At 71.1% G+C, this 115,343-nt stretch carries 97 protein-coding genes, 2 tRNA genes, 3 pseudogenes and 1 riboswitch (2 of these 103 cut by a window edge); of the genes and pseudogenes, 65 read left to right on the top strand and 37 right to left on the bottom strand.

Going from position 1 to position 115,343, the window contains the following annotated elements; genetic code table 11:
* Both ACGFT2_RS29395 and ACGFT2_RS29390 read left to right on the top strand, forming a co-directional pair.
* On the top strand, positions 1–894 hold the 3' portion of the coding sequence (locus ACGFT2_RS29395; protein ID WP_393283838.1) for an ImmA/IrrE family metallo-endopeptidase. The gene continues 33 nt to the left of window position 1, outside the view; the window shows 894 of its 927 coding nt (coding positions 34–927); its start codon lies beyond the left edge, outside the window; its stop codon occupies positions 892–894.
* On the top strand, positions 894–1,394 hold the full coding sequence (locus ACGFT2_RS29390; RefSeq protein WP_393283835.1) for a DUF4411 family protein: 501 nt from the start codon (positions 894–896) through the stop codon (positions 1,392–1,394). Before ACGFT2_RS29395 ends, ACGFT2_RS29390 begins: the two co-directional genes overlap by 1 nt.
* A 63-nt stretch (positions 1,395–1,457) precedes the next feature.
* Here the strand turns inward: ACGFT2_RS29390 and ACGFT2_RS29385 are convergent, their stop codons facing one another.
* Both ACGFT2_RS29385 and ACGFT2_RS29380 read right to left on the bottom strand, forming a co-directional pair.
* Complete coding sequence (locus ACGFT2_RS29385) at positions 1,458–2,705, bottom strand: XRE family transcriptional regulator (RefSeq protein ID WP_393283832.1); 1,248 nt, start codon at positions 2,703–2,705, stop codon at positions 1,458–1,460.
* Between the two features lie 158 nt (positions 2,706–2,863).
* Positions 2,864–3,244: a GntR family transcriptional regulator gene (locus ACGFT2_RS29380; protein ID WP_393283829.1), complete on the bottom strand. Its 381-nt coding sequence runs from the start codon at positions 3,242–3,244 to the stop codon at positions 2,864–2,866.
* 466 nt (positions 3,245–3,710) lie between these two features.
* On the opposite strand from ACGFT2_RS29380, the gene ACGFT2_RS29375 reads away from it, so the two are divergent.
* The 12 genes from ACGFT2_RS29375 to xerC all read left to right on the top strand — a co-directional run bounded on the left by ACGFT2_RS29375 (position 3,711) and on the right by xerC (position 13,884).
* Positions 3,711–4,001, top strand: a complete 291-nt coding sequence (locus tag ACGFT2_RS29375; protein WP_393283827.1) for a hypothetical protein — start codon at positions 3,711–3,713, stop codon at positions 3,999–4,001.
* Positions 3,998–5,050 (top strand): DUF2637 domain-containing protein, encoded by a 1,053-nt coding sequence (locus ACGFT2_RS29370; RefSeq protein WP_393283824.1) that lies wholly within the window; start codon positions 3,998–4,000, stop codon positions 5,048–5,050. The genes ACGFT2_RS29375 and ACGFT2_RS29370 overlap by 4 nt, the downstream gene beginning before the upstream one ends.
* A complete protein-coding gene (locus ACGFT2_RS29365; protein WP_393283821.1) occupies positions 5,047–5,697 on the top strand; it encodes a GGDEF domain-containing protein in 651 nt (216 codons plus the stop codon). The genes ACGFT2_RS29370 and ACGFT2_RS29365 overlap by 4 nt, the downstream gene beginning before the upstream one ends.
* Entirely contained in the window at positions 5,697–6,080 is a 384-nt protein-coding gene (locus tag ACGFT2_RS29360; RefSeq protein ID WP_393283818.1) for an RRQRL motif-containing zinc-binding protein, read from the top strand. Before ACGFT2_RS29365 ends, ACGFT2_RS29360 begins: the two co-directional genes overlap by 1 nt.
* Positions 6,081–6,171: 91 nt before the next feature.
* The gene (locus tag ACGFT2_RS29355) at positions 6,172–8,379 is read left to right on the top strand and encodes a cell division protein FtsK (RefSeq protein WP_393283815.1); all 2,208 of its coding nucleotides are present in this window, start codon (positions 6,172–6,174) and stop codon (positions 8,377–8,379) included.
* Between the two features lie 141 nt (positions 8,380–8,520).
* Positions 8,521–8,796 (top strand): hypothetical protein, encoded by a 276-nt coding sequence (locus tag ACGFT2_RS29350; RefSeq protein WP_393283813.1) that lies wholly within the window; start codon positions 8,521–8,523, stop codon positions 8,794–8,796.
* Positions 8,793–8,987 carry a hypothetical protein gene (locus ACGFT2_RS29345; RefSeq protein ID WP_393283810.1) on the top strand — a complete coding sequence of 65 codons (195 nt, stop codon included), beginning with the start codon at positions 8,793–8,795 and terminating at the stop codon, positions 8,985–8,987. Before ACGFT2_RS29350 ends, ACGFT2_RS29345 begins: the two co-directional genes overlap by 4 nt.
* Before the next feature lie 13 nt (positions 8,988–9,000).
* On the top strand, positions 9,001–9,465 hold the full coding sequence (locus ACGFT2_RS29340; protein WP_393283807.1) for a hypothetical protein: 465 nt from the start codon (positions 9,001–9,003) through the stop codon (positions 9,463–9,465).
* Between the two features lie 91 nt (positions 9,466–9,556).
* On the top strand, positions 9,557–10,453 hold the full coding sequence (locus ACGFT2_RS29335; RefSeq protein ID WP_393283804.1) for a bifunctional DNA primase/polymerase: 897 nt from the start codon (positions 9,557–9,559) through the stop codon (positions 10,451–10,453).
* Position 10,454: 1 nt separating this feature from the next.
* Entirely contained in the window at positions 10,455–11,927 is a 1,473-nt protein-coding gene (locus ACGFT2_RS29330; RefSeq protein ID WP_393283801.1) for an ATP-binding protein, read from the top strand.
* Between the two features lie 464 nt (positions 11,928–12,391).
* Positions 12,392–12,604, top strand: coding sequence for a helix-turn-helix domain-containing protein (locus tag ACGFT2_RS29325; protein WP_393283799.1), 213 nt, complete (start codon positions 12,392–12,394; stop codon positions 12,602–12,604).
* A 74-nt stretch (positions 12,605–12,678) separates the two neighbouring features.
* A complete protein-coding gene (xerC, locus tag ACGFT2_RS29320) occupies positions 12,679–13,884 on the top strand; it encodes a tyrosine recombinase XerC (RefSeq protein ID WP_393283796.1) in 1,206 nt (401 codons plus the stop codon).
* Between the two features lie 83 nt (positions 13,885–13,967).
* Here xerC and ACGFT2_RS29315 read toward each other — a convergent pair.
* The 3 genes from ACGFT2_RS29315 to ACGFT2_RS29305 all read right to left on the bottom strand — a co-directional run bounded on the left by ACGFT2_RS29315 (position 13,968) and on the right by ACGFT2_RS29305 (position 16,134).
* A tRNA-Pro gene (locus ACGFT2_RS29315) sits at positions 13,968–14,041 on the bottom strand.
* A 65-nt stretch (positions 14,042–14,106) separates the two neighbouring features.
* Complete coding sequence (locus ACGFT2_RS29310; protein WP_393283793.1) at positions 14,107–14,865, bottom strand: Pr6Pr family membrane protein; 759 nt, start codon at positions 14,863–14,865, stop codon at positions 14,107–14,109.
* Positions 14,866–15,207: 342 nt separating this feature from the next.
* Positions 15,208–16,134, bottom strand: coding sequence for a metallophosphoesterase (locus tag ACGFT2_RS29305; protein WP_393283790.1), 927 nt, complete (start codon positions 16,132–16,134; stop codon positions 15,208–15,210).
* 93 nt (positions 16,135–16,227) lie between these two features.
* On the opposite strand from ACGFT2_RS29305, the gene ACGFT2_RS29300 reads away from it, so the two are divergent.
* A complete protein-coding gene (locus tag ACGFT2_RS29300; protein WP_393283787.1) occupies positions 16,228–16,695 on the top strand; it encodes a GatB/YqeY domain-containing protein in 468 nt (155 codons plus the stop codon).
* Positions 16,696–17,229: 534 nt separating this feature from the next.
* Here the strand turns inward: ACGFT2_RS29300 and ACGFT2_RS29295 are convergent.
* Entirely contained in the window at positions 17,230–19,569 is a 2,340-nt protein-coding gene (locus ACGFT2_RS29295) for a transglycosylase domain-containing protein (protein ID WP_393283784.1), read from the bottom strand.
* A 670-nt stretch (positions 19,570–20,239) separates the two neighbouring features.
* Here ACGFT2_RS29295 and wblA point away from each other — a divergent pair.
* Complete coding sequence (gene wblA / locus ACGFT2_RS29290) at positions 20,240–20,578, top strand: transcriptional regulator WblA (protein WP_353601540.1); 339 nt, start codon at positions 20,240–20,242, stop codon at positions 20,576–20,578.
* 628 nt (positions 20,579–21,206) lie between these two features.
* On the opposite strand, the gene ACGFT2_RS29285 is transcribed toward wblA, so the two are convergent.
* A complete protein-coding gene (locus tag ACGFT2_RS29285; protein WP_393283782.1) occupies positions 21,207–22,592 on the bottom strand; it encodes an ArsA family ATPase in 1,386 nt (461 codons plus the stop codon).
* A complete protein-coding gene (locus tag ACGFT2_RS29280; protein ID WP_393283779.1) occupies positions 22,589–23,566 on the bottom strand; it encodes an ArsA family ATPase in 978 nt (325 codons plus the stop codon). The genes ACGFT2_RS29285 and ACGFT2_RS29280 overlap by 4 nt, the downstream gene beginning before the upstream one ends.
* A 140-nt stretch (positions 23,567–23,706) precedes the next feature.
* Between ACGFT2_RS29280 and ACGFT2_RS29275 the strand changes: the two genes are divergently transcribed.
* The 4 genes from ACGFT2_RS29275 (at position 23,707) to ACGFT2_RS29260 (ending at position 26,130) form a co-directional block, all read left to right on the top strand.
* Positions 23,707–23,868, top strand: a complete 162-nt coding sequence (locus ACGFT2_RS29275) for a hypothetical protein (RefSeq protein ID WP_393283776.1) — start codon at positions 23,707–23,709, stop codon at positions 23,866–23,868.
* Positions 23,865–24,329 carry a RidA family protein gene (locus ACGFT2_RS29270; protein ID WP_393283774.1) on the top strand — a complete coding sequence of 155 codons (465 nt, stop codon included), beginning with the start codon at positions 23,865–23,867 and terminating at the stop codon, positions 24,327–24,329. The genes ACGFT2_RS29275 and ACGFT2_RS29270 overlap by 4 nt, the downstream gene beginning before the upstream one ends.
* Positions 24,330–24,394: 65 nt before the next feature.
* Entirely contained in the window at positions 24,395–25,303 is a 909-nt protein-coding gene (locus ACGFT2_RS29265) for an NUDIX hydrolase (protein ID WP_393283771.1), read from the top strand.
* A complete protein-coding gene (locus tag ACGFT2_RS29260) occupies positions 25,300–26,130 on the top strand; it encodes an MBL fold metallo-hydrolase (RefSeq protein ID WP_393283769.1) in 831 nt (276 codons plus the stop codon). Before ACGFT2_RS29265 ends, ACGFT2_RS29260 begins: the two co-directional genes overlap by 4 nt.
* Before the next feature lie 302 nt (positions 26,131–26,432).
* On the opposite strand, the gene ACGFT2_RS29255 is transcribed toward ACGFT2_RS29260, so the two are convergent.
* Entirely contained in the window at positions 26,433–27,107 is a 675-nt protein-coding gene (locus ACGFT2_RS29255) for a Crp/Fnr family transcriptional regulator (protein WP_353601515.1), read from the bottom strand.
* A gap of 437 nt (positions 27,108–27,544) precedes the next feature.
* On the opposite strand from ACGFT2_RS29255, the gene nth reads away from it, so the two are divergent.
* From nth to ACGFT2_RS29240, 3 genes are all read left to right on the top strand, one after another.
* Positions 27,545–28,381 (top strand): endonuclease III, encoded by an 837-nt coding sequence (nth, locus tag ACGFT2_RS29250; RefSeq protein ID WP_393283767.1) that lies wholly within the window; start codon positions 27,545–27,547, stop codon positions 28,379–28,381.
* Between the two features lie 55 nt (positions 28,382–28,436).
* Entirely contained in the window at positions 28,437–29,132 is a 696-nt protein-coding gene (locus tag ACGFT2_RS29245) for an NUDIX hydrolase (RefSeq protein ID WP_393283764.1), read from the top strand.
* 91 nt (positions 29,133–29,223) lie between these two features.
* Positions 29,224–30,423, top strand: coding sequence for a MarP family serine protease (locus tag ACGFT2_RS29240; RefSeq protein WP_393283761.1), 1,200 nt, complete (start codon positions 29,224–29,226; stop codon positions 30,421–30,423).
* A gap of 15 nt (positions 30,424–30,438) precedes the next feature.
* On the opposite strand, the gene ACGFT2_RS29235 is transcribed toward ACGFT2_RS29240, so the two are convergent.
* The 6 genes from ACGFT2_RS29235 to ACGFT2_RS29210 form a co-directional block, all read right to left on the bottom strand.
* Positions 30,439–30,618, bottom strand: a complete 180-nt coding sequence (locus ACGFT2_RS29235) for a hypothetical protein (protein ID WP_393283759.1) — start codon at positions 30,616–30,618, stop codon at positions 30,439–30,441.
* Between the two features lie 137 nt (positions 30,619–30,755).
* Positions 30,756–31,688, bottom strand: a complete 933-nt coding sequence (locus ACGFT2_RS29230) for an alpha/beta fold hydrolase (protein ID WP_393283756.1) — start codon at positions 31,686–31,688, stop codon at positions 30,756–30,758.
* Complete coding sequence (locus ACGFT2_RS29225; RefSeq protein WP_393283754.1) at positions 31,685–32,197, bottom strand: phage holin family protein; 513 nt, start codon at positions 32,195–32,197, stop codon at positions 31,685–31,687. Before ACGFT2_RS29225 ends, ACGFT2_RS29230 begins: the two co-directional genes overlap by 4 nt.
* A gap of 210 nt (positions 32,198–32,407) precedes the next feature.
* The gene (nhaA, locus tag ACGFT2_RS29220) at positions 32,408–33,850 is read right to left on the bottom strand and encodes a Na+/H+ antiporter NhaA (RefSeq protein WP_393284035.1); all 1,443 of its coding nucleotides are present in this window, start codon (positions 33,848–33,850) and stop codon (positions 32,408–32,410) included.
* Positions 33,851–34,084: 234 nt separating this feature from the next.
* A complete protein-coding gene (acs, locus tag ACGFT2_RS29215; protein WP_393283751.1) occupies positions 34,085–36,040 on the bottom strand; it encodes an acetate--CoA ligase in 1,956 nt (651 codons plus the stop codon).
* A gap of 156 nt (positions 36,041–36,196) precedes the next feature.
* Complete coding sequence (locus ACGFT2_RS29210) at positions 36,197–38,587, bottom strand: SulP family inorganic anion transporter (RefSeq protein ID WP_393283748.1); 2,391 nt, start codon at positions 38,585–38,587, stop codon at positions 36,197–36,199.
* Positions 38,588–38,927: 340 nt separating this feature from the next.
* Here ACGFT2_RS29210 and ACGFT2_RS29205 point away from each other — a divergent pair, with 340 nt between their 5' ends.
* Positions 38,928–40,193, top strand: coding sequence for a hypothetical protein (locus ACGFT2_RS29205; RefSeq protein ID WP_393283746.1), 1,266 nt, complete (start codon positions 38,928–38,930; stop codon positions 40,191–40,193).
* Positions 40,194–40,196: 3 nt separating this feature from the next.
* Here the strand turns inward: ACGFT2_RS29205 and ACGFT2_RS29200 are convergent, their stop codons facing one another.
* Positions 40,197–41,177: an ATP-binding protein gene (locus ACGFT2_RS29200; protein ID WP_393283744.1), complete on the bottom strand. Its 981-nt coding sequence runs from the start codon at positions 41,175–41,177 to the stop codon at positions 40,197–40,199.
* A gap of 101 nt (positions 41,178–41,278) precedes the next feature.
* Between ACGFT2_RS29200 and ACGFT2_RS29195 the strand changes: the two genes are divergently transcribed.
* Positions 41,279–42,103 (top strand): oxidoreductase, encoded by an 825-nt coding sequence (locus tag ACGFT2_RS29195; RefSeq protein ID WP_393283741.1) that lies wholly within the window; start codon positions 41,279–41,281, stop codon positions 42,101–42,103.
* A 406-nt stretch (positions 42,104–42,509) separates the two neighbouring features.
* Here ACGFT2_RS29195 and ACGFT2_RS29190 read toward each other — a convergent pair whose 3' ends face one another.
* Positions 42,510–43,343, bottom strand: a complete 834-nt coding sequence (locus tag ACGFT2_RS29190; protein WP_393283739.1) for an HAD family hydrolase — start codon at positions 43,341–43,343, stop codon at positions 42,510–42,512.
* Between the two features lie 592 nt (positions 43,344–43,935).
* Between ACGFT2_RS29190 and ssd the strand changes: the two genes are divergently transcribed.
* The 7 genes from ssd (at position 43,936) to ACGFT2_RS29155 (ending at position 49,549) form a co-directional block, all read left to right on the top strand.
* The gene (ssd, locus tag ACGFT2_RS29185) at positions 43,936–45,042 is read left to right on the top strand and encodes a septum site-determining protein Ssd (RefSeq protein WP_393283736.1); all 1,107 of its coding nucleotides are present in this window, start codon (positions 43,936–43,938) and stop codon (positions 45,040–45,042) included.
* Entirely contained in the window at positions 45,039–46,262 is a 1,224-nt protein-coding gene (locus tag ACGFT2_RS29180) for a TadA family conjugal transfer-associated ATPase (protein ID WP_393283733.1), read from the top strand. The genes ssd and ACGFT2_RS29180 overlap by 4 nt, the downstream gene beginning before the upstream one ends.
* Positions 46,234–47,157, top strand: a complete 924-nt coding sequence (locus ACGFT2_RS29175; RefSeq protein WP_393283730.1) for a type II secretion system F family protein — start codon at positions 46,234–46,236, stop codon at positions 47,155–47,157. Before ACGFT2_RS29180 ends, ACGFT2_RS29175 begins: the two co-directional genes overlap by 29 nt.
* A gap of 369 nt (positions 47,158–47,526) precedes the next feature.
* Complete coding sequence (locus ACGFT2_RS29170; protein WP_393283727.1) at positions 47,527–48,315, top strand: type II secretion system F family protein; 789 nt, start codon at positions 47,527–47,529, stop codon at positions 48,313–48,315.
* An 82-nt stretch (positions 48,316–48,397) separates the two neighbouring features.
* A complete protein-coding gene (locus ACGFT2_RS29165) occupies positions 48,398–48,619 on the top strand; it encodes a DUF4244 domain-containing protein (protein WP_393283724.1) in 222 nt (73 codons plus the stop codon).
* A 22-nt stretch (positions 48,620–48,641) separates the two neighbouring features.
* Positions 48,642–48,983, top strand: a complete 342-nt coding sequence (locus ACGFT2_RS29160) for a TadE family type IV pilus minor pilin (protein ID WP_393283722.1) — start codon at positions 48,642–48,644, stop codon at positions 48,981–48,983.
* A gap of 236 nt (positions 48,984–49,219) precedes the next feature.
* Positions 49,220–49,549 (top strand): Rv3654c family TadE-like protein, encoded by a 330-nt coding sequence (locus ACGFT2_RS29155; protein ID WP_393283719.1) that lies wholly within the window; start codon positions 49,220–49,222, stop codon positions 49,547–49,549.
* Between the two features lie 357 nt (positions 49,550–49,906).
* Here ACGFT2_RS29155 and ACGFT2_RS29150 read toward each other — a convergent pair whose 3' ends face one another.
* A complete protein-coding gene (locus tag ACGFT2_RS29150; protein WP_393283717.1) occupies positions 49,907–52,519 on the bottom strand; it encodes a DEAD/DEAH box helicase in 2,613 nt (870 codons plus the stop codon).
* An 81-nt stretch (positions 52,520–52,600) separates the two neighbouring features.
* Here ACGFT2_RS29150 and bldG point away from each other — a divergent pair, with 81 nt between their 5' ends.
* The 11 genes from bldG (at position 52,601) to ACGFT2_RS29095 (ending at position 70,370) form a co-directional block, all read left to right on the top strand.
* Positions 52,601–52,942, top strand: coding sequence for an anti-sigma factor antagonist BldG (gene bldG / locus ACGFT2_RS29145; protein WP_010986038.1), 342 nt, complete (start codon positions 52,601–52,603; stop codon positions 52,940–52,942).
* A gap of 191 nt (positions 52,943–53,133) precedes the next feature.
* On the top strand, positions 53,134–53,568 hold the full coding sequence (locus ACGFT2_RS29140; RefSeq protein ID WP_393283713.1) for an ATP-binding protein: 435 nt from the start codon (positions 53,134–53,136) through the stop codon (positions 53,566–53,568).
* A gap of 473 nt (positions 53,569–54,041) precedes the next feature.
* Positions 54,042–56,447, top strand: coding sequence for a sodium-translocating pyrophosphatase (locus ACGFT2_RS29135; RefSeq protein WP_393283710.1), 2,406 nt, complete (start codon positions 54,042–54,044; stop codon positions 56,445–56,447).
* 309 nt (positions 56,448–56,756) lie between these two features.
* Positions 56,757–57,368, top strand: a complete 612-nt coding sequence (locus ACGFT2_RS29130; RefSeq protein ID WP_393283708.1) for a small secreted protein — start codon at positions 56,757–56,759, stop codon at positions 57,366–57,368.
* Between the two features lie 300 nt (positions 57,369–57,668).
* Positions 57,669–59,189, top strand: a complete 1,521-nt coding sequence (locus tag ACGFT2_RS29125; RefSeq protein ID WP_393283705.1) for a methyltransferase — start codon at positions 57,669–57,671, stop codon at positions 59,187–59,189.
* 482 nt (positions 59,190–59,671) lie between these two features.
* Positions 59,672–59,869: a hypothetical protein gene (locus ACGFT2_RS29120; protein ID WP_393283702.1), complete on the top strand. Its 198-nt coding sequence runs from the start codon at positions 59,672–59,674 to the stop codon at positions 59,867–59,869.
* A 268-nt stretch (positions 59,870–60,137) separates the two neighbouring features.
* Positions 60,138–62,969, top strand: a complete 2,832-nt coding sequence (gene topA / locus ACGFT2_RS29115) for a type I DNA topoisomerase (RefSeq protein WP_393283700.1) — start codon at positions 60,138–60,140, stop codon at positions 62,967–62,969.
* A 246-nt stretch (positions 62,970–63,215) separates the two neighbouring features.
* Entirely contained in the window at positions 63,216–66,752 is a 3,537-nt protein-coding gene (gene tmk / locus ACGFT2_RS29110) for a dTMP kinase (protein WP_393283697.1), read from the top strand.
* Between the two features lie 459 nt (positions 66,753–67,211).
* On the top strand, positions 67,212–68,417 hold the full coding sequence (locus ACGFT2_RS29105) for a DNA polymerase III subunit delta' (protein ID WP_393283695.1): 1,206 nt from the start codon (positions 67,212–67,214) through the stop codon (positions 68,415–68,417).
* A 152-nt stretch (positions 68,418–68,569) separates the two neighbouring features.
* Complete coding sequence (locus ACGFT2_RS29100; protein ID WP_393283692.1) at positions 68,570–70,186, top strand: alpha/beta hydrolase; 1,617 nt, start codon at positions 68,570–68,572, stop codon at positions 70,184–70,186.
* Positions 70,187–70,293: 107 nt separating this feature from the next.
* Positions 70,294–70,370, top strand: a tRNA-Thr gene (locus tag ACGFT2_RS29095).
* A gap of 43 nt (positions 70,371–70,413) precedes the next feature.
* Here ACGFT2_RS29095 and ACGFT2_RS29090 read toward each other — a convergent pair.
* Positions 70,414–71,439: pseudogene (locus tag ACGFT2_RS29090) on the bottom strand (tyrosine-type recombinase/integrase); the annotation flags it as partial.
* Positions 71,440–71,504: 65 nt separating this feature from the next.
* Between ACGFT2_RS29090 and ACGFT2_RS29085 the strand changes: the two are divergent.
* Together ACGFT2_RS29085 and ACGFT2_RS29080 are read left to right on the top strand one after the other, a co-directional pair.
* On the top strand, positions 71,505–71,972 hold the full coding sequence (locus tag ACGFT2_RS29085) for a histone deacetylase (protein WP_393283689.1): 468 nt from the start codon (positions 71,505–71,507) through the stop codon (positions 71,970–71,972).
* 966 nt (positions 71,973–72,938) lie between these two features.
* Positions 72,939–73,478: a GNAT family N-acetyltransferase gene (locus ACGFT2_RS29080; RefSeq protein ID WP_393284032.1), complete on the top strand. Its 540-nt coding sequence runs from the start codon at positions 72,939–72,941 to the stop codon at positions 73,476–73,478.
* Here the strand turns inward: ACGFT2_RS29080 and ACGFT2_RS29075 are convergent.
* Positions 73,436–74,711, bottom strand: a pseudogene (locus ACGFT2_RS29075) (IS110 family transposase). The gene ACGFT2_RS29080 and the pseudogene ACGFT2_RS29075 overlap by 43 nt on opposite strands.
* Before the next feature lie 590 nt (positions 74,712–75,301).
* Between ACGFT2_RS29075 and ACGFT2_RS29070 the strand changes: the two are divergent.
* The 3 genes from ACGFT2_RS29070 (at position 75,302) to ACGFT2_RS29060 (ending at position 77,272) form a co-directional block, all read left to right on the top strand.
* On the top strand, positions 75,302–75,547 hold the full coding sequence (locus tag ACGFT2_RS29070; RefSeq protein WP_393283686.1) for a hypothetical protein: 246 nt from the start codon (positions 75,302–75,304) through the stop codon (positions 75,545–75,547).
* Between the two features lie 145 nt (positions 75,548–75,692).
* Positions 75,693–76,631, top strand: a complete 939-nt coding sequence (locus ACGFT2_RS29065) for a MerR family transcriptional regulator (RefSeq protein WP_393283683.1) — start codon at positions 75,693–75,695, stop codon at positions 76,629–76,631.
* 74 nt (positions 76,632–76,705) lie between these two features.
* Complete coding sequence (locus ACGFT2_RS29060; RefSeq protein WP_393283680.1) at positions 76,706–77,272, top strand: GNAT family N-acetyltransferase; 567 nt, start codon at positions 76,706–76,708, stop codon at positions 77,270–77,272.
* A gap of 35 nt (positions 77,273–77,307) precedes the next feature.
* On the opposite strand, the pseudogene ACGFT2_RS29055 reads toward ACGFT2_RS29060, so the two are convergent.
* Positions 77,308–77,475: pseudogene (locus tag ACGFT2_RS29055) on the bottom strand (IS256 family transposase); the annotation flags it as partial.
* A 531-nt stretch (positions 77,476–78,006) separates the two neighbouring features.
* On the bottom strand, positions 78,007–78,363 hold the full coding sequence (locus ACGFT2_RS29050) for a metalloregulator ArsR/SmtB family transcription factor (protein WP_393283677.1): 357 nt from the start codon (positions 78,361–78,363) through the stop codon (positions 78,007–78,009).
* 264 nt (positions 78,364–78,627) lie between these two features.
* A riboswitch (cobalamin riboswitch) is annotated at positions 78,628–78,818 on the top strand.
* On the opposite strand from ACGFT2_RS29050, the gene ACGFT2_RS29045 reads away from it, so the two are divergent.
* From ACGFT2_RS29045 to ACGFT2_RS29035, 3 genes are all read left to right on the top strand, one after another.
* Entirely contained in the window at positions 78,815–80,014 is a 1,200-nt protein-coding gene (locus ACGFT2_RS29045; protein ID WP_393284029.1) for a HoxN/HupN/NixA family nickel/cobalt transporter, read from the top strand. Its footprint overlaps the riboswitch before it by 4 nt.
* 216 nt (positions 80,015–80,230) lie before the next feature.
* Positions 80,231–81,124 (top strand): glycosyltransferase family 2 protein, encoded by an 894-nt coding sequence (locus ACGFT2_RS29040; protein WP_393283675.1) that lies wholly within the window; start codon positions 80,231–80,233, stop codon positions 81,122–81,124.
* Positions 81,125–81,554: 430 nt separating this feature from the next.
* Positions 81,555–84,998: a BTAD domain-containing putative transcriptional regulator gene (locus tag ACGFT2_RS29035; RefSeq protein ID WP_393283672.1), complete on the top strand. Its 3,444-nt coding sequence runs from the start codon at positions 81,555–81,557 to the stop codon at positions 84,996–84,998.
* 222 nt (positions 84,999–85,220) lie between these two features.
* Here ACGFT2_RS29035 and ACGFT2_RS29030 read toward each other — a convergent pair whose 3' ends face one another.
* Complete coding sequence (locus ACGFT2_RS29030; RefSeq protein ID WP_393283669.1) at positions 85,221–86,915, bottom strand: bifunctional 3'-5' exonuclease/DNA polymerase; 1,695 nt, start codon at positions 86,913–86,915, stop codon at positions 85,221–85,223.
* 47 nt (positions 86,916–86,962) lie between these two features.
* The gene (locus tag ACGFT2_RS29025) at positions 86,963–87,742 is read right to left on the bottom strand and encodes a Clp protease N-terminal domain-containing protein (protein ID WP_393283666.1); all 780 of its coding nucleotides are present in this window, start codon (positions 87,740–87,742) and stop codon (positions 86,963–86,965) included.
* Positions 87,743–88,085: 343 nt separating this feature from the next.
* Here ACGFT2_RS29025 and ACGFT2_RS29020 point away from each other — a divergent pair, with 343 nt between their 5' ends.
* On the top strand, positions 88,086–89,195 hold the full coding sequence (locus tag ACGFT2_RS29020) for a DUF2786 domain-containing protein (protein ID WP_393283663.1): 1,110 nt from the start codon (positions 88,086–88,088) through the stop codon (positions 89,193–89,195).
* A gap of 13 nt (positions 89,196–89,208) precedes the next feature.
* Here ACGFT2_RS29020 and ACGFT2_RS29015 read toward each other — a convergent pair whose 3' ends face one another.
* Both ACGFT2_RS29015 and ACGFT2_RS29010 read right to left on the bottom strand, forming a co-directional pair.
* Positions 89,209–89,718, bottom strand: a complete 510-nt coding sequence (locus ACGFT2_RS29015; RefSeq protein ID WP_393283661.1) for a DUF4232 domain-containing protein — start codon at positions 89,716–89,718, stop codon at positions 89,209–89,211.
* Positions 89,719–90,005: 287 nt separating this feature from the next.
* Positions 90,006–90,488: a hypothetical protein gene (locus tag ACGFT2_RS29010; protein ID WP_393283658.1), complete on the bottom strand. Its 483-nt coding sequence runs from the start codon at positions 90,486–90,488 to the stop codon at positions 90,006–90,008.
* Between the two features lie 677 nt (positions 90,489–91,165).
* Here ACGFT2_RS29010 and ACGFT2_RS29005 point away from each other — a divergent pair.
* Complete coding sequence (locus ACGFT2_RS29005) at positions 91,166–91,384, top strand: DUF397 domain-containing protein (protein ID WP_048910258.1); 219 nt, start codon at positions 91,166–91,168, stop codon at positions 91,382–91,384.
* A gap of 101 nt (positions 91,385–91,485) precedes the next feature.
* Here the strand turns inward: ACGFT2_RS29005 and ACGFT2_RS29000 are convergent, their stop codons facing one another.
* A complete protein-coding gene (locus ACGFT2_RS29000) occupies positions 91,486–91,962 on the bottom strand; it encodes an ATP-binding protein (protein ID WP_393283655.1) in 477 nt (158 codons plus the stop codon).
* A 365-nt stretch (positions 91,963–92,327) separates the two neighbouring features.
* Between ACGFT2_RS29000 and ACGFT2_RS28995 the strand changes: the two genes are divergently transcribed.
* From ACGFT2_RS28995 to ACGFT2_RS28980, 4 genes are all read left to right on the top strand, one after another.
* Positions 92,328–93,152 carry a helix-turn-helix domain-containing protein gene (locus ACGFT2_RS28995; protein ID WP_393284026.1) on the top strand — a complete coding sequence of 275 codons (825 nt, stop codon included), beginning with the start codon at positions 92,328–92,330 and terminating at the stop codon, positions 93,150–93,152.
* A 69-nt stretch (positions 93,153–93,221) separates the two neighbouring features.
* On the top strand, positions 93,222–94,682 hold the full coding sequence (locus tag ACGFT2_RS28990) for an aldehyde dehydrogenase family protein (protein WP_393283652.1): 1,461 nt from the start codon (positions 93,222–93,224) through the stop codon (positions 94,680–94,682).
* Positions 94,683–94,993: 311 nt separating this feature from the next.
* On the top strand, positions 94,994–95,533 hold the full coding sequence (locus ACGFT2_RS28985; protein WP_393283649.1) for a DinB family protein: 540 nt from the start codon (positions 94,994–94,996) through the stop codon (positions 95,531–95,533).
* Positions 95,534–95,557: 24 nt separating this feature from the next.
* Positions 95,558–96,199 (top strand): PadR family transcriptional regulator, encoded by a 642-nt coding sequence (locus ACGFT2_RS28980; protein WP_393283646.1) that lies wholly within the window; start codon positions 95,558–95,560, stop codon positions 96,197–96,199.
* Between the two features lie 33 nt (positions 96,200–96,232).
* On the opposite strand, the gene ACGFT2_RS28975 is transcribed toward ACGFT2_RS28980, so the two are convergent.
* Complete coding sequence (locus ACGFT2_RS28975) at positions 96,233–97,639, bottom strand: glutamate decarboxylase (protein ID WP_393283644.1); 1,407 nt, start codon at positions 97,637–97,639, stop codon at positions 96,233–96,235.
* Between the two features lie 25 nt (positions 97,640–97,664).
* Positions 97,665–98,951 (bottom strand): ion channel protein, encoded by a 1,287-nt coding sequence (locus ACGFT2_RS28970; protein WP_393283641.1) that lies wholly within the window; start codon positions 98,949–98,951, stop codon positions 97,665–97,667.
* Positions 98,952–99,072: 121 nt separating this feature from the next.
* Between ACGFT2_RS28970 and ACGFT2_RS28965 the strand changes: the two genes are divergently transcribed.
* The gene (locus tag ACGFT2_RS28965; RefSeq protein WP_393283638.1) at positions 99,073–99,840 is read left to right on the top strand and encodes a MerR family transcriptional regulator; all 768 of its coding nucleotides are present in this window, start codon (positions 99,073–99,075) and stop codon (positions 99,838–99,840) included.
* Positions 99,841–99,999: 159 nt separating this feature from the next.
* The gene (locus ACGFT2_RS28960; protein WP_393283635.1) at positions 100,000–101,037 is read left to right on the top strand and encodes a DedA family protein; all 1,038 of its coding nucleotides are present in this window, start codon (positions 100,000–100,002) and stop codon (positions 101,035–101,037) included.
* 20 nt (positions 101,038–101,057) lie between these two features.
* Here ACGFT2_RS28960 and ACGFT2_RS28955 read toward each other — a convergent pair whose 3' ends face one another.
* Complete coding sequence (locus tag ACGFT2_RS28955; protein WP_393283633.1) at positions 101,058–102,713, bottom strand: threonine/serine exporter ThrE family protein; 1,656 nt, start codon at positions 102,711–102,713, stop codon at positions 101,058–101,060.
* Between the two features lie 127 nt (positions 102,714–102,840).
* Positions 102,841–103,332: an inorganic diphosphatase gene (locus tag ACGFT2_RS28950; RefSeq protein ID WP_089099927.1), complete on the bottom strand. Its 492-nt coding sequence runs from the start codon at positions 103,330–103,332 to the stop codon at positions 102,841–102,843.
* 79 nt (positions 103,333–103,411) lie between these two features.
* Between ACGFT2_RS28950 and dacB the strand changes: the two genes are divergently transcribed.
* From dacB to folE, 6 genes are all read left to right on the top strand, one after another.
* Complete coding sequence (gene dacB, locus ACGFT2_RS28945) at positions 103,412–105,013, top strand: D-alanyl-D-alanine carboxypeptidase/D-alanyl-D-alanine-endopeptidase (protein ID WP_393283630.1); 1,602 nt, start codon at positions 103,412–103,414, stop codon at positions 105,011–105,013.
* Between the two features lie 167 nt (positions 105,014–105,180).
* Positions 105,181–106,281 carry a zinc-dependent metalloprotease gene (locus tag ACGFT2_RS28940; RefSeq protein ID WP_393284023.1) on the top strand — a complete coding sequence of 367 codons (1,101 nt, stop codon included), beginning with the start codon at positions 105,181–105,183 and terminating at the stop codon, positions 106,279–106,281.
* A 191-nt stretch (positions 106,282–106,472) separates the two neighbouring features.
* On the top strand, positions 106,473–107,531 hold the full coding sequence (gene tilS, locus ACGFT2_RS28935) for a tRNA lysidine(34) synthetase TilS (protein WP_393283627.1): 1,059 nt from the start codon (positions 106,473–106,475) through the stop codon (positions 107,529–107,531).
* Positions 107,532–107,620: 89 nt separating this feature from the next.
* Complete coding sequence (gene hpt, locus ACGFT2_RS28930; RefSeq protein ID WP_353601445.1) at positions 107,621–108,181, top strand: hypoxanthine phosphoribosyltransferase; 561 nt, start codon at positions 107,621–107,623, stop codon at positions 108,179–108,181.
* A 218-nt stretch (positions 108,182–108,399) separates the two neighbouring features.
* A complete protein-coding gene (ftsH, locus tag ACGFT2_RS28925) occupies positions 108,400–110,439 on the top strand; it encodes an ATP-dependent zinc metalloprotease FtsH (protein ID WP_393283624.1) in 2,040 nt (679 codons plus the stop codon).
* A gap of 130 nt (positions 110,440–110,569) precedes the next feature.
* Positions 110,570–111,175 carry a GTP cyclohydrolase I FolE gene (gene folE, locus ACGFT2_RS28920; RefSeq protein ID WP_393283621.1) on the top strand — a complete coding sequence of 202 codons (606 nt, stop codon included), beginning with the start codon at positions 110,570–110,572 and terminating at the stop codon, positions 111,173–111,175.
* A gap of 85 nt (positions 111,176–111,260) precedes the next feature.
* Here the strand turns inward: folE and ACGFT2_RS28915 are convergent, their stop codons facing one another.
* The 6 genes from ACGFT2_RS28915 to ACGFT2_RS28890 form a co-directional block, all read right to left on the bottom strand.
* A complete protein-coding gene (locus tag ACGFT2_RS28915) occupies positions 111,261–111,749 on the bottom strand; it encodes a DUF3180 domain-containing protein (RefSeq protein ID WP_393283619.1) in 489 nt (162 codons plus the stop codon).
* 58 nt (positions 111,750–111,807) lie between these two features.
* Complete coding sequence (gene folK / locus ACGFT2_RS28910; RefSeq protein WP_393283617.1) at positions 111,808–112,419, bottom strand: 2-amino-4-hydroxy-6-hydroxymethyldihydropteridine diphosphokinase; 612 nt, start codon at positions 112,417–112,419, stop codon at positions 111,808–111,810.
* Positions 112,416–112,775, bottom strand: coding sequence for a dihydroneopterin aldolase (gene folB, locus ACGFT2_RS28905; RefSeq protein WP_393283614.1), 360 nt, complete (start codon positions 112,773–112,775; stop codon positions 112,416–112,418). Before folB ends, folK begins: the two co-directional genes overlap by 4 nt.
* A gap of 269 nt (positions 112,776–113,044) precedes the next feature.
* Complete coding sequence (locus ACGFT2_RS28900) at positions 113,045–113,584, bottom strand: nuclear transport factor 2 family protein (RefSeq protein WP_393283612.1); 540 nt, start codon at positions 113,582–113,584, stop codon at positions 113,045–113,047.
* Positions 113,581–114,540: a dihydropteroate synthase gene (gene folP, locus ACGFT2_RS28895; RefSeq protein WP_393283609.1), complete on the bottom strand. Its 960-nt coding sequence runs from the start codon at positions 114,538–114,540 to the stop codon at positions 113,581–113,583. The genes ACGFT2_RS28900 and folP overlap by 4 nt, the downstream gene beginning before the upstream one ends.
* Before the next feature lie 172 nt (positions 114,541–114,712).
* Positions 114,713–115,343: the end of a phosphatidylglycerol lysyltransferase domain-containing protein gene (locus ACGFT2_RS28890; protein WP_393283606.1), read on the bottom strand. The gene runs 1,184 nt beyond the window's last position; the window shows 631 of its 1,815 coding nt (coding positions 1,185–1,815); its start codon lies beyond the right edge, outside the window — the gene reads right to left on this strand; its stop codon occupies positions 114,713–114,715.

Raw genomic sequence — 115,343 nt, 5'->3', positions numbered from 1 at the left:
CCCTCCGTCGACCTCCTTGACACCATCTATTCCTGCCAGTCGCGGCAGGACTGGTACCGCGATTATGCGAACAGTCACGGCGCCCCAGACCTCGAATTCGTTGGATCTGTAAACACGTCTAGTGACTCCCGTGAAGTAGCCGACGAGATCAGGGAAGCGTTGCGCTTCAGTGTTTCCGAACGGACGGCTTTTGCAACTTGGCGAGAAGCGTTGCGCCAACTCATCGACCGTATCGAGGATATTGGGATTCTCGTTATGGTCAATGGGGTGGTGGGAGCTGACACGCATCGTAAGCTGAAGCCGGAGGAGTTTCGCGGCTTTGCCTTGTCCGATCCCATTGCTCCGCTGATTTTCGTTAACGGTGCGGATACTAAGGCTGCTCAAATCTTCACCATGGTTCATGAGCTTTGCCATATCTGGCTCGGTGAAAGTGCACTCTCTGATGCTGCAATGGCAAAGAAGAGTGACAATGAAGCAGAGCTATGGTGCAATCGTGTGGCAGCAGAAGTGCTTGTCCCGCTGGCGGAAATTCGCAGTGAGTACGGCGGTGACGCCACAGTTGCCGAGTTGGAACGTCTTGCGCGTCGGTATCGCGTAAGTACCCTAGTGGTTTTGAAGCGGCTCTATGATGCAGGGTTCCTTCAATGGGATGACTATCAGGCGCGGTACGCCGCTGAACGTGACCGTGTTGTCGCCGCAATGGCAGGGCGGGAGGGTGAGTCTGGTGGCAGTTTCTATAACACGCAGCCTCTGCGTCTTGGTCGACGGTTCGCACGCGCAGTGATTGCAGACACCTTTGAAGGCGGGACGCCCTTCAGGGATGCCTATCATCTTCTGGGTACGAAAAAGCATCAGACGTTTGAGAATCTCGTTGCGAGTATCGGGGCCGCCTAATGTATCTAGTCGACTCCAACGTGCTAATCGAGGCGAAGAATCGCTACTATGCCTTTGATATAGCGCCTGGATTCTGGGCGTGGCTTGATTACGCTCACACTAACTTCGTAGCATGCAGCATTGAGCCTGTAAGGGATGAGTTGATCCATGGTGGGGATGAGCTAGCAGATTGGGCGAGCAGTCATCCTGACTTCTTTCGACCCATTGACACAGTCACTACCACGCACTTTGCGCCGCTTACGGGTTGGGCTAATTCTCGCAGCTACACGACTGCCGCCATCGCGGAATTCTTAAATAATACGGCCGATTTCTTTTTGGTGGCCTATGCGATAGCGCACAATCATACGCTCGTCACCCACGAACAACCTCGGCCGGACTCCAAGAGGCGTATTCTTATTCCAGACGCCTGCGAGGCGATGGGGGTCACTTACGCGAATACATTCGTAATGTTGCGAAATTCGAGAGCGCGGCTTGACTTCCAAACGCCGACGGCTGCCTGATCGTCGTACGGTCAATGACGCGAGGACCTGGGTTCATGTGAACCCAGGTCGCCTCTCGTGAAGTCACCGAGGCATGAACCCGGGCTTCTGCTCGGCGAGCGAGTGAAGCCGGGCGAGGTAGTCCTGTGCCCCCGGTTCGGAGCTGTACCGGCGCCTCATCTCGGCAGCGAGTTCCCGGCTGGTCATGATGAGCGATGGCACCGACTGACGGTCCCCTTCGAGGGCTCGATCACCCATGATGAGTGCCTGCTCCAAGTCACCCTCACGCGCCGCCGTGACTCCGAGCGTGACCCGTGCTTCCGCGTTGCGCATCGGTGAGCGCTCGGTGCCGTCGAAGTCTGTTCCTGCCCTCAGTACCTCTTCTGCGAGGGTGCGCGCAAGCCTGTCTTCGCCAACGAGGCGGTAGCAGTCCATCGCGTAGAAGTCGAACTTGGCTGGGTCCACCACGAAGTGGTTATCCAGGTTCTCCGGGTACGGCATTCCCTCTAGCGTCCGCCGGCCCTTGTCGAGCGCTACCTCGACCTGCCGGCGGTCCCCGAGTCGGGCCCACGCCTTGGCTTCCTGTGCCGCGAGCTGCACGGCCACGCCGTGGTGCTGCGCCGTCTCGGCTCCGGCCCGTGCCGCTGCGATGGCACCGCGGTAGTCGCCGGTCGTGAGAGCGAACCACGCCCGCATCTCATGCGCCCACCCGGCGACCTCCCCGTGGTCAGCCTCGGTCGCGAGCGAGAGCGCCGCCTGTCGCGTCGACTCAGCGGCGTGGCGTGCGCCCGTGTCGTACTCGACACAGCCGACCAGTAGGGCGAGCCAACCAGATAGTGCGAGCACCTCGCGGTGCTGCGCCAGCGTGAGGCTCTTCGAATGGAGTTCGACGACACGGCGCAGCCATTGCCGCCCCTCGATGAGAAGCTGCTCGCTCGGCATGAACGGGTACTCCGAGGCGAGACGGTCTGCCGTGATCCGCAGCGCATCGAGGGTGGCGTTGTCTACGTCGGACCGGTTGAGACGGCTCACGATCTCCAGCGTCTCCATGCCGGACGCTGCCAGAATCTCTCTGTCTCCATCCCGCCGTGAGGGCGCCGGGAAGAGCGCGTGCGTCACGGTGCCGAAGAGGGCCGCGATGATCGGTTGGTAGAAGTCATTCGGCATCTGGCCTGACTCCCAGCGCTTCCACTGGCGAATCATGCTGTCCTCTGCGGGCAGCTCCGTGGGAGCGTGCGCCCGCAGCGCCCTTACCGCGTCACGCTGCGACCAGTCACGGGCTGCTCGTTCGGCAGCGATGCGCCGCGCCCATGCGGGCCTGTCGTCGGTCATGTGCCCTCCTCCGAGTGCCTATTCCGAGTCTCACCCGCGCGCCGGGGGGACAGGGAAGGGGACACAGGGGTGTCACTGGACATGTCCCCACCTCCGCCTTGTCGTCCCCAGGCTGTCACTTACCTCACACCCTCCGTTACTCCCATGCTGGTTGCAGATCACGCACCACCCGGCACGGAGCGGCTTTCGAGCGCTTCGAGCCTGCCGCGGAGTTCCGAGACTTGGGAGGTGAGATGTTCGAGCTGACGCAGGACTTCGGGAAGGTCGACACCCGCGTCGGCTTCGCTGGCTTCAGTGGGTTGCTGCGGATCGCGGGCGTAGCTGCCGCGCGACGTGGTCAGGATGAGCCCATCCTCGCGGAGGATCGTAAGGGCTCGCTGCACCGTCATTCCCGAGATCTTGAACCGTGTGGCCAAGTCTCGCACGGAGCCCACGTGGGCCCCCGGTTTGATGTCGCCACGCAGGATCTCTTGCCGCAGGATGTCGGCCGCCTGCTCGGACTCCGGTCTGGGGTCGTCTTTCGAGATTTCAGCGCTCATCACGCCATCGAGCGTACCCACCCCTAGTACGACCTAGCACGAATCTCCGGCGCCCTCTTGCGCAGTGGCACGTGCTAGTACATGCTGTTACGTGCCAGCATGGCAAGCCCGAAAGGGCTTCGCCCGCTGTGTCTGCAAGCGCTTGACCTGCAAGACCGCACGACCAGGAGCCCCGCATCGGACGGGGGGAGGCGACCCGGCGCCTTGTCATTAACCGGAGGGCTTAGACCGAAAGGTCACGTCTCCATACGCCTACTTCGAGGCCGGACAGCTCTACCTGATACGGGAGCGCGGTCGCGATTAAGGAGACATGCATTACCGCCCCGATGGTCGTAGGCCGGGTTCGACTCCCGGTCGGGGCACTTTCCCCTGCCGTGCTGCGGCTTGGGTCCTTCCGGAGTAGTCGCCGTCTCACCGAACGCCTGCGGCTCTCCGGCTCCGTGTCCCTCCCACTTCAGGAGCTGTCATGCGTACGTACGTTGGCCACCAACAGGCCGTATCCGCCGCGGACTTCGCGGAGTTGGCGCTCGGCACCCCGGTTGAGCTGTGGCTCGGGGTCGAGGGCGAGACGGACGAAGAGCGCGCGGCCCGCGAGGACGCGGCGCGCGACATCCTCGCCGACAACCCCGACCTTCCCGACGACCTGATCCGCATCGCCGCGCAGGCCATCGAGGAGAACCCGGGCCTGTTCGACGTCACGCCCCTCACCCGCCCCGCTCGGCGCTGCCGCGCGGCACGCAAGGCGGTGGCCGCATGACCACCACACCCCCCGCCCCCGAAACGCCTGCATCTGGGGTGCCGCCTCTGACGCTTCCGGAGATGGGCCTTGCCGGGGTCGGCGCGCTGGCTGCGGCCGGTGTCGGCGCACTGGGCCTGATCTCCTCGTTCGACGCCGTGTCGGCGGCTGCCGCCCGCTGGGGGTTCGGTGAGCCGTGGATGCTGCCGGTCGGGATCGACGTGGCCATCCCGGTGTTCACGCTGGCCAACCTGCTGCTGATCCGGATGGACATGGCACTCGCTTGGGTGCGGTTCGTGCCTTGGGTCCTCACCCTGATCACGTGCGGGTTGAACGTCGCCGCCGGGCACTCGCTGTGGGCGAAGGTGGCGCACGGCACGATGCCGCTGCTGTGGGTGGTGTTCTCCGAGATCGGCGCCCACATCTACGCCGTGCGGATCGGCGCCGCGACCGGGCGCCGCATGGAGAAGGTGCGGTTCTCGCGCTGGCTGCTCGCCCCGCTGTCGACGTTCGCGCTGTGGCGTCGGATGACGCTGTGGGAGGTCACCTCCTACACCACCGCCCTGGCCCGGGAGCGTGAGCGGCTGTTGGCCCGTGCGGAGTTGCGCGAGCGCTACGGCCGCTCGTGGCGGCGCAGCACCCCGCGCCGCGAACGCGTCCTGTTGCGCCTGGGTGAGCTGAACCCGGCGGGCACCGTGCCCGACGCCACCCCCGCCCCCGAGCCCACACCGGAACTGCCGGCAGAACAGCCCGCGCCTCCGGCTGCGAAGGCGCCGCGCAAGCGGGCGCCGAAGGGGCGGGGCAAGTCCGCGCCGCGCTCGGTGGCGGACCTGCTGAGCGAGGCGCGCACGCTCACGGCGGACTGGCAAGACGCGGGCGTCAACGCGGAAGCGCTCCGCAAGGCGCTGCACTGCGGTGCCGCCCCTGCCCGCCAGGTGCGTGACGCCCTGCTCGCTGAGCGGGCCGATGGCCGCGCCCTGCGCCCCGTCGACACCCCCGACACCGACACCGACGCCGCCCCCGCCGACGTCGAGACGTCCGGTGACGCCGGTGAGGAGGTGGCGGCATGAGCACGCTGGCCACGTCCCTGCTGTCCGCGCTGCCCCTCGCGGCCGGGTGGGCGGTGCACGTGTGGAGGCTGCGGGCCGTGCTCAGTACGGCCCGCCGTGACCCGCTCACCGGGTTACGCACCCGCGACGGCTTCACCCGCCGCGCCACCGCCCTGCTCAAGGACCCGCGCGCGGTCGTCGTCCTCGCCGACGTCGACAAGTTCAAGCACATCAACGACACCTACGGCCACGCCGCAGGTGACGTGCTGCTGAAGGCGACCGCTGACCGGCTCGCCCACCACGTCGGCCGCACCGGGGTCGCCGGGCGGCTCGGGGGCGATGAGTTCGCCGCCGTGCTCCTTGACGACCACGGCACCGCCGCCGACATGCTCGCCGTGCTGCACGGCGTGCTCGCCCGCCCGGTCGACGGCCAGGACCCGGACGTGCACACCACGGTGTCGCTCGGCTGGGTGCGTGCCGCGGACTTCCCCGCCGACGACCTGTCCGCCCTGCTGCGTCGGGCGGATGAGGCGATGTACGCGGCCAAGCAGGCACGCGCCGGACTGCGCCGCGCCGGGCTCGGTCGGCTCTTCGCCACCCTCGCCGGTCGCCGTGCCGGCCGCACCGGCGCCCGCACGGACGCCCCGGTCGTGGGAGTGGCGGCCTGATGTCGGCCGCCTACGGCAAGTGCTTCGACCCGACCGGCGCCCGCTACGGCGTGCCGACCTACCCGTGGCGGCTGGCCCCGGACGGCTTGGCCACCCGCCGACAGCTCCGGACGATGGGGCTGCGCCCGGGTGGCCAGCCGATCGCGGCTCAGGTGATGCGGGTCAACCGGCGAGCTGGGGACGTGCGAGTCGGTTACCTCTACCGCGTCGACCGTGCCAAGCCGGTGAGGCCGATGACGTCGCGCAAGTGGGGTGCGCTCGCCCTGGCGATGCTCGCCCGCCGGACCTGCCCGCGCTGCCTGCTGGACGTCGGCTACTGCATCCCTCGCTCGCACGGCATCTGCGGCATGTGCATCGCCACCGAGGAACAGCGCACCGCCTGACCTGCTCAATCAGTCTCCCGCGGGGCCCGTCCGCCCACCTCCTACAGCGACGGCCGGACCCCGCCTTTCCTCCGCTTGGAAGGAACCTTCAGTGAAGCACCCCGACGACGACAACGAACTCTTCAACCGACTGGAAGCCGAGATGTCCGCCGACTCCGGCGGCGAGGTAGTCGACCTGGACAAGGCGCGCTCGGCCCGTGCCGAGTCGGCCGACCGATCGGCCGACTCGAACCCGGACGGGTCGGGTGCCGAGTCGGCCGACGGGTCGGCCCGCGTGATGGTCGACCAGTCGGCGCCGACCGCGACCGGCCCCGGCTACCTCGGTCGGCTGGCCGGAGCGCGGCGCCGGTCGGTCGTCCCCGAGTGGCTGCGGTCGACCGCCGAACTCAAGACGGCCGCCGGGTGGGTGGCCCGCCACTACGCTCACGCCGCCGGGTACCACGCGCTGCGCGCCCCGGTCTACGCCGCCCGCCTCGCCCTCCAGGCGCCCACGGGTGCGGCAAAGTTCGTGGGCGGCACGATGCGCTGGGTGGCCGACCGCGAGGGCGAACCGGTCCGACTCGCCGCCGTGCGCCGCGAGGACGCCGCCGAATACCTGAAGCTCTCCCGCCAGCGCGACGGCCGCGTCCGACTGCGCACCCTCGTCGCCGTGCTGGGCATGTTCATCGGCCTGGCCACCGCGCTCGCGCTGTACGTGCTCGCGCCGACCTGGCTTCAGGTCGTGTCGGTGAGCGCGCTGGTGATGGCGCTGGGCACGCAGGGTCGGCAGGCGGACGCCCCGGTCATCCACCGGGCGGTCGAGCTGCCGAAGGCGGTCAAGCTCACCTCCGATATCGTGCTGCGCGCCCTCGGAGCGCTCGGTATCCCTGCGATCAATCAGGCGCAGGGCAAGGGGCGGGACGGGTTCGAGTTCACCGCCCCGATCACCCGCGACGGGCCCGGTTGGCGTGCGGAGGGCAACCTCCCCTTCGGCGTCACCGTGACCGACATCATCGAGCGCCGCGAACGCCTCGCGTCCGGTCTGCGCCGCCCGCTCGGGTGTGTGTGGCCCGAGGCGGTGGCTGATGAGCACACCGGGCGTCTGGTGCTGTGGGTCGGGGATCAGGACATGTCGAAGGCGAAGAAGCCGACGTGGCCGCTGGTCAAGGCGGGCACGGTCGACCTGTTCAAGCCCGTCCCCTATGGCACCGATCAGCGCGGACGCTGGGTCGAACTCACCTTCATGTACATCGCCGGGGTGATCGGCGCGATCCCGCGCATGGGCAAGACGTTCCTGCTCAGGCTGTGGCTGCTCATCGCGGCACTCGACCCGCGCGCTGAGCTGCACACCTACGACATGAAGGGCACCGGCGACCTCGACCCAGTCGGCAACGCCGTCTCCCACCGCCACGCCGCGGGCGACGACGACGAAGCGATCCAGTACGCGCTCCACGACTTCCGGGCGCTGCGCGAGGAGCTGCGCCGCCGTACCAAGGTGATCCGGAGCCTGCCCCGGGACATCTGCCCGGAGTCCAAGGTGACCAGCGAACTCGCCTCCAAGCGCTCCCTCGGCCTGCACCCGATCGTGATCGGGGTGGATGAGTGCCAGGTCCTGTTCGAGCACCCCGAGCACGGCAAGGAGTTCGAGGAGCACGCAACCGACCTGGTCAAGCGCGGTCCGGCCACCGGCATGGTGCTCTTCCTCGCCACCCAGCGCCCGGACGCGAAGTCGCTGCCCACCGGCATCAGCGCGAACGCCTCGCTGCGCGCGTGCCTGAAGGTCATGGGCCAGACCGAGAACGACATGGTGCTGGGCACGTCGTCCTACAAGCGGGGCGTGCGCGCGACCATGTTCGCCTGGGGTGACAAGGGCATCCACTACCTCATCGGTGAGGGCTCGGACGCCCGGATCGTCGGCGGCGTGTTCGTGGACGCGCCCGGTGCGGAGCGCATCGCCGCCCGCGCCCGCAGGGCCCGCGAGGCGGCCGGACTGCTGTCCGGCTACGCCCTCGGGGAAGCCCCCGAGCAGGTCACCGGGCCCGCCTATGACCTGCTCGCCGACATCGCGGCCGTGGTGCCGGAGCAGGACAAGCGGGTGTGGAACGAGCGGATCGCCGCCCGCCTCGCCGAACTGCGCCCGGACGTCTACGGCGGCTGGAAGGGCGAGAACGTCACGTCGGCGCTCAAGCCGCACGGCATCAAGACCCGGGACGTCGCGGGCACCACGGACGACGGAACCCGCACCACCCGCCGGGGCATCGCCCGCACCGACCTCCTCAAGGCGATTGCGGAGCGTAACGAGAAGCCGGGCGCCGCATAGCGTCGCAACGCTGCTACCGGTAGCACCCACACCTGCTACCGGTAGCACCCCCGCTAGCACCCCATCCGCACTCCCATCTGCGATCTAGCGGATAGCACCCCACCTGCGGAAACCCCGGAAAACCCCCTGGAAGGGCCCCAGATGACCCCCATACTCCTCGCTATCGCCTGCCTGACGCTCATCACGCTCAGTTACGGCGGGCTGTGTGTGGCCTCGCCGTTCGGCGACTGCCGCAAGTGCCGTGGTTGGGGCTTCGCGATGAAGACCGACCGCAAGGGACGCCAGAAACGCGGCAAGGACTGCCGCCGCTGCAAGGCCACCGGCAAGCGCATCCGCACCGGCCGCTGGCTCTACAACCGCTGGGCCCGCATCTACCGCGCCGGAACCGACACCCCCCGCCCGAAAGGCATCCGATGATCCTCAACGTCTCCGCCGTGCTGCTCTTCGGCGCCGCGTCCGTCTTCGCCGTCAAGACGAAGTCCGCCGGGGGCGGCGCCGCCCTGGTCCTGTTCATGTTCGGGTTCTTCGCCGCCGGGACCGGCGCCTACGAGCCCATCCACAACCTCGTGCAGGCGTCCGCCGACGCCATCTCCGCACTCGGCAACTAAGGAGCGTGCCGCCATGAACCAACCCGCCTACCACCCGGCCCGCTACGACGCGCCGGGCGTGGAAGTCCACCACCCCGTGCCCCTCGCCCCCGCACCGGCGGCGCCGCCCATGCCGGTGCAGCCGGGCGGCATCCCGTCCGTGGCGAGCGTCGTCCTCCCCGACGGCCGCGTCGTCACCGGCTACGCCGTCACCCCCGCCCAGCCCGAGCCGTTCGCGCCCAAGCCGCCCGTCTCCCGGGTGGCCGTGAACATCGCGCTGGGGGGCGTCGGGTTCGCCGCCGTGTGCGGCGGGCTGTTCCTGCTCACCGCGTTCGTCGCCGCACTGACCGCGTTCATCACCCAGCTCATCACCCTCGCCGCCGTCATCTTCGGCGGCTGGATTGTCGTGTTGGTCCTCGACGCGCGCGGCCACCGTGCGGGCGGGATGACGTTCAACATCCGCAAGGCCGTGTTCAAGCGCAACCACTTCCACGGCTAGGTACGCCCGAGGCGGGGTGCCGTCTCACCACAAGCCTGCACCCCGCCCCGGTTCTCCCTGTCCCTCCAACGAGAACCAGGAGACCACCAGCATGGCCCATCCCCCCACCCGTCCGCGAGTACGCGACCACGCCCCCGCGCCGGTCCTGTCCCCCAACCTCCTGCACACCGCGCTGAGCCTGACCGCGTCCGGCATGCCCGTGCTGCCGCTGCGCCGGGGCAAGGTGCCGTTCGGCAACTGCACGGCGTGCGCGGACAACGCGTGCGGCGGCCGACCGAACATGAAGGTGCCCGGCCCGTGCCGGTGCCCGGCCCCGTGCCACGCGTGGGCCGCGGCCACCACCGAGCCCGCCGTCCTCGTCTCGCCCGAGTGGGCGGCGGCCTGGCGACAGGCGGTGTGCGTCGGCTACCACCCCGGCGGCGCCGGGCTGACCGTGGTCGACCTGGACGACGCCGACGCCATCACTTGGGCCCGTACCGCTCTGCCGGCCACCCGGACGGTACCGACGACACGGGGTGAACATTGGATCTACCAGGGCGCCATGCGCTCCGTGAATGCGGTCCGCCCCGGTGTCGACATCAAGTCGACCATGGCGTACGCCCGTTGGCTCGGACGCGGCACCGGCACAATGGCTGCTCTGCCGGATGCGGTGTGCGCCCTGGCAGTAAAGGAGCCGCCCCCCGCCCGCAAGGCGCCACAGACGCTCTCAGGGCTCCTCACGGGCGGACAGGGAGAATGCCCCCACCGCACCCCCGCCTACTTGGAACGGGGCGTGGCCATGGCCGAGCGGCGCATCACGGAGGTGTCCAGCGCGGTGCACGCGACCGTGTACCGGACGTTCCTTGCGGTGCTGTCCCGGCACGGCCGGTGCGGCTGCCTCACCGACACCCACGTCGCCCGGCTGTTCACCGCAGCGCAGGCCAAGGGGGAATCGCCCCGGCACTGCACGGACGCGTGGACCAACGCCCGAACCGCACTGGGGTTGTGAGATGTCCGAGGACGAAAAGACTCCCGCCCGTGAGGTCATCACCGACTACGCACAGGCGCACTTCCGGTACTTCCGCACCGCCGACGGCACCGTGTACGCGCAGCGCAACGGCCACCCCGTGGCCCGCCCGATCCGCTCCCAGGGAACGACCGGCAGTCACCGGCAGGAACTCATGGTCGGGCTCTTTCGCGACGGACACGGCGTGTTCAACGGCACCGCCTTGAAGGAGGCGTTGGACTTGATCGAAGCACTCGCACTGACCGAGGACGTACAGCCCGTCCACATCCGCGTTGCCCCCGGGTTCGACGGGGCGACGTGGCTGGACCTGGGAAGGGCCGACGGGCGGTCGGTCCGTATCCACCCCACCGGGTGGGACATCGCCATCCCGGACCCGCGGGAGGTGTGCTGGCGGCGCACCCAGCTCACGGGGGAGCTGCCGGTGCCGGTCAAGGACACCGACGGTAAGGGCATCGATCTCCTGCTCAGGCTGTGCAACTTCGCCAACGCTGAGACGGAGTGCCTGGCCATCGCGTGGCTGATCGGCTGTCTCGGACCGTCGGTGCCCGTCCCGGCCCCGTTCCTCACCGGTCCGCAGGGGGCCGGCAAGTCCACCGGCGGCCGGATGCTCATCCGGATCGTTGAGGGCATGAGCGGTGACCTGCGCCGGGCCCCCAAGGATGAGGAGAACCTGATTGCTGCCGTGGCGGCCGGATGGGTCACGGCGCTGGACAACCTCTCCCACATGACTCCGGACCTGTCGGATGCGATGTGCTGCATCGTCACGGGTGCCGAGAACGTGAAGCGGGCGCTGTTCACCGACGGGGATGTCTTCCGGGCACGCTATCGCCGACCCCTGCTCCTCACGGGAATCGATGTGGGAGTGATCCGGCCCGACCTCGCTGAACGTCTTCTGCCGCTCCGTCTGGAACGGCCGAAGGTGCGGCGCACCGAGGCAGAGCTGTGGGCGGAGTACGCGGAGGTCCTCCCCGTGGTCCTCGGCTCGCTCCTGGATCTCACGGTCAAGGTCCGTGCGGTCGACGTGGAAACCCCCACCGACCTGCGCATGGCGGACTTTGCGCACCTGTGCGCGCAGCTCGACGCGGCCACCGGGTTCGGAGCTCTCGCCGCGTACCGGGCCAGCCTGGACGACCTCAACGACGACGTGATCGAGGGCGACCTGTTGGCACAGACCGTCCTACGCCACGCCGCCGACGTCGAACCCGGCACGGAGCAGCGGATGACGTCCACGGAGTGGCTGCACTGCCTCACCCGCCTCTACACCGGCGAGGACTTCCGCCCCCTGCCCAAAGGGTGGCCCACCACCGGCAAGGTGCTCTCCGACCGCCTCAAGCGGCTACAGCCCACCCTCGCCGCCCGGGGCGTCCTCATCGACTCCGGCCGCACCCGGGAAGGCCGCTACGTCGAGTTGACCCGCGCGCCGGGCATGCCCGAGCACGAGCAACAGACGTTCTGACCGTCGGCCGGCGGCCGCCGACCGCACGAGCAAGAGGAGCACCCCGGGCCGGGGCGTGCTCCTCTTGCTGTTCGGCGGCACCGCCGCCCTGCGCAGGACGTGCCGCGAAGCGGCTCCTTCTTCACGGCCTGAGCCGCACTACACCACCACAGACGCCCCTTCTTTTTCCTAAGTAGGGGAACGCTGCGTCACAGCGTCACACGATCTTGGAAAGCGCCCGTTGACCTGCCGATATGGGCGTGACGCAGACGGCCGTTTCTGCGTCACGCCGCGTCACCTGCGTCACGCGTGACGAACAGCCTGCGTCACGCGTGACGCACCCTCGCTGTTCTGCGTCACCTGAAAACAGCAGGTCAGACGGCACAAGTGACGCACGTGACGCTGTGACGCAGAAATCCGCACTTAGGACACACGCAGGCCCACGCGAAGCACCCAAGACCTTCTCGCCTAGGAGGCATCCCGAGATGAGCGTCACGCTCACCGAACCCGCAGAGCGGCTGCTGTACCGGCCGGAGGAAGCAGCGGCCAAGCTCAGTATCGGCCGATCGTTGATCTACGAGGAGATCCGCCTCGGACGTCTGCAGACCGTCCGCATCGGTCGTAGACGACTAGTGCCGCCGGAGTACATCGCGCGGTACGTCGAACTCCTCAAGCGCGAGGCAGAATCCGCCGCCTGATCCCTCAACAGCCCAGTGTCACAGGACCGCGTCCCCCGGGGCGCGGTCCTGTCCTATCGGAGGCACAACAGAACATGACCGAGAACCCGAAGCGCGCCCAGAGGGCTGGCCATGGTGCGGACACCATCTATTGGGACCCCGTCAAAAAGAGCTACGTCGGAGCGGTCTCCCTGGGGTACGCCCCGAACGGCAAGCGTCGTCGGCCGAAGGTCTACGGCAAGACGAAGACCGAAGTTCGCCAGAAGATCAGGGACCTGAAGAAGGAGCTACAGACCGGCGTCAAAGCGCCAGCCAATTACACCGTGGCCGATGCGGTGAACGACTGGTTGGAGCGCGGTCTCAAGGGCCGTGACGAGAAGGGCACCATCGGCAAGAACCGTTCGATGGCGAACAAGCACCTGATCCCGTTCATTGGCAAGGCCAAGCTGAAGGAACTCAGCGCGGACGACGTAGACGACTGGTTGGATGGCAGGGCCGAATTCCTCGCGACGCGGAGCCTGCGTGACCTGCTCGCCATCTTGCGCCGCTCGATCGCGCACGCCCAACGCAGGGACAAGGCAGCGCGGAACGTCGCTCTACTCGTCACCGCGCCGGAGGGGCGCCCCGGTCGACCGAGCAAGGCACTGGACCTGGACCAGGCGAAGGCCGTGCTCATCGCCGCGCGTCCCTCACGGCTGTACGCCTACCTCGTGCTCTCGCTCCTTAGTGGTGTGCGCACGGAAGAGGCGCGGCCCCTCACCTGGGATCACGTCTTCCTGGAAACGACGGACGGTATCCCGCCTCATGTCGCCGTGTGGCGTTCGGTGCGCAAGCACGGTGAGACCAAGACCAAGAAGAGCCGCCGGACCATTGCTCTGCCGAGACAGGTGGTTGACGTCCTCGAAGAGCACAAGCGTTGGCAGAAGCAGGAGCGAGCATCGAGGGGGACGGAGTGGAGTGCGACCGGCCGCGTCTTCACGACTCGGAGCGGTGAGCCACTCGACGCGGCCAACGTCCGGCGCGACTTCAAGGCCATCGTGAAGAGGGCAGGACTGGCGCCGGAGTGGACGCCACGGGAGCTCCGGCACAGTTTCGTGTCGCTGCTCTCCGACCACGGCATCCCGCTGGAACGGATCGCGCTGTTGGTAGGGCACAGCAGCCAAGCGACCACAGAGGCGGTCTACCGGAAGCAACTCCGACCCGTGATCACGCAGGGTGCCGAAGCGATGGACGACATCTTCGCTGACGAGCCGGAAGGGAAGGACGCGGCGGACGACGAAGGGGGCGACGCGGTGGCCTGACCAAAATCGTTTGGCCCCCTCTTTGGCCCCCCGGGCACGACAGAGGCCCATTCGCGATCAAGCGAATGGGCCTCTGACCAGCGTCGGGGTGGCGGGATTTGAACCCACGACCTCTTCGTCCCGAACGAAGCGCGCTGCCAAGCTGCGCTACACCCCGATGTCGCTGCTGTCGCGGCGACGACGTTTACTTTAGCCCACCGGTGGCCGTAGACGAAATCCGGTTTAGACGCGATGGCGGACCGGTGTCGGGCGGGCGTGGTCGAGGCCCACGAGGAGTACCGCGAGGGCGTAGATCGCGAGGCCCACGAGGAGTGCGTTGGCCAGGGTGCCGCGGTAGCCGTGGGCGGTTACGTCCAGGAAGGGGTAGAGGTAGCGCGAGGGGTCCGCGGGCTGGAGGAAGGCTGCCCGGGCCAGGGAGAAGGCCAGGTAGACCAGCGGATAGACCAGCCAGGTCGTCGCCTGGCGCAGGTGCAGGCGGGCCGCCGGGGTCAGGAACAGCCAGTCCACCAGCGCCGCCGCCGGGGCGAGCGTGTGCAGGAGTTGGAGTGCCGCCCACTGGCCGTGCCAGCGTTCCGGGGGCGTCGTCGCGCCCGTCATGGAGAACGGCGGCGTCGTGTGGGCCAGCAGCAGGTGGTACACCAGCGCGGCGATCACGACGTACAGGAGGGCGGCCCCTGTCATGCCGGACGGGAGTGGGCGGCGGGCGCGCCAGGCCCGGGTCGCCGACGAGAGCATGACCACGGCGAGTAGCAGGTTCGCCTGGATGCCGAAGTAGCTCAGGGTGCGTGCCGGGGTGCCCAGCAGGAGTTCCAGAGCGACGCCTGCCGCCGCCGTCATGGCGATGACCAGGCGGAACACCGCCGTCGAGGGTCTACGGGCCGGGGCCACCACCGCCGTGGCCGGGACCGGAGAGGGCAGCAGCAGGGGCGGGCCCGGGATCGCTGGCAGGTCCGGGATCTCCCGGGGTATCGGGGCGGTCATGTCCTCACGCTAGGAGCGGGTGAGGGGTGGGGCGATGTGGGTTAGGCCGGGTGGGTTACGGGCCGGGGAGGGGAGCGGAGGGGAGGGAGCCGGGATGCGGGGTGCCAGCGGTGCCGGGGGTGCCGGAGATGGCGGGGGTGCCGGAGGTGGCGGGAAGTGCCAGAGGCGCCGGAGGTGGCGGAGGTGCAGGGAAGGGGGCCCGCCCAGTGCCCAGTGACTAATGCCTCGTGCACAGCGCCGTCCGCGGCTCGGGATCCCATCAAGCTGATCGGCATCCGGGAGACAGCGCTCTCCGGGGAGGGGAAGGAACGGGGTGGAGTCGGCCCGTTCCGATCGTCCCTTCTACTCCCTCCCCACCAGCGTCAGCAGCGTCGCCTCCGGAGGGCAGGCGAAGCGGATCGGGGTGTAGCGGTTGGTGCCGCAGCCCGCTGAGACGTGGAGGTAGGAGGTACGGCCCTCGGCCGTGTGCCGGGAGAGCCCCTTCACCCGGTCCGTGTCCAGGTCACAGTTGGTGACCAGAGCGCCGTAGAAGGGGATGCACAGCTGACCGCCGTGCGTGTGGCCGGCCAGGATCAGGGGGTAGTCGTCCGCGGTGAAGGAGTCGAGGACACGCAGGTAGGGAGCGTGGACGACGCCGAGCGAAACGTCGTACGTGCCCGACGGGCCGCCCGCGACCTGTGCGTACCGGTCCCGCTTGATGTGAGGGTCGTCCAGACCGGTCAGCTCGACCGACACGCCCTCGACCTTCAGGACACCCCGCGTGTTCGTCAGGTTCAGCCAGCCCGCCGCGTCGAAGCCGTCGCGGAGGTCCTCCCACGGGTTGTGGATGACGCCGACCGCCGGTGCGTTGCCGTTCAGGCCGTGGCGGCCGCTCGTCTTCTCGAGCAAGTAGCGGGCCGGGTTGCGGAGTTTGGGGCCGTAGTAGTCGTTGGAGCCGAAGACGTAGGCGCCCGGGAACTCCATCAGGGGGCCGAGCGCGTCCATGACCTCGGGCACGCCCTCGGGATCCGACAGGTTGTCGCCCGTGTTGATCACGAAGTCCGGGCGCAGGCCCGCCAGCGACTGCAACCAGCGCTGCTTCTTGCGCTGGCCGCTCACCATGTGGATGTCGGAGACCTGCAGCACGCGCAGCGGGCGCATGCCCGGCGGGAGGACCGGGACCGTCACTCGTCGGAGGCGGAAGGAGCGGGCCTCGAATCCCGCCGCGTACGCCACTCCGGCGGCGCCTGCCGCCATGATTCCCAGGGGTACTCCGTATCGCGCGCGCATATGACCATCGTGTCAGACCCGTGCAGTACGTCGAGACCGGCCGGCCCCTAAATCGGGGGGCGTTCGTGGTGGTGCACCTGCGACAATCGAGCCATGACCACCACGCTCAAGTCGAAGCTGCACGCCGACCTCAACGCCGCGATCAAGGAGCGGGACGAGCTGCGCTCCTCGACGCTCCGGCTGACGCTCGCCGCGATCACCAAGGAGGAGGTCGCGGGCAAGGAGAAGCGGGAGCTCTCCGACGACGAGGTGCTCAAGGTGATCACCCGTGAGGCGAAGAAGCGGCGCGAGGCCGCGGACGCCTTCGCGCAGGGTGGCCGTGCCGAGCAGGCCGAGCGGGAGAAGGCGGAGGGTGAGCTTCTCGCCGAGTACCTGCCCAAGCAGCTCTCCGACGAGGAACTGAACGCGATCGTCGGGCAGGCCGTGGAGGAGGCCAAGGCGGCCGGTGCCGAGGGGCCGCGGGCCATGGGTGCCGTCATGAAGATCGTGAACCCCAAGGTGGCCGGTCAGGCCGAGGGCGGCCGCGTCGCCGCCGCCGTGAAGAAGCTGCTGCAGGGCTGAGAGGCGCCCTCGGGGGCGGCTGACCGGAGAGGCGCCCTCGGGTACGGCTGACCGGAAGGCGCTCTCGCGGACGGCTGACCCGAGAGACGCCCTCGGGCACGGCTGACCGGAAGGCGCCCTCGGGTACGACTGGTCGACGGGCGGGCCCCTGGTGCGCCTGACCGACGAACCCCCGGTACGGCTGAATACGCAGACCTCGGTCACCGCTGACCGACGGGCCTCCGCTACGACCGACCGACGGGCCTCCGCCACGACCGGCCGGCAAGCCTCGGCTACGACCGACCGACGGGCCTCCGCCACGACCGGCAGAGAGTCCTCCGCCACGACCGGCCGGGAGTCCTCCGCCACGACCGGCCTGCAAGCCTCCGGCATGGACGGCCTGCAAGCCTCCGGCATGAACGGCCGGCTAGCCCCCGGCATGGACGGTGACCTCTTCGCCACGGCGTAGCGGAGAGCCCGGCGTACAAGAGGGGCCGCACCCTTGCATCAGGGTGCGGCCCCACTCGTTGCGCCGGCTCGCCCGCCGTAGGCGTCCTAGTGCCGGCGGCCCCCGTTGCCGCCGTTCCCGTTGTTGCCGCCGTTGTTCTGGCCCTGGATGAAGTTGCCCGGGAGGGAGAAGGTCGGTGTCGGGGCGGTGCCGCCGGCGCCGGTGGTCGTGCCGCCCGTGGCGCGACCGCCGTCAGCGGTGCCCCCGTCCGTCAGCCCGCCGATCAGGCCGCCGATCAGGCGTCCCCGGCCGCCGTTGTTCCCCTCGTCCGCCCCCGCGTCGCCCCGGCCCCGGTCGTCGTCGCTCTCGTCGTCGGGGATGTCGACCAGCTGGAAGTCCGGTGCGGGCTTGCCCTCCAGGGCGCCGGCCATCATGTCCCGCCAGATCGGGCCGGGGACTTCGCCACCGAACACCTTGTCGTGCGGGACGCCGCCGATGGTGATGTTGATCATCTTGCGCTTGTGCTGCGGGTCGCCGACCCACACCGCGCCCGCCATGTTCGGGGTGTAGCCGACGAACCAGGCCGCGAAGCGCTCGTCGGTCGTACCCGTCTTGCCCGCGCTCGCCCGGCTGTCGAGACCGGCCTCCTGACCCGTACCGTCCTCGACCACGCCCTTGAGGAGCGTGGTGACGGTGTCGGCGGTCTTCTCCGACATCGCACGCGAGCAGGTCGACTTCGGCACCGCCAGCGACTTCTGCTCGCTGCCGACCTTCTGGGTGATCGACTCGATGGCGACCGGCGTGCAGTACATGCCGCGCGAGGCGAAGGTGGCGTACGCGCTCGCCATCGTCAGCGGGGACATCTCCTGGGTGCCCAGCGCGATGGACGGGGCCTGCTGGATCTTGCGGCCGTCCGCGCGCGCCACGCCCATCTTCTTGGCCATGTCGGTGACCGGGCAGATGCCGATGTCGCTGATCAACTGCACGTAGTAGGTGTTGACCGACTTCGCGGTCGCCTCCTTCATGCCGTACGGGCCGTGCTCCGACTCGTTCTCGTTCGTGAGCTTGGTCGGCTTGCGCGGGTCGTCGTGCCAGGTCTTGCCGTTGCACGCCGACACCGGGCTCGGATACGTCATCTCGTACGGCGACGGATACTGCTGGGTCGGGGCCTTGCCGCCCTCCACGGCGGCGGCCGCGACGATCGGCTTGAATGTCGAGCCGGGCTGGTAGCCGGCGCCGCCGCCCATGTCCGCGTTCACGGACAGGTTGATCGACGTCTCGTGTTCCTTGTTGTTGACGCCGTACGGGCGTGACTGGCCCATGGCGAGGATCTTGCCGGTGCCGGGCTCGACGACGGTCGTGGCGGTCGCGACGGAGTCGCTCTTGTAGACGTGCTCCTTGATGGACGCCTGCGCGGACCTCTGTGCCTGCGGGTCGAGCGTCGTACGGATCGTCAGGCCGCCCCGGTTCCAGAGTTTCGCCCGGTCCTCCTTGGTCTTGCCGAAGGTGGGATCGGTCAGGACGACCTGGCGTACGTAGTCGCAGAAGAAGCCGGCGCCCTTCACCGCGGTGATGCAGCCGTTCTTGGGCCGGCTGGGGTGGAGTCCGAGCGGCTCCTCCTTGGCCTCGTCGGCCTCCTTCTGGGAGATGTCGCCCAGTTCCGCCATGCGCTGCAGGACGATGTTGCGCCGCTTGGTGGCCTCGGCCTCGTCGTTCACCGGGTCGTAGCGGGTCGGGGACTGCACGATGCCGGCGAGCAGCGCGGCCTCCTGCACGTTCAGGTTCTTGGCGTGCTTGGAGAAGTAGCGCTGGGCGGCGGCCTCGACACCGTAGGCCTGCTCACCGAAGAAGGTGATGTTGAGGTAGTTCTCGAGGATCTTCTTCTTGCCGAGCTTGTCCTCGATCTGGATCGCGTACTTCAGTTCGCGGATCTTGCGGCCGAGCGTCTGCTGGGTGGCCTGGGCGACCTTCGTCGGGTCGTCGCCGGCCTCCTCGATGAAGTAGTTCTTCACCAGCTGCTGGGTCAGCGTGGAGGCGCCCTGGGCGACCCCACCTTCCTGCGCATTCTTGTTCAGGGCGCGCAGCACGCCCTTGAGGTCGACCGCGCCGTGCTGGTAGAAGCGCGAGTCCTCGATCGCGACGATCGCCTTCTGCATGTACGGCGAGATGTCCGTGAGGTCGACCACCGTACGGTCGCGGGAGTAAACGGTCGCGATCTGGGCGCCCTGGCCGTCCAGGATCGTCGTGCGCTGACTGAGCTGGGGGCTTTTCAGGTTGGCGGGGATCTCGTCGAAGCTCTTGACCGAGCCCTTGGCCGCGAGGCCCAGCGCTCCGGCCCCGGGCAGCGCGATGCCCGCCATCACGGCTCCCGCGAGCACACTGACACCGAGGAACTTGGCGGCCTGCTGTGTTGCCGACAGGCCACCGCCCGAGCGCTTCTTTGCCATGGGGGCAGCCTAATCCGTACCCCTGAGCGTTCCGAGGGACCGGCTCCCCGTCGGGATGTTCGGGTGCCGGATCGTGACGTACGGCCGCGGCACGCCACGCCGTACGGCCCCGGCCCGCACGACGGCGTGCCATCACGACGCGGCCTCGTTGGCCGACTGCATGTCCGCACGGCCGCGACTCATGTCCGCGACTGCATCACTGCATGGCATCGCCGCACGGCAGCAGGGCACCGTAGCGCGTCACAGCGTCACCGCACGGCAAAGCGCGGGGGCTACCTTCTCATTCGCCGGACACGCGCGCAGGCCTTGGCCTAAGCTGCTCTCAACTGTCACAGCAGCGCGGCCACGTATCAATACGTCCGGCGACCCCGAATCGTTCTGGACCTGCCCCGTTTTTCTGAGCGGAACGTGTCCGAATCCGCCTCGTGTGTCACCTGACGCCCGATGTGACACACCACAGCTATCCCGGATTGCCGGGATAGTCGCGCATGTCGTCAGCTCACTCCCGCGGGTGATCTGCCGCTTACCCATAGTCCGTTCGGGCCATTCAAGATTGGGCCCGAAGGGGGTGTTGCGCTGTGCCCACCTTCCGTAACGTCCTGAGCTGGCTGCGGTGAATATGCCGCTGCCGCCGTGGGGGAGCCTCGATTCGGGAGAGGACGGCGCCGGTATGGGCTGGGTAACCGACTGGAGTGCGCAGGCTGCCTGCCGCACTACCGATCCGGATGAACTGTTCGTTCAAGGAGCAGCGCAGAACAGGGCCAAGGCGGTGTGCACCGGGTGCCCGGTACGCACCGAATGCCTGGCGGATGCGCTGGACAACCGCGTCGAATTCGGCGTGTGGGGAGGCATGACCGAGCGGGAGCGCCGTGCACTGCTGCGCCGGCGGCCCACTGTGACGTCGTGGCGCAGGCTGCTGGAGACCGCTCGCTCGGAGTACGAGCGGGGCGTCGGGATCGTGCACCTCGACAGCGACGACGTGTACGAGAACTACGCAGCGGTGAGCTGAGGACGACACAGCGGTGAGCTGAGGACGACACAGCGGTGAGCTGAGGTCGATGCAGCGGCGAGCTGAGAACCGCGCGGTGGTGGGCTGAGAACTATGCGGCGGGAAGCCGGCCGTTCGTTCTCGGAAGCACCGGCCGCGCACGCCGCACGGTGAATGCCGGTCTGCCGCCGGGCCTGGAAGCGCCAATGGGGCAGGAAAAGTGCCATGGGGCACGGAACGCGCACCGGCAACGGGCGCGTCGATCGGGCTCGCGACTTGGAAGGCCACGATCGCCTCACGGCCCCACCCGCATCCACCCATGTTCGCGCGCTGCGACCGTCCGAGTGCGCCTGCGATCCCACTGGCATGCCGGCAACCGTCCGAGTGCGCCTGCGACCGCACCCGCATGCCGGCAACCGTCCGAGTGCGCCTGTGACCGGACGAGCACGCGTGCGACCGAATGGGAACGCCTGCGAGTCGTCGGCTCCGTCCATGCACCGCGCCCTCGGCGACCTGGCCGCGTACGGCTCCCCGCAGCGCGCGCTACGTGGGCCGGCCCGGTGCGGGCAGGCCAGGAGCCACCCAGCCGGGCGTGCAGTCGGGCGTCCATCTGGTCGGACGTCCAGTCGGGCGTCCCCCCGGCCGGGCGTTACGCAGGGTCCGTGTGTCCCGCCGTGCCCGCGGCCAGGCGGGTGCCGATGTTTCGCAGGCCCGTGAGGTCGTGGACGTCGCCGGGGAGCGCGGGTACGTCGACCACCGCCACCTCGGGGTGACGGGCGGTGAACCGGTCACGCGTGCGCCGCTCGCGCGCGAGCAGCTGCATCCGCTCGGCGTGCAGCCTCAACAGACCTGCGGTGAGCCGGTCGACGGGGCGCTCCGTATCGGCGGGGGAGCCTTCCTCGGAAGCGGTGTCACCGGCTGCGGCTTCGGGCCCGGCTGCGGCCTCGGATGCGGGAGTGCGTGAACTGCCGTACGTGTCGGGAGAGTTACGAAGACCAGCTTTCCCGCCCTCCTGATCCACAATGCGGGGGTCCTCAAGATTTTCCGCGGCGGCGAGTGCCCGCTCGGCCGACAGCCCGCCCGCCCCGGTGTCGTGGACGCGGTTCAGCACCAGACCGACCAACGGCATCTTCTCGGCGGCCAGCCGCTCCACGAAGTAGGCCGCCTCGCGCAGCGCGTCCCGCTCCGGCGCCGCCACCACCAGGAATGCCGTACCGGGCGCCTGGAGCAGCTTGAACGTGGCGTCCGCGCGCGTACGGAAGCCGCCGAAGGTGGTGTCCATCGCGGCCACGAACGTCTGCACGTCCTTCAGCAGCTGCCCGCCCAGCAGCTTGCCGAGCGTGCCGGTCATCATCGACATGCCGACGTTCAGGAAGGCCATGCCCGCGCGGCCGCCCAGCTTGGCGGGGGCGGTGAGCAGGCGGATGAGCCGGCCGTCCAGGAAGGAGCCGAGCCGCTTGGGAGCGTCCAGGAAGTCCAGCGCCGAGCGGGACGGCGGGGTGTCGACCACGATCAGGTCCCACTCCTCCTTCGCCCGCAGCTGGCCCAGCTTCTCCATCGCCATGTACTCCTGCGTGCCCGCGAAGCCCGCCGAAAGCGACTGGTAGAAAGGGTTCGCCAGGATCGCGGCCGCCCGCTCGGAGTCCGCGTGCGCCTCCACGACCTCGTCGAAGGTGCGCTTCATGTCGAGCATCATGGCGTGCAGTTCGCCCGTGCCCTCGACGCCCTTCACCCGGCGCGGCACGTTGTCGAGGGAGTCGATGCCCATCGACTGGGCCAGCCGCCTGGCCGGGTCGATGGTCAGGACGACCACCTTGCGGCCGCGCTCGGCAGCCCGCAGCCCGAGGGCCGCCGCGGTCGTCGTCTTGCCGACCCCGCCCGAGCCGCAGCACACCACGATCCGGGTCCCGGGGTCGTCCAGCAGCGGATCGACGTCGAGCGCCCGCGCGGGGGACAGCCGGCGAGCCGCCTCCGGGGCCTCGGCCGTCTTCCGCCCCCCGAAGGCCTCCCGTTCCTCGGCCGGGTCAGGACTCATGACAACCCCTGCTTCCGCAGCTCGGTGGCGAGTTCGTACAGGCCCGCGAGGTCTATGCCCTCGGCGAGCAGCGGCAGTTCGTGCAGCGGCAGGCTCAGCTCGCCGAGGACCGCGCGCTGCTCTTCCTCCAGTGCGTACCGCTCGGCGTACTCGGCCGCCTGCGCCAGCAGCGGGTCCACCAGTTTCTCGGCGTTCCCGCCACGACGGGCTCCGCCGAGGCCCGCGGCCGAGAGCGTCTGCGCGACGGAGGAACGCCCCACGCTCCGTACGAGTTCCAGGTCGGCCGCGTCCAGCACCTCCGGCCGGACCATGTTCACGATGACCCGGCCCACCGGGAGCCGTGCCGCGCGCAGTTCGGCGATGCCGTCCGCGGTCTCCTGGACCGGCATCTCCTCCAGGAGGGTCACCAGGTGCACCGCCGTCTCCGGCGACTTGAGCACCCGCATCACCGCCTGCGCCTGATTGTGTATCGGGCCGATCTTCGCGAGGCCCGCAACCTCGTCGTTGACGTTCAGGAAGCGGGTGATGCGGCCGGTGGGCGGGGCGTCCATGATCACGTAGTCGTAGACGAACCGCCCCTTCTTGTCCTTGCGGCGCACCGCCTCGCACGCCTTGCCGGTCAGCAGGACGTCCCTGATGCCGGGCGCGATGGTGGTGGCGAAGTCGATGGCGCCGAGCTTCTTCAGGGCTCTGCCCGCCCCGCCCAGCTTGTAGAACATCTGGAGATAGTCCAGAAGGGCGAGTTCGGCGTCTATGGCGAGGGCGTGCACCTCCCCGCCCCCGGGAGCGACCGCGATCTTGCGCTCCTCATAGGGCAACGCCTCCGTCTCGAAGAGCTGTGCGATGCCCTGCCGACCCTCGACCTCCACGAGAAGCGTCCGCTTCCCCTCGGTGGCGAGGGCCAGCGCGAGGGCGGCGGCGACCGTCGTCTTTCCGGTCCCGCCCTTGCCGCTGACGACCTGGAGCCTGCTCACACCTTCGAGACTAACCAGTCCGGCCGACAGTCACGCGGGAGGCTGTGGACAACGGCGGCCATAGTCGGCCATGTGTTCGGTGGAAAGAGGCCGTCGTGGGCGGGATCTGCCCCCTCCGGCACAGCGGCTACAGTCGGCCCATGACCAAGAAGTGGGAATACTCGACCGTGCCGCTGCTCGTCCATGCCACGAAGCAGATTCTGGACACCTGGGGCGACGACGGCTGGGAGCTCGTCCAGGTCGTGCCCGGGCCCAATCCGGAGCAGCTCGTGGCCTACCTGAAGCGGGAGAAGCAGGCATGAGCGCGGTCGAGGCCAAACTGGCCGAAATGGGCCTGACCCTGCCGGAGGTCGTACCGCCGCTGGCCGCGTACCAGCCGGCCGTGCAGTCCGGTGTCCACGTCTTCACCGCCGGCCAGCTGCCGATGGTGGAGGGCAAGCTGCCGGTCACCGGCAAGGTGGGCGGGGAGGTCACACCGGAGGAGGCCAAGGAACTGGCCCGCATCTGCGCGCTGAACGCGCTGGCCGCGGTCAAGTCCGTCGCCGGTGACCTGGACCGCATCGCGCGCGTGGTGAAGGTGGTCGGTTTCGTCGCCTCGGCGTCCGACTTCACCGGGCAGCCCGGCGTCGTCAACGGTGCCAGCGAACTGCTCGGCGAGGTCCTCGGCGAGAAGGGCGTGCACGCCCGCAGCGCCGTCGGCGTCGCGGTGCTGCCGCTGGACGCACCGGTCGAGGTCGAGATCCAGGTGGAACTCGCCCAGTAGGCCCCCACGGCCCGCTGACCTCGACAGCTCTCGAACATTCGCCCTATACGGGATAGCCTCCGGCCATGGCGAACGGTCAGTGGTACCCCCCGGAGTGGCCCGACCGCATCCGCGCGCTCGCGGACGGCACCCTCACGCCGGTGGCCCCCAGGCGCGCGGCCACGGTGCTGCTCCTGAAGGACACCCCGGACGGGCCGGTCGTCCACATGCTCCGCAGACGTGCCTCCATGGCCTTCGCCGGAGGCGCGTACGCGTACCCCGGCGGTGGTGTCGACCCGCGTGACGACGACCGCCGGGTCCGCTGGGCGGGCCCCACGCGCGCGTGGTGGGCCGAACGGCTGGGCGTCGACGAGAGCGGCGCCCAGGCGATCGTCTGCGCCGCCGTACGGGAGACGTACGAGGAGGCCGGCGTGCTGCTCGCCGGGCCCGACGCGGACTCGGTCGTCGGCGACACCACCGGCGAGGACTGGGAGACCGACCGGGCCGCCCTCATCGCACACGAGCTGTCCTTCGCCGAGTTCCTGGACCGGCGCGGTCTGGTGCTGCGCTCGGACCTGCTGGGCCCGTGGGCCCGCTGGATCACCCCGGAGTTCGAGGCCCGCCGCTACGACACCTGGTTCTTCGTGGCCGCCCTCCCCGAGGGCCAGCGCACCCGCAACGCCTCCACCGAGGCCGACCGCACGGTGTGGATCCGCCCCGAGGAGGCGGCCGGCGGCTACGACAGGGGCGAGCTGCTGATGATGCCGCCCACCATCGCCACCCTGCGCCGGCTGGCCCCGCACACCAGCGCCGCCGAGGCACTGGCGGCCGCCCCCGCGTGCGACATGACACCGGTGCTGGCGAGCGCCCGTCTGCGGGGCGGCGAGATCGTCCTGTCCTGGCCGGGCCACGACGAATTCACCAAACACGTCCCGACCTCCGGCACGCCCTCCGGGACGAACGCTCCGACGACCACCGGTGGAGGCCCCGCATGACCGACGCAGCCGCCCTGCCGGGGCAGCCTCGGGGCTCGGTGCTGTCGGGACCCGCCACCGAGCGGGCCGTCAACGTCCTCGCGCCCAACGCCTCCGCGATGACCCTGGACGGCACCAACACCTGGATCGTCGCCGAGCCGGGCTCCGACCTGGCCGTGGTGATCGACCCGGGCCCGCTGGACGACGGCCACCTGCGCACCGTCGTGGACACCGCGGAGAAGGCCGGCCGGCGCATAGCCCTGACGCTGCTCACCCACGGCCATCCCGACCACGCCGAGGGCGCCGCCCGCTTCGCCGAACTGACCGGCACGCGCGTGCGTGCCCTCGATCCGGCGCTGCGCCTCGGCGACGAGGGCCTGGCCGCGGGGGACGTGCTGACCGTCGGCGGCCTGGAGCTGAGGGTCGTACCGACTCCCGGCCACACCGCGGACTCGCTGTGCTTCCATCTCCCGGCCGACCGGGCGGTGCTGACCGGAGACACCATCCTCGGGCGTGGGACGACGGTCGTGGCGCATCCCGACGGGCGGCTCGGCGACTATCTGGACTCACTCCGGCGGCTGAGGTCCCTCACGGTGGACGACGGCGTGCACACCGTCCTGCCGGGCCACGGACCGGTCCTGGAGGACGCACAGGGCGCCGTCGAGTTCTACCTGGCCCACCGCGCCCACCGGCTCGCGCAGGTGGAGACGGCGGTCGAGGACGGCTACCGCACGCCGTCCGAGGTCGTCGCCCACGTCTACGCCGACGTGGACCGCTCACTGTGGCCGGCGGCGGAACTGTCGGTGCGGGCCCAGCTGGAGTACCTGAGCGAGCACGGCCTGATCTAGTCCGGCGCGAACCGTGCGGGCACGGGCGGGTCCAGTCCGGGCGAACCGTGCGAAGACCGGCTGGTCCAGTCGGGCGCGAACCGTGCGGGCGCGGGCTGGTCCAGTCGGCCAGTCGGGCGCGAACCGTGCGAAGACCGGCTGGTCCAGGCCGGCGTGGAACGTGTGCGCACGGGCTGATCCGGCCCCGCGCGCGACCTTGCGCGCACGCACGCGTGCGTACGGCGCCCTTCGCGGGCGCCAGGGCCGTCGCAGGCCCGGCTCTCGCGAGACGGGCCCCCGCCGCCGTACGGGCGGACGCGGCGTCAGCGGGACCGCTTGGCCAGGCGCTCGACGTCCAGCAGGATCACGGCCCGGGCCTCCAGGCGCAGCCAGCCGCGCTGGGCGAAGTCGGCGAGCGCCTTGTTCACGGTCTCGCGGGAGGCGCCGACCAGCTGGGCCAGTTCCTCCTGGGTGAGGTCGTGGACGACGTGGATGCCCTCCTCGGACTGCACGCCGAAGCGGCGGGACAGGTCCAGCAGGGCGCGCGCCACCCGGCCGGGGACGTCGGAGAAGACCAGGTCGGACATGGCGTCGTTGGTCTTGCGCAGCCGGCGGGCGACCGCGCGCAGCAGGGCGCCGGCCACCTCCGGGCGGACGTTCAGCCAGGGCTGGAGGTCACCGTGGCCGAGACCGAGCATCTTGACCTCGGTCAGCGCGGTCGCGGTGGCGGTGCGCGGGCCCGGGTCGAACAGCGACAGCTCGCCGATCAGTTCGCTGGGGCCGACGACGGCGAGCATGTTCTCGCGGCCGTCGGGCGAGGTGCGGTGCAGCTTGACCTTGCCCTCGGTGACGACGTAGAGCCGGTCACCGGGGTCGCCCTCGTGAAACAGGGAGTCGCCGCGCGCCAGGGTCACCTCACTCATGGAGGCGCGCAGCTCCGCGGCCTGCTCGTCGTCGAGTGCCGCGAAGAGCGGGTTGCGCCGCAGGACGTCGTCCACGAGTTCTCTCCTTGTCGACCTGCTCAGGGGATCTTGCTCCCCTACGTGCCAGGGGACCGTGTTCCCCATTTTGCCGGACGGTCCAAACAGTGTGATCTGTCACAAGGATGCCGCACACGTGTCCCGAGGTACGCGGCAGGGGTCCAATCGGGGGCCGGTCATCCGGGTTCCGGAGGGCGGCCACTGCCTGTCCGCGGGGTGGACGGGTGCCCAAGTCGCCGGTGAGAACACGTTCCAGGGCGCTGTCCGGGGCCGTACGGGTGGTTGTGCCCGAAGATTCCGCTGTCGGCGAACAGCGTCGGCGAATCCGTTAAATCGGATGAACCGGACCGGTCGTACCGGATGCTCGCCGGGCCCGCAGGGCACCGGGCCCCCGAAGGGCCGGCCGTCCCGGTGATCCACCACCGGGGCCTGTCCCGTCGGCGTAGCCTTCACGCATGGCAGTGAGCAAGGTGCGCAAGGCGGCCACGGCGGTGACCGGGGTCGCGAAGCCGTGGAAGCCGGAGTCGCGGACGGCGCTCGTACGACGGGCCCGCAGGATCAACCGCGAACTCGCCGAGGTCTACCCGTACGCCCACCCCGAGCTGGACTTCGAGAACCCCTTCCAGCTGCTGGTCGCCACCGTGCTGTCGGCCCAGACCACGGACCTGCGGGTCAACCAGACCACCCCGGCGCTGTTCGCCCGGTACCCGGCCCCCGAGGACCTGGCGGCCGCCGACCCGGAGAAGGTCGAGGAGATCCTGCGCCCCTGCGGCTTCTTCCGGGCCAAGACCCGGGCGGTCATAGGGCTGTCCAGGGCGCTCGTGGAGGACTTCGGCGGCGAGGTGCCAGGGAAGCTGGAGGACCTGGTCAAGCTGCCCGGCGTCGGCCGCAAGACCGCCTTCGTCGTGCTCGGCAACGCCTTCGGCCGGCCCGGGATCACCGTGGACACGCACTTCCAGCGGCTGGTGCGGCGCTGGAAGTGGACCGAGGAGACCGACCCGGACAAGATCGAGGCCGCCGTCGGTGCGCTGTTCCCGAAGAGCGAGTGGACCGATCTGTCCCACCACGTGATCTGGCACGGCCGGCGCATCTGCCACGCCCGCAAGCCCGCCTGCGGCGCCTGCCCCGTCGCCCCGCTCTGCCCGGCCTACGGCGAGGGCGAGACCGATCCGGAGAAGGCGAAGAAGCTCCTGAAGTACGAGAAGGGCGGCTTCCCCGGGCAGCGGCTCAACCCCCCGCAGGCCTACCTCGACGCCGGCGGCAGGCCGGCGCCGCCGCTGGGGGCCGCGTGACGGAACGATCCCGGGCACCTCGGGCGTTGGACAGACGGAGCGACGGGGGTGGGGCATGACGAGGGCCAGCGAGACCTGGGGCCGAGCGGTGACGCTCGACAAGGAGGGGCTGCCGGACTGGCTGGACCCGGTGGTGCGGGCCGCCGAGACGCTGGAGCCGCTCCAGCTCAGCCGCTTCCTGCCGCCCGCGAACGGCTCGGGGCGCAAGTCCGCGGTGCTGATCCTGTTCGGCGAGGGAGAGCGCGGCCCCGAGCTGCTGCTGATGGAGCGGGCCGGCTCCCTGCGCTCGCACGCCGGGCAGCCGTCCTTCCCGGGCGGCGCGCTGGACCCCGAGGACGGCGACCCGCAGGGCGACGGCCCGCTGCGGGCGGCGCTGCGCGAGGCCGAGGAGGAGACCGGTCTCGATCCCTCCGGCGTCCAGCTCTTCGGTGCCCTGCCCGCGCTCTACATCCCGGTCAGCGGTTTCGTGGTCACCCCCGTGCTCGGCTGGTGGCGTGAGCCCAGCCCGGTCGGCGTCGTCGACCCGAACGAGACGGCCCGGGTCTTCACCGTCCCCGTGGCGGATCTCACGGACCCCGCCAACCGCGTCACCACCGTCTCTCCCGGCGGCCACCGCGGCCCCGCATTCCTGGTCGAATCGGCCCTGGTGTGGGGATTCACGGGCGGCGTGATCGACCGCCTGCTGCACTACGCGGGCTGGGAGCGTCCCTGGGACCGGGAACAGCAGGTCCCGCTCGACTGGCGCGCATGACAGGGTGATCCCCGTGCTGTGTCCCCCGGGACTGTCCCCGGACCCCCGGCCGAGCTGCTGGGAGCGGAGTGAGTAGGCGAGGCCTGAAGCGGTGAACGTGCTGGACATGCTGTTGCTGGTCGCGGCCGTGTGGTTCGCGGTCGTGGGCTATCGCCAGGGCCTCGTCGTCGGCATCCTGTCGGTGATCGGCTTCCTGGGCGGCGGCCTCGTCGCCGTGTACACGCTGCCCGTCGTCTGGGGCGCGGTGAGCGACGACGCGGAGATCGGCACCACCGCGGCCGTGGTCGCCGTGGTCGTCGTCATCGTCTGCGCCTCGGTAGGCCAGGCCCTGACCACCCACCTCGGCAGCAAACTGCGCCGGCACATCACCTGGTCCCCGGCCCGCGCCCTGGACGCCACCGGCGGCGCGCTGGTCAACGTCGTCGCGATGCTGCTGGTCGCCTGGCTGATCGGCTCCGCCCTCGCCGGCACGACTCTGCCGACGCTCGGCAAGGAGGTGCGCGGCTCCAAGGTGCTCCTCGGCGTCTCCCGGGCGCTGCCCGCGCAGGCCGACACCTGGTTCGCGGACTTCTCCGCGGTCCTCGCGCAGAACGGCTTCCCGCAGGTCTTCAGCCCGTTCGCCGACGAGCCGATCAAGGATGTCCGGCCGCCCGACGCGGCCCTGGCGAGCAGTCCGGTCGCCACCCGCGCCCAGCGTTCCATCGTCAAGGTCACCGGCACCGCCCAGAGCTGCGGCAAGGTCCTGGAGGGCACCGGCTTCGTCTTCGCCGACCGCCGGGTCATGACCAACGCGCATGTGGTCGGCGGGGTCGACGAGCCGACCGTGCAGATAGGCGGGGAGGGCCGCAAGTACGACGCCAAGGTCGTCCTGTACGACTGGAAGCGCGACATCGCCGTCCTCGACGTACCGGATCTGCGGGCGAGCGCCCTCAAGTTCACCGCTCAGGACGCGGGCGGTGGTGACGGCGCGATCGTCGCGGGCTTCCCGGAGAACGGCTCGTACGACGTGCGCGCCGCGCGCGTGCGCGGGCGGATCACGGCGAACGGCTCGGACATCTACCACCGCGGCACGGTGCGCCGGGACGTCTACTCGCTGTACACGACCGTCCGCCAGGGCAACTCCGGCGGCCCGCTGCTCACGCCCGACGGCAAGGTGTACGGCGTGGTGTTCGCCAAGTCCCGCGACGACGCGGACACCGGGTACGCCCTGACGGCAGACGAGATCCGTCCCGACGTCGACCGGGGCCGCACGGCGAACGAGCAGGTGGGTACCGACAGCTGTGCGCTGTGATCCGTGGAGGGGCGTTCAGCCGCGCGGGTGACGCAGCCGTACGGAGACCCAGCGGGCCCGGCGGCGCAGGATGCGCGGAATCCCCACCCTCAGGTCCGCTACCGCGAGTTGCGGGGTGCCTCGCTGAGGCGTGCTCAGGCCAGTGGCCGAGCGGCGGTTGCGGGGTGCGTCACTGTAGTCGTGCGTCCAGCCCATACCCGGACGTGTGCCCCGCCTGAAGGTCGATAACCGCCTGCGCGCCCCCCAATTGGCCTATGCGGAAGGCATGTGGCGTTCGAGGGACAAGTGTTCATGATTCGGATACTCCGCGCATCGAATCACTCACCGAACGGTCACCGGTCCGGCTCGGGGTCCTTCAGCCAGTTGATCAGCTCGGTGGAGAACGCCGCCGGGTCCTCCTCGTGCGGGAAGTGCCCGAGACCGTCGAACAGCCGCCAGCGGTACGGCGCTTCGACGTACTCGCCCGAACCGGCGGCGCTGCGCGTGCGGGTCACCGGGTCCAGCGAACCGTGCAGATGCAGCGTGGGCACCCGCACCGGCCGCTTCATCCTGCGGTAGAACTGCACGCCGTCCGGGCGGGCCAGCGACCGCACCAGCCAGCGGTACGGCTCGACCGAGCAGTGGGCGGTGGAGGGGATGCACATGGCTCGCCGGTACGTCGCCACGGTCTCGTCCTCCGGCGGCCGGGGCCCGGACCAGTCACGGATCAGACGGCCCACCAGCTCGCCGTCGTCGGCGGTGAGTTGACGCTCCGGGATCCAGGGCCGCTGGAATCCCCAGATGTAGGAGCTGGCGGCCGTCTGCCGGGCGTCCCGCAGCATCGCCGCGCGCCAGCGCCGCGGGTGCGGCATCGACACCACGGCCAGGCGCCGGACCAGCTTGGGCCGCATCGCGGCGGCCGTCCACGCCAGGTAGCCGCCCAGGTCGTGGCCGACCAGCGCGGCGTCCGGTTCGCCGAGCGAGCGGACCACGCCGGTGACGTCCAGGGCGAGGTTGGCGGGGTCGTACCCGCGGGGCGTGCGGTCGCTGCCGCCGACGCCCCGCAGGTCCATCGCCACCGCCCGGTAGCCCGCGTCCGCGAGCGCGACGAGCTGGTGCCGCCAGGTCCACCAGAACTGGGGGAACCCGTGCAACAGCAGCACCAGAGGGCCGTCGCCCAGTTCGGCGATGTGGAAGCGGGCGCCGTTGGCGGCGACATCCCGGTGCGTCACCTGCTGCCCGTGGGGCAGGTCGAGTCGTACGGCCGAAGGCGCGGGGTCGGTCATGACGACGAGCGTGCCACAACCTCGGACGAGGCGTGTGCCGCGGCCTCGATGGCCGCGGGCGTCCGCTCCTCGGGAAGCTCCGGGCGCGGGTGCGGCTTGGCGTTCTGCAGGACGCTCGCCGACTCCTTCATCGACGCGGCCACCTTCTGCGGGCCCTGGCCCTTCTTGGCCTTCTTCGCGAACACCACGCCGATGAGCGCGAGGAGGCCGGCCACGAGCACGTTGGCGGCGAACGACAGCAGGAAGCAGACCGCGAGGTTCCAGCCGCTCCAGGTCCGGATCCCGTAGGCGAGGGCGAAGTTGAGCATCGGCAGGGAGAACACCAGCAGTGCGCCCGCCATCGAGAAGGCGCCGCCACTCGTCGCGCCGCGCTTCACGTCCTGCTTCAGCTGGGCCTTGGCCAGTGCGATCTCGTCGTGCACCAGCGCCGACAAATCGGTCGTCGCCGAGGCGAACAGCTGGCCGATGCTGCGTTCGGCGCCGACCGGGCTGCCGTCGGGTGCGCTCATCGCGTTCTCCCTCTGATGTCTCTCGTGCCGCAAATGTGCCGTGCCGTGTGGCCGTCCCGCTCGGAGGCCGTGGCCGCCGTGCCCGGGCGGCCGGGTGTGCGTTGGCCGCCGGGTCCGGACAGCCGGGTGTGCGTGGCCACCGGGTCGGGGCGGCCATGCGGGTGGCCGCCCCGCTCCTGAGGCCGACTTGATTTGTACCGTCTCGTCAGATCATGCCGGACGGCCGCCCTCCTCGCCTGCCCCACCCGGCACTTCCTGAAGCCCGTGGCGCGCCTCGGCCGCCCGCTCGGCGGCGATCCGCCGGTGCTCGGCCGCCTTGCGCTCGTGGATCCCGGCCATGCGCAGGTGGTACGCCGGGTCGTCCTGCTCGTAGATGTCCGGGATGCCGTCGAGGTCCTCGTCCCGGTCCTCCTCCTCGCACAGACGGCGGTACTTGGCGTTGCGGACCTTGAGCAGCACCGTCGCGCACACCGCCGCTATCAGTGATCCGGTGAGCACCGCCGCCTTCACCTCACCGGTGAGGAGGTCGTCGCCGACGAAGGCCAGTTCGCTGATGAGCAGCGACACGGTGAAGCCGATCCCGGCGAGGGAGGCCACCGCGAAGACGTCCGCCCAGGCGAGGTCGTCGCTGAGCGAGGCCCGGGTGAAGCGGGCGGTCAGCCAGGTGCCGCCGAAGATGCCGATCGTCTTGCCGACGACCAGGCCGAGGACGACGCCGAGCGTCTCCGGCTGGGTGAACACGCCCCCGAGCGCCCCGCCGGTCACCGACACCCCGGCGCTGAACAGCGCGAACAGCGGCACCGCGAGCCCCGCCGACAGGGGCCGCACCTGGTGCTCGATGCGCTCGGCCGGCGAGTGCTCCTCGCCCTCCCGGGTGGTGCAGCGCAGCATGAGGCCCATCGCCACGCCGGCGATGGTGGCGTGCACCCCGCTGTTGTACATCAGCGCCCAGATCACCAGGGCGAGCGGCACGTACACGTACCAGCCGCGGACGCCCTTGCGCAGCAGCAGCCAGAAGACCAGCAGACCTGCGACGGCGCCGCCGAGCGCCGCGAAGTCCAGCCGGTCGGTGAAGAAGACCGCGATGATCAGGATCGCGAACAGGTCGTCGACGACGGCCAGGGTGAGCAGGAAGGCGCGCAGGGCGCTGGGGAGGGCGGTGCCGATGACCGCGAGGACGGCGAGCGCGAAGGCGATGTCGGTGGCGGTGGGCACCGCCCAGCCCTGTGTGGAGCCGCGCCCGGCGAGGTTGGTCAGGGTGTAGACGAGCGCCGGTACGGCCATGCCGCACAGCGCGGCCACCACGGGCAGCACGGCCGCCCTGGGTTCGCGCAGGTCCCCGGCGACCAGCTCGCGCTTGAGTTCGATGCCGGCGACGAAGAAGAACACCGCGAGGAGGCCGTCCGCGGCCCAGTGGGCGACGGACAGGTCCAGGCCGAGGGCGCCGGGCCCGAAGTGGAGGTGGCTGACCGTCGTGTAGCTGTGCCGCAGGGCCGGAATGTTCGCCCAGATCAGCGCGGTGACTGCGGCGCAGAGCAGCAGGACGCCGCCGACGGTCTCGGTGCGCAGCGTGTCCGCGACGTAGGTCCGCTCGGGCAGGGACAGGCGTCCGAAGACCTTGCGGCGGGAGAGCGGGCTGCGGGGCGCGGGCACGGTGGGGACCTCCGGTGGCTGGACAGGGCGGCTCACATGCCGACCAGACTTCCCGGCGCACCTGTGGTTCTTCGCGCGTTCTTGACGCCCTCATTACCCTACCCAACCGGGTCGGCGGCCGGAACCGGTGATCCTCACGTTAGACGCGCAAGGGGCACCGGGCGCGTCGTCGCCCGGTGCCCCCGCAGAGCCCGTGGAACCCGCAGTGCCCGTCGAGGGGCCCCGCGGTGCCGGTCAGTCCTCGCTCGGCGCCGCCGGGAGCTTGGCCTGGATGAGATCCATGACCGCGGAGTCCGTCAGCGTGGTGACGTCACCGAGCTGCCGGTTCTCGGCCACGTCGCGCAGCAGCCGGCGCATGATCTTGCCGGACCGGGTCTTGGGCAGTTCCGCCACCGGCAGGATCCGCTTGGGCTTGGCGATCGGGCCGAGCGTGGCGCCGACGTGGTCGCGCAGCTCGCCGACGAGCGTCTCGGTCTCCGACGCCGTGCCGCGCAGGATGACGAAGGCGACGATGGCCTGCCCGGTGGTCTGGTCGGCGGCACCGACGACGGCCGCCTCGGCGACCGAGGGGTGGGAGACCAGCGCCGACTCGACCTCGGTGGTGGAGATGTTGTGCCCGGACACGAGCATGACGTCGTCGACCCGGCCGAGCAGCCAGATGTCGCCGTCGTCGTCCTTCTTGGCGCCGTCACCGGCGAAGTACTTGCCCGGGAAGCGGGACCAGTAGGTGTCGATGAACCGCTGGTCGTCGCCCCAGATGGTGCGCAGCATCGACGGCCACGGCTCGGTCAGCACCAGGTAGCCACCGCCGCCGTTGGGCACCTCGTTCGCCTCGTCGTCCACGACGGTCGCGCTGATGCCGGGCAGCGGACGCTGTGCGGAGCCGGGCTTGGCCTCGGTGACGCCCGGCAGCGGCGAGATCATCATCGCGCCGGTCTCGGTCTGCCACCAGGTGTCCACGACGGGCGTGGCGTCGGCGCCGATCTGCTTGCGGTACCAGATCCACGCCTCGGGGTTGATGGGCTCGCCGACCGAGCCCAGGACACGCAGGCTGCTCAGGTCGAACTTGGCGGGGATGTCGTCGCCCCACTTCATGAACGTGCGGATCGCGGTCGGGGCCGTGTAGAGCACCGTGACCTTGTACTTCTGCACGATCTCCCAGAACCGGCCCTGGTGCGGGGTGTCCGGCGTGCCCTCGTACATGACCTGGGTCGCGCCGTTGGCGAGCGGCCCGTAGACGATGTACGAGTGCCCGGTGACCCAGCCGACGTCGGCCGTGCACCAGTAGACGTCCGTCTCCGGCTTGAGGTCGAAGACCGCCCAGTGGGTGTAGGCCGCCTGGGTGAGGTAGCCGCCGGAGGTGTGCAGGATGCCCTTCGGCTTACCCGTCGTGCCCGAGGTGTAGAGGATGAACAGCGGGTGCTCCGCCTCGAACGCCTCCGGGGTGTGCTCGGCGGACTGCCGCCCGACCAGCTCGTGCCACCACACGTCGCGCTCGCCGTTCCAGGCCACGTCCTGCCCGGTACGGCGCACGACGAGCACGTGCTCGACGTTCCCCGCCTTGTCGGCGGCCTCGTCGACGGCGGGCTTGAGCGCGGACGGTTTGCCGCGCCGGTAACCGCCGTCGGAGGTGATGACGACCTTGGCGTCGGCGTCCTGGATGCGGGTCGCGAGCGCGTCCGCCGAGAAGCCGCCGAAGACGACCGAGTGGGCCGCGCCGATCCGGGCCGAGGCCAGCATCGCGATCGCGGTCTCCGGGATCATCGGCATGTAGATGGCGACCCGGTCGCCCTTGCGGACCCCCAGCTCCAGCAGGGCGTTGGCGGCCTTGGAGACCTCGTCCTTCAGCTCCGCGTAGGTGATCGAGCGGCTGTCGCCGGGCTCACCCTCGAAGTGGATGGCGACGCGGTCCCCGTGCCCGGCCTCCACATGCCGGTCCACGCAGTTGTACGCGACGTTCAGCTCGCCGTCCTTGAACCACTTGGCGAACGGCGGGTTCGACCAGTCCAGCGTCTCGGCAGGCGCCTTGGCCCAGGTCAGCCGGCGGGCCTGCTCGGCCCAGAAGCCGAGCCTGTCAGCCTTGGCCTGTTCGTACGCCTCCCCGGTGACGTTGGCTTGCGCGGCCAGGCCGGCCGGGGGCGCGAACCTGCGTTCTTCCTTGAGCAGGTTGGCCAGGCTCTCGTTGCTCACGACATCTCCCTTTCCAAGGGTGTCCGTTGTGTCCCAGACCACAGCTCATCAGACGTGGGGGGCCGATGACAAGGGTCGACCGGAAAATTGGTTTAGACCTGTCCGTCGGTCCGCCTCTCATGCCGGGCCATCCGCCCCCCTTCCTGCAGCGATTCCTCACGCGACTCCTTCGGAGACGGCCCCGGCCACGTCCTCGCCGGCGCCTTCCGCGGCACGCTCGGGGCCCTCCTCACCGCCGCCGGTGACGCTCTCGAAGACCGCGCCCTGACCCGTTCCCGCGAGCAGATACGCCTGTGCCTCGCCCACGTGGAAGTACATGCCGTGCAGCTCCAGGCCGCCTTCGGCCAGCGCCCGGGCGACCGGTGCGTGCGCCCGCAGATGATCCAGCTGCTGGACCACGTTGGTCAGGCACAGCTGCTCCACCGCGTCCGCGACCGCCCGCCCGGACAGCCGGGGCCGGGCCCGGCGGTCGCCGGACGTCCGGGCGAGGCTCGGCAGCCCGTGCCGCAGCCACCGCCGCAACGGGGTGTCCTCGTCCATGTCCCGGTCGTCCTCCGCCAGCAGCGCCTGCATCGCCCCGCACCCGGAGTGCCCGCACACGGTGATGGAGCGGATCCCGAGCACGTCCACCGCGTACTCGATGGCGGCGGCCACCGAGTCGTCTCCGTGCTCCTCGCCCGGCGGCGGCACCAGGTTGCCGACGTTGCGGACGACGAACAGGTCACCGGGACCACTGGCGGTGATCATCGACGTGACGAGCCGGGAGTCGGCGCAGGTGAGGAAGAGCTGGGAGGGCTGCTGACCGTCCCGCGCCAGCCGGGCCAGCTCCTCCCGCACCAGCGGAGCGGTGTTCCGCTGGAACGAGCTGATGCCACGGGCCAGTTCCTGCGCCGCCGACCGGCCCGGCGCTGCCCGCACCGCCGCGGCCGTGACAGCTCCGGCGAAGCAGGACTGGTGATTGCGCCAGGGTGTCCAGGGCCGGCACCGGCACTCGGCGGACGAGGCCGGCTCGGCGGTCCGGATTCCGCCGCGCCGGCCCGACAGCTCGGCCGTGCCACCCCGCGCGGTGTGGGCGTTGCGCCAGTCCTGCAGCGACTCGTACGCCGCGTGGTCCATGAACGAGCCGCTCAGCTCCACGACCGCGTGGGCGCCTTGGGGTACGAGATGCAGGGTCCTGCTGAGCCGCGGCACCGCGAGGAACGTCAACTGGCCTCTGACACGTACGTGATGGGCTCCTTCCTTCTCTTCATGGGTGATGCGGGTGCGGGTGAGGCGGTGCAGGGCGACGGCGACCGCCACGGCGACCCCGAGGAGCACGCCCTCCAGGACACCGAGGAACACCACGCCGAGGGTGGTCGCGACGTAGACCGGCACTTCGCGGTGCCGCGTCACCGTGCGGATGTGGTGCAGGGACACCATCTGGATGCCGACGGCCATCACCAGGGCGGCGAGTGAGGCGAGCGGGATCGCCTCCAGGACCGGGACCATCAGCAGCGCAGCGACTACTACGAGAACGCCGTGCAGCATCGTGGAGTTCCGGCTCACGGCACCGGAGTTCACATTCGAGGTGCTGCGCACGGCCACCCCTGCCACGGGCAGGCCGCCCAGCGCCCCGGAGACGATGTTCGCGGCGCCCTGGCCCAGCAGTTCCCGGTCCAGATCGGAACGTCCGACGCGGGACTGCGGACCCGGGCGGCCCGCGACCAGCTTGTCCACGGCCACCGCTCCGAGCAGGGACTGGACGCTGCACACCAGGGTGGTGGTGAGTACGGCGGCCACGACGCCGAGCACCGGCCCTTCGGGCAGTCCGGCCAGTGCGTGACTGCGCCAGGACGGCAGTTCGACCCTGGGCAGGGTCAGGCCGGCGAGCGCGGCGATCGCGGTGGCCCCGGCGACGGCGACGAGGGCGGCCGGCACCTTGCGAAGCTGCTTGCCGGCGCGGCCGGGGATGCGCGGCCAGGCCAGCAGCAGGACCAGGGTCACGGTGCTCATGGACACGGCGGCCGGATGCAGATGAGCCAACTGGGCCGGCAGCGCGCGCAGATTGGCGAGGACGGAGCTGTCCGGACTGCCGCCGAGGACGATGTGCAGCTGGGCGACGGCGATGGTGATGCCGATGCCGGCGAGCATGCCGTGCACCACGGCCGGGCTGACGGCGAGCGCACCGCGGGCCACGCGCAGACAGCCGAGGCCGAGCTGGGCGAGGCCGGCGAGGACGGTGATGCCGCAGGTCGTCCGCCAGCCGTAGCGGTGGATCAGATCGGCGGTGACGACGGTGAGCCCGGCGGCGGGGCCGCTGACCTGCAGCGGGCAGCCGCCGAGCCGGCCGGCGACGATGCCGCCCACGGCCGCGGCGACAAGGCCTGCCTGGAGCGGGGCGCCGGTGGCGAGGGCGATGCCGAGGGACAGTGGCAGGGCGATCAGGAAGACCGCGACGGCGGCCGACACGTCGGCGCCCTCGACGGGGAGGCTGCGGTGTCGCCCCGGTGCGGGGCCGTGCGGTGGCGGGGGGTGCTGGATGTGTGGGGGTGCGCAGGCTGAGGGCATGTTCCCGTCTCCTCCGGGGCGGCGCGGTCGCGGACTGGATGGGACCCGCGCCGATGGGCGCGGCTCGGTCGCGGCCGTGGGTCACGGCGTTCAGTGGCGGGATGGATCAACGCTCGGTAAATGAACCGTAATGCAAAGTAAAGACAAGGCATAACTTTCCGGTGCAAATGGAGCAGTAGATGGGTCGCCCGGGTGAAGTGGGCATTTCATCGGCTTGTCGTATTAATTCCTTCTCGGTCCCGTGCGACCTTGGCGACGCTGTCGGGACAAGCCCGGCACATCACCTGAAAAGGCCCCTCGTCAGCGCTCGTCGGAGAGAAGGAAGAAGGTGGGGCGGGAGATGGCCGCCACCCAGAGAATCGCCGTCGGTGCCATGGTTGCCACGGCCTGTGCCGCGTCACTCGCCGGTTGTGCGACCGGCTCCAACGGCTCGAAGGAAGGAGCGTCCGGCCCGCAGCAGGGGGCGCCGGCGCCCAACAGCGTGCTCCGTCTGCTCGGTGACGGGTCCACCGCGTACACCGGTGGGCAGCCGCACCTGCCCACGCCCGCGCGGCTGGAACCCGGCGCCAAACCCCCGCAGTTCGTGGTGTTCTCCTGGGACGGGGCGGGCGAGGACAGCCAGAAGCTGTTCTCCCACTTCCGTAAGGTCGCCAGGGAGAACAACGCCACGATGACGTACTTCCTCAGCGGCGTGTACACGTTGCCGGAGGAGAAGCGCGATCTCTACAAGCCTCCGCAGCACCCACAGGGCAGCTCGGACATCGGCTTCAACGACAAGCAGGGCATCGCCGACACCCTCAAGCAGGTGCGGCTGGCCTGGCTCGAGGGCAACGAGATCGGCACCCACTTCAACGGCCACTTCTGCGGTCCCGACGGCGGCGTCGGTGAATGGTCGGTGGCCGAGTGGAAGAGTGAGATCGCCCAGGCCAAGCAGTTCGTGAAGTCCTGGAAGACCAATGCCGGCATGTCGAAGGCCGCCCCGCTGCCCTTCGACTACGACAAGGAGCTGATCGGCGGCAGGACCCCCTGCCTTGAAGGGCAGAAGAACTTCATGAAGGCCGCCCGCCAGCTGAACTTCCGCTACGACTCCAGCGGTGTCAACGACCAGGTGTGGCCGAAGAAGAAGGAAGGCCTGTGGGACCTGTCGATGCAGCTGGTGCCGTTCCCCGGCCACACCTATGAGCAGTTGACCATGGACTACAACTTCATGGTCAACCAGTCCGGCACCGAGACCCAGGGCGACCCGGACAAGTTCGACTACTGGGGTGACCAGATGCGCGACGGTCTGATCAAGGGCTTCTACCGCGCCTACGACGGCAACCGGGCCCCGCTGATCATCGGCAACCACTTCGAGTCGTGGAACGGCGGCACCTACATGCGCGCCATCGACGAGGTGGTGCGGGAGGTGTGCAACAAGCCCGAGGTGCGCTGCGTCTCCTTCCACCAGCTGGCCGACTGGCTGGACGCCCAGGATCCGGCGACCCTGAAGCGGCTGCGCACCCTGGAGGTGGGCGAGGCACCCCGGCAGGGCTGGGCGTCCTTCCTCTCCGGGAGCCCGGCTCCGGCGCCCAAGGGCGTCCCCGGGGCGCCGGCGGTCAAGCAGTAGGCGTCACACGGCCGTTGCCACGCCCTCGCCGAGCACGAAACCGGGGTCGACCTGCGCCGCCAGGTCGACCCCGGTGCGCTCGTTGCCCCAGGCCTCGGCGTTCTTCAGGTGGAAGTGCACCATCTGGCGCGTGTACCGCTCCCAGTCCCGCAGCTCGTACGTGGCGTCCGCGGCGGCCCGAAGCGTCTGCAGCGCACGGGAGTTGGCCTCCTCCAGGAGGTCGAAGCGCGGTGGGCGGCCCTTCTCCATGGCGCGCACCCAGTCCGAGCGGCCGACCGTCACGAGCAGGTCGTCCCCGACCTCCGAGCGCAGGAAGTCGATGTCGTCCTGTTCCTGGATCTTGTTGCCGACGACCTTCAGGGCGACGCCGAAGTCGCGGGCGTAGTCCTTGTACTGGCGGTAGACGGAGACCCCCTTGCGTGTCGGCTCGGCGATGAGGAACGTCATGTCGAAGCGGGTGAACATGCCGGAGGCGAAGGAGTCCGAACCGGCCGTCATGTCGACCACCACGTACTCGTCGGGGCCGTCGACGAGGTGGTTCAGGAACAGCTCCACCGCTCCCGTCTTGGAGTGGTAGCAGGCGACCCCCAGGTCGGCGTCCGTGAAGGGGCCAGTGACCATCAAACGGACGGCACCGCCGTCGAGTTCCACCGGGCGCGCGCAGGCGTCGTAGACCGGATTGGGCTCCCGCACCCGGACCAGTCGCGAACCCTCGCCGGGCGGGGTCGTCTTGATCATCGTCGTGCCGGAGGGGATGCGCGGATTGCCGCCGCGCAGATAGTCCTTGATCAGCGGCAGCCGTTCGCCCATGGCCGGCAGGGCCGCCGCCTCCGACTCGGTGAGGCCGAGCGCGGGGCCGAGGTGCTGGTTGATGTCCGCGTCGATGGCGACCACCGGGGCGCCGCCGGCCGCGAGGTGGCGGATGAAGAGGGAGGAGAGCGTCGTCTTGCCGCTGCCGCCCTTCCCGACGAAAGCAATTTTCATGTTCACCAAGCGTAGTCGTACAGTAGCTGTACGTGGCATATGGAGTGAAGAAGACCACTCCTTCGTGGGGCCCGCCCGGGGGAATGCGTAATGTCGTACTCATGAGTACGACAGGTGCGACCGCCGATCCGCTCGCGGCCCTGGGCTTGCTGCCCTCGGTTGCCGGTTCCGTGGAATCCGTGCGCAAGGCCGTGGACCGGGTGTACGGGCACCGGATCATGCGGCGCCGCAGCAATGCGATCACTTCGGAAGCGGCTCTGCGCGCCGCCCGCGGCTCCGCGGCGCTGTCCGGCGCGGACTGGGCCCTGGAGGAGGTGCGTCGCCGCACCGACTTCGGCGCCGAGGCCGAGGCGCGCGTCGTAGGGGCGTCCCTGCGGCTGACGGCCGAGGCGGGCCAGCTGCTGTCCATCTGGCGGCAGTCGCCGCTGCGCGTGCTGGCCCGGCTGCACCTGGTCGCAGCGGCGAGCCAGGATGAGCGGGTGGGCAGGCCGCGGCAGGCCGGCGAGACGGTCGAAGAGCCGCTGGTCGAGCTGCCGCTGCCGGACGCCCGTGAGGTCTCCGGCCGCCTCGAGGGGCTGGCCGACCTGATCATCGCGGGGACGTCCGCGCCGGCGCTGGTGACGGCCGCCGTGGTACACGGCGAGCTGCTCGCGCTGCGCCCCTTCGTGTCCCACAACGGTCTGATCGCCCGCGCGGCCGAGCGGATCGTGCTGATCGGCAGCGGCCTCGATCCGAAGGCGGTCTGCCCGGCCGAGGTCGGCCACGCCGAACTGGGCCGCGCCTCCTATCTCGCCGCACTCGACGGGTACGTCTCGGGCACCCCCGAGGGCATGGCCGCCTGGATCGCCCACTGCGGCCGGGCGGTCGAGCTGGGTGTCCGTGAGTCGACGGCGGTGTGCGAGGCGCTGCAGCGCGGCGCGGCCTGAGGGGAGCAGTCCGCGAGAAGTGACGGCCCGAGGTCCCGTGAGGGGCGGCGGAGACGGGGAAGGCCCCCGCGAGGGGGCCTGAACAGGGTTGCGGCGGTACGAGTTCTCGTACCGCCGCTGGCATGTTCACCGGGTTACCAAGCGTCCTCGAATATGTGCCCATCAGGTCGGGATGCTTTGCCCGTGGCCTGGTGCGGCTGGCCCGTAATCGACGGGTCGACGTCGCGTGGGTGCTCGATGTCCATGCAAGGGTCCGTAGGGCCAAGTGCGTAGTGACAGGTGATCCTCGCGGATGTCCTTTGGTCTCGCGGGCCTTGAGTCCTTTGTACTGCAAGCCGGGAGCAAGCGGAACCCCTGCTTGCAGTTCTTTACTTTCGGCGGCAAACAGGGGTGAAACGGGCACCCTTCAGGCGATGCCCCCGCGGCGCCTGTTGGTGTACCAGACGAGGCCGGCGGTCGCCGCCGCCGCTCCTATGGCCGCCGCCGCTACGAGGGCCGGCCGGGGCGGAACGGAGAGCGAGGGCAGCCGCTTCTTGAGCGGGACCGGGCGGCGGAACTCGAGGACCGGCCAGCCGCGCGCCATCGCCTCGCGGCGCAGTGCGCGGTCCGGGTTCACCGCGTGCGGGCTCCCGACCGCCTGGAGCATCGGCAGGTCGGTCGCGGAGTCGCTGTAGGCGAAACAGCGATCGAGGTCGTAGCCCTCGGACACCGCCAGTTCCCTGATCGCCTCGGCCTTGGTCGGGCCGTACGCGTAGTACTCCACCTCCCCGGTGAAGCAGCCGTCCTCGCCGACGATCATGCGGGTGGCCACCACCCGGTCCGCGCCGAGCAGCTCACCGATCGGTTCGACCACCTCGGCGCCGGAGGTGGACACGATCACCACGTCCCGCCCGGCCGTGTGGTGCTCTTCGATGAGGGATGCCGCCTCGTCGTAGATGATCGGGTCGATCAGGTCGTGCAGGGTCTCGGCGACGATCTCCCGCACCTGCCGGACGTTCCAGCCGCGGCACAGGTCGGACAGATACTCGCGCATGCGCTCCATCTGGTCGTGGTCCAGGCCGCCGGCCAGGAAGACGAACTGGGCGTATGCGGTACGCAACGCGGCCCTGCGGCTGATCAGCCCGCCTTGGTAGAAGGACTTGCTGAAGGTGAGCGTGCTCGACTTCGCAATGACCGTCTTGTCCAGGTCAAAGAAGGCTGCTGCGCGAGGCAAGGAGTGGTTTTCCACGACCCTGAGCATAGGCGCCCACCATTCGGCGTAAGGTGGGGCGTGTGGGTTTGCCTGAGAGGCCTCTCGGGTACACCATGGAAGTCACGGATCGTTCGCGACCGTGCTAACCCGGCCCGACTCCTCCCCCCCCGAGTTGGGCCGTGGGGACGACCCCCGCTCTCCCCCCCGGCGGGGGTCGTCGCATGTCCGGGTGGGTTTTCTCGCTCCTCCCCTTTCCCTCGCGTGGCCCTGTGGGCGGCGTCGTGACGCTTCCGGCGCTATCTTGACGTGACCATGATTGGCTACTCCCGGTAATCGCGAGATTGCTCTATGGAAGTCGCACAGCGGTCAGTACAGGGGTCACCGGTATGGGTGACGGCGATATTCACAGCCCCGGAGTTGTCCACCGTTTTCCACCAAGATCCACACGATTTCGAGGATCGCTGCACCGTGATTCCAGCGACTCCGGACGGCGGCCGGTTCATGGCCGGTTCCGATTGCCGGAGCGCGTATGGCCGGTTCGTATCGGCCGCTCATATGGAGGCCGCTCGCCGGTTCTTCACAACACCGGGAATCGCGCGGCCGGGAGCTGCGCGGACCACGCAGCGAAGGGGGACCACACGTGACCGGAACCGTCACCCACGACCCGCCGCCCATCGGCGAGGAGCGGCCCGGACGCCCGCTCATCCTCACCGAGGACGCCGAACTCCTCGACGATCTGCTGCGCCTGTGCGCGGCCGCCGGCGTCACACCCGAGGTGCATCCACGCGTGCCGGACACCGGCGACGGCTGGACAGCGGCCCCGCTCGTGCTGGTCGGCGACGACGTCGCCCGCCGGGCCCACGGTGCCCCGCGGCGGCGCGGAGTGGTGCTGATCGGCCGCGACCAGGACGACTCGGAGGTGTGGAAACGAGCCGTGCTGATCGGCGCCGACCACGTCCTGATGCTGCCCGACGGAGAGCAGTGGCTGGTCGACCGCATCGCCGACGTCGCCGAAGGAGCCGGCCGCCCCGCCCTCACCGTCGGGGTGATCGGCGGCCGGGGTGGAGCCGGCGCGTCCACGCTCGCGTGCGCGCTCGCCGTCACCTCCGCGCGCGAGGGACTGCGCACCCTGCTCGTGGACGCGGATCCGCTGGGCGGCGGACTCGACGTCCTGCTCGGGGGCGAGAGCGCCGACGGACTGCGCTGGCCCGCCTTCGCCGCCTCCCGCGGCCGGGTCGGCGGCGGCGCGCTGGAGGAGTCCCTGCCGGAACTGCACGCTTTGCGGGTGCTCAGCTGGGACCGCGGAGACTGCGTCGCCGTCCCGGCCCAGGCGGTGCGCGCGGTCCTCGCCGCCGCCCGCCGGCGCGGCGGCACGGTCGTGGTCGACCTGCCCCGCCGCCTCGACGACGGCGTCGCCGAAGCCCTCGCCCAGCTCGACCTCGCGCTGCTCGTCGTCCCCGCCGAACTGCGGGCGGTCGCGGCCGCCGGACGGGTCGCCTCCGCCGTCGGCATGGTCGTGCGCGATGTCCGGATCGCGGTCCGCGGACCGTACGCGCCCGGCCTCGACGGCCGCGAGGTGGCCAGGCTGCTCGACCTGCCGCTGGCCGGCGAGGTGCCCGTCGAACCGGGACTGCTGCGCCCCCAGGGCGCAGCGAAACCACCGGCGGCGACCGGACGTGGCCCCTTGGCCCGCTTCTGCGTGGACTTCTGGGAGCGGGCCCTGGCCGAGGCGGGAGGCGCCCGATGACCCTCCCCGGACTCGACCGGACCGACGGCGCGGCCCTGCTCGACGGTGTCCGCCGCCGCCTCGCCGAGAGCGGCGCGGAACCCACTCCCGCGCGCGTGGCACAGGCACTGCGGGAGCAGGGCCGGGTGCTCGGCGACGCCGAGGTCCTCGGTGCCGCCCGGCAGCTGAGGTCCGAACTCGTCGGCGCCGGCCCCCTGGAGCCGTTGCTCGCCGACCCGCACGTCACCGATGTCCTGGTGTCGGCGCCGGACCGGGTGTGGGTGGACCGCGGCGGCGGCCTGGAACCGACACCGGTGGCCTTCCCGGACGCGGCGGCCGTACGGCGCCTCGCGCAACGGCTGGCCGCCGTGGCCGGGCGCCGCCTGGACGACGCCCGGCCCTGGGTGGACGCCCGCCTGCCCGACGGGACCCGGCTGCACGCGGTGCTGCCCCCCGTCGCCGTCGGCTGCACCTGCCTGTCCCTGCGGGTGGTACGGCCCCGGGCGTTCACGCTGGAGGAGCTGGTGGAGGCGGGCACCGTGCCGCCGGGCGGCGACCGGATCCTGCGGGACCTGCTGGCGGCCCGGCTGTCCTTTCTCGTCAGCGGCGGCACCGGGAGCGGCAAGACGACCCTGCTCAGCGCTCTGCTGGGGCTGATCGGACCGGGCGAGCGGATCGTGCTGGCCGAGGACTCGGCCGAGCTGCGACCGGACCACCCGCACGTGGTCCGGCTGGAGACCCGGCCCGCCAATCAGGAGGGCGCCGGGCAGGTCACCCTGGAGGACCTGGTCCGGCAGGCGCTGCGGATGCGGCCCGACCGGCTCGTCGTCGGCGAGGTGCGCGGACCCGAGGTCGTCCATCTGCTCGCGGCCCTGAACACCGGTCATGAGGGCGGATGTTGCACGGTACACGCCAATGCCGCCGCGGACGTGCCGGCCCGCCTGGAGGCGCTGGCCACGGCGGCCGGACTCGACCGGGCCGCGTTGCACAGCCAGTTGGCCGCCGCCTTGTCGGTGCTGCTGCACCTCGTGCGTGACCGGTCCGGACGGCGCCGGATCGCCGAGGTCCACGTGCTGGAGCGGGACTCCACGGGCCTGGTGCGGACGCTGCCCGCGCTGCGCTGGGGCGAGCGGGCCTTCGCGCGGGAGCGCGGCTGGGAGCGGCTGGAGCGACTGCTCGCCGGCTCGGCGGCCCGGATGGGCGACGGGGCCGATGGGAGGGGTGACGGGGGTGATCGGTGAGACGTCCATGGGTGCCGCGCTGATCTGCCTGGCCGCGGTGGCCTGGCTGCTGGGCGACCGGCACCACGGGATGCGGCGGGCGCGGCTGCTCCTCGCGGGCGGCGCAGCGGTGGCCGTGGGGCCGCCCTCATGGCAGGAGTTCCTCGCCGAGCCGCGACGACTGCTCGGACGGCTGGGTGCCGAGTGGTGGGCGCTCGCGGCCGGGGTGCTGCTGGCGCTGCTCGGGGCCTCGGTCATTCCGGTCGCCGTGGGGGCGGCCGGGGTGCCGGTGCTGCGGCGGATGCGCCGGGCCCGGCAGGCCAGGCGGGCCCGCGAACAGCACGCGGACGCGGTGATCGCCCTGTGCGGGGCCCTCGCCGGGGAGGTGCGCGCGGGGCGACAGCCCGGTGAGGCGCTGCTGCGGGCCGCAGGGGACTCCGGCGGACTCGGCGAGGCACTGCTGCGGGCCGCGGGGGACCCCGGTGGTCTCGGCGAGGCCCGGGCGGCGGTGGTCGCCGCGGCCCGGTTCGGCGGGGACGTGCCCGGCGCGCTGGCGGTGGTGGCCCGGCAACCGGGTGCCGAAGGCCTGCTCGGGCTGGCCGCGTGCTGGCGGGTGGCCGTGGACCAGGGAGCGGGCCTCGCGGCCGGCCTGGACCGGCTGGAGGCGGCCCTGCGTGCCGAACGGGACCAACGCGCCGACCTCCGGGCCCAGTTGTCCGGAGCCAGGGCGACCGCACTGCTGCTCGCCGCGCTGCCGGCCCTCGGCCTTCTGCTGGGCGCGGCCATGGGCGCCGACCCGCTGCACGTGCTCCTGCACACCGGTGCCGGCCTCGGCTGCCTGACGGCCGGAGCGGTGTTCGAGGCGGCCGGCCTGTGGTGGGCGGCGCGGATCGTGGGGGGAGCGGAGGGCGTGTAGGGGGCTGGTGACGGCTGAGGCGGTGGCGGGGGCGGTGACCGTGGCGCTGTAAGGGGGGTTGCTGACGAATCGGGGGTTCGTGGCGGTGTGAGGGCTGGCTGACGGATCGGGGGTGTCCATGGGGTGTGAGGGGCTGGCTCGGACGGCGATCGAGGGGGCCGAGCCGTTGACCGTCCGACCTGGCCGGGCGGGTGGGAACGGGCGGACGGTGCCGGAGGTGCGCCAGGTGCGCCAAGTGGAGGTGCGGGAGGTGCGGAAAGCGCTGGCAGGGCGGGAGGTTCCGGAGACACGGAGGCAGCGGGAGCAGCGGGCAGGGCGGAAGCCGCCGGAGGCGCTGGCGGAGTGGGAAGAGTGGGAGGTGCGGGCGGGATGAGTGGGGAAGTCGTCCACAGGCTGGGGATGGCCGGGGTCGCGGTGCTGGTCCTCGGCTGGGGCATCCGGTCTGTGCAAGTGGCGCGGGGACGGCGTCGTACGCGGCGCCGGGCGGCCGGGCTGCTCGGCCTGGAAGCGCAGGCGGCCGGAGCGCCCTCGGAGATCCCGGGTGCGGTCCGGCGGTGGCCCCCGGCGGCCGGTGCGGCCGGTGCGGCCTGTGGTGTCTGGGTGCTGGTCGGCGGAGTCGGCGGGCTCTTGCTGGGGCTGGGCGTGGGGGCGGCGCTGTGGCGGTGGCGGGAGCGCCGGTCGGCGGCGGACCGCACGGAGGCCGCCGGCATCGCGGGAGCCGAGCGTCGACTTCCGCTCGCCGCCGACCTGCTGGCCGCCTGTATCGCGGCCGGCGCGGGCCCGGTGATCGCGGCACACGCGGTGGGGGAGGCGCTCGGCGGCCCGGTGGGGGAGGCGCTGGCGCGCGGCGCGGCGGAGGTGCGGCTCGGCGGTGAACCGGCCAAGGCCTGGCGGCGGTTGGCCGCTCTGCCTGGTGCCGGAACCCTGGCGCGGCTCCTGGAGCGGGCCGGCGAGTCCGGACTGCCCGCGGCCGGACCGGTCGCCCGCCTGGCCTCGGACGCCCGCGCGGAATGGGCCCGGACGGCGACGGTCCGGGCACGCCGGGCGGCCGTACTGATCTCCGCGCCGGTCGGACTGTGCTTCCTGCCCGCCTTCATCGCGATCGGCGTGCTGCCCGTCGTGATCGGGCTGGCGGGCGGGGTGGTGGGAGGGAGGTGAGCGGTAGGGGAGCGGCCTGGAGCGGGACGTGAATGGCAGAGAACGCCGAACCACAACGGACATGGACCTCACGGGGGTTGAGATGAACGGAAAGCTGAACGCAAAGCTGAAGGAAGCGTTGGTGCGACTGCGGGAGAGGTGCCTACGGCGCCCTCGGGACACGGGGATGGTGACGTCCGAGTACGCGATGGGGATCATCGCCGCCGTCGGGTTCGCGTTGCTGCTCTACGAGGTCGTCACCAGCGGCCAGGTCAGGGCGGAGCTCCAGGCCATCGTGAAGAAGGCCCTCAGTGCGCGGATGTGAGCGAGGGGCGGACCGCGGGTTCGTGACCGCGGAGGCGGCCGTGGTGTTGTCCGTGCTGGTGGCGTTCAGCATGGCGCTGGTCTGGGGGCTGCTGGCGGTGGCGGCCCAGATCCAGTGCGTGGACGCCGCCCGCACGGGCGCCCGTGCCGCCGCCCGGCAGGATCCGGCCGCCGCGGTGGTGACGGTGACCCGGGAGGCGGCGCCGCGCGGGGCGCGGGTGACGGTGGGGCGCCAGGGCGACGAGGTCCGGGTGACCGTGGTGGCCAGACCACCGCTGTTCGGCGGCCTGCCCTTCGAGGTGCGCGAGGAGGCCGTGGCACTGGCCGAGGAGACGGTGGGCGCGGCGGCGGAGGAGGGGCCGTGACGGGGGCGTGGGTGTTCGCACGGCGGCCCTTCGGCTTGCGGCACTTAGGCCCGCGGCCCTTCGGGCTGCGGCACTTTGGCCCGCGGCCCTTCGGCTGGCGCCACGGACACTCCGCGCCAGGGCACTCGGGCCCTGGGTATCCCGGCCCAGGGGACTCGGCTCCGGGGGACTCGGGCCCGGGGTATTCCGGCCCAGGGCACTCCGACCGAGGATCGGCCACTGTCTGGAGTCTCGGGGTGATCGCCCTGCTGTGCGTGGTGTTCGGTGCGGTGCTCGCGCTGGGGCAGGCCGTCGTCGTACGGCACCGGGCGGCCGGCGGTGCGGATCTGGCGGCGCTCGCCGCGGCGGACCATTGGGCCGAGGGAGGTGAGGCGGCCTGCGCGCGGGCCGAACGGTTGGCGACGGGCCAGGGGGTTCGGCTGGTGCGGTGCACGCTCGTGGGAGAGACCTCGGACGTGACGGCGGCCGCGGGAAGAGGGCCGTTCGCGGCTGAAGTGAGGTCGAGAGCGGGGCCGGCGGGGCCGGTGCCATCAGCTGCCTCTGACGGCCCCCGGACCGGACGCTGACCGTGTTCCAGCATGCGGGCGGCGGCAAGGCGTCCACTCGCCGCCAGGCCCCCTGGAGGGGCGCCCACGCCCGGGCCCCGGTCGGCCCGGAGCCGGTGACTGCCGTCGCGTCGGCCGAGCCGCCCCGAGCCGCTCGCTCCCAACCGGCCTACCCCCCGGCCGTCGGCCTGAGCCGCACCTGAACGCAGTACCCAACCGTCCGGCCGTCGGCCTGAGCCGCACCTGAACGCAGTACCCAACCGTCCGGCCGTCGGCCCGAGGCACCCGAACGCAGTACCCAACCCGGCCTGCCGCCCGGCCCACGTCGGCCTGAGCCGCACCAGAACGCGGCCCCCGATCGGCCGTCGGCCCAGCTCCCTATCCTGCCTCCACGCCCTCCGCCGGCCGTGTCCCGGCATGCCGCTGCGGCTGCTCGCCGGGCTGCTCTTCGACGTGTTCGCCGGTCTGCCCCTCGGTCTGTCCCTGGCTGTGCTCGCCGGTCTGCCCCTTGGTTTGTACCTCGGTCCGTTCTGCGGTCTTCTCCTCCGGTGCCCCGCGCAGCAGCACCGTGAGGAGGCGTACGGCCCCTCGCTTGTGGAGTGGGTCGTTGCCGTTGCCGCACTTGGGGGACTGGATGCAGGACGGGCAACCGGCCTCGCACTCGCAGGAGGAGATGGCCTCGCGGGTGGCGGTGAGCCAGGCCCGCGCGGTGTGGAAGGCCCGCTCGGCGAAGCCCGCGCCGCCCGGGTGGCCGTCGTAGACGAAGACCGTCGGCAGGAGGGTGTCGGGGTGGAGCGGGACCGAGACGCCGCCGATGTCCCAGCGGTCGCAGGTAGCGAAGAGGGGCAGCATGCCGATGGAGGCGTGCTCGGCGGCGTGCAGGGAGCCGCCGAGGATCTCCGGGATGATCCGGGCCTCGTCCAGCTGGTCCTCGGTGACCGTCCACCACACCGCGCGCGTGCGCAGCGTACGAGGAGGGAGGTCGAGCTTCGTCTCGCCCAGCACTTCGCCCGTGATCAGGCGTCTGCGGAGGTAGGAGACCACCTGGTTGGTGACCTCCACGCAGCCGTAGCAGAGCCGGCCGGCACCCCAGGGGATCTCGGTGTCCGTCTCCAGGATGGAGATGGACGTGGTGTCGCGGGCGACCGTCGAGTACGGCGGGTCGGCCTGTTCCACCAGGGCCACCGAGTCCTCCAGGTCCAGGGAGCGCACCAGGTAGGTGCGGCCCTGGTGCAGGTGGGCCGCGCCCTCGTGGACCGTGGAGTGCGCGGCACCGGCGTCGACCGTGCCGAGCAGACGGCCGGTGCCGGCCTCGACGACCTGCACCGGGCGGCCGCCCGCGCCCCGGATGTCGGTCAGGTCGGCGGCCCGTTCCCGGCGGGTCCAGTGCCAGGCCTTCGTGCGCCGGCGCAGCAGCTTCGCGGCCTCCAGCTGCGGGAGCACCTCCGCACTGGTGGGTCCGAAGAGTTCCAGGTCCTCTTCGGTCAGCGGGACCTCCGCGGCGGCGGCGCACAGGTGCGGGGCGAGGACGTACGGGTTGTCGGGGTCCAGGACCGTCGATTCCACCGGTTGGCCGAACAGGGCCTCGGGATGATGGACGAGGAACGTGTCCAGCGGATCGTCGCGGGCGACGAGGACCGCCAGGGCGCCCTGTCCGGAGCGGCCCGCGCGGCCCGCCTGCTGCCACAGGGACGCGCGCGTGCCCGGGTAGCCGGCGATCACCACCGCGTCCAGACCGGAGATGTCCACGCCCAGCTCCAGGGCCGTGGTGGCGGCGAGGCCGAGGAGTTCGCCGGAGTGCAGGGCGCGCTCCAGGGCGCGGCGCTCCTCGGGGAGGTAGCCGCCGCGATAGGCCGCGACACGCCTGACCAGGGAGCGGTCGACCTCGGCCAGTTTCTCCTGGGCGATCAGCGAGATCAGCTCGGCGCCGCGCCGGGACCGTACGAAGGCCACCGAGCGCACGCCTTGGACGGTGAGATCGGTGAGCAGGTCCGCCGTCTCGGCGGTGGCGGTACGCCGTACGGGCGCGCCCTTCTCGCCGTGCAGCTCGGTGAGCGGCGGCTCCCAGAGGGCGAAGACCACGTCTCCGCGCGGGGACGCGTCGTCGGCGACCTCGACGACCGGCAGGCCGGTCAGCCGGCGGGCGGCGACGGCGGGCTCGGCGGCGGTCGCGGAGGCCAGCAGGAAGACCGGGGAGGAGCCGTAGCGCGCGCACAGCCGCCGTAGCCGGCGCAGCACGTGGGCGACGTGCGAGCCGAAGACACCCCGGTAGGTGTGGCACTCGTCGATGACGACGTACCGAAGCGATTTCAGGAAGGAGGACCAGCGCGGGTGGGAGGGGAGTATCCCGCGGTGCAGCATGTCGGGATTGGTGAGGACGTAGTTGGCGTACTGGCGGATCCACTCGCGTTCCTCGAACGGAGTGTCGCCGTCGTACACGGCTGGGCGTACGGCATTGCCCAAAGATTGTGAAAGTTCCTTCACCGACCGGCACTGGTCGGCCGCGAGCGCCTTGGTGGGGGCGAGGTACAGGGCGGTGGCACCCCGGCCGTTCGGAGCCTCGGAGCCGTCCAGAAGGGTGGACAGGACGGGCATCAGGTACGCGAGGGACTTGCCGGAGGCGGTGCCGGTGGCGACGACGACCGAATCGCCGTCCAGTGCGTGCTCGGCGGCCAGCGCCTGATGGGCCCACGGATGCTCGATGCCGCACGCCCGTACGGCTGCGATCACCTCTGTACGAATCCGATCAGGCCAGACGGCATGGCGGCCCGCACGCGGGGGCAAGTGCTCCGTATGAGTGATGCGCGCAGCCCGGCTCGGCCCGGAGGCGAGCCGGTCCAGGACCGCGCCCGGAGACGGGCGGGACGCCGGGTCCGCCGGGGATCGATCGGATCGGTGATTCTTGGCCATCGGCACCGAGTGTGTCACTGGCGTGACGGACAATGGAGCCAAGGCGTCGTGCACGCCTGCCGGTAAGTGATTGAATGCCATCGCGGCTGGCGATGCGTCCCGGGGGCCGCAAGGTCAGGTGCCCGAGGGACGTCCGCTCGATAGCAAGGTGCTGGAGGATCCGTGGACCTGTCCCTGTCGACCCGTACCGTCGGCGATCGTACGGTCGTCGAGGTCGGTGGCGAAATCGATGTATACACCGCGCCCAAGCTGCGCGAGCAGCTGGTCGAGCTGGTGAACGACGGCAATTTCCATCTCGTCGTCGACATGGAGGGCGTGGACTTCCTCGACTCCACCGGTCTCGGCGTGCTGGTCGGCGGCCTGAAGCGAGTGCGTGCCCACGAGGGCTCGCTGCGCCTGGTCTGCAACCAGGAGCGCATTCTGAAGATCTTCCGTATCACCGGCCTCACCAAGGTGTTCCCGATCCACACCTCGGTCGAGGAAGCGGTGGCGGCCACCGACTGATCACTGGACCGGTCGCCGGCGTCGGGCTCCTGCCGGGGCCCGGCCGCCGGCCGGTCCTGTCCTGGGCCGATCCGACCGGTCCTGTCCTGGGCCGACGAGGACGAGCCGGCCCGGGCCACACAAGCTCAGCAGGGTGCGGGCGCTCGGCGGCCCCGCTCCCGACCGCACGCCCGTAGTCGCGAGGGGGATGCATGGCCACCGTCGAACTCCGCTTCAGCGCGCTGCCCGAGCACGTCAGGACCGCCCGGCTGGTGGCGGCAGCGGTGGCGCGCAGGGCCGGAGTGGACGAGGCCGTCCTGGACGAGGTGCGCCTCGCCGTGGGCGAAGCCTGCTCCCGTGCCGTGGGCCTGCATCAGAGTCATGACATCACCGCGCCGGTGAAGGTGGCGCTGATCGAGGACGAGAAACAGTTCTCCATCGAGGTCGGCGACGAGGCCCCGCACGCCGTCGTGGGTGGCGACACGCCCGGAGACGCCGACAACGGCGACGCGGAGATGGAGGAGGACGAGATGGGGCTCGCGGTCATCAGCGGCCTCGTCGACGACGTGGAGGTCAGCGCCGGGAAGAACGGCGGCCTGATCCGCATGACATGGCCGGCCACGCCGCCGGCCGTGGCGGCCGTCTGACGTCGTCCCGCGAGGACCGTCCCGTCGTCCGTGGCGGCCGTCTGAAGTCGTCCCGCGAGGACCGTCCCGTCGTCCGTGGCGGCCGTCTGAAGTCGTCCCGCGAGGACCGTCCCGTCGTCCGTGGCGGCCGTCTGAAGTGGTCCCGCGAGGACCGTCCCGTCGTCCGTGGCGGTCGTTCGAGTCGTCACGCAATCCCACAGGGCCCTGCTGAGCAGGGCCCTTGTCGTATTTTCCGGCGCCCAGCGGAATTAGTGAAGGAATTCACGATCAATAGCCCGATCATTTGATCAAGCGTCAATGTGGTCGTCAATGCTTTTAGGGCGTTACCGCTTTCGGGTTCCATGACGTCACCTCGATCATTTGCTGAAGAGCACAAGAAGGCCAATTCCGCTTACTGTCCCCTGTTTAGATCACTCGCGGGTACCTACAATCCGTCCACATCTTGAGCTCAGCCCAAGCGTCAAGGAGGACGAATGGCGGGGCTTTCTACCCCTCATCAGTTGGGTCACCCCACAACCCTCGCGGCTGCGGTACTGACCGACGACAACAGGATCATGGTGGCCGTCATCGCGGCCGTCGCCCTGGCCGCCTTGGTGGTCGCGGGGATCCTGGTGCGTCAGGTGCTGGCGGCCGGCGAGGGCACCGACAGCATGAAACGGATCGCCGAGGCGGTCCAGGAAGGTGCCAAGGCGTATCTCGCCCGGCAGCTGCGCACGCTCGGCGTATTCGCCGTGGTCGTCTTCTTCCTGCTCATGCTGCTGCCCGCGGACGACTGGAATCAGCGTGCCGGACGCTCGGTGTTCTTCCTGATCGGAGCGGTGTTCTCGGCAGCCACCGGCTATATCGGCATGTGGCTCGCCGTGCGCAGCAACGTGCGCGTCGCCGCCGCGGCCCGGGAAGCCACTCCGGCCCCGGGCGAACCCGAAAAGGATCTCACCACCGTCTCGCACACCGCGATGAAGATCGCATTTCGCACGGGCGGCGTCGTCGGCATGTTCACGGTGGGGCTCGGCCTGCTGGGCGCCTCCTGTGTGGTGCTGGTGTACGCGGCCGACGCGCCGAAGGTGCTGGAGGGCTTCGGCCTCGGCGCCGCCCTGATCGCGATGTTCATGCGCGTGGGCGGAGGCATCTTCACCAAGGCCGCCGACGTCGGCGCCGACCTGGTCGGCAAGGTCGAGCAGGGCATTCCGGAGGACGACCCGCGCAATGCCGCGACCATCGCCGACAACGTGGGCGACAACGTCGGCGACTGCGCGGGCATGGCGGCCGACCTGTTCGAGTCGTACGCCGTCACCCTCGTGGCGGCACTGATTCTCGGCAAGACGGCCTTCGGCGACTCCGGACTGGCCTTCCCGCTGCTGGTGCCCGCCATCGGCGTGATCACCGCCATGATCGGCATCTTCGCGGTGGCCCCGCGGCGCGCCGACCGCAGCGGCATGTCCGCGATCAACCGCGGGTTCTTCATCTCCGCGGTGATCTCCCTGGTGCTGGTCGCGGTCGCGGTCTTCGTCTATCTGCCGGCGAAGTACTCCGCCCTCGACGGCGTCACCGACGCGGCCATCAAGGGCAAGGACGGCGATCCGCGCGTCCTCGCGCTGGTCGCCGTGGCCATCGGCATCCTGCTCGCCGCCGTCATCCAGCAGCTGACCGGCTACTTCACCGAGACCAACCGCCGACCGGTGCGGGACATCGGCAAGACCTCCCTCACCGGCCCGGCCACGGTCATCCTCTCCGGCATCTCGCTGGGTCTGGAATCGGCCGTCTACACCGCGCTGCTCATCGGCCTCAGCGTGTACGGGGCGTTCCTGCTCGGCGGTACGTCGATCATGCTGGCGCTGTTCGCGGTGGCCCTGGCCGGCACCGGTCTGCTCACCACGGTCGGTGTGATCGTCGCCATGGACACCTTCGGGCCGGTCTCCGACAACGCGCAGGGCATCGCCGAGATGTCCGGTGACGTCGAGGGGGCGGGCGCGAAGGTGCTCACGAACCTGGACGCGGTCGGCAACACCACCAAGGCCATCACCAAGGGCATCGCCATCGCCACCGCCGTTCTCGCCGCGTCGGCGCTGTTCGGGTCGTACCGCGACGCGATCACCACCAACGTGCAGGACGTGGGGGAGAAGCTGAGCGGGCCGGGCTCGCCGCTGAGCCTGTCGCTGGACATCTCGCAGCCCAACAACCTCGTCGGCCTCATCGCGGGCGCCGCGGTCGTCTTCCTGTTCTCCGGACTCGCCATCAACGCCGTGTCGCGTTCGGCCGGTTCGGTGGTGTTCGAGGTGCGGCGGCAGTTCCGCGAGCACCCCGGGATCATGGACTACACCGAGAAGCCCGAGTACGGCAAGGTCGTCGACATCTGCACCAGGGACGCCCTGCGGGAGCTGGCCACGCCCGGTCTGCTCGCCGTCATGGCGCCGATCTTCATCGGGTTCACGCTCGGGGTCGGGGCGCTCGGCTCCTTCCTCGCCGGCGCGATCGGTGCGGGCACGCTGATGGCGGTGTTCCTCGCCAACTCCGGCGGCGCCTGGGACAACGCCAAGAAGCTGGTCGAGGACGGCCACCACGGCGGCAAGGGCAGCGAGGCACACGAGGCCACGGTGATCGGCGACACGGTCGGTGATCCCTTCAAGGACACCGCCGGGCCGGCGATCAACCCGCTGCTGAAGGTGATGAACCTGGTGTCGCTGCTCATCGCGCCCGCGGTGATCAAGTTCTCCTACGGAGACGACAAGAACATCGGCGTACGGATCGGGATCGCGGTCGTCGCGCTCCTGGTGATCGTCGTCGCCGTGTACATCTCCAAGCGGCGCGGCATCGCCGTCGGGGAGGAAGAGAGCACCGGCCGGGTCGCCAACTCGGCCGACGCGGCGGTGGTTTCGTAGGCCACAGACGGACGGCCTGCGCAATCGGCGGGCGGGCGGCGCGTACTGACGCGCCGCCCGCCCCCCCCCCCCCCAACCCCCCCCCCCCCCACCCCCCCCCACCCCCCCCCCCCCCGCCCCGCCCGCGGCCGCGCCCCCCCCCCCCCCCCCCCCCCCCCCCCCCCCCCCCCCCCCCCCCCTCCTCGTGTGGGCGCGCCCACGTGGTGAGCCTTCTCTCTCATGGTGCGAAGAGTCACAAAAGCCGACTTTTAGGCCGTTCGGTGGACGGAGGGCGACCGTCCGCCGTGTAGATTCCGGTGGCCGAGAGCCATGGAAGGGACCAATCCGGTGAACAAGAAGCTCACGGCCGCACTGTCCGGCGGTGCGGTACTGGTGGCGGCGCTGTCGGGATGCTCCGGCGGTGGCGACAAGGGACCCGATCCCAAGCTGGAGGCCTGGGCCAAGTCGGTGTGCGACGCGGTGCCCGCGCAGGACGCGAAGATCAAGGCGGCGAACGCGGCGATCAGTACGACGGCCGCCGACACCGCCAAGCCCGAGACCCTGCAGAAGACGGACTCGCAGGCGTTCCAGGACATGGCCGACGGTTACAAGGCGATCGCCGCGGCGATCGGCGACGCCGGTGCGCCTCCCGGGGTGGACGGCGGTGCCCGGCGGCAGCAGGACGTGGTGCGCAACCTCAACGGCCTCGCCGCGGCCTACTCGGGCCTGAAGAAGCAGGTCGACGAGCTGAACACCAAGAACCAGGGGAAGTTCGCCTCGGGTCTGCACGACGTCGCCGTGCAGATGGCGGAGCTGGAGAAGAAGCACAAGAGCGGCACCGAGGCGCTGAAGAACCTGCAGCAGGGCGAGGTCAAGGACGCCATCGCCCAGCAGGCCAGCTGCCAGAAGGTCGCTTCCTCCACGCCGCCTTCGACGGGCTGACGTCCCCACGCGCACGCCGCCTTCGACGGGCTGACGACCCGACGCGCACGCCGTTTCGGCCGGCCCACGGCCCCTCGCGCACGCCGTTCGGCCGGCCGACGGCCCATCGCCTCGGCCGGGCGTCTGCCTCACGCGCACGCCGTTTCGGCTGGCCGACGGCCCCGCGCGCACGCCGTTTCGGCCGGATGCCTGCCCCTCTCGGTGCGGCAGGCGGCGGGCCGGTGCGGGGGCGGCTGGTCTCCGTCGTCGTGGGGCGTGCTGAGGCCCCCTCCGGAGCGCGGCGCGGGCCACAATGAGGGTGTGACTGACTCCGGACTCGCCCCCCTGCCCGCCTCCGACCGGCCCGAGACCGCGGCGCGGCTGCGGCACGCCCTGCTGGCCGCCTCCTTCACCGCCGACGGGCTGCTGGACCTGCTCGGCGCCCCCGCCTACGCGGCACTGGCCCGCAGCGAGACCGTGCCCGCCCTGCGGGCGACCCGAGGCGACACACCGCTCGAGACGCTCGTACGGCTGTTTCTGCTTCAACAGCCCGTGCCCCACGCGCGCGCCGCGACCGTGCTGCCGGTCGAGGAGGCCCTCGAGACGGGCTGGCTCACGCGCGCGGGCGGCGACGAGGTGGCCGCGACCGTGGACGTCCGGCCCTACGGCGGTCCGGACGGCGAGGACTGGTTCATCGTCTCCGACCTCGGCTGCGCGGTCGGCGGCGCGGGCGGGATCGGGCAGCGCGACGAAGGCGTCGTCCTCGGCGTCGGCGGTGCCTCCACGACCCTCGCCGGCATCACCGTCCGTACGCCCGTCGGGTCCGCCCTGGACCTCGGCACCGGCTCCGGCATCCAGGCACTGCACGCGGCCCAGCACGCCACGCGCGTGACGGCGACCGACCTCAACCCGCGCGCGCTGCACATCACCGCACTCACGCTCGCACTCTCCGGTGCGCCCGCCGCCGATCTGCGCGAAGGATCGCTGTTCCAGCCGGTCGCGGACGACGAGACGTTCGACCTCATCGTCTCCAACCCGCCGTTCGTGATCTCCCCCGGCGCCCGCCTCACCTACCGCGACGGCGGCATGGGCGGGGACGATCTGTGCCGCTCGCTCGTTCAGCAGGCGGGGGAACGGCTGAGCGAGGGCGGGTTCGCGCAGTTCCTCGCCAACTGGCAGCACGTGGCAGGGGAGGACTGGCAGGACAGACTCAGGTCGTGGGTGCCGCGCGGGTGCGATGCCTGGATCGTGCAGCGCGAGGTGCAGGACGTCACGCAGTACGCCGAGCTGTGGCTGAGGGACGCCGGTGACCACCGCGGTGACCCGGTGGAGTACCAGGCGCGGTACGACGCCTGGCTCGACGAGTTCGAGGCGCGCAAGGTCAAGGCCGTCGGCTTCGGCTGGATCACTCTGCGCAGGACCGGCTCCGACGAGCCCTCGATCACCGTGGAGGAGTGGCCGCATTCGGTCGAGCAGCCCCTCGGGGACGCGATCCTGGCGCACTTCGAGCGCCTCGACTACCTCCGGGCGCACGACGACGCGGCGCTGCTGGACAGCCACTTCACGCTCGCCGCCGAAGTGGTCCAGGAGCAGGTCGGGCTGCCCGGCGCGGAGGACCCCGAGCACGTGGTGCTGCGCCAGCACCGCGGGATGCGCCGGGCCACCAAGGTGGACACGGTCGGCGCCGGGTTCGCCGGCGTGTGCGACGGCACGCTGACCGCGGGCCGCATCCTGGACGCCATCGCCCAGATCGTCGGCGAGGACCCGGTGACACTCCGCGACCAGACGCCCGCCCAGATCCGCCTGCTGGTGGAACAGGGCTTCCTGGAGCCGGTGCGCTGAGACCCGATGCGCGGAGACGGGGCGTGGGTCGGTCGGAGAAACCGGTCGACGGAGCGTGGGCCGGTCGGAGAGACCGGTCGACGGAGCGTGGGTCGGTCTGGGAGACCGGTCGGCGGGGGCGTGGGGCGGTCGGGTCCGCGGACCCCCCGCCGGGCAGGCGGCGTACCCCCGCTCGCCATGCCGTCGTAGCCGCGCCCCGGACCGTGGTCGTATGCCGGTGTCAGATGCCGGGCGGCACCGTGCGGCGCTCGGGACGGGCGGGCCCCGGCAAGCGCGGCGGGCGGTATCCGGAGACGCGGGACGGGCGGCCGCCAGGAAAAAGGCCGGAAAAATACGCGCGCCCCCTCCGTCGCGTCATTATTCGATCGTCAGTTCTATATGGTGGCGGCCTTCCGTTCACCCCGATGTCGCTCGCCGGACGCCTGCGCGTGCCACCCTCCCGACCCTGGGCGGGCCGACGGGACGGAAGGGGTGGGCGGGGGATGGAGAGCGCACCGGCGATCTTCGCTGGAACGGTGTTCGCCCTGTTCGGAGGCGCCCTGCTGGTGTGGACCGGCGTCCGGTTGCGGCGCCGGGAGCCAGTGGCCCAGGGTGTGAACCCGGTCGCATCGGCCACGCTCACGAGCGTGACCGGGACCGTCGCGCTGGCCCTCGCCGCGTACTGCCTGACCCACCTCTGACGTCGGGGGGAGTGCTGCGGGGACGGTGCGGCGAGAGTGACGGGGGCGTTACGCTCCGGACATGGGCCGCGGGGTCGCCGGGTACTCCGGGCGGCAGGAATGGCGGTAGTCGGGTTACCGTTCGAGTGGCCGTTGTGGGCTTTTCCCGTTTGACACGGGGGCGGGATGTACCGTCACACTCCGCAGCGTCACACGAGCCAGCAGTACGCCGCGACCCCGGGACCAAGGCCTGGGGAGGCCCCAGCGTCGACCGGAGAGAAGAGCCAAGTTGTCCCCGACCAGCGAGACCGCACAGGGCGGCCGCCGACTCGTCATCGTCGAGTCGCCTGCCAAGGCGAAGACGATCAAGGGCTACCTCGGCCCCGGCTACGTAGTCGAAGCGAGCGTCGGGCACATCCGTGACCTTCCCAACGGCGCCGCCGAGGTGCCGGACAAGTACACCGGCGAGGTCCGCCGCCTCGGTGTGGACGTCGAACACGACTTCCAGCCGATCTATGTGGTCAACGCCGATAAGAAGGCCCAGGTCAAGAAGCTCAAGGACCTGCTGAAGGACTCCGACGAGCTGTTCCTCGCCACCGATGAGGACCGGGAGGGCGAGGCGATCGCCTGGCACCTCCAGGAGGTCCTCAAGCCGAAGATCCCCGTCAAGCGGATGGTCTTCCACGAGATCACCAAGGACGCGATCCGCGAGGCGGTCGCCAACCCGCGCCAGCTCAACCAGAAGCTGGTCGACGCCCAGGAGACCCGCCGCATCCTCGACCGCCTCTACGGCTACGAGGTCTCGCCGGTCCTGTGGAAGAAGGTCATGCCGCGCCTGTCGGCCGGCCGCGTCCAGTCCGTCGCGACCCGGCTCGTGGTCGAGCGGGAACGCGAGCGCATCGCGTTTCGTTCTGCCGAGTACTGGGACCTGACCGGCACCTTCGCGACCGGCCGCGCGGGAGACACGTCGGACCCGTCGTCGCTGGTCGCCCGCCTCCAGACCGTCGACGGCAGGCGGGTCGCGCAGGGCCGCGACTTCGACTCCCTCGGGCAGCTCAAGAGCGCGAACACCCTCCACCTCGACGAGGCGAACGCCCGCGCCCTCGCCGCCGCCCTGGAGAACACCCGCTTCTCCGTGCGGTCCGTCGAGTCCAAGCCGTACCGCCGCTCGCCGTACGCCCCGTTCCGTACGACGACGCTCCAGCAGGAGGCCAGCCGCAAGCTCGGCTTCGGCGCGAAGGCGACCATGCAGGTCGCCCAGAAGCTGTACGAGAACGGCTACATCACGTACATGCGTACGGACTCCACGACGCTGAGCGACACCGCCGTGACGGCCGCCCGCGCCCAGGTCACGCAGCTGTACGGCGCCGACTACCTGCCCCCGCAGCCGCGCACCTACGCCGCCAAGGTCAAGAACGCGCAGGAGGCCCACGAGGCGATCCGCCCCTCGGGAGATCGTTTCCGCACTCCGGCCGAGACCGGTCTCACCGGCGACCAGTTCAAGCTCTACGAACTGATCTGGAAGCGGACCGTCGCCTCCCAGATGAAGGACGCCACGGGCAACTCCGTCACCGTGAAGATCGGTGGCGCCGCCGCCGACGGCCGGGACGTGGAGTTCAGCGCCTCCGGCAAGACGATCACCTTCCACGGCTTCCTGAAGGCCTACGTCGAAGGCGCCGACGACCCGAACGCCGAGCTGGACGACCGCGAGCGCCGGCTGCCGCAGGTCCACGAGGGCGACCCGCTGTCCGCCGAGGAGATCACGGTCGACGGCCACGCGACCAAGCCCCCGGCCCGCTACACCGAGGCCTCCCTGGTCAAGGAGCTGGAAGAGCGCGAGATCGGCCGCCCGTCGACGTACGCGTCGATCATCGGCACGATCCTCGACCGCGGGTACGTCTTCAAGAAGGGCACGGCGCTCGTCCCGTCCTTCCTGTCCTTCGCCGTGGTCAACCTCCTGGAGAAGCACTTCGGGCGCCTCGTCGACTACGACTTCACCGCCAGGATGGAGGACGACCTCGACCGCATCGCACGCGGCGAGGCCAAGGCGGTGCCGTGGCTGAAGCGCTTCTACTTCGGCGAGGGCACGGTCACGGGCGCCGCGGCCGACGCCGGCAACGGCGACGGGGACCACCTCGGCGGCCTCAAGGAACTGGTGACCGACCTGGGCGCGATCGACGCCCGCGAGGTGTCGTCGTTCCCGGTGGCCAACGGCATCGTGCTGCGCGTCGGCCGCTACGGCCCGTACATCGAGCGCGGCGAGAAGGACACCGAACAGCACCAGCGGGCCGACATCCAGGACGACCTGGCGCCGGACGAGCTGACCGTCGAGCTGGCCGAGGAACTGCTGGCCAAGCCCAGCGGCGACTTCGAGCTGGGCGCCGACCCGGAGAGCGGCCACCAGATCGTCGCCAAGGACGGCCGCTACGGCCCGTACGTCACGGAGATCCTCCCCGAGGGCACCCCGAAGACCGGCAAGAACGCGGTCAAGCCGCGTACGGCCTCCCTCTTCAAGTCCATGGCGCTGGACACGGTGACCCTCCAGGACGCGCTGCTGCTGATGTCGCTGCCGCGCGTCGTCGGCACCGACGCGGACGGCGTGGAGATCACCGCGCAGAACGGCCGCTACGGCCCGTACCTGAAGAAGGGCACGGACTCGCGGTCGCTGCAGACCGAGGACCAGATCTTCACGATCACGCTGGAGGAGGCGCAGGCGATCTACGCCCAGCCGAAGCAGCGTGGCCGCGCCGCCGCCAAGCCGCCGCTGAAGGAGCTGGGCGAGGACCCGGTCTCCGGAAAGCCGGTCGTGGTCAAGGACGGCCGTTTCGGCCCGTATGTCACCGACGGCGAGACCAACGCGACCCTGCGATCCGGTGACAGCGTCGAGGAGATCACACCGGAGCGCGGCTTCGAGCTGCTCGCCGAGAAGCGTGCCAAGGGGCCCGCCAAGAAGACCGCTAAGAAGGCGGCGGCCAAGAAGACCGCTCCGGCGAAGAAGACCGCGGCCAAGAAGACGGCGGCGAAGAAGACGACGACCGCCGCGAAGAAGACGACCGCCAAGAAGACCACCGCGAGGAAGACGACGGCCTCCAAGACGGCGGCTTCCGGCCCGGAGGACTGAACCGCCCTCTGACACCCCGTCGGATCCCGGGCCACCAGCCCCGGCGGATCATGGGCCACTCCGTCCCGGCGGACTCCGGGCCACTCCGTCCCGTCATCCTCCGGGCCACTCCGGCCCGGCGGATCGTGGGCCACTCCGGCCCGTCGGCTTCGCAGAACGCACGCCCCGGCATCACTTTGGTGTCGGGGCGTGCGTACGTGTGGACGGGCTAGGTGTGGTGTCGGTGGCTGCGGATAGGCTGAACGCATGACGCGAGCCGAGCAGCCAACGGCCCCCACCACCCCCCCGGACGACGCCCTGGTCGCGGACTCCCGCGAGCGCGCCGTCCGGTCCCTGTTGCGCCGACCGCAGCTGCGGCGCCTGTGGAGCGCACAGCTGGTGAGCGGAGTCGGCGACACCCTCGCCCTGCTTGTGCTGGTCGTCCTCGCCCTTCAGGCGGCGATCACCGAGGGCACGTTCGGCGGCGGCTACCGAGGCGTGGCGTTCGCAGTGGCGACGGTCTTCGCCGCGCGCATCCTCGCCGTGCTGCTCTTCGGCGCGGTCCTCCTCGGCCCGCTCACCACGCTGACCGCGCAGGACGGTCCGCTCGACCGCCGCTGGACCATGGTCGGCGCCGACGGCGTGCGCGCCTTGCTGCTGATCGTCGCCCCGCTGTGGATCGACTGGACCCCGGACAACGCACTCGCCGTCCTGCTGGTCACCGCCTTCGTCGTCGGTGTCGCCGAGCGGCTGTGGACGGTGTGCCGGGAGAGCGCGGCCCCCGCCCTGCTGCCCGCCCCGCCCCCGGAGGGCGCCACCGTACGGCCGCTGCCCGACCACCTCGACGCCCTGCGCCGCCTCTGGCTGCGCACCGGCTTCCTGGCGGTCCCGCTGGCCGCCGCCGCGCTGCTCGTGGCCGCTCTGCTGAACAATCTGCTGGGCACCGGCATCGCGTGGTTCGACCAGCACCAGGTGGCCCTCGGGTCCTATGTGGCCGCGGGCCTGTTCGCCGCGTCCCTGTCCGTGCTGACCTTCCTCGAGCTGCCCGACACCCGCACCCCGCGCCCGCGGTCCCCGCTGGAGGGCCTGCGCCGCCCCCGCACCGGCGCCGGCGTCGACAAGGGCCGTACGGGGGCCGTTCCGCTGCTCGTCCCGGCCTGCGCCGCCGTGGCCGGGGCCATCGCCGCCGCCGTCGCGGTGTGCGTGCTGCACGCCAAGGACCTGGGCGGCGGTCCCGCCCTGTACGGCCTGCTGGTGCTGGGCCTGACCGGCGGCGTCGCCGTGGGCATCCGTACGGCCCCCGCGCTGCTGCCCTCGCTCTCGCGCCGCCGGCTGCTCGCCCTCGCGATCGCCCTCACCGGGATCGCGCTGCTGGCCGCGGGTCTCGTCCCGGACGTCACCACCGTGCTGCTGATCGTCACGCTGGCCGGCATCGGCGCGGGCGTGGCCGCCAACACCGGGCACGCCCTGCTCGACCAGGAGACCGAGGACTACCGGCGCGCCCGCACCACCGAGCACCTGCACGCGGTCGTCCGGGTCTTCATAGCGCTGGGTGCCCTCGTCGCGCCCCTGGTCGCGGCGCTGATCGGCCCGCACCGGCTGGAGAACGGCAAGTTCGTCTTCGCACACGGCGGCGCGGCCTTCACGCTGATGCTGGTCGGGGCGCTGCTGCTGCCGGTGGCCGCGCTGGTGCTCGCCAAGGTCGACGACCGTTCCGGTGTGCCGCTGCGCAAGGACCTCAAGGACGCGCTGCTCGGCGGGGACGACCCGGTCCAGACACCGGCGTCGAACGGCTTCTTCATCGCGCTCGAGGGCGGCGACGGCGCCGGCAAGTCCACCCAGGCCGAGGCCCTCGCCGAGTGGATCCGTGCCAAGGGCCACGAGGTCGTCCTCACCCGCGAGCCGGGGGCCACCCCGGTCGGCAAGCGGCTGCGCTCGATCCTGCTCGACGTGTCCTCGGCGGGCCTGTCCCACCGCGCGGAGGCGCTGCTGTACGCCGCCGACCGCGCCGAGCACGTCGACACCGTCGTGCGGCCCGCCCTGGAGCGGGGCGCGATCGTCATCACCGACCGCTACATCGACTCCTCCGTCGCCTACCAGGGCGCGGGTCGCGACCTGTCCCCGACCGAGATCGCCCGCATCAACCGCTGGGCGACCGACGGGCTCGTCCCGCACCTGACGGTCCTGCTGGACGTCTCCCCGGAGGCCGCCCGCGAACGGTTCACGGAGGCCCCGGACCGGCTGGAGTCCGAGCCGGCGGAGTTCCACGCGCGCGTGCGGGCCGGTTTCCTCACGCTGGCCGCCTCCGACCCCGGCCGGTACCTCGTCGTCGACGCCGGACAGGACCCCGAGTCCGTCACCACCGTGATCCGGCACCGGCTCGACACCGTGCTGCCGCTGTCCGAGGCCGAGATCAAGGCCCAGGAGGAGGCACGGAAGAAGGCCGAGGAGGAGGCCCGCCGCAAGGCCGAGGAGGAGGCCGCCCGCAAGGCCGAGGAGGAGCGCCTGGAGCGCGAGCGCCAGGAGCAGCTCGCCAAGCTGCGCGCCGAGGAGGAAGAGCGCAAGCGGCGCGAGCTGGAGGAGGCACAGCGCCGCGAGGCCGAACGGCAGGCGGAGGAGGCCCGGCTGCGGGCCGAGGAAGCGCGCCGGCGTGCCGAGGAGGAGCGGCAGCGGCTGCTCGCCGAGGAGAAGGCCCGCGCCGAGGAGGAGGCCCGCCGCAGGGACGAGGAGGAGCGGCGGCGCCGGCAGGCGGAGGAAGAGGCCCGGCTGCGCGCCGAGGAAGAGGCCAGGCAGGCCAAGGCGCGTGCCGAGGAAGAGGCCAGGCAGGCCCGGGTGCGCGCCGAGGAGGACGCCCGGCGCCTGGAGAAGCAGCGCAAGGCCGAGGAGGCGTTGCTGCGCGCCGAGGAGGCTCGCCGGCAGGCGGCCGAGGCCGCGGCGGCGGCCGACGCGGCGGCCCGCAGGCCCGGCTCAACCCAGGCGAAGGCGCCGGTGCCGGGTGTGACGCCGAGCGCGGCTCCGGACGCGGCTACGGTCGCGACCCCGGCGGTGTCGCCGTGGGCGCAGGGCGCCGGGGAGACGTTCCCGACGGCGGCGGCCTCACCGGGCACGTCCGGGACGGACACGCGCGCCGCGGGCAGGCCCGCGGCGGACCCGGGCACGGGCAGGCCGGAGGCGGGGACCGACGACACGACGGTGCTGCGGCCGGTGCGTGAGGAGCGCGGCGGGCCTGCCGCGGGCGCCCGGGGCGCCCACTCCGACTCCGAGGTGACCGCCGAGCTGCCGCAGCCGCCGGCCGCCGCCGGACCCGCGGACGAGACGGCCGTGCTGCCGCAGGTGGGTCCGGCCGGCGCGGCGGACGAGACCGCGGTCCTTCCCCCCGTGTCCTCCGGGACCCCCGCGGACGCGGTCGACGCCGCCGGCGGGACGGCCGTGCCGCCGGCGGCGCCCTCGGGCGCGGCGGACGAGACGGCCGTACTGCCGCCCGTGCGGGACGACGACCCGGCGACCCGGGTGCCGCCGGGCTTCTTCCGGGACGAGCGTTTCGCGGCCGGTCCCGATGGTCCCGATCGTTTCGAGGGTCATGCCGGCCCCGACGGCTCCGAGGGCGGCACGCGCGAGATGCCCCAGGTCGGCGCCGACGGCACGCCCCGCCGTCGGCCGCGCCCCGACTGGGCCGAGGAGACCCCGCTGGACGACCTGCCCACGTTGGCGGACGAACTGCTGGGCTCGTACGACGGGCAGGAGTTCGGCGGCCAGGACGAGGACCAGGGCCGCAAGGGCCGTGGCCGGGGGCGGCGCGGCTGAGAGCCGCGACCCCCGCTCGGGGAACGACGACGGACGTGAGCGGCGGCGCCTGCCGGAGCGGTGTCTGCCGGAGCGGCGGCGGACATGAGGGGCTGCCGGCGGCGCCTGCCGGAACGGCGACGGGCGCCGCACGGTCCGTCACCGGCGCGACCGCTCTGCATCCGGATCGCTCTGCGCCTTGCCGGCCCGCCTGCATCCGGACCGCTCCGCGCAATGGCGGCCTACATCCGGACCGCTCTGCGCCTTGACGGCCCGCATCCTGACCGCGCCGCATCCGCCCGGCGCTGTCGATGCCGGCCCGGCGCCGGCGGCGGGTGTGGCCCTGGGCCGGCGGCGGCCGTTGCCCCTGCGCTGACGGTGCCTGGCACCGTGCTGTCGATGCCGTGGTCCCGCGGTGTCAGTGCCCACCCGCACAATGGACTGCGGAACGCGAAGTGTGACGAAAGGGCGGCCTGACCCATGACCGTGTGGGACGACCTCGTCGGGCAGGAGAAGGTGAGCGCGGTGCTCGACGCCGCCGCGCGGGACGCCGACGCCCTCGTCACCGCCGTCGCGGCCGACGAGCCACTGCCCGAGGCGTCGAAGATGACACACGCGTGGCTGTTCACGGGGCCACCCGGCGCGGGCCGGAACCAGACGGCCAGAGCCTTCGCCGCGGCCCTGCAGTGCGTCAGCCCCGACCGCGCCCTGGGCGGCTCGCCCGGCTGCGGCTTCTGCGACGGCTGCCACACCGCGCTGCTCGGCACGCACGCGGACGTCACGACGGTCGCCGCGGTGGGCTCCGAGATCCTGGTGAAGGACATGCGGGACACGGTCCGCAAGTCGTTCACCTCACCGGCGACCGGTCGCTGGCAGATCATCCTGGTCGAAGACGCCGAGCGGCTGAACGAGAAGTCGGCCAACGCGGTCCTCAAGGCAGTCGAGGAGCCGGCCCCGCGCACGGTGTGGCTGCTGTGCGCCCCTTCCGTCGAGGACGTCCTGCCCACCATCCGCTCCCGCTGCCGCCATCTGAACCTGCGCACGCCGTCGGTCGACGCCGTCGCCGACATGCTCGTGCGCCGCGACGGCATCGAGCCCGGGATCGCCGCGTCCGCCGCACGCGCCACCCAGGGCCACGTCGACCGGGCCCGCCGCCTCGCCACGGACCCCGCCGCCCGCGAGCGCCGTACGGCCGTGCTGCGGCTGCCGCTGCGCCTCGACGAGGTCGGCGCCTGTCTCAAGGCCGCCCAGGAACTGGTCGACGCGGCCGCAGAGGACGCCAAGCAGCTCGCCGAGGAGATGGACGGCAAGGAGACCGAGGAGCTGAAGACCGCCCTGGGGGCGGTGCAGGGAGGCCGGTTGCCACGGGGTACGGCGGGCGTGATGAAGGACCTCGAGGAGATGCAGAAGCGCCGCCGCACCCGCACGCAGCGCGACAGCCTGGACGTCGCCCTCGGTGACCTCACCGCCTTCTACCGCGACGTCCTCGCCCTCCAGCTCGGCTCCCGCGTGGCGATCGCCAACACCGACGCCGAGGACGCCCTGGACCGGCTCGCCCGGGGCAGCAGCCCGGAGTCCACGCTGCGCCGCATCGAGGCGATCGCCGCCTGCCGCGACGCGCTGGACCGCAATGTGGCCCCGCTGCTCGCGGTGGAGGCGATGACGATGGCCCTGCGGGCCGGGTGAGTGTCGTGTCCGGAGACCGGTGGGGTCGCGGGCGTGCCGACCGCACGCCCGAAAGCTCCGCCGCTCCGGTCACGCCCCCGGTGTTGTCCCCCGTACGAGCAACAATCCACACGCATCGCACCCAGATGATCGCCCAGCGTTACGCTCGCCTGATGCACACCAGGTCAACCTCCCCCCGCCGGTCCCCGCACCGGGCCCGGGTCTCGCGTACCCGGGCGACGGCCCGCCTCCTGGCCCCGCTCCTCACGGCCGCCGCGCTGCTCGTGACCGCGTGCTCGGCCGGGGGCTCGACCACGTCGGAGGGGACGGTGAACGCGGCTCTGGCCGCGCTGCCGCGTTCGACGCCGTCGGCGCTGGCGCCGTACTACGCGCAGCGGCCGCACTGGCGCAGCTGCGGCGTCTCCGGCTTCCAGTGCACGACGATCAAGGCCCCGCTGGACTACGCCGAGCCCGGCTCCGGCGACGTCCGGCTCGCCGTCGCCCGCAAGAAGGCCACCGGCAAGGGCAAGCCCCTCGGTTCGCTGCTGGTCAACCCGGGTGGACCGGGCGGCTCGGCGCTCGACTACCTCCAGCAGTACGCGGGCATCGGCTACCCGGCGGACGTCCGTGCCCGCTACGACATGGCCGCGGTGGACCCGCGGGGTGTGGCCCGCAGCGAGCCCGTCGAATGCCTGGACGGGCGGCGGATGGACGCGTACACGCAGACGGACCTGACGCCCGACGACGCCAAGGAGCGCGACGCGCTGGTCGCGGCGGACAAGAAGTACACGGAGAGCTGCGGGGCCCACTCGGCGCGGCTGCTCAGGCACGTCTCCACCGTCGAGGCCGCGCGCGACATGGACATCGTGCGGGCGGTGCTGGGCGACCGGAAGCTGAACTACGTCGGGGCTTCCTACGGCACGTTCCTCGGGGCGACGTACGCGGGTCTGTTCCCTGAGCGGGTCGGCCGCATGGTGCTGGACGGCGCGATGGACCCCACCTTGGACGCCCGCCGGCTGAACCTGGACCAGACGGCCGGCTTCGAGGCGGCGTTCCAGGCCTTCGCGAAGGACTGCGTACGGCACGCCGACTGCCCGATCGGCGGCAAGGGCACGACGCCCGCGCAGGTCGGCGGCCACCTCAGGGCGTTCTTCCGCAGGCTGGACGCCCACCCCGTTTCGGCGGGCGACGCGGACGGCCGCAAGGTCGGCGAGGCACTCGCCACGACGGGGGTGATCGCGGCCATGTACGACGAGGGGACCTGGGAGCAGTTGCGCGGGGCGCTGAACTCGGTGATGAAGGAGAACGACGGCGCGGGACTCCTCGCCCTCTCCGACAGCTACTACGAGCGTGACGCGAGCGGTCGCTACAGCAACCTGATGGCGGCCAACGCCGCCGTGAACTGCGTGGACCTGCCGCCGGCCTTCACCGGCCCCGAGGAGGTGCGCAAGGCGCTGCCCCAGTTCGAGAAGACGTCCCCGGTCTTCGGCGCCGGCCTGGCCTGGGCCTCGCTGAACTGCGCGTACTGGCCGGTGAGGGCGACGGGCGCACCGCACCGCATCACGGCCGGGGGTGCGGCGCCGATCGTGGTGGTCGGCACCACCCGGGACCCGGCGACCCCTTACCGCTGGGCACGGTCCCTGGCCCGCCAGCTCTCCTCGGCGCGCCTCCTCACCTACGTCGGCGACGGCCACACCGCGTACGGCCGAGGGAGTGCCTGTATCGACACGGCGATCAACACCTACCTGCTCCGCGGCACCCCTCCGGCCGAGGGAAAGCGCTGCTCATAGCCCTTCCGCCCGTCCCGCAGCCCTGCGCTCCGGGGCGGGTACGGAGCACCCACGGAAACTGTGTACACTTACGGACGTTGCCGATCGCACCATGGTGCGGGCAACGCGCCGCTTTAGCTCAGATGGCCAGAGCAACGCACTCGTAATGCGTAGGTCTCGGGTTCGAATCCCGAAAGCGGCTCCATTGAAAGCCCAGCTCAGACACCGTCTGAGCTGGGCTTTTTCGTTCAGCGGATGCGCCGACGACGTTGCGCACGGGCCGCGCGGGTGTCAGCGGTCTCAGTTCTGGTCTCAATGGGGCCCGGATTCGGGACCGACGGAGACGACGGTGGCGGCACGAAGAACTCGCCCATTCGTCGCATGGCGTCCTTTGACAGATGCGACCGGCCCTTCACGTACCGCCGGGTCTGACTGATCTGCGTGTGCCGCAGGATCTCCATGATCGTGGGCATGTCGACGCCCAGCTCGTTCAGGATCGTGCCGGCAGTGTGGCGACTCCCGTCGTACAGCCGCCGGTCATCGATCCCGGCCTCCTTGAGCAGCTCCTTGAATTCCTCATAGTCGGCGCGCGGGTCGAGCGGGCGCCCGTCCGGCCGCGAGAACACGACCTCGTGTTCCTGCCACAGTTCCCCAGCGGCGGCCCGCGTAGCTTCCTGCTGGGCCCTGTGGTCGTGAAGGAACGGCACGAAAACGGGTGGGATCGGGACGGCGTTCCGGCTCTTCTTGGTCTTGGGGCGGGTGAAGACGAGACCGCCCTCCCTGCGGTCCGGGCAGGCGCTCGCGTGCTTCGTGCACGTCTTGGTACACGGTTTGGGGCAGCCGCGCTTGTAGCTCTTGTGCGTGATGCAGTCCGCGGGGCACGCCTCGAAGCGGTGCAGGCGCGCGCCGCAGGCGTGTGGGTCGCCGCACCCGTGCCGCCATGTGAGGCGCTGTAGCTGCCACTCGGGGTGGAACAGCTCCGCTTCCAGGTCGCCATAGGGCCACCGCAAACCGAGCGTCTCGCCCTGCCGGAATCCCATGCCGACACCGACGATCCACCGCATGAAGGTGGGGCGCTTCGATGCGGCTTCGAGGAACGCTTTGGCCTCCTCCTTGGTGAAGGGGTTGGCCTCAGTCTCATCCACGCTCGGCGGGTCCACGAGCGTGGCGACGTTCTCACCGACGATGCGGCGACGGTGGGCGATCTTCAGGGCGCGGGACAGAATGCGGTGCACCTTCACGACATGCGAGGGAGCATGGCCGGCATCGAGCAGGGTATGGGCGGCGCACCTATCCAGGTTGCCGGGATGGCAGACCGCCGGAGCGGACAGTGCCGGTCATGCTCCCGGGAAAGCTCTACTTCGCGCTCGAATCGCAGGCGTGGACGGGTGGCATGGCGTTCTATGACCCGAACGTCCCCGATCAGATGGCTGCTCGCGCATACCTGCTCACAGCTGAACAGTTCTCTGACATCGCTGCCCAGGAGATGTACAGAGAGCCCGGGACGATGCTGGACCTAACGAAGGTGCTCGCTGCGGGCCGGGAAGAGATGGGCCCCGGGCGCTATGAGACCCTGGTCTGTCCCGGTTACTTGGACGGGCATCCAGTCCTCACGTTCACTGCCCCGTGGGGGATCCGTGACGTCGAGTGGAACCCACCGGCCGCCAACTACCTGCGGCACCTCGGGTCTGGCCTGCTTGAAGCCCATGGATGGCCGACCAAGCAGATCGCCGGCTATCTGGCCACCCGTCCAGGTGCGGCTGGTCATTGGACGGCAGACGGTGTAACCGACCTGCTTAGAGGCTGAAGAGCGGCAGGCCCACCTGCGGCCAAGGGCGTCGGCGCCCTGGAGGCGTGACTCCCCGCTCGATCGGGCACGCGTGGGGCACGATGACGTCTCGTTGCCTGTCTTGCCTATGGCGCCTAAGTTGGCGAACCAGCCACGTTATCGAAGGAAGCACTCTAGATTCGAACGCGTCTCGATGGTGTTGCTGAGGGGGCGTGTGTCTGATCTATCAGTCGCTCTGGTTGCAGGTGGATCAGCGCTTGGCGCCAGCCTGGTGACCGGGGTGCTCACCTGGTTGGCAGGACGGAGTCAGACCGGGCTACAGCTCGCCGATCAGCGGAAGGTACGGCGGGAGCAGCTGCGGCGTGAGGCTTATGCGAGATGCATCGAACTGCTGACCGAGCACTTGACGTTGATCACGGACTGTGGTCGTGCTGGGTGGGAGGGAGCGCCGCAGAGCCTGAATGCCCTCGGTGCTCAGACTGAGGCTCTGACGCGGCGTGGTTTCGCCGGTCTTGCGGAGTTGTACCTACTGGGTCCAAATGCCGTGGTTGATCTCTTTGCGCGTGCCCAGAGCAAGCTCGAAGAACTTGAGCGAGCCACGAAGGAGGCGCTGAGATCACCCCGCCCATCCGATGACAGTGAGCTCTATGCCCTCATTGAACAGCAAGCCGTGGACGTGGGAGAGGCCCTGACTAACTTCTGCGTGGCGGCAAGAGTCGCGCTTGATTTCCACCGTTGACCGTCCGATGGCGAACTCTGTGCCTCGGCTGATCGTCCGTTAAGTTCCGACGTCACCGCTGCTGTACGGCCTTGTTGGTGTCAGCTGCTGATGTCCCACGCCACACGCAGTCTTGACAAGCCCTGCTTGCATCGGCAGCGGGTGTCTGGGGAGGAAGTTGTCTGTGGATCAAGACATGGGGGATAAGAAGTCAAGAGGGACCATGGGTCTTGATCGCTACCAAGGCCGCTGATTGGCTGGCCGACATGAATGATCTCGGAGCCGTTGCGTGGCCGCCTGCACCGATCAAGACCGAGAGGCTCGTGCTGCGTGAGCCCGAGGCCAGGGACCGTGCGGCGTTCGTCGAGCTGCACGCCTCGCCGGAGGTGCACACCTACCTCGGCGGCCCCCGGCCGCGTGACGAGCTTGAGGGTGAGATGCCCGAGGTGCCCGGGCGGCGGCCCGGGAGTTTCGTCGTCGATCTCGACGGGGTGATGATTGGCCAGATCCTGCTCAGGAGAGTAACGGAGCACGTTTGCCACTCTGCCGTGGGGAAAGTCGATCTCGGCTACCTGTTCCTGCCGCAGGCGTGGGGACTCGGGTATGCCGCCGAAGCGTGCGCGGCGGCACTGGACTGGCTCGAAGACATCCTTCCGGGTGAGCCGGTGGTGCTCGCCACCCAGACTGCCAACGCCCGCTCGATGCGCCTCGCGGCAAAGCTGGGGTTCACCGAAGCGGAACGGTTCCGGGCCTGGGACGCCGATCAGTGGCTCGGCTTGCGGGCCCCTGTCACGCCCTCCAGTTGAGCTGGAAGGAGTGGCGCGAAGGCGCGCTGTTCGTCGAACGGCTGCCGGGTTTGCAGACAGTGGTGGAGCTGGCCGAGGAAGCGGTTGAGCAGGTGGCGTTGGGCGGCGTTGTGCCAGTCTCCGTGTTCGCGTCGGCGCCGGTAGTGGGCGTTGGCTCCGGGTGAGGCGGTGAGGGATGAGAAGGCCCAGAGAAAGCCGGCGTGCATGAGCCGGTTGTTCTTGACGAAGCGGCGGCCGACGAAGTGCTTCTTGCCGGAGGCCCGGGTGATCGGGGCCGAGCCGGCGTAGGACTTCAGGGCTCTGGCGTCGGCGAACCGTGTCCGGTCGTCGCCGATCTCGGCGAGCAGTCGGGCTCCGAGCAGGGGGCCAAGGCCGGGGAAGCTGAGCAGGATCTCGCTGTCGGCGTGCTCCTTGAAGGCGGCTTCGGTGGCCGTGGTGAGGTCGTCCGCGGCCTGGCAGGCGGCATCCAGCTGCTTGAGCAGCGCCAGCAGCTGCTGGCCGAACGTGTCCTCGACGGCCGGGCGATGCCGGGCGTACTCGGAGCGGAAGATCTCCCGCAGGCGCGCGGTCTCAGTGTCGAAGCCGCGTGCGGCCGCTGCGCTTGAGGGCGGCGCGCAGTTGGGCGAGGGTGAGTTTTGCGGCCTTCGCCGGGGTCGGGGCGAGGGCAAGGATCACCCGGGCGTCTGCCCTGGTCAGGCCGCCCTCCTTGCCCTGGAAGACGTGCAGGGCGGCGGGGTAGTACTCGCGCAGCAGCGAGCGGACCTGGTTGGCGACCTGCTGGCGGCTCCAGACGGCGTCCTGCTGGGCTCGGGCCAGCACGGTGATGGCCTGGGCGAGTTCGCTGTCGGCGGGCAGCGGCCGGTGGGCGGGCATGTCGGTGCGCAGGATGTTCGCCAGGACCAGGGCGTCGCCGGGGTCGGACTTCTTGCGGCTGACGCCGTGCCGGTCGCGGTAGCGGGAGGCGGCGAGCGGGTTGATCGCGAAGACCTTGCGATCACCGGTACGCAGGACGGCCACGAGTAGCCCGCGGCTGGTTTCGATGGCCACAGGTATGGGGGTCTCCGGGCTGTCGCCGTGCTCGGCCAACAGGTCCAGGAGCTTGCTGTAGCCGGCCGCGTCATCGCTGATGCGAGCCTTGGCGAGCAGGGTGCCGGTGTCGTCGACGACGGCGACGTCGTGGTGGCGCTCCGCCCAGTCGATGCCGCAGAACACGGTCAAGCCATCCTCCCAGATCCGTTCATTTATGCAGGTCACGAGCACATGCGGGTCGCGCAGCGTCCTAATCCCAGGACTCACAGGTCCGCCATCTCAGTAGCCGTTCGCGACACCAGCGCACTCCAGGGGCTCGGTCTGTCTGCAGAGCTCGCGGGCTCGCGGGTGAAACAAGAGGTCGACCCCGGGGGCGGGCTCGTGCCGTGACGATCAACGTTCGGCCGGCCGCCGGGAGTTTCACGGTGATCACGGAGGCGCCGGGCTGTGCCGCTCTTGACAGAGGTCTCTAAGGACCAGGGGAAACGAAGGCATCAGCCCGGCGCCCGCGTCATCACCGCGAGGTGCGGACGGTGGTGGGGTCCGTGGCCGTGGCGCAGGCGCCGGGTCTCGCCGCTCTAGGTGAAGGCCTCTCGGGCCAGGCTGACATCAGGCGTTGCCCGACGCCCACGACACCGCCATGGATCCCACCGGTGGACAGCGGCGCCAGTCTCAGAGCGGGTCTCCAGGACCATGAGGGCCGAAGGCGTTCCGCTGCCCGTTGTCGACCACTCACCCAGCCCCTTGCGAAGACCGGACCGAGCCGCCTACACCCCGGATTAGGGGAAGCGGCGGTGCTGGCCGCTGTAGTAGCTGGGCTTGCGGGACCTGACCGGGCAGAGCAGGTGGCGTGGCGCGGATACGAGGCGCTTGAAAACGCCGAAACGGCTGTTCGCAACCTGGCCGCCGCCCTAGAAGACAGCGGAGAGGCCCCGAGCTACCGCTATCAGTACCTTGACCAGAGCCGAAGAGAGATCGCACAGATCTACACAGAGTTCATGAGGGTTGCTGGGGAGATCCTTAGTAAGCCCACTGCCTAGGTATCCCTCTCTCAGCAACCCCTCCACTCACCCCTACGGGCCGGCAGCCGGGAGGAATTGTCAAGACTTGTGGATGAGGAGTGGTTGCCTGCTGGCAGGCGAAGGGACTTGAGTCTCCAGTAGGGGGAGACACAAAGGTGGGGTCATGGACGGCGACACGCTCTACTCGATCGGCGAACTCGCTCGACGGACCGGTCTCACGGTCAAGACCGTTCGGTTCTACTCCGATCGCAGAATCGTGGTGCCGACGGACCGCAGCCCGGCCGGCTACCGCCTCTACAGCATCGACGCCGTCGCACGCCTGGACCTCGTGCGGGCCCTGCGCGAGCTGGGACTGGACCTTCCCACGATCCGCAAGGTCGTGGACCGCGAGCTCTCGCTTCCCGAGGTCGCCGCGGTGCACGCCGAAGCACTGGCAGCGCAGATCCGCGTCCTGCGCCTGCGGCGCGCGGTGCTGATGACGGTGGCCGAGCGCGGGTCCACACCTGAAGAGACGGAACTCATGCACCGGCTGGCCCAGCTTTCCGAGGACGAACGCCGACGTCTGATCGGCGATTTCCTCGACGCCGTCTTCGGCGGTCTTGACGCCGCCCCCGCATTCGCGGGGGTCATGCGCTCGATGACCTCCGAGTTGCCCGACAACCCGGAGGCAGAGCAGATCCAGGCGTGGGTGGAGTTGGCCGAGATGTCCCTGGACGAGGGTTTCCGTACCATGGTGCGGCGGATGGCCGAGGACCTGGCGGCCGAGCAGACCCGAAGCGACATGATGGGCCCGCGCCGCGACATTGCCGCAGTCGTCCGTGACCAGGTCGGCCCGGCCCTGGCCGCCGGCATCGACCCGGCCTCGCCCCAGGCCGATCCGATCGTCGCGGCGTTCACGGCGCACTGCGCGCACCTCCTCGGCCGCCCCGACGATGTCGAGCTTCGCCTCCGGCTGGCGACTCGGCTGGAGAGCGTGAGTGACCCCCGCAGGGAGCGGTACCTCCAGCTGCTTGCAGTGGTCAACGGCTGGCCGGCCCCGGAGAGTCTGGCTCCAGTGTTCGATTGGTCCGTCCAGGCTCTGCGCGTCCGGACACGGCAATGACGGGGCGGTCGCCAGGCGGCATGGGGCGGACGCGGCTGGCGTCGGGTGAAAACGCCGCCACATATGATCGGTTGATGAGTACCCCGGTCGTACTTCAGGCGGCCGCGTCGCCGGGCTCTCCCGCTCTCGTTCTTCGCCCCTGGCGCATGGAGGACGTTGCCGCATTGGTCGAGGTGAGCCGGGATCCCGCACTGCGCCAGTGGACGAGCTCTGTCGTGAACAACGATGCCGACGGGGCACGCTGGGTGCAGGCTCAGCAGCAGGGTTGGGCAGCGGGGGACCGGTTCGGCTTCGCCGTTCTTGAGACACCACCCGGTTCAGTTCGCGAACAGTTGGTGGGCAACGTGGTCCTCAAGGAAGTCACCTCCGGCAAACCGGTGGCCGAAGTGGGCTACTGGACCGCGGCGCACGCTCGCGGGCGGGAAGTGGCCTCCCGCGCTCTGGAGGCACTCACCAACTGGGCCTTCGACACCTTCGAAGCCGACGGGCTGGAGCGTCTCGAACTCCTGCACCGGGTGGACAACCTGGCATCGTGCCGGGTTGCACAGAAGAGCCGCTACGACTTCGACTCCATCCTGCCCGCGGCACCGCCCTCCTTCCCGCGCGATGGCCACCTGCACATACGGCGCACGGGTGCCTGAGATCCTCCCGGCTTCTGCGGATCGGCTGAGGCCGCTCACGCCGAGAGGGTCTCGGGGCGTTCGACGAGGTGGCCGCGTTCGAAGCGGGCCCCGGCACGGACCAGAGCGACGAGGTGGGGTGCGTTCACAGCGCGCCAGCGGGCCTGGGCTGACTCGACCAGCTTGAAAACCATCGCCAGCCCGGCGGCCCGGCTGCCACCTCCACCCCGGTGCCGGCCGATCCCCCGCCGGAGGCATCGTCTTGACCGTGGGCCGCGTTCTGCGGTGATCGCCTCATGGCCACCGGCCCTGTCCACATGTGGGCGCGCGTCGGCGTCGGCCGCGCCGAGCGGGCCGGAGGCAGGAGCGCGGGCGCGGCCAGAGCCGGGAAGCGCGCCCGGCGGAGCGGAGCGCAGCCGGGGCTTGATGAGGTAGGGACTGTCCCTCGGGCTCTGCGCTATGAGTGCCACGGTCTCAGTTCCGGTCTCAGTCACTGCTTTTTCCGTGAGCGTCCACTCTTGTCCCCAGACCTCTGGAACACCTGCTGAGCAGGCAGTGAATCGACCCTATGCATGCCCACGGACGCCTCCGGACCACGGTCGGACAACTCGTAATGCGTAGGTCTCGGGTTCGAATCCCGAAAGCGGCTCCACTGGAACCCCAGGACCGATCGTTTGCGGCCTGGGGTTTTTGGCGTGTCCGGTGCGCCTGCGCCCTTCCGGCCGTGGGCCATGGCGCTGGACGGACCGGCCGTGTCAGTCGGGTGGGGCGCAGTGGCTCAGCAGGGCGCAGATCGATCCGTCGACGAGCCGGTAGCGCACGACGCGGCCGTGTTTCTGGCCCTCCACGATGCCCGCGGTCCGCAGCAGGCGCAGCGCCTGGGAGACCGCGGTGTCCCGCATGCCCGTGGCGAGCGCCAGGTCGGTGACGGCGATGGGGCCGGCCGCGTGGAGCGCGAGCAGGAGTGACAGGCGTCCGGGGTCGGAGAGCAGCGAGAAGCGGTCCGCCCAGGCCCGTACCCGCTCCGGCTCGCCGACGGCGGCGATGGCGTCACAGACCCGGTGACCGTCGATGGTGCGCTGCCCGGCACGTTCCGCGGGGACCAGATGCATGGCCGCATCTTCGCAGGCTCCCGCTTCCATGGCTGCACGGCGATCAGATGTCTGCACGGCCGGCCCCGTCTGCTCGGTGATCCGTGTCTGCTCGGCGATCCCTGTGCGCATGGCGATCCGTGTCCGCACGGCCCCCTGGCCGCATGGCTGTCTAGTTTGCACGGTCGTCGTATCCGCTCGGCTGTCATACCGCTCGGCCGCCATATCCGCTCCGCGCGTCATACCTGCTCAGCTGTGCAGCCTTGCAGCTGTCGGCGCCGCCTCCTAGGGTGATCAAGCCGTGGTGTTCGGGAAGACCGGTGACGGCCCCTCAGGGGCCCAGGCCGGAGCGGCCCTCGCCACTGTGATCGGGGAGTTCCCGCCCTTAGGGACGCCACTGGCCGCACGGCCGGGAAGGCAGGGGCGGGCGCGTCGACCCGTCAGCCAGGAGACCGGCCACGGCATCACGAAGCTGATCCACGAGGTGCTGGAGCGTGACCGTATGACCGTGTCCGAAGGCGTGACCCAAGGTGCGTCCGGAGGTGCGTCCGGAGGCGTGTCCCAGGGAGCGTCCGGAGGTGGGCCGGACAGCGTCGCCGCGGTGACCTTCCGCTGGCGCCGAGAGGACACCGTCCGCACCGCCGGACTCCTCGCGGTGATCGTCGCCCTGCACGTGGCCGCGTTCGGGATCCTGTTCCTGCTGGTGATACCGCAGCACTACGAGGTCGGCACCAAGGCGTTCGGCGTCGGCCTGGGCGTCACGGCGTACACGCTCGGCATGCGGCACGCCTTCGACGCGGACCACATCGCGGCGATCGACAACACCACCCGCAAGCTGATGGCCGACGGCAAGCGGCCGGTGTCGGTCGGCTTCTGGTTCGCGCTGGGGCACTCAAGCGTGGTGGTCGTCATGGCCGCGCTGGTCGCCGGCGGCGCGAAGCTCGCCGGCACGCTGATGAACGACGGATCCCGGACCCACCAGGTCCTCGGCACCGTCGGCACCACGGTCTCCGGCAGCTTCCTGTACCTGATCGCCGCGCTCAACCTCGCCGCGCTCTTCGGCATCCTGCGCGTCTTCAGGGCGATGCGCGCCGGACGCTACGACGAGGCGGAGCTGGAGGCCCACCTCGACTCGCGCGGCTTCATGAACCGTCTCCTCGGCCGGCTCACCAGGTCCATCCGCCGCCCGGGGCAGATGTTCCCGCTGGGCTTCCTGTTCGGCATCGGCTTCGACACCACGACCGAGGTCCTGCTCCTCGCCCTGGCGGGCAACGGCGCCGCCGCCGGGCTCCCGTGGTACGCGGTGCTGTGCCTGCCGCTGCTGTTCGCGGCGGGCATGAGCCTGTTCGACACCCTCGACGGCACGTTCATGAACTTCGCCTATCAGTGGGCCTTCTCCAATCCGGTGCGGAAGGTGTTCTACAACCTCACCATCACCGGACTGTCCATCGCCGTGGCCTTCTTCGTCGGCACGATCGAACTGGTCGGCGTTCTGCACGACAAGCTCGGTCTGCACGACGACGTCACGGACCGCATCGCCGGCCTGGACCTGGACAACGTCGGCTACGTCATCGTCGGCCTGTTCGTGGTCGTCTGGGCCGTGGCCATCGCGTACTGGCGTCTCGGCAAGGTCGAGGAGCGCTGGACGGCCCGCGCCACCGACGGGGGCTGAACGGGGAGGGGTGGCCGCCGCCGACTGTCCCGGAGGGGTGGCCGCTTCTCGAAGGTGATCAAAAGCCGCTTCCTATAACCAGACAAAAGCGGGGCAAAGGTGCCGCAAAGTGAACTGGCGTCTGATGAACCCGGGGACCTGAGGCAACATCTTGGTGAACGGCGGGCGCCGCGCGGTCGGGACGGGGTGCCGCCGCCGGCCGTATGGGGTGAGGACGTGATGGAGCCGAGGATCGCCGTCGCCGTGGTGACCATGGGCAACCGGCCCACCGAGGTCGACGCCCTGCTGGAGTCCGTGGCCAAGCAGGACCTCGCCCCGGCCCGCATCGTGATCGTCGGAAACGGCTGCCGCCTGCCCGAGTTCGCCCGCCGGCTCTCGCTGCCCGGCGAGGTCACCACCGTCGACGTGGCGGAGAACCTCGGCTGCCCGGGCGGCCGTAACATCGCCCTCTCCCGGTTGCGGGAGTTCGGGGACGTCGACGTCGTGGTGGAGCTGGACGACGACGGGCTGCTCGTCGACGCCGACGTCCTGCGGCGGGTGCGGGACCTGTACGCCGCCGATCCCGGCCTCGGCATCGTGGGTTTCCGCATCGCCGACGAACACGGCGAGACCCAGCAGCGACACGTGCCACGGCTGGGCAAGTCGGATCCGATGCGCGGCGGGCATGTCACCGGGTTCCTCGGCGGCGGACACGCCCTGCGCATGGCGATGCTGGCCGAGATCGGGGACTGGCCCGCCCGGTTCTTCTTCGCGCACGAGGAGACCGACCTCGCCTGGCGGGCCGCCGACGCCGGCTGGACCATCCGGTACGTCCCGGAGCTGCTGCTCCAGCACCCCAGGACCTCACCGGCCAGGCATGCCATCTACTTCCGGGTCAACGCCCGCAACCGCGTCTGGCTCGCGCGGCGCCGGCTGCCCCTGCCGCTCGTCCCGGTCCACCTGGGTGTGTGGACGCTGCTCACCCTGGCCCGCACCCGCTCGGCGGCCGGGCTGAAGGCATGGTTCGGCGGATTTCTGGAGGGGGTGCGGGAGCCGGCCGGCGAACGGCGGCCGATGCGCTGGCGGACGGTGTGGCGGCTCACCCGGCTCGGACGTCCACCTGTGATCTGAACGGCGCGAGGGCCGTCACGGCCCGGCGGCCGGGCAGTGGGGACGGGACGGAGCCCCGGTCGTTCACCTCCGCCGGCCGGGGCTCCTTTGTGTCCCCGGATCCAGCCGGCGGCGACACTCCCCCGAGTTACGCGACTTACGCGCGCACCGTCGAACCGGATCCGATGAAATGATCACATCAGGATTCGCCAACAGATCGCTAACATGTGGCCAACGGTTCGACGGCAGGTTGCGGGCCGGATGGCCGGAAGTCGCCCTGCGACAACGGAACAGGCCATGGGCCAGGCGGTTCAACGGCCTGAGCGACACACGGAAGGTGGCGGGAAACCGCTGCGGACAGGGCGGGATTCCGCCAGAGAACGGCGGGCACACGCCCGGCGTCGACGCACGGCCGGTCCCGGCCGCGCAGGAAAGGCAGTGAGGCGGCGAGATGCGGCGGTACGAGCTGCGGTTCGGACTGCTGGGACCGCCGGTCCTCTACGACCCCTTCGTTTCCGCCGAGTCCGTCGCGTCCCCCCGTGATGGCGCCGGTGAGGCCGCGCGGGATGTCCCGGAGGACAGCGCCGACGACGGCGTCCGTCCCATCGGCAGCCCCAAGGTGCGCGCCCTGCTCGCCGCGCTGCTGCTGGAACCCGGCCGCGTCGTGTCGGTCGAGTCGCTGAAGGACGCCCTGTGGGGCGGGATGCCGCCCGTCTCCGCCCAGGCCTCGCTGCACAACCACGTCACCCGGCTGCGCCGCCTCCTGGACGACCCCGACCGGCTCAGGGCCGTACCGCCGGGCTATCTGCTGCGCGTCGACCACGGCGAGTTGGACGTGCACGTCTTCGACGCGCGGGTCGGCGAGGCGCGCGGCGCCCACACTCTGCGCCAGTGGCCGGACGTCGTACGTGCCTGCATGTCCGCGCTCGCGCTGTGGCGCGGCACCCCGCTCAGCGGGCTTCCCGCCGACCTCGGCGGCTACGCCCTCGTGCAGCGTCTGGAGGAGGCGCGGCTGCTGCTGTTCGAGTGGCGCTACGACGCCGAACTCGCGCTGGGTGGCGCCCGTGTGGCCGCGCTCGTCCCCGAGCTGGCCGCCCTCGTCGCCGAGTATCCGCTGCGCGAGGCCTATCACCGGCAGCTGATGCTCGCCCTGCACCGCACCGGCCGTCAGGCCGAGGCCCTGGCCGTCCACCGCGACCTGCGGGCCCGCCTGGTGGAGGAACTCGGTGTCGAGCCCGGTCCGGCCGTCCGCGCGGCGCATGCCGAGGTGCTGCGCGGGAGCGGCGAGGAGCGGCGGCGGAACGAGGGAGGTGGTGACCGGCGGCGCGCCGCGAAGGATGCGGAACGCCGGAAGCCGGACGTTCAGGTGGGTGCGGCCGGTGCCGAGTCGCCCGCCGCCTCCGCACGCGAAGCCGGCTCCGCCGCACGGCAGACCCCGCGTCCGGCCCAGCTGCCGGCTCCTCCGGCCCACTTCACCGGTCGCGTGGACGTGCGCCGGGAGCTGCGCGAGGTGCTGGCCGAGCCGCCCGTGCCGGCCCTCACCGTCGCGGTGATCAGCGGCATGGCGGGCGTCGGCAAGAGCGCGTTGGCCCTGCACGTGGCCCATGAACTGCGGGAACGGTTCACCGACGGTCAGCTCTACGTCAATCTGCACGGCGCCACCCCCGGCATGCCCCCGCTCACCGCCGCGCAGGCTCTGGGCGCCCTGCTGCGCGACCTCGGGGCCGACCCGCGCAACATCCCCGAACACCCGGACGCGGCCTCGGCGTTGCTCCGCTCGCTGCTGGCACCCGCGCACATCCTGCTGGTGCTCGACGACGCGGCCAACGCCGCGCAGGTACGGCCGCTGCTGCCGGCCGGCCCGGGCTGTGCGGTGATCGTCACCAGTCGTTCGCCGCTGACGGCTCTCGACGGCGCCCGGCGCTTTCCGCTCGGCCCGCTGACCAGCGAGGACAGTGCGGCCCTGCTGCGTGCGGTGAGCGGACGCGAGGGGCTGAGGGCCGGGCATGCCCTGGTCGAGCTGACCGGCCGGCTCCCGCTCGCACTGCGCGTCGTCGCCGCCCGGCTCGCCGCCCGGCGGGCGCTCACCCCTGACGTGCTGGCCGGCCAACTCGCGGCCACCGAAGGGCGCTTGCACCACCTGGAGTACGACGACCTGAGCGTCCGGCGCTCCCTGGCCGTCGCCCATGACGCGCTCGCCGCCGCCGACCGCGAGGCCGACCGCGACGCGGCCCTCGCCCTGCGGCACATCGGCGCTCTCGACCTTCCTGTGTACGGCGCCCCGCTGATCGCCCGGCTCACCGGCATCGACGAGCGCCGCGCCGAGGCCGCGCTGGACCGTCTGGTCGACGTCGCCCTGCTGGAGGAGACGGCGTTCGGCCGCTACGCCCCGCACGATCTGGTCCGCGACTTCGCCCGCGAGCTGGCGGACACGGGAGTGCGGAGCGACGGCGACCGCGCCGGCAGGCCCCCGACGGCTCCTGCCCCGGCCCCGGACCCCGCCCCACCCGGCGCTACGGCCTTCACCCCCGCCTCGGAGCCGGGCGAAGCCTCCGCCGCGGACACCTCCACCACGCAGCCCGCCCCGGGCACGTCCACACCCGGCACCTCCGCGCCGGACGTCTCTGCCCCGGGCACCTCCACACCCGGCACCTCCGCACCCGGCACCTCCGCGTCAGGCACGTCCACGCCCGGCGACTCCGCACCCGCACCGGCCACTGGTGCCGCCGGTGCCGTCGAATCCGACGGCACCGGCAGCACGGCCGCTTCCGATCTGGCCGCCCTCCGCTGGTACGCCGCCGTGGCCGACCGGCTGCTGGCGGCGATCGCCGAGCCGGGTCTCGACCAGGACGACCGACGCCGGCCGACCGCCGCGCAACTGCCCGAGCACGCCGAGGACGTCGCCGCCCTGCCCTTCTTCGAGTCCGCCGAAGCGGCCTTGGCGTGGAGCGAGGCGGAGCTGGAGAACATCGTCACCCTGGTGGAGCGGAACGCGGGAACGGCCGACGTACGGCGGTCCGCCCACCTCTCCACGCTCGGGCGGCTGCTCTTCCCGTACGTGCAACGCAGTGGGCGGGTCGCCGAGATGGAGGTGCTGGGGCGGGCCGCACTGCGGGCGGCGCGGCAACTCGGTGACGCGGCGGCCGAGGCGTACGCGCTGGGAGACCTGGCGGGCCTGCACTTCCTGACCGGGCAGCAGGGTGACGCCCTCGCCCACACCGACCAGGCCATGGAGATCTGGCGACGGCTCGGCATGACCGCCGGGATCAGGCGCTGCCTGAACAACCGCGGGCTGCTGCTGGAGGGGCTGGGGCGGTACGAGGAGTCGGCGCAGGCGCTGCGGCAGAGCCTCGCGTATTCGAGGCAGCTGAACGATCCCTACGGTCAGGCCGTCACCCACAGCCACCTCGGCAACCTCTTCGAGCACACCGACCCGCGTGCCGCCATCGACCAGCACCGGCGCTCACTGGCGCTGGGGAACACGGTCGGCGCGGTCATCGTGCAGCACACGGCGCACTGCAACATCGGTTACGCCCACCTCGCCCTCGGCGAAGCGGCCGCCGCCGCCCGGCACTTCGAGGAGAGCTTGCGGATCCTCGGCGGCCACGGCGACTGGCACGGCGAGTCCCAGACCCGGCTCGGTCTGGTCCGGGCACTGCGGGAGCTGGGGGAGGGCGAGCGGGCCGGCGCCGAGTGCGCCGAGCTGCTGCGCCGGGCCGACGCCCGCGCAGACCGCTACATCGGCGGCCTGGCCCGGCACCAGCAGGGGCTGCTGCTGCGCGCGGAGGGACGCGCGGCGGAGGCATACGGTGCCTGGCGCGCGGCGCTCGTGGCGCTGGCCGCAACGGACGAGCAGACGGTCCTCACGGAGCTACGACGACTCCTCACCGACTGAGCGGACCCGACGGCGGTTCGCTCGGCGTCGGCATGGCGGTGCGTCTCGGCCGCGGGGGAGTGGCCCTCGGCGGATGCCCGCGGGCTGAGCAGGACCGGCGGCGGTCTCCTCGGAGCCGGCATGATGCCGTGTCCCCGCCGTGGTGGAGCGGCCCGTGGTGGAGCGGCCCGTGGTGGAGCGGGCCGCGGTGGTTGCCCGCCGGCCGAGCAGGCCGGCGGCCGCCTACTTCGCGTCGGCGTAGCACTCCACCACCGCCGTCGTGAACGGGAACCGCACCGGTGTCTCGCCGAAGGTCAGCCGTCCGGCGAGGGCGGCGGACTCGCGGATCGCCTGGACGACGGTGCCGGCCTCCTCGGCGGGGCAGTGCACGATCACCTCGTCGTGCTGGAAGAACACCAGTTCGGCCTGGAGGCCCGCGCAGGCACGGCGCAGTGCGGCGAGCAGCAACAGCGCCCAGTCGGCGGCGCTGCCCTGCACGACGAAGTTCCGCGCGAAGCGGCCACGCGCACGCGAGTCGGACGACGCGTAGCCCGGCACCCAGCCCTGGCGGTCGGTCTGCGGCTCGGCGTCGTCCTCCCCGACGGGGATCCCGGCCTCTTCCGCGCTCTCGCCCGAGCCGGCCGCCGGCGGGCAGGTCCGGCCCAGCCAGGTGCGGACCAGCCGGCCCTCCTCCCCCGCGCGCGCCGCGTCGTCGACGTAGGCCACCGCCCTGGGGAAGCGGCGGCGCAGCGCGGCGAGGTTCTTCAGGCCGTCGCCCGAGGTCTGGCCGTAGACCGCGCCGAGCACGGCGAGCTTGGCCTGGTTCCGGTCGCCGGAGAAGGCGCGGTCGGAGACGGACTGGTACAGGTCGCTCTCGCGGCCGGCCACCTCCATCAGCCCGGGGTCGCGGGAGATGGCGGCCAGTACCCGCGGCTCCATCTGGTCGGCGTCGGCCACCACCAGCCGCCAGCCGGGGTCGGCCACCACGGCCCGCCGGATCACCTTGGGAATCTGCAGGGCGCCCCCGCCATTGGTCACCCAGCGCCCGGTGACCGTACCCCCGGCGAGGAACTCGGGGCGGAAGCGGCCCTCGCGCACCCAGTCGTGCAGCCAGGCCCAGCCGTGTGCCACCCAGATGCGGTACAGCTTCTTGTACTCCAGCAGCGGCTCGACGGCCGGGTGGTCGACGGACCCGATCTCCCAGCGGCGGGTGGACTTCACCTTGATCCCGGCCTGCGCGAAGGCCTTGACCACATCGGCGGGCAGGTCCGGCCGCACCCGGCGGCCGAACGCGGTGGACACCTCGTCCGCCAGCTCGGCGAGGCGGCGCGGCTCGCCCCCGCCTGCGTACCGCTCGCCGAGCAGGTCGTGCAGCAACTCGCGGTGGACGTCCGCGCTCCAGGGCAGACCCGAGCGGTTCATCTCGGCGGCCACCAGCATCCCGGCCGACTCGGCGGCCGTCAGCAGCCGCATCCGGTCGGGGTGGGCGGCCCGCCGGTGGCGCTGCTGCTGGTCGGCGTAGACCGCGAGGAGGTCTTCGAGGGGCACCCGGGTGCCGGCCGGCTCGAACAGCGGTGACTGCGCGCCCGGCTCGGCGGCTCGCTGCGGTGGGTCGGGCGGCACGGGGCCGCCGCGGAGGCGGGCCAGGGCGGCGGCGGCCGAGTGCGGCTCGCCGTACCGCCCCTCGTGGCCCAGCAGGAGTGTCTCGGCGTCCTCGATGTCGTAGCACCGCTCCACTCGCACCCCCGTGGCGAGCAGACGCGGATAGACCTCGGGGGTCGACCGCCACACCCAGCGCGTCACCTCCGGGCGGCTCCGCACCGCCTGGGCGGGATCGCTCTCCCGCCGGACCGGCCCGGCGGGCAGCCCGTCCGGGCCGAGGGGGGCGACGTCCACGCCACCGTCCTCGGCCGGCGCGAGTGCCCACCGGTCGGTCATGACAGCGAGTGTGGCAGCCGGCTCTGACAATGGTCCTGACCTGGGGCTCAGTCCTCCGCGCGGTCGGTGGGACCCATGGCCGACTCGGCGGCCTGTGCGACCTCCTTCCGCTGCTCCAGGAGCAGCGCCAGCACCTTGCCGACGTACTCCTCGGTATCGGACTTGGTGACGCCGAGGCCGCTGAGGACGCCGTGGCCGTTCTCGTGCTCCAGGAGGGCCAGCAGGATGTGTTCGGTGCCGATGTAGTTGTGGCCGAGCCGCAGGGCCTCGCGGAAGGTGAGTTCCAGGACCTTCTTGGCCTCGGGGCCGTAGGGGATGAGCTCGGGGACGTCGTCCGCGGCGGGCGGGAGGGCGGCGGTCGCGGCCTGCCGTACGGCGTCCAGGCCCGTGCCCTGCCTGGTGATCGCTTTCGCCGCCAGGCCCTCCGGCTCGGCCAGCAGCCCGAGGATCAGGTGCTCGGGCCGGCCCTCCGGGGTGCGGGCGGCCACCGCCTCGTTGTGCGCGGTGATGACCACGTTCCGCGCGCGATCCGTGTAGCGGCTGAAGCCCTGGCTGAGGTCGAGATCCGCGGACTCCTTGGGTACGAACCGCTTCTGCGCCGCCTGCCGGGTCACCCCCATGCTCTTGCCGATGTCGGTCCAGGACGCGCCCGAGCGCCGGGCCTGGTCCACGAAGTGACCGATCAGATGGTCGGCCACGTCTCCGAGGTGGTCGGCCGCGATCACCGCGTCCTGGAGCTGGTCGAGGGGTTCGGGGTGGACCTTCTTGATGGCCTCGATGAGGTCGTCGAGGCGTACGGACGCCGTGATGTTCCCGTTGGTCGCCATGTGTCAACCGTAGGTTGCACCCCTAGGACTGTCAACCGATGGTTGACAGTCCGGTTCGCCAGTCCCCGGTCCTCCAGCCCCGCCGGTCCTCCCGTCCTCCACCCTCAAGCTCCTCCCGTCCTCCGCCCCTCAGCGCGCCCCCGGCTCCTCCCGTCCTTCGCCCCCCAGCTCCTCCCGTCCTCGGGATTCTGCGGCTTTCCCGCGTTTTCCGCCGTCCGCTCGATGCGCGGCCGCGCGAAGGGCCGGGCGGGCTTCCGCTTCCGTATCCACTATCCGGAGAAGTTGTCCACAGCCTGTGGACGGTCAGTGCCCGTTGTCGGTCGGGCGTGGCACGATCGACGGCGTGACCAGCACTGCCAGTACCGTCGAACGGGCCTTCGGGGCCGCCCTCTACGACGACACCGACACGGGCCTCGACACGGGCGCCTCCCTGCTCGCCGCCGACTCCACCGCGGATGCCGAACTCGCCCTGCGCGGCCAGGAGTTCGTGGCGGCGGCCTGGCGGCGCGGCTGGCAGCCCGCCGACGTCGTGCGGCTGGTGCGGCGCGAGCTGGACGAGGCGCACATACGCCTGGCCGCGGCCCTGATCCGGGCGCAGGCCGGGCGGGACCGCTCGCGCGGGCGCCGCTGGGCCGCCCAGCTGGAGGCACTGCCGGCGGAGCCGGTCACCGACGCCGACCGCTTCTCGCACGCCACGGCCGTCCTGGAGCTGTACCGCCTGCTGCTGCGCCTGCCCACCCTGGAGCCGCTGCATGACGAGCCGCGCCGCGCTGCCGGGCCGGCCGCCTCCCGCATGCTCGGCCGGATCCGCGCGCTGCTCGCCAAGGCCGAGGCGACCGGTTACCCGGAGGAGGCGGAGGCGCTCAGCGCCAAGGCGCAGGAGCTGATGGCCCGGCACAGCGTGGACGAGGCCCTGCTGGCCGCCGAGGCGCCCGCCCCGGACACCCCCGGGGCCTGCCGGATCGGTGTCGAGCCGCCGTACGAACAGGCCAAGGCGGTTCTGCTGGACGCCGTGGCCACCGCGAACCACTGCCGCGCGGTGTGGAACGAACCGCTGGGTTTCTCCACGGTCGTCGGCTTCGAGGGGGACCTGGACGCCGTCGAACTGCTCTACACCTCGCTGCTGGTGCAGGCCACGCACGCGATGGCCAAGGCGGAGGCGGCCCAGAGAGCCGGCGGGCGCAAGCGGACCAAGACGTTCCGGCAGTCGTTCCTCGCCGCCTACGCCCACCGCGTCGGCGACCGGCTCGCGGCCGCGGCCGAGACCCAGGTCACCCAGGACCTGCTGCCGGTGCTGGCCACGCGCGCGGTGGCCGTCACCGGCCGGCTGGAGCAGCTCTTCCCGGAGACCACCACCACCCGGCTGCGCGGCGTGACCGACGCGGCGGGGTGGACGGAGGGTACGGCGGCGGCCGACCGCGCTCAGGTCAGGAGCCGGCACCGGCTTCCCTGAGCCGCGGTCCGCCTCAGTCCCCGACCTGCTGGAAGGCGCTGACGCCGGCGTCCGGTGCGGCCCCCTTGAGGGCGATGGGGCCGTAGGACCACGGGAAGGTGCGGGTGGTGGCGGAGCCGGGCAGGCCGACCTTCACCGTCTTCGCCGCCAGGCTGTTCCTGTCCGCCGCCTTGCCGCGCACGTAGGTGATGGTGAAGGACGCCGAGTCCCCCTTCGCGAGCTTCAGCTGCTGCGCCTTGGCGCCCTGGAGGACGGCCACCTTGTGCTCGGCGCCGTCGGCGTTCACCACGGCGCTCGCGAAGCCGTCCAGGGTGCAGGGGGTGCTCTGGTTGGTGATGCTGACGGGCACCTCTCCGGTGTCACCGGCGGCCGGGGCCACGCTTGCCGAACCGATCTGCAGCGACACCCCGCCGATCTCGCAGGCCGAGCTGTTCTTGTCGCCGCTGCCCCCTCCGCCGTCATCGCAGGCGGTGAGCAGCAGGGCGGCGGCGAGGGCGGTGACGGTGAGCGGAAAGGCGCGCATGAGGTCCCCATCGAGGTCGTGACGGTGCCCCTGCATCATCGCGCCTGCGCACCGGCCCCCGCCGCGCGCCCCTCCCGATTCACCGCTCCGGCCGCACTTCCGGACCACCGCGCCCGGGTGCCCCCAGCACCGCCGCCGGCCGCATCGGACGCCCTGGAGGAAGCCACTTCGCACGACGCCGAGAACCCTCATATCGGATGACGCCGAAAACCACCGCCCGGGGTGACACCGAGGGGCGCCGCTCCGGGTGACGCCCGGGACCGCCGCCTCGCACCGGCGGTGCTACGTCACTGCTGGGGGTTGCTCGGCAGCCCCGAAGGCAGCTTGCCGCCTTCCGCCCTGGTGTACGTCTCCTGCCCGAGCTTGCCCGACCAGGTCACCTTCATGGCCTTGCCGTCCACCGAGTCGACCATTCCGGTGGCCCGGTCCTTGCTGCCGTCGGTGCAGGTCAGGTGGATCATCCGCATCCCGGCCTCCGTGCCGGCGGTCCCACTGCACACGGTCCCGCCCGTCGCGAAGACCCCGGCCTTCTTCCCGGTGATCACCAGGGCCACCACCTTGCCGCCTGCGGTGGTGATCCAGCTGCCCTGGAGCTGTTTCGAGGCGCCGGTGACGGCCGGGGAGCCGCTGCCCGAGGTCGGCGCCGTGCTGGGGCTGGACGAGGAGGGGGCGTCCTTCGAACCGCCACCGCTGCACGCCGTCAGCGCCAGCGCGCCCGCCAGTCCCGCGGCCAGAGCCGCACTCCGCACTCTCGCAGTCGCACACGTCACCGGAAAGCCCCTTAGCTGTAGCGGCCGGCCGCCCGCCGCCGGACGGCCCGCAGCAAGCTACCAGCAGTTAGTTATCGGGTGGACTTCCGAACGCCGGGCAGGATCCGGCGACGGCACGAGCACGGCGGCGGCACCCGTGTTTCCGGGAGGAGGCGGCATGCGCACGGCGGCGGCACCCGTGTTTCCGGGAGGAGGCGGCATGCGCACGGCGGCGGCACCCGTGTTTTCGGGAGGCGACGGCACGCGCACCGCGGCGGCACCCGTTATCCCGGGCGGCGGACCGGACCGTCTATCCCGGGCGGCGGACCGGACCGTCACTGGACCCTGGAACAGGAAGGGCGCGGTACGCGTCTCTTCCTTGTGCGCGACGGATTCGATCCGGACGATCCGGTTCAGACGATGGCGTGGAAGATCATGAACGGGGGCCGGCGCGGACATGTCCTCCCCGCTCCTGGGCAGACGCTGGAACGGCTTGGGTAAAGCGCACGTCAAAGCCGTAACCGCGGTAACACCCCCTGTGCACGTGCATCTGCTCAAGCACCTGCACGTGAACGGGGTTATGATCCGGGTCAGTTGACTACAGCATCTATGGCCACTTCAGCCAGTGCACCAGCGGGGAGCGACCTGTGGACCGCGACGCTGACGGCGTTTACGGGGGGTACGACGTGTACAACGGCATGGCTGCAACGCAGCTGGACGGAGTGGCCTGGCAGAAGAGCAGGCACAGCAACTCGCAGGGATCCTGCGTGGAGTTCGCACGGCTGCCGGGGGGCGAGGTCGCCGTACGCAACTCGCGTTTCCCGGACGGCCCCGCGCTCGTCTACACACGCGCGGAGATCGAGGCCATGCTTCTCGGGGTCAAGGACGGGGAGTTCGACCATCTCATAGCGAGTTGACCGCCGGGCCGGGACGGGCGCCGTGGCAACGATGTCCATGGCCGCCGGAGTGCGGGTGGTGACGCGCGTAGACACTCCGCGTCGCTGAGAGCCGTGACGCGTCAGCCGGCCGGGCGGAGTCGGAACATCGCCCAGACCACCTTTCCGTCCAGGGTGCCCGCGAGCGGATGCCAGCCCCAGCCGTCGGCGAAGGAGTCGACCAGGAACAGGCCTCTGCCCGACTCGGCGGAGAAGTCGTCCGAGTCGCGCGGTACCGGCGTCTCATGGCTCGGGTCCCGCACGGCGCACACCAGCCGCTCGGTCCAGCGCATCAGATGCAGCCGCACGGACGTGCTCGGCTCACCGCAGCGGCCCTGGTCGGCCGGCAGTGCGTGGCGCAGGGCGTTGGTGACGAGTTCGGAGACGACGAGACATATGTCGTCGAAGCGGTCGCCGGCGTCCCACTTGTCGAGAGTGTCGCGCGTGAAGCGCCGGGCCTCGCCCACCGCCTCGTAACGGGCGGGCAGGGCGCAGGAGGCGGCATCGGACGCGGCCGTGGGGTCCAGAGGCGGAAGGCCCTGCCGTAACGGCTTGAGCATGGTCGATCCATTCGTCCCCATGCGAGGCACTCCCGGAATTCGCGGTCGTTGCGATGCAGCGGTGGCGCGGCACCATGGTTTCGGAAGCGAAGAGCAGATGCAAGGGCAGATGCACGTGCACGCGACCGAAATAGCCCTGCCCGTACCGCTTCTTGGCCATTTTTTCTGCCATCTTCGCCGCGAGTTCCGCCAGTGGTCCCGACCTCTTCCCGGTCGGGAGAAGCCAGAAACGGCCGACCTCTTTCCGTTTCCGTAACCGGACGAGTACTGCTCGAAGTGTTTTAGTGGCAGACTGCGGCACCTGAAGACGGTTGGGGAGGCTGGCGAACGTGAGCGCGGGAGAGCCCGGATCGGTGGTGCGGCGGATGCTGCTCGGCTCGCAACTCAGGCGACTGCGTGAAGCGCGCGGGATCACGCGCGAGGCCGCGGGATACTCGATCCGCGCCTCCGAGTCGAAGATCAGCCGGATGGAGCTGGGCCGGGTGAGCTTCAAGACCAGAGACGTGGAAGACCTGCTGACGCTGTACGGCATCACCGACGGGGCCGAGCGCGAGTCGCTGCTCTCCCTCGCCCGCGAGGCCAACGTGGCCGGCTGGTGGCACAGCTACACCGACGTCCTGCCCAGCTGGTTCCCCACCTACGTCGGCCTCGAAGGCGCCGCCTCGCTGATCCGTGTCTACGAAGTGCAGTTCGTGCACGGCCTGTTGCAGACCGAGGAGTACGCCCGCGCGGTGGTCCGGCGCGGCATGAAGGGCGCGAGCACCGCGGACGTGGAGCGGCGGGTCGCCCTGCGCCTGGAGCGGCAGAGGCACCTGCTCGCCGACAACGCACCGGAGTTCCACATCGTCCTGGACGAGGCGGCTCTGCGCCGTCCCTACGGCGATCGCGACGTGATGCGCGGCCAGCTCCAGCACCTGATCGACGTCTCCGAGCGGACCAACGTGCGGCTGCAGATCATGCCGTTCGGCTTCGGCGGGCACTCCGGTGAGAGCGGCGCCTTCACCATCCTCAGCTTCCCCGACACCGACCTGTCCGACGTGGTCTACCTGGAGCAGCTGACCAGCGCCCTGTATCTGGACAAGCGCGAGGACGTCGCCCAGTACGAGCAGGCCCTGAAGGAGCTCCAGCAGGACAGTCCCGGCCCCGGCGAGAGCCGCGATCTCCTCCGGGGTCTTCTTCAACTCTCTTGATACGCAAGTACGATGACATGTGATCAGACGTGGCGTAGATCTGGCCTCCGCTAGCGATTGAGGGATCACATGTCGTCCTACTTCATCGACCTGGCCCAGCAGTACATCGACGGCGAGTGGCGCCCGGGCAGCGGTTCCTGGGACGTGATCGACTTCAATCCCTACGACGGCGAGAAGCTCGCCTCGATCACGGTGGCCACGGTCGACGAGGTGGACCAGGCCTACCGGGCCGCCGCGCGCGCCCAGAAGCAGTGGGCCGAGACCAACCCCTATACCCGGCGTGCGGTCTTCGAGCGGGCCCTGCGCCTGATAGAGGACCGCGAGCAGGAGATAGCCGACCTGATCATCGCGGAGCTGGGCGGCACGCGCGTGAAGGCCGGCTTCGAGCTGCACCTGGCCAAGGAGTTCCTGCGCGAGTCGATCCATCTCGCGCTGCGCCCCGAGGGCAGGATCCTGCCCTCGCCCACCGACGGCAAGGAGAACCGCGTCTACCGGGTGCCGGTCGGGGTCGTGGGTGTGATCAGCCCCTTCAACTTCCCCTTCCTGCTGTCGCTGAAGTCCGTCGCCCCGGCTCTCGCGCTCGGCAACGGCGTCGTCCTGAAGCCGCACCAGAACACCCCGATCGCCGGCGGCACCCTGCTCGCCAAGATCTTCGAGGAGGCCGGGCTGCCCGGCGGCCTGCTCAACGTGGTCGTCACCGACATCGCCGAGATCGGCGACGCCTTCATCGAGCATCCGGTCCCGAAGGTCATCTCCTTCACCGGGTCCGACAAGATCGGCCGGCACGTCGCCACCGTGTGCGCGAAGAACTTCAAGCGGTCGGTCCTCGAACTGGGCGGCAACAGCGCGCTGGTGGTGCTGGACGACGCCGACATCGACTACGCGGTGGACGCGGCGGTCTTCAGCCGGTTCGTCCACCAGGGCCAGGTCTGCATGGCCGCCAACCGGGTCCTGGTGGACCGCTCGGTGGCCGACGAGTTCACCGAGCGCTTCGTCGCCAAGGTCAGGACGCTCAAGGTCGGTGACCCGCGCGATCCGCAGACCGTCATCGGCCCGGTGATCAACTCCACCCAGGCGAACGCCATCTCGGGCACGGTCGAGCAGGCGATCGCCGAGGGTGCCACGGCACTCGTACGGGGCACCACGACCGACAACCTGGTCGAGCCCACCGTGCTCACCGACGTCCCCGCCGGTTCCGCGCTGCTCCAGCGGGAGGTCTTCGGACCGGTGGTCTTCCTCATCCCGTTCGACGGCGAGGAGGAGGCGGTCCGGATCGTCAACGACACCCCCTACGGCCTCAGCGGCGCCGTGCACACGGGGGACATCGAGCGGGGTGTCGCCTTCGCCAAGCGGATCGACACGGGCATGTTCCACGTGAACGACGGCACCGTCCACGACGAGCCGCTCGTGCCCTTCGGCGGCGAGAAGCACTCCGGCCTCGGCCGGCTGAACGGCGAGACGACGCTGGAGGCCTTCACCACGATCAAGTGGATCTCGGTGCAGCACGGCCGCAGCGGCTTCCCGTTCTGACCCGGGCGAGCCTCGCGGCGCGACCACGCCGAGCGATCCCGCCGAGCGGCCTCGCCAGGCGAGCCTCGCGGCGCGACCACGCCGAGCGGCCTCGCCCAGCCGGCTCTCCAGACGGCCCCTTCCGGGCGGGCTCTCCGAGCGCCCGCCCAGCCTCACGCCGGCGGCCCCTCCACCCGGGCCGTGCCGGCGGGCTTTCCAGGAAACCGGAAGCCCGCCGGCCATTGCGGACAGGATCTGACCGCAATGGACCGTAGCGTCATCGGTGCCGGGGAAACGAGCCCCGGTGAACCGACCCCGAAAGGCGGCAGGCCATGGTCACTCACGTGCCCGCGGAGGCGAAGGGCGACGAGCGTGGAGCGCTGCTCGCGTTCATCGAGGAGCAGCGCGGCGGGATCCGCAGGGCTCTGCTCGGACTGACCGAGGAGCAGGCCCGCACCCGCCCCAGCGCCAGCACGCTGTCTCTCGGCGGCCTGCTCAAGCATGTCGCCGAGGTGGAACAGGGCTGGATCGCCCGGGCCGGGCGGAAACCGCCGGCGGTGCGGCGCGACGAGTCGAACTGGCACGAGACCTTCCAGCTGGTCGGTGACGAGACGGTCGCCTCGCAGCTGGCGTACTGGGAGCAGGTGGCCGCCGACACGGAGAAGTTCATCCGCTCGGCGCCGAGTCTGGACGACACCTTCCCGCTGCCGCCGGACCCCTGGTTCCCGCCGGAGAGCCGCGTATCGGTGCGCTGGGTGTGCCTGCACCTGATCCGCGAGACGGCCCGGCACGCCGGTCACGCCGACATCATCCGCGAGTCCCTGGACGGCAAGACCGCGTTCGAGCTGGTGGCCCTGGAGCAGGCGGGATAGCCGCACGGCAATAACCTGGACCGCATGTCAGCGATCCGTCTTCTCGTGCTGGGCGCGGTCCGCCGGCACGGGCGGGCCCACGGTTACCAGGTGCGCGGCGACCTCGAGTACTGGGGCGCGCACGAGTGGTCCAACGCGAAGCCGGGCTCGATCTACCACGCCCTGAAGCAGATGGCCAGGCAGGGACTGCTGCACGCGCACGAGATCGCGCCGTCCACGGCCGGGGGCCCGCCGCGTACGGAGTACGAACTCACCGACGAGGGTGCCGGGGAGTACTTCTCCCTGCTCCGTGCCGCGCTGGTCACCTATGACCAGCGCGGCGACATGAAGACCGCGGCCATCGGCTTCATGGTCGACCTGCCGAGGGCCGAGACGGTGGCGCTGCTGAGGGAGCGGGGCCGGCGGATCGAGGCGTGGCGGGCCTCGGTCACCGAGCACTACGTGCCCGAGGACGGCATCGAAGGGCTCGGCCACATCGGCGAGATCATGAACATGTGGGTCCACACGGCGGACTCCGAGGCCGAGTGGACCCGCGGGCTGGTCGAACGCATCGAGAACGGCGCCTACCTCTTCGTGGACGAGGGCGAGCCCTTCTCCGGCGTCCTCGCCGAGGGCCAGGAGAACCCGTACGCCACGGGGGAGCGGCACCCGGACGACCACCGCTGACCGGGTTCGGCCGACGGGACCGGGCCGTGCCCGTCAGTGGTGGAAGCTGGTGGCCGCGCCCTTGTCCGGGTTCAGCGGGTGCGGTTGCCGGCGCAGTTCCGGCAGCAGCCGGGCCAGGTCGTCCACGAACAGGTCGGCCAGGTCGTGGGAGAAGCCGTTGCGGCACACCACGCGCAGCACGGACAGGTCCTCCCGGTTCGCCGGGAAGGTGTAGGCGGGCACCAGCCAGCCGTTCTCGCGCAGTCGCCGGGAGATGTCGAAGACGTCGTAGGCCGTCACGTCGTCGGCCGTGGTGAGCGCGAACACCGGCAGTTCGTCCCCGCGCGTGAGGAGCCGGAACCCGCCGAGCGCCTCGATCCGCCCGGCGAGCGAGGTCGCCACGTCCCGCGTCGACTGCTGAACCGCCCGGTAGCCCTCGCGGCCCAGCCTCAGGAACGTGTAGTACTGCGCCACCACCTGGGCGCCGGGCCGGGAGAAGTTGAGCGCGAACGTCGGCATGTCCCCGCCCAGGTAGTTGACCCGGAAGACCAGCTCCTCGGGCAGCGCCTCCTTGTCCCGCCACAGGGCCCAGCCGACACCCGGGTAGACCAGCCCGTACTTGTGCCCGGAGGTGTTGATCGAGGCCACGCGCGGGAGGCGGAAGTCCCAGACCAGGTCCTCGTCCAGGAAGGGCGCCACCATGGCGCCGGACGCGCCGTCCACGTGGACCGGGACGTCGAGACCGGTGCGCTCCTGCAGGGCGTCCAGGGCCGCGCACAGGTCCGCGATCGGCTCGTAGGACCCGTCGAAGGTGGAGCCGAGGACGCCGACGACCCCGATGGTGTTCTCGTCGCACAGCTCGGCGGCGGCCTGCGGGTCCAGATGGAAGCGGTCGCCCTCCATGGGGACCAGCCGGGCCTCCACCTCCCAGAAGTTGCAGAACTTGTCCCAGCACACCTGGACGTTGATCCCCATGACCAGGTTCGGCCGGGCACTCGGGTACCGGTCGGCGTTCCGCTGCGTCCAGCGCCGCTTGAGCGCCATGCCGGCCAGCATGCACGCCTCGCTCGACCCGGTGGTCGAACAGCCCACCGCGGCCGACGGGTCGGGCGCGTTCCACAGATCGGCGAGCATCGCCACACAGCGCCGCTCCAGCTCGGCCGTGCGCGGGTACTCGTCCTTGTCGATCATGTTCTTGTCCCGGCACTCCCCCATCAGCACCCCGGCCTGCGGCTCCATCCAGGTGGTGACGAAGGTGGCCAGGTTCAGCCGGGAGTTGCCGTCGAGCATCAGCTCGTCGTGCACCAGCTGGTACGCCGTCGACGGGGGCAGGGGTGCGTCCGCCAGCCGGTGTGTGGGCGGGGCTTCGGCCATCCCGCCGACGGGGTTGGCCTCACCGAAGAACGGGTTGACCGACATCGTCCGTTCCTGGTGCTTCGCGGAACCTTTGTGCAGGGCCATGGACGTGCCTCCAGAAGGATGAGGATCAGCGGACCGGGGTGCCGTCCTCGCGCAGCTGCATCTGCGGGCGGCCCGTCACGAGCAGCCAGGCGGGCAGCGAGGCGATACACAGCACGGCGATGATGGCGGGCGAGGTGACCAGGACGGCGGCGGTGAACAGGCTCACCCAGCCCTGCCGGGTGATCGCCAGGAGCATGCCCAGGACGCCCGTGGCGACCCCGAGCGAGGGCTGGACGGCCGGCACCAGGGCGTGGGCGCACAGGCCCAGCGCGGTGCCGACGAAGACCGAGGGGAAGATCCGGCCGCCCCGGAAACCGCAGGACGCGGCGACCAGCAACGCGGCCAGTTTCACCACCGTCATCGTGGCGAACTGCCCCGCCGACCAGCCCTCGGGGTCATGGGCCAGCTCGCCGATCTCCGACAGCCCCTTGAACAGCGTCAGATGGCCGCCCACGGCCGCCAGGGCACCGAGGACGACACCGCCCGCCGGAAGCATCAGCATCGGGTGCCGCAGCCGCCGGAAGCCCGCGTGGACGTAGGGGAAGGCGTAGACGGCGCACATGCCGAGCAGGGCGGACATCGGGGCGATCACCAGCGCGGCCACCACGTCCTGCCAGTGCGGGTGGCCCAGGGGCGGCAGGCCCAGGTCGAAGGTCGGGTGGGCCACCAGGGTGGTCGTGATCGACCCGCACGCGCCCGCGGTCAGCGGCGCGAAGACGTTGTCCCACAGCTGCCCGCGCATCGGCTGCCCGGCCAGCGCCTCGGAGATGACCAGCGCCGCCGCAACCGGCGTCCCGAACAGCGCGCCGATCGTCGCCGCCTCCGCCAGCACCGGCCACAGGCTGCCCGGCGTCCGGGGCATCAACCGCCCCCCGAGCCAGGCCGCGAGGGCCACGTTCACCGCGATGATCGGGTTCTCAGGACCGAGGCTCGGGCCGCCCGCCAGCATCAGCGCGGTGGCCAGCACCAGCCCCGGCAGCACGACCGGCGGCATGACCGGGGCGTTCAGGCCGAGAATGGCCGGATCGGGACCGGCGTGACCGGGGGCCTTCCACACCACCAGCCCGACGGCGATGCCGGTCGCCACGAGCATCACGAACATCCACAGCACCGAGTACCGGCCCACGCCGAGGGCGTCCGGAAGGGGCCCCCACAGCACCTCCTCGAGCTGCTCCGCGGCCGTGCTCACCCCGATGAAGACCAGGCTCGTGACCACCCCCACGACGACGGCGGGCAGGATGAACGGCAGCAGAGCCCGTGCCGGCGCCGTCGAAGCGGTCGGCGGCGCCTGCTGTTCGGTCTCCTGGGCCACTGGCTCACCATAAACGGACAAAACACACACAACATCCCGAACGGAATCCCGCTTGCACCTCACGTGGCGTGAGGCCTCAGCGTGGCCGTCGTACCGAATCACCGACGTCAAGGAGCGGAAAGTGAGCTACTCCGTGGGAGAGGTCGCGGGGTTCGCCGGAATCACGGTGCGCACCCTGCACCACTACGACGAGATCGGCCTGCTGACACCGGGCGAGCGCACGTACGCCGGGCACCGGCGCTACAGCGACACCGACCTCGACCGGCTCCAGCAGATCCTGTTCTACCGGGAGCTCGGCTTTCCGCTCGACGAGGTCGCGGCCCTGCTCGACGACCCGGGCGCGGACCCGCGCGCACACCTGCGCCGCCGGCGCGAACTGCTGGCCGCCCGGATCGAGAAGCTGCAGCAGATGGCCGCGGCCGTGGAACACGCCTTGGAGGCACGCACGATGGGCATCGATCTCACCCCGGAGGAACGGTTCGAGGTCTTCGGCGACAAGGATCCCGAGCGGTACCGCGAGGAGGCCGAGCAGCGGTGGGGAGGCACGGCGGAATACGCCGAGTCACAGCGCAGGGCGTCCCGCTACACCAAGGAGGACTGGAAGCGGCTGCAGGCCGAGGTCGACGACTGGAGCGAGCGGTACGTCGCCCTGCTGGCCGCCGGGGAGCCGCCGGCCGGCGAGGCCGCCACGGACCTGGCCGAGGAGCACCGGCAGCACATCTCCAAGTGGTTCTACGAGTGCCCCTACGCCATGCACCGGTGCCTCGCCGAGATGTACGTGTCCGACGAACGCTTCAAGGCGTACTACGACGCCATGCGCCCCGGGCTCGCCGAGCACCTGCGCGACGCGATCCTCGCCAACGCGGACCGGCGCACGGCCGACGCCTGATCCCCGCCCGCGAGGGCCCGGTCACGGCTTTGGCCCGGGTCCTCGCACGGTGCATCCTGAAGACACCGGTGGAACCTGGGGCGGTCGGCTCACGTTGATAGCTTTGTGCGGCCCCCACAGGGAGCCGCCGCCGCCTCACCCCTTCAGGAGCCCGGACCCGTGATGACACTCGCCCTCGGCCCGAGCTGGCTGGATCCCAACTATCTGCTCCACACGTACAGCATCTGGGGTCTGCTGCTCATCGTCTTCGCCGAGTCCGGCCTGCTCATCGGCTTCTTCCTGCCGGGTGACTCGCTCCTGTTCACCTGCGGTCTGCTGATCACGTCCCACCAGCTGGACTTCCCGCTGTGGGCCGCGATCGCCCTGATCTGCGCCGCCGCGGTCCTGGGCGACCAGGCGGGCTACATGTTCGGCAAGAAGGTCGGCCCGTCCCTGTTCAACCGCCCCGACTCCCGCCTGTTCAAGCAGGAGAACGTCACCAAGGCACACGAGTTCTTCGAGAAGTACGGCCCGAAGTCCCTGATCCTGGCCCGCTTCGTCCCCATCGTGCGGACGTTCACGCCGATCATCGCGGGTGTCAGCGGCATGAAGTACCGCTCGTTCGTGACGTTCAACGTCATCGGTGGCGTCCTGTGGGGCGCGGGCGTCACCCTGCTCGGCTCCTGGCTGGGCAACATCGGCTTCGTCAAGTCCAACATCGAGGCGATCCTCATCCTGATCGTCCTCGTGTCGGTGATCCCGATCGCGATCGAGTTCCTCCGCGCCCGCGGCAAGAACCGGAAGGCGGCCGCGCAGCCCGCGCCGGAGGCCCCCCGGCAGCCGCAGCCCCAGGCCGCCCGGTACCAGCAGCCCCCGGTCATGGACGACGCCACGACCCGCCTGCGCCCGATCGCGCCGGAGCAGCCCTACGGCCACCAGCACGAGCAGCCGTACCAGCAGCAGCAGCCGTACGCGCAGCAGCCGCAGCAGCCCGACCAGTACTGGAACCAGGGCTACGACACCCCGCGCTACGACCAGCAGCAGTACGACCAGCAGCAGTACCCGCAGTATCCGCAGGAGCAGCACCAGCAGGAGCAGCACCCGCACCAGCAGCACCCGCACCAGCAGGAGCAGCACCCGCAGCAGCCGTACCCCCGGCAGTACGACCAGAGCCAGTACGACCAGAGCCAGTACCCGTACGACCACCGCAACCACTGACGGAGGCGGGCCCCGGAGGCCTAGAAGCCCCTGGTGCGCTTCGCGGCACGGCGCTTGCCGGCGGAGCCGACCCGCAGGAACAGCCGGGAGATCTCCGATCCCAGGTTGACCCCGATGGCGATGGCCATGGCCAGTGACGCGGCCTTGGCCAGCGACACCAGCCCCTTGTCCATCTCGTTCTGGGCGATGGACAGCAGCCCGAAGTAGGTCGCGGAACCGGGCAGCAGGGGCCCGATCGCCGCCGTCGTGTACGGCAGCGCCGAGGCGAACCGGTACCGCGACAGCAGCTGCCCGAACAGGCCCACGAGCCCCGCCGCCACGGCCGTGGAGGCCACCGGCGAGATGTTCCCGGCGTAGTGCATCGCGCCGTACACCGACCACGCGACGCCCCCGTTGAGCGTCACCCACAGCACGGTGGAGCGTTCCTGCTGGAGCAGCACCGCGAAGGTCAGCGACAGCAGCATCGAGGCCGCGATCTGCAGCAGCGGCCGGTCGGAGATGCCCAGCGCCGCGTCCGGGTTCAGCTTGCCGCCGACCTTCACGCCGAAGTACAGGACGACCAGCACCCCGGCGACGATGCCGACGAAGAAGTACATGACCTCCAGCAGACGGGCCGAGGCGGTGATGTAGAAACCGGTCAGGCCGTCCTGGACGCCCGCGACCAGGGCCCGTCCCGGCAGCAGCGCGAACAGTCCACCGGTGACCACGGCGGAGGCCTTCACGTCCACGTGGGCCAGCGCGAACGCCACCCCGATCGCCGCGGGCGGCATCGCCGCCACCGTGAACTGGTAGAACTCCGGCAGTCCCCGTCCCGCGCACAGCCACGCGAGCCGGTCGCCGAGCATCGCGCCCAGCGCGGCGGCGATGAACACGATCACGTCACCGCCGACCAGCACGGAGGCCGCACCGGCGAGCAGCCCGCCGGCCACGGTCAGCGCCCAGCCGGGGTAGGGGTGCCGGTTGCGGCGGATCTCCGCCAGCCGCCGGTAGGCCTCCTCCAGCGAGACGTGCGCCTCCGGGTCGGTCAGGTCGTCCACCAGCCGGAACACGGCCGCGAGCCGCGTGTAGTCGGTGCCCCGCCGCCGTACCGTCCTCGACGCCGTCACCGGGTCCTCGACCAGCGACGGCTGGTGCGAGATCGACAGCAGGGTGAAGGTCACGTTGGGTTCGCAGCGGTCCAGGCCGTAGGACCGGCACACCGCGAACATCGCGGCCTCCACGTCCTCGGCGCCCTCGCCGCCCGCCAGCAGCAGCTCCCCGATACGCAGGGTCAGGTCGAGCACGCGCGGGACGGCCGGACCCTCCTCCTCCACGCGCTGCACCAGTTCGGGGGCCGGCCGCTCGGTCACCGGCATCCGCAGCATCGCGCGCATCCGGTCCTGCCAGGGCGCGTCCTTCACCAGGCTCACCAGCGGCACCCCGGTGGGCGGGGTGAACGCTTCCAGCGCGGACCTGGCGCTGTAGGTGCGCGGCGCACTGAACGCCGACCCCTCCGCCTCCGGACTCGGCGCGGACAGCGCCTCCAGCCCCTCGGGGACGGAGAACTCGGAGGTCGTCTCCGGCTCACCGACCGTCCTGGGGACGTCCAGCCCCTTCGGAACGGCGAACTCGGAGGTGATCTCCGGGTCGTACCGTGCCTCGTCCGACCGGGACTTACGGTCCTCCGCCTCAGTCACCGCCTCCGTCACCTCGCACCGCTCCCTGAACTACACCTTCCGTAGGCCTCAGTATGCGCATCGATGCGCAAACGGGCCGCGCCACCCCATGCAGGGTGCCGCGGCCCGTGGAAGACAAACCGGCCGGTCAGTGGCCGCCCGACTCCTTGAAGCGCTTGTACGACCGCTCGATCTCCACCTCGGCGTCCGTACGGCCCACCCAGTTGGCACCCTCGACCGACTTGCCGGGCTCCAGGTCCTTGTACACCTCGAAGAAGTGCTGGATCTCCAGGCGGTCGAACTCCGACACGTGGTGGATGTCGCGCAGGTGCTCCACACGCGGGTCGGTGGCCGGGACGCACAGCAGCTTGTCGTCGCCGCCGGCCTCGTCCGTCATACGGAACATGCCGATCGCGCGGCACTTGATGAGGCAGCCCGGGAACGTCGGCTCGTCCAGGATGACCAGCGCGTCCAGCGGGTCGCCGTCCTCGCCGAGGGTGTTCTCGACGAAGCCGTAGTCGGTCGGGTAGGCGGTCGAGGTGAAGAGGCGACGGTCCAGACGGATCCGACCGGTCTCGTGGTCCACCTCGTACTTGTTGCGCGAACCCTTCGGGATCTCGATCGTGACGTCGAACTCCACCGGTGGCTCCTCCATGATCAACACATAGTTCTGGTGGTTAAGTGTCCCTCACGCAGACGTGTGATCGCGAAAGGGGCTGGTGTTCGTGCCAGAGCTGAGGCCTTGGCGAGCCGCGAGACCGCAGCTGGTGCGGATCGCGAACGCCGTACGACCGCGTCTGACGCGCGCCTCGACGGCCGCGCGACCGCGGATCGCGCGGCTGGCGAACGCCGTGCGGCTCCGGCCTGCGCACCTCCCCCGATCGCGGACCGTCAGGACCTGGCAGTACACCGCGGGCGCCGTGACCGCGGGCCTGGCACTGGCCGCCGGCGCGGTGACCGTGGCAGGCCCCTGGGACGCCAACGGTCAGCGTACGGCCGAGCGGGACCGGGCGGTCGCCCTGGAGCGGTCAGGTGGCACAGATCACGGCCGCTCCGACGGGACGGCGGTGGCGGTACGGCCCGCGCCGAGCGCCGCACCGGTCCTGACGGGCCTGGGCCGCACCACGGGCGCCGTCGGCACCAAGAAGGCCGGCCCCGGCGGAAAAGCCGTCCCGGACGTCCTGGGGCCCCTTCTGGGCGCCTCCGCGCTGGGCGACAGCCGTGCCGCGGTGGTCGTCGACGTGACGACCGGCGAACGCCTCTACGGCGCCGGCGCCGGCAAGGCCCTCACCCCCGCCTCCACCACGAAGATCGCCACCGCCGTCGCCGCCCTGTCCGCCCTCGGCGCCGACCATCGCCTCACCACCCGGGCCGCCCTCGAACCCGACACCGGCGAACTGGTCCTGGTCGGCGGCGGCGACCCCACCCTCACCGCCCACCGCAAGGCCGGCGGCTGGGCCGGCCTGCGCGCCCTCGCCGCCGACACCGCCGAGGCCCTCCACGAGCGCGGCATCGACAAGGTCACCCTCTCCTACGACGCGACGCTCTACTCCGGCCCCGCCCTGCACGCCATCGGCGTCAACGACAACCTCGCCGCCGTCAGTGCCCTGACCGTCGACGAGGGCCGCACGGACGGCTCCACCGGCGGCCCGGCGCCCCGCGTGAGCGACCCGGCGGCGGATGCGGCCGCCAGGTTCGCGGGCTACCTGCGGGACGCCGGCATCACGGCGACCTCCCCGGGCCCCTCCAAGGCCAGCTCCCGCGCCGAGACGCTCGCCACCGCCTCGTCGCCCCCGCTGTCCGCCCTGGTCGAGCGGATGCTGACCAACAGCGACAACGACATCGCCGAGGCACTGGCCCGCCAGACGGCTCTCGCCAGCGGCCGGCCCGGCAGCTTCGACGGCGGCGCCCGGGCGATCGAGGTCCAGCTGACGAAGCTCGGCCTGCCGATGGCCGGTGCCTCCTTCCACGACGGCAGCGGTCTCGACCGCGACGACCGGCTGACGGCCGGCCTCCTCACCGCCCTGCTGGTCAAGGCCGGCGATCCGGCCCGGCCCGGCCTGCGCCCCGTCCTCACCGGCCTTCCCGTCGCCGGCTTCACCGGCACCCTGACCCACCGCTACACCGACGGCGCCTCCGGCGTCGTACGCGCCAAGACGGGCACCCTCACCGGCGTGAACACCCTGGCGGGCACCGTGGTCGACACCGACGGCCACCTCCTCGCCTTCGCCTTCCTGGCCTCCGGCACGACCGACCCCCTGCAGGCCCAGTCGACCCTGGACAAGGCCGCCACGGCGCTGGCGGGGTGCGGCTGCGGCTGAGAGCGGATGGCTCGGGCGTGGGGCGTGGCGCGGGCCGGTGGGAACGGCCCGCTCCGCCGGGGTGCGGCAACACCGCGTGCCTGCCCGGCTCCCATGGCCTGCCCCAAGTGGGAACGCTCACGTACCGTTGACGCATGACTGGCTTCGGTGGCATCACATCTCCCGGGATGGTCGACTGGAACCTCGCGGTGGCGACCGCGACACGACTCGTACGGCCGGGCCCCGACGTCAGCCGCGAGGATGCGCGCGCCGTCGTCGCGGAGCTGCGCCGGCACGCGAAGGCGTCGGAGGAGCACGTCCGGGGCTTCACCCGGATGGGCACCGACGAGACCCACGACACGCCGGTGCTCGTGGTCGACCGCCCCGGCTGGGTCCGCGCCAACGTGGCCGGCTTCCGCGAGATCCTCAAGCCCCTGCTGGAGAAGATGCAGGAACGGCGCGGCGGCAACCCCGGCAGCGCCGTCCTCGGAGCCGTCGGCGGCAAGGTGACCGGCGTCGAACTCGGCATGCTGCTGTCGTTCCTGTCCTCCCGCGTCCTCGGCCAGTACGAGACGTTCGCCCCGGCCACCCGCGATCTGCCCGCCGGCGCGAACGGCGGCGGCCGCCTCCTGCTCGTCGCCCCCAACATCGTCCACGTCGAGCGCGAACTGGACGTCGACCCGCACGACTTCCGGCTGTGGGTGTGCCTGCACGAGGAGACCCACCGCACCCAGTTCACGGCCGTCCCCTGGCTGCGCGACCACCTCGAGGGCGAAATCCAGTCGTTCTTGGCGGAGACCGACGTCGATCCGATGACCTTCCTCGAGCGCATCCGGGATGCCGCCCAGTCCCTCGCCGGCGGCCGCCCCGAGGGCGAGGAGGAGGACGGCGGCCGCTCCTTCGTGGAACTGGTGCAGACCCCCGCCCAGCGGGAGATCCTCGCCCGCCTCACCGCCGTGATGTCCCTGCTGGAGGGCCACGCCGACTTCGTCATGGACGGCGTCGGCCCCAGTGTCGTGCCGACCGTCGCCGAGATCCGCGAGAAGTTCCAGCAGCGCCGCGCCAAGGGTGCCTCCCGCCTGGACCAGGCCCTGCGCAAGCTGCTGGGTCTGGATGCCAAACTCAGGCAGTACCGGGACGGTGAACGCTTCGTGAGCGCGGTCGTCGGCGAGGTCGGCGTCGACGGTTTCAACCGCGTGTGGACGTCGCCCAACACCCTGCCCACCAAGGCGGAGATCGCCAAACCGGCGGACTGGGTCGCGCGGGTGCACCGCCAGACCGGGTCGTGAGCGGTGCGGGGAGCCGTGTGACGAATCCGGCCGACGGCAGGCGAACGCCTCTCCAATCACCCGTCCGAGGGACCGTGAGCCATGGGTAGGCGTGCAATGCTCGGGGAACGGCCCGGCTCTGTCACCATCTACACACTCTGAGTGACCGACGTCGGGCTCACCCCCCGAAAACTTCATGAAGGGAACCGGACATGGGTCCCCATCCTGCGGTCGCGGCGATACGCCTGGCGGTCCGCCGCGTCCTCCACGACATCCTGAACGACCACCAGTCCTCCGGCACGCTCCCGGACGGGCAGGCCCTCGGCCGGCATCCGGGCCGAGCTGCCGAGCGGCCCTCCTCCCCGCTCGTGCTCGTCGCCTGCTCCGGCGGTGCCGACTCCATGGCGCTCGCCTCCGCCCTCGCCTTCGAGGCCCCGAGACTCGGCCTCCGCGCCGGCGGTGTGACCGTCGACCACGGCCTGCAGCCCGGTTCCGGCCTCCGCGCCGACGAGGTCGCCCTGCGCCTGCGCGAGTTGGGCCTCGACCCGGTCGAGTCCGTCGCCGTGACCGTCGGACGCGGCGGAGGGCCCGAGGCCGCCGCCCGGGACGCCCGCTACGCCGCCCTCGACGCGACGGCCGAACGGCACGGCGCGGCCGCGGTCCTGCTCGGCCACACCCGGGACGACCAGGCCGAAACCGTCCTGCTGGGCCTCGCCCGCGGCTCCGGCACCCGCTCCCTGTCCGGAATGGCCGCGGTCTCGGGGGCCGGCGGCCGTTACCGGCGCCCCTTCCTGCACATCGACCGGCAGACCGCCCGCAAGGCCTGCATGGTCCAGTCCCTGCCCGTCTGGGACGACCCGCACAACGCGGACCCCGCCTACACCCGCTCCCGGCTGAGGCACGAAGGCCTGCCCGCCCTGGAGAAGGCGCTCGGCAAGGGCGTCATCGAAGCGCTCGCGCGCACCGCCCAGCTCTCCCGTGACGACGCCGACGCCCTCGACGCCTGGGCCGGCCAGGCCGAGGCCTCCGTACGGGACGCGACGGGCCTGCTGGAGTGCGCCAAGCTCTACGCGCTGCCGCCCGCCGTGCGCCGCCGGATCCTGCGCCGGGCCGCCATCGAGGCCGGGGCTCCGGCCGGTTCGCTGTTCGCCCGGCACATCGAGGAAGTCGACCGTCTGATCACCGGCTGGCGCGGTCAGGGAGCCATCAACCTCCCGGGCAAAGTCGTCGCCCAGCGGCAGGGTGGCAGACTGGTGATTCGGCAAGGCTGAATCCCCGACCTCCCGGAGCGACCCTCCGGCGGCCGGCCGGGCAGCCGGAGGCCGTGCATGCGGCCGTAAGTGCGGGACGACCGAAAGTGATGCGGGTGGACGCGAAAGACATGGGTGCCGACCTCCAGCGGGTGCTCATCACCAAGGAAGAGATCGACGCGAAGCTGGCCGAGCTGGCCGCGAAGATCGACGCGGAGTACGCGGGCAAGGACCTGCTCATCGTCGGCGTCCTCAAGGGCGCGGTGATGGTCATGGCGGACCTCGCGCGGGCGCTGTCCACCCCCCTCACCATGGACTGGATGGCGGTGTCGTCCTACGGCGCGGGCACCCAGTCCTCCGGTGTGGTGCGGATCCTGAAGGACCTCGACACCGACATCAAGGGCAGGCACGTCCTGATCGTCGAGGACATCATCGACTCCGGCCTGACCCTGTCCTGGCTGATCAACAACCTCGGCTCCCGCGAGCCCGCCACCCTCAAGGTGTGCACGCTGCTGCGCAAGCCGGACGCCGCGAAGGTGGCCATCGACGTCGAATGGGTCGGCTTCGACATCCCGAACGAGTTCGTCGTCGGGTACGGCCTCGACTACGCCGAGAAGTACCGCAACCTGCCGTTCGTGGGTACGCTCGCGCCTCACGTCTACGGCGGCTGAGGCCGGTCCCGGGCCGGCGGCTGAGCCAGTCGGCCCAAGCCCGGCAGGGCGATCGGGAACCCCGGCGGGTTCCGTGCCGTTGAAGCAGGAGAGACGGGTTTCCCGGTCGTCGAAGCGGCTTCGTGCGGCTTCGGGCATCGATGCTGGGGTACCGTCAGAAGAACTGTCTTATCAAACTCACTATGGCAGGAGGGACGGGGCGACACCGCTCCGTATGGATGGACGTGAAGCGATACTTCCGTGGGCCGGTCATGTGGATCGTGCTGGCCGTCCTTGCCGTGGTCGTGTTGATGCAGGTCGTCGGCTCGTCCGGCGGCTACAAGACGGTGGACACCGGCCAAGTCGTGGCGGCGATCAACGACAACAAGATCGAGTCGGCCAAACTCACCACCGGTGACGAGCAGACCATCAAGGTCACGCTCAAGGACGGCACCAAGGTCGAGGGCAGCTCGAAGATCCAGGCGAGCTACATCGGCGACCAGGGCGTGACCATCGCCGGCACCCTGCAGACCAAGTTCCAGGACAAGCAGATTCCGGACGGCTATACGGTCTCGCCGTCGAAGCAGAACCCGTTCCTCGGCGTCCTGCTCTCGTTGCTGCCCTTCGTCCTGATCGTGGTCGTCTTCCTGTTCCTGATGAATCAGATGCAGGGCGGCGGCTCCCGGGTCATGAACTTCGGCAAGTCCAAGGCCAAGCTCATCACCAAGGACACCCCGAAGACGACCTTCTCCGACGTCGCGGGCTGCGACGAGGCCGTGGAGGAGCTCCAGGAGATCAAGGAGTTCCTGCAGGAGCCGGCCAAGTTCCAGGCCGTCGGCGCCAAGATCCCCAAGGGCGTGCTGCTCTACGGCCGCCCGGGTACCGGCAAGACGCTCCTCGCGCGCGCCGTCGCCGGCGAGGCGGGCGTTCCCTTCTACTCGATCTCCGGCTCCGACTTCGTCGAGATGTTCGTCGGTGTCGGCGCCTCCCGGGTCCGCGACCTGTTCGAGCAGGCCAAGGCGAACGCCCCGGCGATCGTCTTCGTCGACGAGATCGACGCGGTCGGCCGCCACCGCGGCGCCGGCCTCGGCGGCGGTCACGACGAGCGCGAGCAGACGCTGAACCAGCTGCTCGTCGAGATGGACGGCTTCGACGTCAAGGGCGGCGTCATCCTGATCGCCGCCACGAACCGCCCGGACATCCTCGACCCGGCCCTCCTGCGCCCCGGCCGCTTCGACCGCCAGATCGCGGTCGACCCGCCTGACCTGCAGGGCCGTCTGGAGATCCTCAAGGTCCACCAGAAGGGCAAGCCGGTCGCTCCGGACGTCGACCTCGCCGCCGTCGCCCGCCGCACTCCCGGCATGACCGGCGCCGACCTCGCCAACGTGCTCAACGAGGCCGCGCTGCTCACCGCCCGCGGTGACCAGAAGCTGGTCGACAACAAGGCGCTGGACGAGGCGATCGACCGCGTGGTCGCGGGCCCGCAGAAGCGGACCCGGATCATGTCGGACAAGGAGAAGAAGATCACCGCGTACCACGAGGGCGGTCACGCCCTGGTCGCGGCGGCCTCACCGAACTCCGACCCGGTCCACAAGATCACGATTCTGTCCCGCGGTCGTGCCCTCGGCTACACGATGGTCCTGCCCGACGAGGACAAGTACTCGACCACGCGCAACGAGATGCTCGACCAGCTCGCCTACATGCTGGGCGGCCGCGCGGCCGAGGAACTGGTCTTCCACGACCCGACCACCGGTGCCGCCAACGACATCGAGAAGGCCACCAACCTGGCCCGCGCGATGGTCACGCAGTACGGCATGACCGAGCGGCTCGGCGCGATCAAGTTCGGCGGCGACAACAGCGAGCCCTTCCTCGGCCGTGAGATGGCTCATCAGCGCGACTACTCGGAAGAGGTCGCCGCGCTGGTCGACGAAGAGGTCAAGAAGCTCATCGAGACGGCGCACAACGAGGCCTGGGAGATCCTGGTCGAGAATCGCGACGTGCTCGACCAGCTCGTCCTTCACCTGCTGGAGAAGGAGACCCTGGGCAAGGAGGAGATCGCCGAGGTCTTCGCCCCGATCGTCAAGCGCCCGCCGCGGCCCGCCTGGACCGGCTCCTCGCGCCGCACCCCGTCCACCCGCCCGCCGGTGCTCTCCCCCAAGGAGCTGGCACTGACCAACGGTGCGAACGGCACGGCGGCCGCGATCAGCACGGCGAAGTCCCACGCCACGGAGTCCGCCCCGGTGACGGAGCAGACCCCGGAGGACCGCTCCGAGAGCTGAGCGTCCCGGCCACCGGCCCGGAATGAATGCCGCGCCCCCCAGGTTCTAGCCTGGGGGGCGCGGCGTTTCGCATGTCCGCAGACAGCACGCGTGCCGGGCGCGCGTGACAGGCACAGGAACGAGGAACCAGATGACCGACCCCGTGACGCTGGACGGCGAGGGCACCATCGGTGAGTTCGACGAGAAGCGCGCCGAGAACGCCGTACGGGAACTGCTGATAGCGGTCGGCGAGGACCCGGACCGCGAGGGCCTGCGGGAGACACCGGCCCGGGTGGCGCGGGCGTACCAGGAGATCTTCGCCGGGCTGTGGCAGAGGCCGGAGGACGTGCTCACGACCACGTTCGACCTCGGACACGACGAGATGGTCCTGGTGAAGGACATCGAGGTGTACTCGACCTGTGAGCACCATCTGGTGCCCTTCCGCGGCGTCGCCCACGTCGGCTATATCCCGGCCACCACCGGGAAGATCACCGGCCTGTCCAAGCTGGCCCGTCTCGTGGACGTCTACGCCCGGCGCCCGCAGGTGCAGGAACGTCTCACCACGCAGATCGCGGACTCCCTGATGACGATCCTGGAGCCGCGGGGCGTCATCGTGGTCGTCGAGTGCGAGCACATGTGCATGTCCATGCGCGGCATTCGCAAGCCGGGCGCCAAGACGCTGACGTCCGCCGTGCGCGGTCAGTTGCGGGACGCGGCCACGCGGAACGAGGCCATGAGCCTGATCATGGCACGCTGAGCGCCGGATCCTTCACGGCCGAAGATCCGCTGCGCGGGAACCGCGCTCAGGCGCGGCCGAAGATCCGCTGCGCCGGGAACCGCGCTCAGGCCGCCGGCTCCGCGCCCGGCTGATTCTGGTCGTCGTCCTCCGGAAGCTTGCAGACCCGCTCCAGGAACAGGGCCGCCGCTATCACTCCGAGGCCCGCCAGGACCGAGAAACCGGCGTAGATGGCCTGGTCGCGGCGGGCCGGGATGTCGAGGAGCTCCAGGAGGAAGACGCCGGCGCCGCCGTACATGCCGGCGACGAGGGCGGCGACCAGGGCGCTGGCCTGGCCGAAGACGACCGCGCGGGCGGCCATCAGAAGATCGACGCCCTTCGCCCCGGGGCGGCGCTCGCGCTGGGCCCTGAGCCGGGCGCGCAGCGAGAGCGCCGTCGACAGCAGGACCACGGCGATGAGCGCCAGGACGACGGGGGCGGCCAGGGGGACGCTGGGGAGTGTCCCGATCGAGTTCCAGAGGCGGGCGCCCGCCCAGGACAGGATGCCGGCCACGACGAACACGCCGACCAGCACCCTGATGCGCAGCTCTCTCACGGTGTCCCTTCAGTTCCCCCGGACCGGTCCCGGATCGTGGTCGTCCTGACCTTAACGACTACTCGGGCAGTCGGAGTTCCAGGTCCGCGCGTGCCTCGACGCCGTCTCGCTCGACGGCCGAGAGGAGATCGGCCACGGGGCCGCGGCCGGGCAGCTGGGCCTGCGGGTCGACGTCGTGCCACGGGGCCAGCACGAAGGCGCGCTCGTGGGCCCGCGGATGGGGCAGGGTGAGCTGCGGGTCGTCGGAGGTGACACCGGCGTAGGCGACGATGTCGACGTCCAGGGTGCGCGGGCCCCAGCGCTCGTCGCGGACGCGGTGGAAGGCCTCCTCGACGGCGTGTGCCCGCTCCAGCAGGGAGGACGGCGGCAGGGTGGTCTTCAGGAGCACGACCGCGTTGAAGTACGAGGGCTGGCTGCCGGGCTCGACGCCCCACGGCTCGGTCTCGTACACCGGTGACACGGCCTTGATGCGCACGCCCGGCGTGTCCTCCAGGGCGTCGACGGCTCCCTGGAGGGTCTCCAGGCGGTTGCCGAGGTTGGCGCCCATGGAGATCACGGCCCATTTGGGGTTGCTCAGCGTCGTGTCGGCGGCGTCCACCCTCTCGACGACCGAGGCGGGCACCGGCTGGACGGTCGGGTCGCTGTGACCCTGGGTGAAAGGTCGGGTCATACTCGGCTCCGGGTGATGGTGACGGTCACGTCGTCGAAGGGCACGGTGATCGGCGCGTTCGGCTTGTGGACGCAGACCTCCACCTCGTGGACCCCTTCGTGCTTCAGGCAGGCCTGGGCGATCCGCTCGGCCAGCGTCTCGATGAGGTTCACCGGCTCGCCCTCGACGACGGCCACGACCTCCTCGGCCACGATGCCGTAGTGCACGGTCTTCGCCAGGTCGTCGTCGGCCGCCGCCGGCCGGGTGTCCAGGCCGAGGACGAGGTCGACGACGAAGGTCTGGCCCTCCTCGCGCTCCTTGGGGAACACGCCGTGGTGCCCGCGGGCCTTGAGGCCGCGCAGCGCGACACGATCCACGCGAATCACTCCTGCAATCGTCGGGAACGACCGGTCCGTACCGCGTGCGGGCGATACACCGGCCTCAGACGAATCTACCTGCGGGCACCGGCGGGACCGGGCTGCGCGGGCGGAGGACCGGGCCGGGACCTGGAGGTTCACTCCGTGTTTCCCCCGGGGAACCCGGGGGCTTCATGGGGTGGTAGCCGCTCCTACCCGGGGGTAGGTGATTCCAACCACTTCTGACTCCTACGACCTTCTCCCGGGTGGCCGCCGGGTCGGCCGTCCGCTCAGGCGAGGGGTTCGTCGCCCGGGTCGACGCCGTTCACGGTGCCGTCGTCCTCGTCGTCGCCGTCGTCGCTCTCGGTCAGGACGGGGGAGGCGTGGTGCGACCAGAGCTTCCAGCCGGAAGGGGTGCGCCGGAACACGTTCGTGGCGACGACGAGCTGGCCGACCAGGGGGCCCAGTTCCGCGCCCTCCTCCGGCGCCGGGCCGCCGCTGAGGATGTTCTCCGTGCACGACACGAGCGCGGTGTCACCGGTCACGGAGACGTGGACGTCGGTGAGGAAGAACTGGATGTAGTCGGTGTTGGCCATGATCAGGGCATATGACCTGAGGACGTCGCCGCGGCCGGTGAGGACCGGCCAGCCGGGGTGCACGCAGGAGATCACGCCGCTGTCCGCGGGATCGTGGTACTCCTCGTCGACGCCGAGGTCGGCAGGGGTGAGCCAGAGCGAGGAGACCTCGTCGAAGTCGCCGCGCTCGAGGGCCTCGTAGAAGGCGGTGTTGGCGCCCTCCACCTGCTCCACGTCGGTATGGGGGGCGCTCACCGCCGGCCCTCCGCCCCGCGCTCGCCGGTACCGCCGGGCGCGTGTTCGGAGCCGTGCGCCCCTTGCCCGGATCTCACGTCGGGTCCCGGTCCCTCCGCGCGGGCCCACTCGACGGCGCGCGCGACCCGTACCGCGTCGGCCGTGGCGCGTACCTCGTGCACGCGCACCGCCCATGCGCCGGCGTGTGCCGCGAGCGCGGAGACGGCGGCGGTGGCGGCGTCGCGCTCCCGGGCGGGCGGTGGAGCCCCCTCGGGACCGGCGAGGACCCGGCCGAGGAACCGCTTGCGGGAGGCGGCGACCAGCAGCGGGTGACCGAGGTCGTGCAGGCGGTCCAGGTGGGAGAGGAGGGCGAGGTCGTGCCCGGCCTCCTTGGAGAAGCCGAGACCCGGGTCGACGACGATGCGGTCGGCGGCGATGCCGCCCGCCAGAACGGCCTCCACGCGCGCGTGCAGCTCGTCCACGACTTCGGCGACGACGTCGTCGTAGGTGCCCTTGACGTTGCCGCCCTGGAGGAAGCCGCGCCAGTGCATGACGACGAACGGGGCGCCCGCGTCGGCGACCGCCGGGATCATCGCCGGGTCGGCGAGACCGCCGCTGACGTCGTTGACGAGGGCGGCGCCGGCCGCCAGGGACCGTTCCGCGACCGAGGCGCGCATGGTGTCGACGGAGACGACCACACCCTCGGAGGCGAGGCCGCGCACGACGGGGATGACGCGCCTGAGTTCCTCGTCCTCGTCCACGCGGGCGGCGCCCGGCCGGGTGGATTCGCCGCCGACGTCGACCAGGTCCGCGCCCTCGGCGACCAGTTCGAGGCCGTGTTTGACGGCGGCCGTCGTGTCGAACCAGCGGCCGCCGTCGGAGAACGAGTCGGGGGTCACATTGACCACACCCATGACCGCGCAGCGGTCCCATTCGGGAAGTCCTGTGACGTGGCCCCGCCCGTACAAGCTGTTCATGCCTCCAGCGTAGGCTCCGCCGGGCCCGCGGCCGACGCGCACCGGGGCCCCGGCCGGGGCGGGGCGGCCCGACAGGCCCCGTGATCCAAGTGGCGGCCCGGGCGGAAGTCCCTGGACCGGAGGGGGTGGGACTTCCGCCCGGGTCGGCTGCCGGGCCGGACCCGTCCGGGGCTCAGGCCGCTCGGACGTCGTGTTCGGCCATGGTGTGCGCGCAGGGGCGGGGGGTGGTGGCGCGCCGCCGGCGCAGGAAGCGCGGCAGCGGCAGGGCGAGAGTGACGAAGCCCTCCGCCTGCATGGCGGCGAAGCCGATGCGGGGCAGGTCGGCGGAGGCCCGGTAGACCACGAAGCGGGGTTCCCAGCGCGGCTGGAACTTGGCGTTGAACTTGTACAGCGACTCGATCTGGAACCAGCGCGAGAGGAACACCAGCAGCCCGCGCCAGGCGCGCAGCACCGGGCCGGCGCCGATCTTCTCCCCGCGGGCGAGGGCGGCGCGGAACATCGCGAAGTTCAGCGAGATCCGCTTGACGCCGAGCTTGGGAGCGGCCTGCAGGGCGGCGACGATCAGCAGTTCGTTCATGCCGGGGTCGGCACTGCGGTCACGGCGCATGAGATCCAGCGAGACCCCGTCCTCGCCCCACGGCACGAAGTGCAGGATCGCCTTCAGGTCGCCGTACTCCCCGGGCGCGTCGTCGGCCTTGTGGGCGGTGGCGATCAGGCAGTCGGAGTCGGCGAGGTCGCCGATGCGGCCGAGTGCCATGGAGAAGCCGCGCTCGGTGTCGGTGCCGCGCCAGTCCTCCGCCGCC

Source organism: Streptomyces sp. NPDC048514, assembly GCF_043199955.1.
Taxonomy (GTDB): domain Bacteria; phylum Actinomycetota; class Actinomycetes; order Streptomycetales; family Streptomycetaceae; genus Streptomyces.
The sequence above is the reverse complement of the archived record's forward strand: the minus strand, read 5'-3'. Positions and strand labels throughout refer to the sequence as shown.

Bases quoted from the DNA above. Each gene is read 5' to 3' on its own strand.
- ACGFT2_RS29390 (WP_393283835.1), top strand. From the start codon at position 894: ATGTATCTAGTCGACTCCAACGTGCTAATCGAGGCGAAGAATCGCTAC.
- ACGFT2_RS29385 (WP_393283832.1), bottom strand. From the start codon at position 2,705: ATGACCGACGACAGGCCCGCATGGGCGCGGCGCATCGCTGCCGAACGA.
- ACGFT2_RS29380 (WP_393283829.1), bottom strand. From the start codon at position 3,244: ATGAGCGCTGAAATCTCGAAAGACGACCCCAGACCGGAGTCCGAGCAG.
- ACGFT2_RS29375 (WP_393283827.1), top strand. From the start codon at position 3,711: ATGCGTACGTACGTTGGCCACCAACAGGCCGTATCCGCCGCGGACTTC.
- ACGFT2_RS29370 (WP_393283824.1), top strand. From the start codon at position 3,998: ATGACCACCACACCCCCCGCCCCCGAAACGCCTGCATCTGGGGTGCCG.
- ACGFT2_RS29365 (WP_393283821.1), top strand. From the start codon at position 5,047: ATGAGCACGCTGGCCACGTCCCTGCTGTCCGCGCTGCCCCTCGCGGCC.
- ACGFT2_RS29360 (WP_393283818.1), top strand. From the start codon at position 5,697: ATGTCGGCCGCCTACGGCAAGTGCTTCGACCCGACCGGCGCCCGCTAC.
- ACGFT2_RS29350 (WP_393283813.1), top strand. From the start codon at position 8,521: ATGACCCCCATACTCCTCGCTATCGCCTGCCTGACGCTCATCACGCTC.
- ACGFT2_RS29345 (WP_393283810.1), top strand. From the start codon at position 8,793: ATGATCCTCAACGTCTCCGCCGTGCTGCTCTTCGGCGCCGCGTCCGTC.
- ACGFT2_RS29340 (WP_393283807.1), top strand. From the start codon at position 9,001: ATGAACCAACCCGCCTACCACCCGGCCCGCTACGACGCGCCGGGCGTG.
- ACGFT2_RS29335 (WP_393283804.1), top strand. From the start codon at position 9,557: ATGGCCCATCCCCCCACCCGTCCGCGAGTACGCGACCACGCCCCCGCG.
- ACGFT2_RS29330 (WP_393283801.1), top strand. From the start codon at position 10,455: ATGTCCGAGGACGAAAAGACTCCCGCCCGTGAGGTCATCACCGACTAC.
- ACGFT2_RS29325 (WP_393283799.1), top strand. From the start codon at position 12,392: ATGAGCGTCACGCTCACCGAACCCGCAGAGCGGCTGCTGTACCGGCCG.
- xerC (WP_393283796.1), top strand. From the start codon at position 12,679: ATGACCGAGAACCCGAAGCGCGCCCAGAGGGCTGGCCATGGTGCGGAC.
- ACGFT2_RS29310 (WP_393283793.1), bottom strand. From the start codon at position 14,865: ATGACCGCCCCGATACCCCGGGAGATCCCGGACCTGCCAGCGATCCCG.
- ACGFT2_RS29305 (WP_393283790.1), bottom strand. From the start codon at position 16,134: ATGCGCGCGCGATACGGAGTACCCCTGGGAATCATGGCGGCAGGCGCC.
- ACGFT2_RS29300 (WP_393283787.1), top strand. From the start codon at position 16,228: ATGACCACCACGCTCAAGTCGAAGCTGCACGCCGACCTCAACGCCGCG.
- ACGFT2_RS29295 (WP_393283784.1), bottom strand. From the start codon at position 19,569: ATGGCAAAGAAGCGCTCGGGCGGTGGCCTGTCGGCAACACAGCAGGCC.
- wblA (WP_353601540.1), top strand. From the start codon at position 20,240: ATGGGCTGGGTAACCGACTGGAGTGCGCAGGCTGCCTGCCGCACTACC.
- ACGFT2_RS29285 (WP_393283782.1), bottom strand. From the start codon at position 22,592: ATGAGTCCTGACCCGGCCGAGGAACGGGAGGCCTTCGGGGGGCGGAAG.
- ACGFT2_RS29275 (WP_393283776.1), top strand. From the start codon at position 23,707: ATGACCAAGAAGTGGGAATACTCGACCGTGCCGCTGCTCGTCCATGCC.
- ACGFT2_RS29270 (WP_393283774.1), top strand. From the start codon at position 23,865: ATGAGCGCGGTCGAGGCCAAACTGGCCGAAATGGGCCTGACCCTGCCG.
- ACGFT2_RS29265 (WP_393283771.1), top strand. From the start codon at position 24,395: ATGGCGAACGGTCAGTGGTACCCCCCGGAGTGGCCCGACCGCATCCGC.
- ACGFT2_RS29260 (WP_393283769.1), top strand. From the start codon at position 25,300: ATGACCGACGCAGCCGCCCTGCCGGGGCAGCCTCGGGGCTCGGTGCTG.
- nth (WP_393283767.1), top strand. From the start codon at position 27,545: ATGGCAGTGAGCAAGGTGCGCAAGGCGGCCACGGCGGTGACCGGGGTC.
- ACGFT2_RS29245 (WP_393283764.1), top strand. From the start codon at position 28,437: ATGACGAGGGCCAGCGAGACCTGGGGCCGAGCGGTGACGCTCGACAAG.
- ACGFT2_RS29235 (WP_393283759.1), bottom strand. From the start codon at position 30,618: ATGGGCTGGACGCACGACTACAGTGACGCACCCCGCAACCGCCGCTCG.
- ACGFT2_RS29230 (WP_393283756.1), bottom strand. From the start codon at position 31,688: ATGACCGACCCCGCGCCTTCGGCCGTACGACTCGACCTGCCCCACGGG.
- ACGFT2_RS29225 (WP_393283754.1), bottom strand. From the start codon at position 32,197: ATGAGCGCACCCGACGGCAGCCCGGTCGGCGCCGAACGCAGCATCGGC.
- ACGFT2_RS29210 (WP_393283748.1), bottom strand. From the start codon at position 38,587: ATGCCCTCAGCCTGCGCACCCCCACACATCCAGCACCCCCCGCCACCG.
- ACGFT2_RS29205 (WP_393283746.1), top strand. From the start codon at position 38,928: ATGGCCGCCACCCAGAGAATCGCCGTCGGTGCCATGGTTGCCACGGCC.
- ACGFT2_RS29200 (WP_393283744.1), bottom strand. From the start codon at position 41,177: ATGAAAATTGCTTTCGTCGGGAAGGGCGGCAGCGGCAAGACGACGCTC.
- ACGFT2_RS29195 (WP_393283741.1), top strand. From the start codon at position 41,279: ATGAGTACGACAGGTGCGACCGCCGATCCGCTCGCGGCCCTGGGCTTG.
- ACGFT2_RS29190 (WP_393283739.1), bottom strand. From the start codon at position 43,343: ATGCTCAGGGTCGTGGAAAACCACTCCTTGCCTCGCGCAGCAGCCTTC.
- ACGFT2_RS29180 (WP_393283733.1), top strand. From the start codon at position 45,039: ATGACCCTCCCCGGACTCGACCGGACCGACGGCGCGGCCCTGCTCGAC.
- ACGFT2_RS29175 (WP_393283730.1), top strand. From the start codon at position 46,234: ATGGGAGGGGTGACGGGGGTGATCGGTGAGACGTCCATGGGTGCCGCG.
- ACGFT2_RS29170 (WP_393283727.1), top strand. From the start codon at position 47,527: ATGAGTGGGGAAGTCGTCCACAGGCTGGGGATGGCCGGGGTCGCGGTG.
- ACGFT2_RS29165 (WP_393283724.1), top strand. From the start codon at position 48,398: ATGAACGGAAAGCTGAACGCAAAGCTGAAGGAAGCGTTGGTGCGACTG.
- ACGFT2_RS29150 (WP_393283717.1), bottom strand. From the start codon at position 52,519: ATGGCATTCAATCACTTACCGGCAGGCGTGCACGACGCCTTGGCTCCA.
- ACGFT2_RS29140 (WP_393283713.1), top strand. From the start codon at position 53,134: ATGGCCACCGTCGAACTCCGCTTCAGCGCGCTGCCCGAGCACGTCAGG.
- ACGFT2_RS29135 (WP_393283710.1), top strand. From the start codon at position 54,042: ATGGCGGGGCTTTCTACCCCTCATCAGTTGGGTCACCCCACAACCCTC.
- ACGFT2_RS29130 (WP_393283708.1), top strand. From the start codon at position 56,757: ATGGAAGGGACCAATCCGGTGAACAAGAAGCTCACGGCCGCACTGTCC.
- ACGFT2_RS29120 (WP_393283702.1), top strand. From the start codon at position 59,672: ATGGAGAGCGCACCGGCGATCTTCGCTGGAACGGTGTTCGCCCTGTTC.
- tmk (WP_393283697.1), top strand. From the start codon at position 63,216: ATGACGCGAGCCGAGCAGCCAACGGCCCCCACCACCCCCCCGGACGAC.
- ACGFT2_RS29105 (WP_393283695.1), top strand. From the start codon at position 67,212: ATGACCGTGTGGGACGACCTCGTCGGGCAGGAGAAGGTGAGCGCGGTG.
- ACGFT2_RS29100 (WP_393283692.1), top strand. From the start codon at position 68,570: ATGCACACCAGGTCAACCTCCCCCCGCCGGTCCCCGCACCGGGCCCGG.
- ACGFT2_RS29085 (WP_393283689.1), top strand. From the start codon at position 71,505: ATGCTCCCGGGAAAGCTCTACTTCGCGCTCGAATCGCAGGCGTGGACG.
- ACGFT2_RS29080 (WP_393284032.1), top strand. From the start codon at position 72,939: ATGAATGATCTCGGAGCCGTTGCGTGGCCGCCTGCACCGATCAAGACC.
- ACGFT2_RS29065 (WP_393283683.1), top strand. From the start codon at position 75,693: ATGGACGGCGACACGCTCTACTCGATCGGCGAACTCGCTCGACGGACC.
- ACGFT2_RS29060 (WP_393283680.1), top strand. From the start codon at position 76,706: ATGAGTACCCCGGTCGTACTTCAGGCGGCCGCGTCGCCGGGCTCTCCC.
- ACGFT2_RS29050 (WP_393283677.1), bottom strand. From the start codon at position 78,363: ATGCATCTGGTCCCCGCGGAACGTGCCGGGCAGCGCACCATCGACGGT.
- ACGFT2_RS29035 (WP_393283672.1), top strand. From the start codon at position 81,555: ATGCGGCGGTACGAGCTGCGGTTCGGACTGCTGGGACCGCCGGTCCTC.
- ACGFT2_RS29030 (WP_393283669.1), bottom strand. From the start codon at position 86,915: ATGACCGACCGGTGGGCACTCGCGCCGGCCGAGGACGGTGGCGTGGAC.
- ACGFT2_RS29025 (WP_393283666.1), bottom strand. From the start codon at position 87,742: ATGGCGACCAACGGGAACATCACGGCGTCCGTACGCCTCGACGACCTC.
- ACGFT2_RS29015 (WP_393283661.1), bottom strand. From the start codon at position 89,718: ATGCGCGCCTTTCCGCTCACCGTCACCGCCCTCGCCGCCGCCCTGCTG.
- ACGFT2_RS29005 (WP_048910258.1), top strand. From the start codon at position 91,166: ATGGCTGCAACGCAGCTGGACGGAGTGGCCTGGCAGAAGAGCAGGCAC.
- ACGFT2_RS29000 (WP_393283655.1), bottom strand. From the start codon at position 91,962: ATGCTCAAGCCGTTACGGCAGGGCCTTCCGCCTCTGGACCCCACGGCC.
- ACGFT2_RS28995 (WP_393284026.1), top strand. From the start codon at position 92,328: ATGCTGCTCGGCTCGCAACTCAGGCGACTGCGTGAAGCGCGCGGGATC.
- ACGFT2_RS28990 (WP_393283652.1), top strand. From the start codon at position 93,222: ATGTCGTCCTACTTCATCGACCTGGCCCAGCAGTACATCGACGGCGAG.
- ACGFT2_RS28985 (WP_393283649.1), top strand. From the start codon at position 94,994: ATGGTCACTCACGTGCCCGCGGAGGCGAAGGGCGACGAGCGTGGAGCG.
- ACGFT2_RS28980 (WP_393283646.1), top strand. From the start codon at position 95,558: ATGTCAGCGATCCGTCTTCTCGTGCTGGGCGCGGTCCGCCGGCACGGG.
- ACGFT2_RS28975 (WP_393283644.1), bottom strand. From the start codon at position 97,639: ATGGCCCTGCACAAAGGTTCCGCGAAGCACCAGGAACGGACGATGTCG.
- ACGFT2_RS28940 (WP_393284023.1), top strand. From the start codon at position 105,181: ATGGTCGACTGGAACCTCGCGGTGGCGACCGCGACACGACTCGTACGG.
- tilS (WP_393283627.1), top strand. From the start codon at position 106,473: ATGGGTCCCCATCCTGCGGTCGCGGCGATACGCCTGGCGGTCCGCCGC.
- hpt (WP_353601445.1), top strand. From the start codon at position 107,621: ATGCGGGTGGACGCGAAAGACATGGGTGCCGACCTCCAGCGGGTGCTC.
- ftsH (WP_393283624.1), top strand. From the start codon at position 108,400: ATGGACGTGAAGCGATACTTCCGTGGGCCGGTCATGTGGATCGTGCTG.
- folE (WP_393283621.1), top strand. From the start codon at position 110,570: ATGACCGACCCCGTGACGCTGGACGGCGAGGGCACCATCGGTGAGTTC.
- folK (WP_393283617.1), bottom strand. From the start codon at position 112,419: ATGACCCGACCTTTCACCCAGGGTCACAGCGACCCGACCGTCCAGCCG.
- folP (WP_393283609.1), bottom strand. From the start codon at position 114,540: ATGAACAGCTTGTACGGGCGGGGCCACGTCACAGGACTTCCCGAATGG.